Source organism: Maritalea mobilis, from assembly GCF_004363175.1.
GTDB classification, from domain to species: Bacteria; Pseudomonadota; Alphaproteobacteria; order Rhizobiales; family Devosiaceae; genus Maritalea; species Maritalea mobilis.
The window spans coordinates 338,553-453,052 of record NZ_SNYR01000002.1 but is presented as its reverse complement, the minus strand read 5'-3'; the positions used below and the strand labels follow the sequence as shown (position 1 = coordinate 453,052).

The window sequence follows — 114,500 nt, the reverse complement described above, 5'->3', positions numbered from 1 at the left end:
GACAAAACCAACGAAAAGGCGGACTGGTATGTGTGGGCAGATGCGAAGCCAGATGGCTCGCCGCCCAACAATTGGCTGTCTATCTTCGGCGGTTCCGCCTGGACTTGGGACCCGCGTCGCTGCCAATATTATTTGCATAATTTCTTGGCATCACAACCAGATTTGAACTTCCACAATCCAGATGTGCGCAAGGCGCTGCTGAGCGAAGTACGCTTTTGGCTGGATCGCGGCGTAGATGGCTTCCGCTTGGATACGGTCAATTTCTACGTGCATGACAAATCATTGCGCGACAATCCGGCTTTGCCGAAAGACCAAATTAACGCAACCATTGCGCCCGCGGTTAATCCCTACAATTGGCAGAACCACCAGTTCGACAAAAGCCAGCCTGAAAATGTAAACTTTTTGATCGATCTGCGCGCGGTGCTGGATGAATATGATCACATCACCACAGTCGGCGAGATCGGCGATGCACAACGTCAATTGGAGCTGATGGCGGAATATACTTCTGGCGGCAATAAGCTGCATATGGCCTATACGTTCGACTTTTTGGGTGGTGAGTTTAAAGCACCTTATTTTGCAGCGCGGATCAAAGAGCTGGAAGATATTGTAACCGATGGCTGGCCATGCTGGGCTTTTTCAAACCACGATGTAGTGCGCCATGTGTCGCGCTGGGCTGAAAAAGGCCGCAACGCGCAAACATTGGCGCAACTAAGCGCTACGCTGCTGCTGTCATTGCGCGGATCTGTTTGCGTTTATCAGGGTGAAGAATTGGCCCTGCCAGAAGCAGACATCGCCTTTGAAGATTTGGTCGACCCTTATGGCATTGAATTTTGGCCAAACTTTAAGGGCCGCGATGGCTGTCGCACACCGATGGTGTGGCAAAAAGATGGGCCGAATGCCGGCTTTAGCGTTGCCAATAAAACTTGGCTGCCCGTGCCTCGTGCGCACGCGGAGTTGGCCGTTGATCAGCAAGATGATGGCGGCACGCTTCAGCATTATCGAGACTTTTTGCGCTTCCGCCAGCAACATAGTGCATTGAAAACTGGCGCGATTGAACATTTGGAAGCGAGTGAGCAAGTGCTCTATTTCGAACGTTCCGACGAAAATGAGCGCCTGATTTGTGTGTTCAACATGTCAGATGCGCCAGCAGAGTTTGCGGTCGACATGAGCAAGGTGCAAGATAGTGATTGGCCACATACCGCCGAGCGCACCGAAACCGGACTGAAATTGCCGCCGCTTGGCGCCTATATTGGAGTTAAAGGTTAAACCTTTGGGAGGAGGGGACCATGGCTGATATTACCATTTCGGATTTGAATAAATCCTATGGGCCAGTTCATGTTTTAAAAGATATCAATCTCGACATCAAAACCGGTGAGTTCATCGTGTTTGTTGGGCCGTCTGGCTGTGGCAAATCCACATTGTTGCGCACCATTTCCGGCCTAGAAACCATCAGCACCGGCGAGCTGAAAATTGATGGCCGTGTGGTCAATGATGTTGCGCCCTCCAAGCGGGGCATCGCCATGGTGTTCCAATCCTATGCGCTTTATCCGCATATGAATGTGTTCAACAACATGGCCTATTCACTGAAGCTTTTGAAACTGCCAAAGGCGGAAATCAAAGAGAAGGTGGAATCAGCAGCGGCTAAACTGCAACTCACCGAATATCTTGATCGCCTGCCCAAGCAACTTTCAGGCGGTCAACGCCAGCGCGTGGCCATTGGCCGTGCCATTGTGCGTGATCCGAAGGTGTTTCTGTTTGATGAGCCATTGTCCAACCTTGATGCGGCCTTGCGGGTGCAGATGCGCATGGAAATTGCCGGGCTGAAAAACAGCCTACCCAACACCACCATGATCTATGTGACTCACGACCAAGTGGAAGCCATGACCATGGCGGATCGGATTGTGGTGCTGAAAGATGGTGTGGTGCAACAAGTGGGCACGCCAATGGAGCTTTATGAAAAGCCCAATAGCCTATTCGTGGCCGGGTTTATCGGCTCGCCGAAAATGAACTTCATTAAAGGCGACCAGGCCAAGCCATTTAACGCCCATACGGTTGGCGTGCGTGCCGAACATTTGGATATTGTTGCCGCTAACGGCGATTTCAGCGGCACCGTGATGCACACAGAAGTGCTTGGCGCAGACACTTATATCTACATCAATATCGGTGAAGAAGAACCACTTGTGGTGCGCCGCGATGGCAACGCACCACTTGGTTTTGGCGAAACAGTTCACATCAAAACCCGGCCTGATTATGTTCATCGCTTTGATGAAAAAGGCCAACCGATTTACTGATCCTCCCCGCTCGCCTTGTGAGCGAACTTTGAGCCCGGCTTAGCCGGGTTCTTTTTATTTGAGGTTGCCGGGCAGGGATAAATCACCAGAAGCAACGTCAAAAACATCTGTCACGCACAAGAGCGGCGCATGAATGTTAGCGTTGACTTTCAGGGCGGCTGTCACCCCGTCATAATTGACGCCACTTAAATCAACCTCTTGATCAAAGGGCACGGTTACGCGAACTTCTGTTGCCTCAAATTGTGGGCTATAGCCTGGGCTGTCGATAAAGATCGGCAATCCGGGCCAAGTTTTAGGCAGTTTGGGTGACGTGCCCTCTGGAATGTCACGCACAGCCAACGCGCCTTCGCCACAGCTCGGCGTAGGGGTGAGCACCACCCAATGGGAGTGCCACAGATCACCGTCATTATCTAATTTGCCATCATTATTTTCATCGTAAAGCGGCGTGTCATCAAAATCGGGATGTACCGTTGCGGCCAACGCCAAGATGCCCGTTTCGCCTTCAAAACCAACCGCCGAAGGATCAAGTGAGGTGGGCCACACATAGGCATAAACACCTGCGCCACCCAACTCACCTGTTGCCTCGGGACTTTCTTTGCCCGCATTACCTACAGTGCTGAGGTGAAAGGTTACCACTTGCCTATTGCGATGGGCATGCGCGGCCAAAAGGTCAAAACTTGCGTTGATCTGTGCATTTTGTGGCGAGGTCACCGCGTCTTGCATATCTTTCGCATGGTTCCCGTCTGCCAAGGCAGCACCTGCAAGGCTGGTTAAAAGGACAGTTCCTAGAATGATGTTTTTCATTTTCGCTTCTCCTGTTGTGGAGAGGCTCTTTTAATAGCGAGTCGAAACTATTGCAATAGTAATTTTGACTCGCTATTAATTGCCTATGAGCGAATCTGAACAAAAATCGATTTTGGAAATGTTGGAACGCATTGGGCGGCTTACGCAGGCTGAACAATGGACCAATGATTTGAACCCCACCCAGCTGGCGGCGCTAAAATATTTGGCGCGGGCCAATCGTTTTTCGCGCGCGCCTTCGCATGTTGCCGACTATCTTGGCACCACGCGGGGCACCGTGTCGCAAACGCTAAAGGCATTGGTGCGCAAAGGCTTGATCAAGGAAGTACGGTCTGACGCAGATCGGCGATCCATCCGCTATGATTTATGTGCGGGGCATGATCAAGCGCTGGATGTGGAAACCTCGATTGCCAAAGCAGTGGCCCAAATGGGTGCCGAGGAACTGCGTCCCCTTTCTGAAGGATTGCGCAACCTACTCACCACAACATTGGAAATGCGGGGAAACCGCACATTTGGCATGTGCAATAGCTGTAAACATCATCATAAACAGGCAGATGGCAAAGCCTATTGTGCTTTGCTGAAAGTGGATTTGGAACCGCACCAAACAACCCAAATTTGCCATGAACATAGCCGCGCCGCGTAAGGATTTCTAAATGCAACTCACGTCAAAAATCTCCGGTCTCTTCGTGGGCAAACCTCAACAAAGATGGGAAGGCAAGCCGCCCAGCGCCATCAGCAAAAAGCAGGTGGACGCGCCGTTAGAGCTTACGAAAACAGGGTTCACAACTGATGAGCAGGCGGACAAGAAAGTGCATGGCGGGCCCGAAAAAGCGGTGCACCATTATCCGGCTGAACATTATGAGTTTTAGCGCGCGCAAGGTTTTGAAACGCCTTTTGATTTCACGCCCGGCGCATTTGGTGAGAACATCTCAACCTCTGGCTTAAACGAAGAACTTGTATGCATTGGCGATATTTTCCAATTGGGCACCGCACGTGTGCAGATCAACCAAGGTCGGCAGCCCTGCTGGAAATTGAATATGCATACGGACTTCAAAATGATGGCGCTGGAATTGCAAAAATCGGGCCGAACAGGCTGGTATTATCGCGTGCTCACACCCGGCACTGTGGCCATGGGCGATGAGTTGCGCTTGGTTGAGCGTTTGCATGAAGATTGGCCGTTGGCCAAAGTGATTGCCGCGCGGTTTGACAAAAATCTATCTGCGGAAACAGCCGCCCAACTCGCCGCGATTGAAGCAATGGCCGAAGGCTGGCGCAAATATTTTGCTAAAAAAGCAGGTGGCAATTTTGTTGAGGATCAAACTTCCCGCCTTGTTGGACCGACGGGTGACGCAGATCGGAAAACCGAGCCTGCATAGCCGGAAAAATCATCGCTGATTGTCGTGTAGCTGTCATCTGTTCATGCAAGCCTTAGCTGGTGTCAGCATAAGGAGGCACACATGACTGTTACGATCTATCACAATCCCAATTGTGGCACCTCACGCAATGTGCTGGAAATGATCCGCCGCTCGGGTGAAGAACCAACCATTATCCATTATCTGGAAACCCCGCCCACCCGGGAAGAGCTGGAAATGTTGTTGGTGCAGATGAAAATCTCAGCTCGGGAATTGCTGCGCCAAAAGGGCACGCCATTTGACGAGTTGGGCCTTGCCGATCAAACATTGACCGAAGATCAATTGATCGATGCGATGATGATGCATCCGATTTTGATCAATCGACCCATCGTGGTGACAGATAAGGGCGCTGCCTTATGTCGCCCGTCCGAAGTGGTGTTGACCTTGCTGAACACGCCATTGGCAGGCGCGTTCACCAAAGAAGATGGGCAAGTGGTGCGGGCGGGATAAAACGCCGCTCTAAACCATCAAATTATAATGGCCGAGGGCGGGGCCAACCTCGTCCTCTTCATAGCCGAAGTGCGACAGCAGCAGTTTTTCCAGCTTTTCATGTGCCTCAACGGTGCGTTCAAACTGTTCATCGCTCGGATCATCAATCAGCTTTGCGGCCTCATCCGACAATTGCACCAGCAGCGCATGAACTACTTCATGCTCCTCACGCAACCGCTTCACCACCTTATCAAGCGCCGCCATGCGTCCCTCTAATGCAGGGAACATATGCATATCTTCGATCTGGTGATGGCCATTGACCATCTGGCAGTGTTGGCCGCACAAATTGCCGAAAATCTGATAATTTTGGAAAATCGGATTATCTTTAATCTGCGCATGAAATTCAGAGGCACTGGTGTCGCCCGTGCGCACGCCCTCAAGCAGAGTGCGCATCATGCGCATATTGCGGCGATGATGCTCATGAATGGCGCGCAGATGCCGCATAGGCTGCTTTTCATGCTCAGAAAGCGGGCCAAAATCAGGCGCCTTGGGGCGGGTCGAATCGTCGGGAATGATAATTTCTTTGTCCATGGGCGCGTTATACCAAACTGAAAAGACAAAAAGAGACCGAACTTTGCGGCAAACTGTTCCAGTTATTTGAACAATGTTCGCTAACTGGCTTGATTGATCAGTTGCGCATAGATTTCCGGATCTGTTGCGCCTTCCGTGCCGATCAGCATCACACGGGAAGTTTGAGACAAGTCCAAGGCATCTCGCAGGTTCTGATCTTGCGCACATGCCAGCAGGGCGGCAATGCCAGCCACAGCAGATTCGCCGGCGGTGATGGCTTTGTCGCCAAACGGACTTTGCGCCAGCAATTGCATGGCCGGGGCCACAAGCGGATCAGCCATGGTGATGAAATCCGCCACGCAATGTTGCAAAATTGGCCAGGCAAGTTCAGATACTTCCCCACAAGAAAGACCCGCCATCAGCGTTTCATGTTCGACACTCACCGTGCGCGGCCGCCCGGCTTTGGCGCTTTCGTACAAGCAGGGGGCAAAGGCAGGCTCCACCACAATAAAGCGCGGTGCGTTTGCGCCATATTCAGCGACATATCGCGCGATCACTGCCGCCGCCAAACCACCAACGCCGCCTTGCAGAAAAATGTGCGTTGGGGGAAGGGGGCTCTGGTCAATGGCCTCATGCGCCATAACGCTATAGCCATCCATCACCAATTTGGGCATTTCCTGATAGCCCGGCCATGATGTGTCTGACACAACATGCCAGCCATTGGCAGTAGCATCTTCGGCGCAGGCCCGCACACTGTCGTCATAATTCCCATCAATGCGTACCACGCGGGCGCCCAGCGCCTTTAACGCCGCTTCGCGGCCCTTGCTGACTTCTTTGTGGATATAGATCACCGCCTGCGCACCCACATTCTTTGCGCCCCACGCAACGGATCGTCCATGATTGCCATCGGTGGCACTGGCGACAGTGATTTGGTTGCTGCCCAGCTTCTCCACCAAACGCGACACAGCATACGCGCCGCCCAGCGCTTTAAAGCTGCCCAATCCAAAGCGGGTACCTTCATCCTTATAGAGAATGTGCTCAACACCAATCGCGCTCGCCAGCCCAGCCAGTTCAACCAGTGGCGTTGGCGCATAGTTTGGCCAAGCTTTGATGGTTTCATAGGCCTTGGCAAAGCCTTCCTGATCAAACACCGCATTGCAGTGACGTTGGAAGTGCGCAGGGGAGGCAACCAACCTATTGGCATGGTGCGATAAATGATCGGCGGAGAATTTGGAAAGTGAAGACATAGGGAGCCTGAAAAATAGAAGGTAGGAACTTAAGACTATCCCAGCGAATATTTTAGGCAAGCCCTAGATGGTGAGCCGCGCATCGAGCAGCTTTTTCGTGATCTCCGCTTGTGGATGATCAAACACGTCCTCGACCTTGCCATGCTCAACGATTTTGCCGTGATCCATCACCATCACTCGATCCGTGACCGCACGGACCACGTCCAAATCGTGGCTGATGAACAAATAGGCCATGCCAAACTTTTCCTGTAGATCATGCAGCAGGGCCAACACGTCCCCCCGGATGGATACATCAAGGGCAGAAACAGGTTCGTCCAAAATCAACAATTTCGGCTTCAGCACTATGGCGCGTGCGATGGCTAACCGCTGGCGCTGACCGCCGGAAAAAGCGTGCGGATAGCGATTCAACATGTCGATGGACAAGCCAACGCGTTGAACAGCCTCATGCACGCGCTTTTGCTTTTGGGCAGTCGTCAGCTCCGGCATTAAATGCAACGGCTCCAGTAAAGCATCCTGCATCCGCATGCGCGGGTCAAAGCTGCTAAACGGGTCTTGAAACACCATGGATATTTCGCGCCGGGCTGCCATTGGAATGGGGCCTACGCCGTGACCAAAGCGGTGCCCGTCAAACTGGACGCTGCCGCCTTGCGCCGAGTCTAGCCCAGCCACCATGCGCGACAGCGAAGTTTTGCCACAACCGGACGGCCCCACCAGCCCCAACGTTTCGCCGCTATGCAGCGCGAAACTGACCTGATCGACTGCCGTCGTGATATCGGGGGATTGCCAGAAATAGCGCTTTTGCCTGAACTGCCGGGTCAGCCCGTCAATCTCAAGCAACGGCTCGCGCTGCGCCGGGCGGCTGAATTCAGGCCGCTTTGTTGGCTTTGCCGCAGCCACAAGACGCTGCGTGTAAGGCTGTTGCGGATTTTTCAAAATGGTTTGGCTGTCGCCATGCTCCACCAATTTGCCTTTTTCCAGCACATAGATTTGATCGCACAGCGCGGCCACGGCGCCGAGATCGTGGCTGATAAACAACAGGCCCATCTGCCGGGCGCTGGCAATCCGCTTGATCAGATCGATCACCCCGCGCTGGGTGATCATGTCTAAGGCTGAGGTTGGCTCGTCAGCGATCAATAGCTCTGGTTCGCCTGCAAGCGCCATTGCCAGCCCGACCCGTTGGCGTTGACCGCCAGAAAGTTCATGCGGATAGCGCCGATGCATGTCCGCGCGCAAATCCACTTCTTCTAGTAATTGACCAATATGGGCTTTGGTGTTGAGATCGGGGCGATGCAGCGCCAGCACTTCGCCGATCTGATCGCCAATGCGCATCAGCGGGTTCAGCGCGGTCATGGGTTCTTGAAACACCATGCCGATCTGTGCCCCGCGATAGGGGAAAGGCAAATCCTCGCCCAACTGCGTTGCATCAATTTTAACATGCTGGCCAAAATTCAAATGGATCACGCCCGAGGCTTCTGCGCTCTCGGGCAGCAAGTTCATCAGGCTGAGGGCAGTCAGGCTTTTGCCTGAACCGCTTTCCCCCACAAGCCCGACACGCGCTCCGGCCTCAATCCGCAGATTGATGTTGGACAATACCTGCCGATCGCCAAAACGAATGGAGAGGTTTTCAAGACTAGCCAGCGACATTGATGCCTCCGGCTTTGCTCAATTTCGGGTCCATCTGATCGCGCAAGCCATCGCCCATCAGATTGAGCGCCATCACAAAGATGATAATGGTGAGACCCGGCCACACCGCTTGCATGGGGTAGGCCAAAAAGAAGCTTTGCGCCTCTTTCAGCATCAAGCCAAGGCTGGTTTCTGGCGGTTGGGTGCCTAGGCCGATGTAAGAAAGTCCGGCTTCAGCCAGAATGCCCAAAGACAATTGGATGGTGGCCTGCACGATCAACAGGCTCAGAATGTTGGGCAACACATGCCGTACAGAAATCTGCCACACTTTCAGCCCGGACAAACGCGCTGCGTCCACATAATCCAGCGTCCAAATGGACAAAGCGCCACCGCGCGCCACCCTAGCAAACACAGGGATATTGAAAATGCCAATGGCGATCATGGCATTGATGGCGCTGGGGCCAAAAAGCGTGGTGATGATGATGGCGGTGATAATGGCGGGGAAAGCGAACACGAAATCGTTGAACCGCAGGATCAATCGCTCCAACCATCCACCATGGCCAGCAGCCAACAGGCCGAGCGGCACGCCAACCACCATGCCTATGCCTACCGCTAAAACTGCCACCCGCAAACTGGTCAGCGCCCCCGCCATTAACATGGAAAAAATGTCCCGCCCGAAAAAGTCGGTGCCTAAGAAATGTTCAAGGGAAGGCGAACCAAAACGTGCGGCGATGTTGACGCCATCGGTGGGGTGCGGTGTCCACACCAGCGACAGGAGGGCCAGCACGATCAGAACCGCGCTTAGCACAAAGCCGATGGCAAAGCTGGGGTGTCGGAAATTGCTGGCAAATTGTTTAAACATGCGCATCAGTTGCCCGCCCGCTTTTTCAAGCGCGGGTCCACCAGCGCATAGAGCAAATCCACCAGAAACATGATGATGACAACCAAGCCCACCAGCACCAGCAAGGCACTGCGCACCACAAACAGATCGCGGGCGGAAATGGCGGTGAAAATCAACCGGCCAAGACCGGGCAGGTAAAACACATTTTCCACAATGATGGTGCCAGCAATCAGAAAGGCGAATTGCAGGCCCATAATGGTCATCACCGGCAAGAGGGCATTGCGCACCCCATGTCGCCACAGGGCCTGATTTTTGCTCAAACCCTTGGCGCGGGCAGTACGGATAAAATCCTGCCGCGCCACATCCACCAGCGAAGTGCGCATCACCCGCGCCAAAATCGCCGCTTGTGGCAAGGCGAGGGCAATGGTGGGCAGGATCAAGGCACGGAAGGCGGCGGCCGGGTTTTCAGCCCAAGGCACAAATCCGCCGGGCGGTAGCCATTTGAGCGTGACCGCAAACACAACCACCAACAGCATGGCAAACCAGAAGTTGGGGATGGCGATGCCAATCTGCGCCAAACCCATCAGGCCCGCATCTCCAATTTTGCCCTGATTCTGCGCGGCTAAAATGCCCAGCGGCAGGCCAATCAGTGTGGACAGTACGAGCGCCCCAAAGGCCAGCGGCAGGCTAAGCTGCATACGCTCCAGAATCAGTTCGGCGATGGGCGCGCGTTGGCTGGCGCTCATCCCTAAATCGCCGGTGAATAGCCCCATCAGCCATTGGCCGAAGCGCACAAATGCAGGCTGGTCCAGCCCCAATTGTTGGCGCAGGGCATTCAACGCTTCGTCAGACGCATTGATGCCCAGCATGAACCGCGCCGGATCACCGGGCAGCACATCCAGCAGAAAAAAAATGAGCGCCGCAGCGACCAGCAAGGTCAGTGCGACACCCAATAATCTTTGTATCAAATAGCCAACCATGGGCGTATCGGGCTGATTTTGCCCGGCTTTGTCAAGCGCAACTTATCCGGTGGGGATCAGTTGGCCCATTTCACTTGGGTCAGATCATTGCCTTCAACTGGTGAGTTTGGCCACATGCCAGAAAGGCGGGTATCCCAAACGCCAGTTTTGGCGAGCTGGAACAAATAGCCATTCACTGCATCGTCAGCCAAAATCGTCTCTGCTGCCGCCGCGAGGGCTTTGCGATCATCCTCATCATTGGTGATGTTGAGTTTTTCGATCAGGGCTTGGAACACCACATTGTCATATTGGAAATAATAGTCAGGATTGGCGTAAATCCCGATATCAAAAGGCTCCACATGGCTGACAATGGTCAGGTCATAATCTTTCTTGGTGAACACATCTTCCAGCCACTGTGCCCATTCCACATTGACCAATTCCAGCTCAATGCCGATTTCACGCAACTGTGCTGCCAAAATCTGGCCGCCGCGACGCGCATAAGTTGGCGGTGGCAATTTCAAGGTGGCCTTAAAGCCACTCTCATAACCCGCGGCCGCCAGCAACTCTTTTGCTTTCGCCACATCATGCGGATAAGTGTTGAGCAAATCCACATAATAAGGATGGTGTGGTGCGAAATGGGTGCCGATTGGCGTGCCATAACCAAACATCGCGCCATCGATAATCGCTTGACGATCAATCACATGGGCAATGGCCTGACGCACGCGCAAATCGTTGAACGGTTCGGCCTTGTTGTTGGTGGCCAAGATGGTCTCACCTTCAGTGGAGCCAACCACCACATTAAAGCGCGGGTCAGCTTCAAATATTTCTAATGTTTCTGGCGCCGGGAAGTTGGCAAAGCCATCAAGTTCGCCTGCGAGCATGGCATTCTGTGCCGCGTTCGGGTCTGAAATGAAGGTAAAGATGGCGCGGTCTAAATAGACATCATCGCCCACATAATCCGGGTTCTTTTCCAAGATCACTTTTGAACCTTGCTGCCAGTCCACAAATTTGAACGGCCCGGTGCCAACAGGATTAGTTTGGTTGGTCTCAGCGCTTTCCGGCGCAACAATCACCGCATCGCCGCGACCAAGATTGAACAGAAAATCACCTTGGGGATTTGCGATTTCGATGGCGATCTTGTTGGTGGCCAACACTTCAACATTGGTAATCGGCGCAAAGATGCCTTTTTGCGCGTTCACGCTGTCCTCAGCGCGGGCGCGATCTAGGCTGAACTTCACATCTTCCGCATCAAAGCTGGTGCCATCATGGAAGGTCACGCCTTCTTTCAGGGTAAACTCGTAGCGCGTGCCATCGTCTGAAATGCTCCAGTCGGTCGCCAAAGAGGGCAACACGGCACCATTCTGGTCAATGCGGGTGAGGCCTTCAAACAAATTGGCATAGACCACTTCGTCAATCGCCGCAGCAGCACCCGCTGTCGGATCAAGGTGAGGTGGCTCAAGCACCATGCCAAGGCGAAGTTCATCAGCTAATGCAGTTGAAGAAAACAAGGTTGCGGCCATCAAGCCCGCAAGGTGAAGCGCAGAATTTTTCACGGATATTCGCTCCCAATGATTTTTTTCTCTTTTATAGGAGAACAAGGCGCAATGAAAAGGGAGCAAAAGAAGAATTATTTGACCGTTCGGTGAATTGATGAACGGTGATCAGCTATGATTGCCTTGCAGCCGACCGCCCAAAATCGCCGGAACAAGGGCGATTGCAACGATCAATAGCGCGGGCACAGCCGCCGCTTCAAAGTTCTCAAGGCTGGCCTCGGCATAAACGAAAGTTGATAGGGTTTCCAAGCCAATCGGGCGCAGCAACAAGGTGGCAGGCAGCTCTTTGATACATTCCACGAACACCAAAGTCATCGCCGCCACAAGCGCTGGACGCAAGGTCGGTAAGTCAATTTCAATCAATGTGCGCCACTTGCTCGCGCCTAAAATATGGCTGGCATCAAGCAGGTTGAGGCCCCGCTTTTTCATGGCGGCTTCGATATTGTTGTGGCTAACGGTCAAAAACCGCACCGTATAAGCATAAAGAATGGCGATAGGCGACCCCGAAAGGATGAGGCCAACGGTTACGCCCCAAATAGCGCGCGTGCCATCATTGATCAAACCATCCATAAAGCCCAACGGCACCAAAATACCGATGGCCAAAATGGTGCCCGGCACCGCATAGCCGAAAGTGGCGAGGAATGACCAACCGCCGCGGCCATCGCGATTGATCATTTTGCGGGCCGTGAAATAGCCGATGGACACGCACAACAATGCGCCGCCAGCGGCCAACATGATGGTGTTGATAAAGGCAGGCCAAATGGCAGGACGCAGCGCGCCGCGCATCACGCGATTGATGGAGGTGGACAGCAGTTCCAATACCGGAACGCCAAACCCAAGAAACACAATGCCCGCGCAAAAAGCAGTAACCAGCAGGCCGACTGGCAAGCTGAGCTTGATAAGTGAGGGTGGCACACGAGAATCGCGCCGGGTCAGATAATCACGGCGACGGCGGGCATATTGCTCGAGCCAGATTAGAGTGCCGATCAATAAAATGGCGGTCAGCGCCAATTGTGCCGCACCGGGCAGATTGGAACGGTTTAACCAAGTTGTGTACACAATCTTTGTGATGGAATTGACGCCGAAAAACTCGACCGCGCCCACATCGTTCAACACTTCCATAAGCGCCAAGGTGACACCGACAATCAGGGCTGGGCGGGAGAGTGGCAAAATGATCGAAAAAAAAGTCCGCCACGCATTGGCGCCAAGCGCCCGACTGGCGGCTACCAACGCGCCAGACTGCATCAAGAAGAAGGCGCGACAGCTCAAATAGACGTATGGATAGAGCACAAGGCTCATCACAATCGCAGCGCCTTCGAGCGAGCGAATGTCTGGGAACCAATATTCACGGATCGTTTTGGCCCCGGTGGCCGCGCGGATCGCCGTTTGAATGGGACCAGTGAATTCCATAACTTCCACCCATGCATAGGCAGAAATATAGGTGGGAACGGCCAAGGGCAGAATGAAAGCCCATTGGAAAAATTTGCGTCCGGGAAACTCAAAGGACGAAACCAACCATGCACTCAAAAGCCCAACGATGGCGGTGAACACGCCAACAAAAAGCAGCAAAAGGCCCGTTTCGGTGAGCGCAACAGGCAACATGCGCGAGAAAAGGCCGCCTTCTAAACTGAAGCGACCAAGAGCCAGAAAGGCGAGGGCAAGCACAGGCAGCGCCATCAAAAAGATGATCACCAACTGAACGAAAGAAAGGCGCGAAAACGCGCCTTTCAATAAACTCGAACTTTGGTTGTCGATACCTTTAATAGGTCAACCCCATTAGTTTTGCGGACCTTCGTCAAATTTGACTTCGTCCACCAATTTGCTTGCTTCATCGCGTTTATCCGCAATTTCAGCCAGTTGCAAGGAATCCGCTTTCAGTTCGCCCCAGCTTTGCACCAGATCAGAAGCTTCAACACCTGGCATAATTGGGAATTCGAAGTTTGTTTCAGCATAGATAGCCTGCGCTTCGTCTGAAAGCAAAAATTCGATGAACTGTTTCGCCGCTTCTTCATGCGGCGCGTTTTTGGCCAACACAACACCTGAAACATTCACGTGGGTTTTGCTCTGCTCCGCATCTGGGTACACCAAACGCACAGAAGCTGCCCATTCTTTTTGCTCAGGCTCTGCGTCGTTGGTCAGCATTTTGCCCATATAATAGGTGTTGCCGATCGCCAGATCACACTCGCCTGAATAAATGGCTTGCACTTGCGCGCGGTCATTACCTGTTGGCTTGCGGGCAAGATTGTCGCGCACGCCTTCGAGCCATTCTTTGGTGGCTTCTTCGCCATTATTGGCGATTTGGCTGGCCACAAGACCGATGGAGTAAGAATGTTGGCCAGAGCGTGTGCAGATACGGCCTGCCCATTCTTCTTTGGTCAAATCAGCGTAAGATAGGTTTTCCGCATCCACGCGGTCTTTAGACACATAAAACACGCGTGCCCGTGCAGTAAGCGCAACCCATGCGCCATCTGGATCTACAAAGTTTGCAGGCACATCAGCAGTGATGTCTTCAGAGATAGGTTGCCAAATGCCAGCTTTTTTAGCGGCGTCCAAACGGCCAATATCAACCGTCATAACCACGTCAGCTGGTGAGTTTTCACCCTCAGATGCCACGCGATCCACAACGCCATCTTTCACAAACAACACGTTGGTTTTGATGCCGGTCTTTTCTTCAAAAGCAGCGGTGAGAGGCGCCAACAATTCTGGCTGCCGCAAGCTATAGATGTTGATCTCATCGGCGCTCACATTAGTGGCGCTGAAAGCTGTGGCGCCAAGAGTGGCGAGAAGAAGTGCTTTTTTCATTTTATAATTCGCTCCTGTTTTCCCGGGGTTAAGGCCCGTCGGTTGCGTCGGTTTTGCGCAAAGTTTGCTGAAGAGTCAATCAAGACATAGGGCGAGAAAATGCCGAAAAATGGGCGTTTTTTACAACCATTCTAAACTGGAGCGAAAACCTCCATATTTTCTGGTTTTCCCAGATCAAGGCCCCCGCATGCGGGTGTGGCGGTTTGTCGCATCAGCTATTGACGTTTTGCACCCGATGGCCCGGAATACGCAGCGCCATCATCATGCCATTTTCACCCAATGGGTCGAAAGACAGGCCAAAAGAGTTGGCCCGCGCCAAAGACCGCGTGAGCGACAGACCAACTGCAGAACTGGCGGTTGTGCCCGTTTCTTTGCCATCCTCAGTCACCTGATGGAAAACGGCAAACTTCTCACCGCGGTCAATTTGGTTGCTTCCATTGTCCCGCACATGCACAGACACATCGCCATTATCTTCGCGAATGGCGCTGATGATCACATTGCTTCCCGGTGGGCTTAGCGTTACAGCACTCGCCAGCAAATTCATAATGGTTTGGCTCAGCAGCTTTGCATCTGCATCCACCAAATATTGCGCATCTGGAATCGCACTGCGCACAAACACTTGTTGGGCATTGGCTTGGGTGCGGATTTTGCCGATACATTGCGTGAGCAAATCACCCAAATCGACCTGCGCATTTTCCAATTCATAGGAGCCATCGCGATAGCGGCTCAAATCGTCCAGCTCGTGTACCACACGTTCCAAACGTTTTGCGGCCAGCTGAATATCTTTGACATATTCGCGATAACGATCATTCCCAATCGGGCCATAGGCTTCGTCATGCATCAGGCTGTTAAAGCCTGAAATGGTGGCCAATGGTCGCCGAATTTCGCGGCTGATCAGCGGCAGCAATTCAGCTTCAGTACCAAGATCATCCGGCACATCGCTATTTTGCTCAGATTGTGGCTCTTCTTTTTCACGCACCAACCCAATCAATTGGAAATTGTCGCCATTTTCCATGGGGTGGCGCAAAAACTGGATGGCGCAATGCGCGGCACCGGCAAACAGAAACACTTCTGATTCCTGCTTGGTGCCAGCCAACAAGCCGAAATAATTCGAACGGCTGTCCGCGTCGATATATTCCATCAAGGTACGATCAAGCATCATTTCGCGGTGTGGCCCGATCAGCGCTTCGGCTGTTTCGGAAACCTCGTTCACATGGCCGCGATTATCAAGCACCACCAAGCCAAGTTGCTGCGCTTCAGCAATACGCTTCAACAATTCAACATCAAGTTGGGTCTGTTCTTCCGAAGCGGCAAAAACTGACAACTCATCATCACCATGCTCAAACGCATCGGCAGTGGCGGGCAGCGCGATTGGCTCTTTGCGATCATCTTCGCGAGCGGTCAACATATAGGCAGATTTGCCTTGCCATGTGGTGGTTTGCAACCGCGCCACAACAGGTACATCCGTGCCATCTTTACGTAAAAGCTTGGTCACCGGGCCAACACTGGAATCACCGTCATCAGCGCGCGGGAAAATTTGGTCAAACCCGGCCTGGCGCAATTCGGTGCTGGTCTTATATCCTGCAAGCTCGGCCATCGCGCGGTTGGCGAATAGCAATTCCTGATCGCGGAACAGTAGAATGCCCAAGGGCAGGCGGTTCAGCACTAGGGTTTCATCGCTCAAGGCAACCAGCGCACCGGACACGGTTGGTCCTTCTGGCGTGTCCTTCACCTCATCAGGTGAGGGGGCTTTGGGCTTAACCGGACGCCACTTTTGCGGATTCGCAGGTGCGTCCATGGCATTTTCAGGAATGCCATTTGCCGTCAATTGTGCGGCAGCTTCGCGCTCGCTAGCAGGCGGATCATTTGGTTCGGTTGGCGCAGGCGTTTCTTCAACCTTGGTCTCGGTCGCAGTCTCCGCTTCGTCCGATCCAACGCGCTCCCGCAACACACGCGACAATTCTTCAAAATTATAGCGAGCACTGCGATCTGATTCCAACTTATCCGTTCGCGGCTGTTCAGAAACAGATTCAGGTTCCGGCGTTGGTGCAGCAACACTGGCAACACTGGAACTCGTTTCTTCAGTCTCGGCGCTGGTGCGCTTTGCCTTGGCGCGGATAGTCCACAATTGTGGTGCTTCCGCTTCGCTCTCTACATCCGCTGCTGCAACATGTTCATCATGGTCGTCCAGCTCATCGGCGAGTGCCTCTGCAAGTTCGTCGGCTTCAATAGCTTCTAACCGATCTGACGAGTCGATCAAGCCACGATCTGCCTGATAGAGATGATCGATCAGTTCCGTCAAATCATGCGGCAAATCATCGTCATCTTGAGACGGCTCTTCTGTCTCGGAAGATGCATCGTCTTCGGCGGTTGAGTGGTCTTCAACCTGATCCGATGCATCTGTTGTTTGCGCATCATTGTCCAAGCGGTCCAGCAAGCCATCTTCTGGCTCGGCATTAAAGGGCTCAATATCCTCTTCAGCCTCGGGCAGTGCGTCCGCGCCCATTTCTGCGAGATCGTGCAAGGTGCCCGGCTCGAAAACCAACATCTTTGCGCGGCTAGAAATATCAAATTGTGCCGTTGCACCCTGTTCCAAAAGATCAAGCGCGATTGCAGCAAGCTCAGGCTGTGGCGCACCTTCAGGTGCCACGCTGGTGCCTGCAACCACTTCGTGATTGTCGTCCACCACCACAAAGTCTAGCTCTGGCGAAAACATCTGAGCGCTTGCCGCCAGATCATATGCGTCGCCGCTAAACAATTGCGGATCAATCGTGTCGGATGAGATAACTAGCAAGCCAGTCAGCTCGTCATTGATCAATGGAATGCAGCTACATGTGGTGGAAACGGGCTTCTTGCCAATTTGAAACCGCATCCGCGATAGGCTGGCGCGGCCATGTGCACCCAAACGGATCAGGCGATTGATCTGCCCACGCAATGGCACAGGGTCCGGCAAAAGCTTCACGCGTTTCTTTTTCGCCTTGGTGCGGAAAAGCCGGGCAGCCAAATTGCGCCACAATAGGCGCGAGCCATCTTCATCCCAAAACCAAACAGGTCTAGGATCAAGCGTGTAGCTCAGCACTCTTTTGCCAATTTCGCTATGTACCCAATGTGAACGCATATACTTTCAGAACCTTGCCAAAGCTTTTCACAAGCTTGGGGATAAAAATTTACGTTTTCTTAATATATTCAATAGGCCGAGCCGTCTAGCATTTGCCCAGCAGGCAAGGAAAAAGACCATTTTCATGGTTAAGATGGAAAACTGAAATTTTTTTTGAAAGAGCGGCTTTTGCCCTCTTGCCAATTCAAAAGTTCGGCCCTATGTTCGCGCGCACAAATGATGTGCCGCCTTAGCTCAGTTGGTTAGAGCGCTAGATTGTGGATCTAGAGGTCCCCCGTTCGATCCGGGGAGGCGGTACCACCTTCCCCAAATCACCATAGTACTTCCTATTTCGATAGGCGCAGATCGCTCAGCTGATCAGCAATTGCCTTGAACACATCTTCCAAATCGCTGGAACTTGCCGGAAAGTAGACTTTGCCGATGTCTGTGGCACAACTGGTCAACATGGCGGCGTTTGCACTGCCAGCAGTCACACTCAAGCCAATCGTATAAACCTCAATGCCCTCCGCCTTGGCGTTTGTGCACACTTGCAGTGTGCGGCGGTTCATTTCAGTTGAAAGTTCAGCGCTGGTTGAGCTGAGATTGCCAAGGCGTTGGTTATAGTGGAACCCATACATGGAGTAATAATAGGTGTTGTTGAAACTATCGCCAGCTGGATAGGCAGTGTTTTCACCATCGGTCATGATGATCATCACCTTGCTGGCACCCTTGTCATAACCAACACCCTGAGAGAACGGTTCTTGCGGCGACAGAACGCGCAAGCCCCACATCGCACCCATATGAATATTAGTGCCACCCAACGCTTCCATGGCGTTAATCTTGGTCTTAATTGAGTTCATATCATTGGTGAGGGGGGCAATTGGGTCGACCGTGCAACTGCCATTTGGTGAATCATAACCCACCTGCGCCGGGCTTCTACCCACATATTTGCAAACGCGTTCCTGACGCTCGCGCAAGCCGAGCACACGACAAGTTCTAGTTGTTACGGTGCCATAGTACCAATCCCAGCTACTTGATGACGAAGTGATTGTGCGCCCGGAACAACTACAGGTATTGGTAGGGTTGGAAGGAAATCCCCAGTCAGGGTTATAGGTTGAACTGCTGCCTGCATAAGTGTAGCGCCCACTCCATGTTCTTTCCGTGCAAGACCCAGTCGACGTCGTTGTGGAACAAGCAGCATTCGTATCCGGCAGATAATTTCTCTGATAGCCCGTGCCATCTGGCGTGTCCGGCTGGAACAAAGGCACGATGAATGTGTCACCATCAGCGGAAGTCGGTTCTTTATCGTAAACGTCTAAACGTTCCGCAAACGGCAGCGATGTGTCGTGAGGACGTGCCTCAACACAACCCGCCCATGACACATTGTTCATGGAATCATAGACATCAAACCGAGACAGCCGGCCGGAAGCGCTGGTGATATCGTGGGTGTTTGTTGAATTGTCGTCATCATCAAAATTGTCCCAACTGATCGATGAGCGGCCATATTGATCCAACCAAGTCGCATTGCGGTTAGCGGGATCAACATTGATCATATCGGTGAACGGCACGAGGCCAAAAAACACTTTGTCGGGGAAAGCCTTATATTCAGAGATAATATCAACCGCCAAAGCGGCAGCGCTACGCAGCGCGCCGATCCGGCCATAATCACCCATGGACCCAGAATTATCGAGCACCATGGCGATTTCCAAGCGGTTCCGGGCGCGCGTTGCTTCTGATTCAATCAGTGCTTCTAACTTGTCGATGCTGACGAACTTCACAAAGAAAGTGGGCAGGCTAATCTTTGCCTTAAGGTTCAAGCTGCCGGCATCTTTATCGATCACCGGGTCCAACATCGTCACCGTTACGGTTGCATTGCCGATGCCTTCGATAAGCAGCTTTTCAGCTGTCTCTTTTATCTGGGCTTTCGTCTGCGTGTGAATTTTCGGTTGCAGCGCCAAAACCGCCGCATCCATGGAAATTTGAGCGCTAGCCCGACTTTGTTGGATCGCCACAAAGTCAATTGCAGAACCGCCCATGGCAATCAATATAATCGCCATAACCCCGAAAATGACAGCAAAAGCGCCGGATTCATCACGATGAAACCGCTTTAGAAGCTTAGCAAATAATAACATGTGGCCCACAAGTCATCAGAATAAAAGATAAGCAAGTGTGGGCCATAAAAGTAAACTAAATCACAATAACTTTCGCACCAATTGAGGCGCGCTGATAAAGATCGATAATATCGTCATTGGTTAGTCGGATACAGCCAGACGATACTTTGCGGCCAATGGACCATGGTTGCGTTGTGCCGTGCAGGCGATAAAGCGTGTTGCCAATGTAAAGCGCACGAGCCCCGAGCGGATTATTAATGCCGCCTGGCATAAAGGCGGGCAATTCCGGCTGGCGCTTGCGCATTTCCGCTGGCGGTGTCCAGCTTGGCCATTCCTTTTTCGCGGTGATCCGGTGGGTGCCATTCCACTCAAAACCATCACGCGCTACGCCAATACCATAGCGCATGGCACGCCCTTTACCCAAAATCAGATAGAGGTAGCGGGCCGTGGTGTCGACAATAATGGTGCCTTTGGCTTCACCCGAATTATAGGCCACAACTTGCCGCAAATATTGTGGGTGTTGGCCATATTTATTCTGAACTTGAAGCCCATTGCGCGGCGTGCCTGTTGTCACGGTCATGCCAGAAGGCGGCGCAACATAAATTGTTTGGCCAAAACTATCTTTTGATTTCACCAAACCATTATTGCCTGCAATGGCGGATTGCCCCACGCCCAGCGCGAATAAACTCGCCATGGCCGTTGCCACAATTGCTTGCTTAAATTTTGAAATACGCATGACCTATCACCTCGCCACACCAAAAGTGGGTTCAATATAATTTGAACAAAATGATAGGGGATCAGGCCAAATAAAGCGTGAAGTGAAATGGTAAGCAGGGCCTGAAGAAACAGGGTTTATAGGCCCTAAATTCAGATGGTTAACAGGTTTTTACAAGAAGGCCGTATCGGCATCATCTGCATCATCAAGCATTTGGCCATCCAACGCGTCTTCCTCCTGAACCTTGTTCAGCAAGCCGGACATGGATTGATGATTTTGCCGACCATGTTGCAAAACGTCGCTTATGGCTTTGTGCATGGCAGCAGCCTTAATTGGCTTGGCCACAACTTGGTCCGCACCAAGGCTTAGTGCTCGCTCGACATTTTCACGGTTTGTGTAAGCTGACATAACGATCACAGGCGTTTTGTGCGCCGGGCCAAACCGACGATCACGCACCACGCTAAGCAGACCTGCGCCCGAAATTTCGGGCATATACCAATCCACAATCAGCGCATCATAATCGCCTGAATGTAACCGCAACAATGCCTCAGCACCGCTATCAGCTTCATCGATATTGTGGAAACCGATCTGCTTTAGATTGGCAATGGCAAGGCTGCGTGCATACTGATTGTCATCTACAATCAGCAGACTCAGATCGTGCAAAGCTATGTTTGATCGTTCTGACAATTTGCTTAACCTGTCAGCTAATAAACCTAGAGTCGAAATTAATTCGTGGGAATGTAATTAAATTTCGTCAGAAAGCAACTCTAATTATGGATTCCCTAAATGTGCCCCAGCGCTGCTTCTGGTGTGGCGAGGATGAACAATATACCCGCTATCATGATGAAGAGTGGGGCTATCCCGTTGAAGATGATCGTCGATTGTTCGAAAAAGTGTGCCTAGAAGGCTTTCAATCTGGGCTGTCATGGCTGACCATTTTGCGCAAACGCGAAAATTTTCGCGCGGCCTTTGATCAGTTCGATTTCGAAAAAGTGGCCCGATATGATGAGCGCGATGTGGATCGGCTATTGGCAGATAAAGGCATCGTGCGCCACAAGGGCAAAATTGCTGCGACCATCAATAATGCCCAGCGCGCCATTGAGCTGCGCGATGAATTCGGAACGCTAGCAGCTTATTTTTGGCAGTTTGAACCCAAGCCAAGCGAGCGATCCGAGGTGAAAGATGAGGCGACCTTGCGCAAAATGGCGCAAACAGAAGCCTCGCAAAAACTGGCGAAGGACATGAAAAAGCACGGTTGGAAATTCTTTGGGCCAACAACGGCTTACGCCTTTATGCAGGCCATGGGGTTGGTCAATGACCACACAGATGATTGCTTCGCCCACCAAAAGGCGGAAGAGGCGCGCAAAAACTTCTCGCCACCACAGCCAAAATAGGCCCAATTTTTAGGCCTTTGACTTGTGCGATAGGGCATGATCGTTTAACTAGCGACGCGCATGGTGTTTTTTCCCGCCATGCGCATCAATCGAAACTGAAAAACTAGGTATGATCATGGCTAAAAAAGCAAAGCGTTTAACGCCCATTTTGCCGCGCGGATTTGTAGACCGCGACCCCGATGAAATCATCGCGGTGGATGCCATGATCCATCGGATCAAAGCTGTTTATGAACGCTATGGCTTTGATCCACTTGAAACGCCAATGTTTGAATATACCGAAAGCTTGGGCAAATTCTTGCCAGATACAGACCGGCCAAATGCGGGCGTATTCTCCTTGCAAGATGATGACGAGCAATGGATGAGCCTGCGCTATGATTTGACAGCGCCGCTGGCGCGTTACTTCGCGCAGAACTTCGAAACACTGCCAAAGCCTTTCCGTTCCTATCGCCAAGGCTATGTGTTCCGCAACGAAAAGCCCGGACCGGGCCGCTTCCGTCAATTTATGCAATTCGATGCCGATAGCGTGGGTGCGCCAGATGCCGCAGCTGATGCGGAAATGTGCATGATGATGGCGGATGTGATGGACGAGCTGGGCCTCACTGGCAAGTTCGTTGTGCGCGTGAATAACCGCAAAGTATTGGACGGTGTGTTGGCCGCTGCTGGGTTGGCCGATGATCCAGAAACATCGCTGATCGTTTTGCGGGCCATTGATAAAATGGACCGCTTAGGCGTTGATGGTGTGAAATTACTGTTGGGCGAAGGCCGTGAAGATGAAAGCGGTGACTTCACCAAAGGCGCTGGCCTGATTGGCGACCAGATCGACCGCATTCTCGCCTATGTAACGGCAGATGCCGATAGCGAAACATTGTTCGACGTTTTGGCCGAGCAAGTGGGCGAAAATGAGCAGGGCCAGCAAGGCGTGGCCGAGCTCAAGGAAATGCAAGCCCTCTTCGATGCGGCAGGCTATAGCCGCGACAAGGTGAAGATTGACCCATCTGTTGTGCGCGGCCTTGAATATTACACTGGGCCAGTATTTGAAGCTGAATTGACCTTCCCAGTGACCAACGAGAAGGGCCAAACAGTTATCTTTGGTTCTGTCGGTGGCGGTGGCCGTTATGATGGCTTGGTAAGTCGTTTCCGTGCTGAAGCAGTTCCAGCAACCGGCATTTCAATTGGCGTGAGCCGTTTGGCGAATGCGCTGCAATTGGTCGGCGAATTGGGCGATAAGGAACGCTTTGGTCCGGTGGTCGTCATGATCATGGATAAAGACGAAATCGCGAACTACCAGAAAATGGTTGCCGAGCTTCGGGCCGCTGGCGTGCGGGCAGAGCTTTATCTCGGTCAGTCCAAAAATATGGGCAAGCAGATGAAATATGCTGACCGCCGCAATGCACCAGCTGTGGTGATTGAAGGCTCGGAAGAGCGGGCGGCTGGCGAAGTGCAGGTGAAAGATTTGGTGGCAGGCAAGATCGCTTCTAAAGACATCACCGACAATGCCGAATGGCGCGCCGCGCGCCCAGCGCAAGTGAGCGTGAAGCGTGACCAGTTGGTTGAACACATCAAATCGCTTGTCGCCCAAAACGAAACATCGGACGCTGCGAGCTAAGATGGCTTTCTCCGCAACAGAATTGCAGCAAAAGCGCGACGCGCTGGAAGCCAATATCCGGCAGCGGGCTGAACTGACCGCGCCAGACATTTTGCAAAAGTCGGATTTGTTTTTTGATCTGGCAGGTGAAGATATTGGTCGGCGCTTGTTGTTGACCACGGGCGCCGATGGCACCAATTATTGCCTGCGGCCAGATTTTACCTTGCCGATTGCAGCCGCTTACATCGAAAAGCATCCAGACTTCGAACCAAAATCCTTTGGTTATCTGGGGCCAGTTTTTCGCCAGCGCGAAAATGGCCCGGCTGAGTTTGATCAAGCCGGGTTGGAATTTTTGGCTGCAGATGATGGCGATCAAGCATTTGAAGAATGTTTGGCATTTGCCATCGAAACCGCCGCCCTTTATGGCGAAGAAAAGCCGCGCCTGCATTTAGGGGCAGTTGATCTGTTTGAAGCATTGCTGGATCAAATAGAATTGCCAGATGTGTGGCGTCCGCGCGTGCGCGACCGTTTCGGCCATGATGCCGCGATGGGGCGGTTGCTAGACCGCTTGTTTGCGCCAGAAGATCAGCATGATCAGCCAGAGCTGCCGAAAGATATCGATGCCGCCAAAGCCAAAATCCTCGAAATGATGGATGAGGCGGGCTTGTCGCAATATACCGGACGTACCGCCGAGGAAATCGCTGAGCGCTATTTGGAAAAGCGGCAATTGGCAGAAGCGCCAGTGCCCGCAACCACAGTGCGCACCTTGCGGGAGTTCCTGTCGATCACTGGCCGGGCGCATGAGCAAGTGTTCCACATCACGGCCTTAGCGCAAAAGGTCGGCATCAATCTTGATCAGCAACTGGAGCGCTTGAGCGCACGGCTGACCAAGCTCAAAGCAGATGCACCCCACATTGAAGTTGAGTTCGACGCGGGTTTCTCACCGCGCCTCGATTACTACACTGGACATGTGTTTGAACTTACGTCAAATCTCACAGGCGACGTGTTGGCGTCTGGCGGGCAATATGACCGCCTGTTGCAGCGTTTGGGCGCGCAAAAGCCTGTAACCGCGATTGGCTGTGCCGTTTGGGTAGATCGGTTGGAGCAGGGAGGCGCACGATGAGTTCTATTCTTTTGGCCATTCCGTCTAAAGGGCGGTTGGAAGAAGCCACCCGCGAAGTTTTTGCTGAATTGGGTATGCCCATTGAGCGCCCCGGCGGCGCGCGCTCCTATCTTGGCGAAATGGCGTCCATGCCTGATGTGACAGTTCGTTTCCTCTCTGCCAGCGAAATTGCCCGCGAACTCATTGCTGGCAATATTGATGTGGGCGTGACAGGCGAAGACCTTGTGCACGAAGCGGCAGAACGCGGCATTGAGCAAGTTGAATTGGCAAAGCCACTAGGCTTTGGCGGCGCAGATGTTGTTGTCGGCTTGCCAGAGAGCTGGGTTGATGTGACTGCCATGCGGGATTTGGCGGATGTGGCATCAGATTATCGTCACCGTCATGGCCAATGGCTGCGCGTGGCGACGAAATATATCAATTTGACCCGCAAACATTTCGCGCTGCATGGCATCGCCGAATATCGCATTGTGCAATCCATGGGCGCGACCGAAGCGGCGCCAGCTTCTGGGGCTGCGGAACTGATTGTAGACATCACATCCTCGGGCTCAACGCTGAAAGCCAATCAGCTTAAAGTGCCTAAAGATGGTGTGATCTTGAAATCCGAAGCTAATTTGGTGGTGGCCCGCAATGCACAATGGGACGCCGATAAACTTAGCCTGTTGCGAGACTTTTTGGACAAAATGGAAAAGGGCCTCGGTGAAACAATCACCGAAGCCCTCTAAAATCGCGTAATCGCAAGATTATGTGATTAGTCTTTGTCGATGGCAAATGCGCCTGGGCCATGCAACCAGATGTACAAATAACCGCCAGCCATGGCCAGGTTCTTCATGAAGCTGGTCATTTGCATTTGATCTGCTGGTTGGAAGTGCGCCATAAAGCCGCTTGCCACGCAAAATAGTGCAAGCAAAAGCGCTGCGATGCGGGCTTTAAAACCAACCAAAACAGCCAAGCCAGCAATAAGCTCAAAAAGGCCAACTAAATATACGCTGACACCTGGCATTGGAATGCCCAATGCCTCGAAATAGCCAGCTGTTGCAGCCGCCGCAGTCAGTTTTGAAAAACCTGCCATGATGAAAATCACTGACATCAAAATGCGCGCCACAAGTGGCGTTGCCTTATTTACCCCGTCCATAATACTCTCCGTGTTTGACGTGACGAACAAATTAATGAGTCATAAAAATTATACAATATAACAAAAATTGGACAATTCGTTCGAATAATAAAAACAATGCCTCCCTGTGTAATTTATCTAGCCCCTGCGTGCACTCGGCGGCATAATGCGCGCATCTTTTCGAGTCGGGACCTCCCATGGAATTTGAATTAACGTTGTTGGTGATGATGGCCATCGTGGCCTTCGCTGCCGGATTTATGGATGCCATCGCAGGCGGCGGGGGCTTGTTGAGCTTGCCTGCTTTGTTGTTTGCGGGCCTGCCGCCCGTGGCAGCATTGGCCACCAACAAAATGCAATCCGTGGTGGGCGCACTGGTGGCAGCCACCACCTATGCGCGCAAAGGTTATGTAGACTTCCGCCAGTTGGGCTTGGCTATCGTGACCACCTTTATCGGGTCTGTCATTGGCGCTTTTTCCGCAACTCAGTTGAACACCGACATTCTTTTGTTGCTGGTGCCAATCTTGTTGATTGGCGTCGCGGCTTATTTCTTATTTTCACCGCGCCTTTCTGATGAGGCACGCGCAGATCGGCTGAATTTTGCACTGTTTGGGCCATTGATGGGCTTCACCATCGGATTTTACGATGGCATTTTTGGCCCCGGCACTGGCTCATTCTTTACGGCAGGCTTTGTGACCTTGTTCGGTTTTGGGCTTACCCGTGCTGTCGGTTCCACCAAAGTGCTCAACGCCACATCGAATGCTGCTGCGTTGATCTTCTTTATCTATGCAGGTGAAGTGGTGTGGGCCGTGGGCGGTGCCATGATCATCGGGCAAATTGGCGGTGGCTATCTCGGTGCCATTACAGGCATGCGGTTTGGCGCACGCTTGATCAAGCCAATGATTGTGGTGATCTCGACCGCCATGGCGGTCCGCCTGCTTTGGCCGCAAATCATTGAAATGTTTGCAACTTAATTCACATGTAACTTTCGCTTAATTCAGCGTTAATTAACATGGTTCATATTGCGTTAAGAGGGGGGCCGATCTGATCGGCCATTTTTTGATGTCAATATGGGGGGAGAACCTGTGTCTCAAGATCAAGATCAGGTTTCGATTGAAGAGCGTCGTCAGATGATGGAGCTGGACGCTGACGCTGCGCAACGCGTGGCAAATGCCAAAGACCACATTCTTTCACATCTGCCAGACGCGCTTGATCGCTTTTACGGCAAAGTGGCGAAGTCACCAGCACTGAAATCATTTTTCGACAGCGAGCAGATGCAGCAAAGTGCGCGGGCGCGACAAGTGTCTCATTGGGAGCGGATAGCTGACGGCGCTTGGGATGAGGACTTTTTGCGCGCTGGCCGTCAGGTCGGGCATGTACACGCCAAAATCGGCCTGGAGCTGAAACATTATGTTTCTGGCTACTCTTTGGTGGCCGAAGATTTGATCAAAGGCGTTATGCTGGACATGCTGGCCGAAGATAAAACCCGCAAAGGGCCGTTTGGCCTTGGCGGAAAATCGACAGGCAAACAGGCTGAAATCGTAGCGCAAACCGTTGCGGACATGATGAAAGTCTTGATGCTCGATATGGAGTTGGCCATCAGCTCTTATGTGCATCAAACCCGTCAAGAAACCGAAATGGTCAACGCTGAAATGCAGCATGTGCTGTCCGCTGCGGTGAATGGCGATTTTGACCTGCGCGTTGAAGTTGAAGTGCAAGATCAAAATCTAAATGCGCTCATCCAAAGCACCAATCAGTTGATGACGGAACTGGGCGATCGCCTAGAAGAAGCCGATGACGCTTTGTTCTCAATGGCGAATGCAGATCTAACCCACCGGGTTGAGGGGCAACGCTCAGGCGCATTCGCACGGTTGCAAAATAATATAAATGGCGTCGCCGATCAGCTTTCGGATTTGGTCGGCAAAATTCAAGGCACCTCACGCGCGTTGAAAAGTGCCACTGGAGAAATTCTCTCCGGCGCTAATGATTTGGCCGACCGCAGCAACCGGCAGGCTGCTGCCATTCAGCAAACCACGGCGACAGTGAAAAACATGTCCCAAGCCGTGGCCGAAAATACAAAACAATCGCGTGAAGCAATGCAGCAGGCTGATGATGTGCGCCGCACCGCAGAAGAAGGCGGCGAGGTTATGAGCAGCGCCAGCCAAGCGATGGAGCGGATCACTGACTCGTCCAATAAGATTTCCAATATTATCGGATTGATCGACGATATTGCTTTCCAAACCAATTTGCTGGCCCTTAACGCTTCTGTTGAGGCAGCGCGAGCAGGCGAGGCAGGCAAAGGCTTTGCCGTTGTGGCGGTGGAAGTTCGCCGCTTGGCCCAAAGCGCGGCAGAAGCGTCAAACGAAGTGAAGGCGCTTATTGAGAAATCGGCCCATGAAGTGACCGATGGCACAAAGCTGGTGCATCAAGCTGCCGAGAGCTTGACCGCAATGTTGGAAGCAGCACGTAAGAATAATGAGCTGATGGCTTCTGTGGCGCAAAAGAGCCAGGAGCAATCTACCTCAATTGACGAGATTTCATCAGCCATTTCCCAAATCGATGAAATGACCCAGCATAATTCATCGCTGGTGGAACAAACCAACGCTGCCATCGAGCAAACAGAAGCACGCTCTTCTGAATTGGATAAGATGGTGGATGTGTTCAAATTGACCACAGGTCATGAACATATGATGTCTAGAGCAAGCTAATCGAAAACATTATTATACAAAAAAAAGGGGCGATCCGAAGATCGCCCCTAATGCTTTATAGCGTTGGGCAGCTGGCTTAGAAGCCCATGCCGCCCATACCGCCCATGCCACCCATATCAGGTGCAGGCGCAGCGCCTTTTTCCTGTGGGATTTCAGCAACCATAGCTTCTGTTGTTACCAACAAGCCAGCAACTGAAGCGGCGTCTTGCAACGCTGTGCGCACAACTTTAACTGGGTCAACAATACCCATTTTGATCATGTCGCCATATTCGCCAGTCTGAGCGTTGTACCCAAAGGTTGCGCTAGACTCTTCCAAGATTTTGCCAACAACAACTGAACCTTCGCCACCAGCGTTTTCAACGATCTGACGGATAGGTGCTTGAAGGGCACGCTGAACAATTTTGATGCCAGCTTCTTGGTCAGCATTTTCGCCTTTTGCTTCGATAGAAGCAGATGCGCGAAGCAATGCAACGCCACCACCAGCAACAATGCCTTCTTCAACCGCAGCGCGTGTTGCGTTCAACGCATCATCAACGCGGTCTTTACGCTCTTTAACTTCAACTTCTGTTGCGCCGCCAACTTTGATAACAGCAACACCGCCAGCAAGTTTCGCCAAGCGCTCTTGCAATTTCTCACGGTCATAATCAGAAGAAGTCTCTTCGATTTGAGCTTTGATTTGGCCAACACGAGCTTCGATGTCTTCGTTTGAACCAGCGCCATCAACGATTGTTGTGTTTTCTTTGGTGATGTCGACTTTCTTAGCAGTGCCGAGCATGTCCAAAGTTACGCTTTCCAACTTGATGCCAAGATCTTCAGAGATCACTTGACCACCAGTCAACACAGCGATGTCTTCCAACATGGCTTTACGACGATCGCCGAAACCAGGTGCTTTAACAGCAGCAACTTTCAAGCCGCCGCGCAAACGGTTTACAACCAAAGTTGCCAACGCTTCGCCTTCAACATCTTCAGCGATGATGAGCAATGGACGTGAAGATTGTACAACAGCTTCCAAGATTGGGAGCATGGCTTGTAGGTTTGACAATTTTTTGTCGAACAACAAGATGTATGGATCTTCAAGTTCTGCAACCATTTTCTCTGTGTTGGTGCAGAAGTAAGGAGAAAGGTAACCGCGGTCAAACTGCATGCCTTCAACAACATCCAGTTCAGTTTCCAAAGACTTAGCTTCTTCAACTGTGATCACGCCTTCATTGCCAACGCGCTGCATAGCTTCAGCAATATCTTCACCGATTTGCTTTTCGCCGTTTGCAGAAATTGTACCAACCTGTGCAACTTCGTCAGAAGTTGAGATTTTCTTGGCGCTTTTCGCCAATTTCTCAACAACTTCAGCTACTGCCAAGTCGATGCCGCGCTTCAAATCCATTGGGTTCAAGCCAGCAGCAACAACTTTTGCGCCTTCGTTTACGATTGCTTGAGCCAAAACAGTTGAAGTGGTTGTGCCGTCACCAGCGATATCGTTGGTTTTAGAGGCAACAGTGCGCACCATTTGGGCGCCCATATTTTCGAACTTGTCTTCAAGATCGATTTCTTTCGCAACAGTCACACCATCTTTGGTGATGCGTGGCGCGCCGAAAGACTTGTCGATCACAACGTTGCGGCCTTTAGGGCCAAGTGTCACTTTAACAGCATTCGCGAGAATGTTGACGCCTTTAAGCATCTTGTCGCGCGCTTCAGTGGAGAATTTTACTTCCTTAGCAGACATTATGTTTGCTCCTTAGAAACTTATTTAGGGGGAACGTTAAAAGGCTGAATTAGCCTTCGATAACGCCCATGATGTCGCTTTCTTTCATGATCAACAGGTCTTCGCCATCGATCTTGACTTCAGTGCCTGACCATTTGCCAAACAAAACGCGGTCGTTGGCTTTCACATCAGGTGTGATGTGCTTGCCATCTTCGTCGCGCGCGCCAGGGCCAACAGAAACAACAACGCCCTCAGAAGGCTTTTCTTTCGCAGTATCAGGGATAATGATGCCGCCTGAAGTTTTCTCTTCAGAGTCGACACGACGAACGACAACGCGGTCGTGAAGTGGACGGAAGCTCATGTTCGCTCCTTCAATTTCCAAATGAATTGACATTAATTTCGCTGCTATTAGCACTCTCGATATGTGAGTGCTAACAAGCATCGCACAGGAAATAATGGTCGGGGCAGTGAGAGTCAAGAACTGGCCGATGAAGTTTTTTTAAAAAATCACCAAAATGGATGAAGTCCGCCATTTTTGCGGCCACGCCCCACCAACATTCAGTGCGGGGAAAGGATTGCCTTTAACGGCAACTAGGGTTAAGCCTTCGCCGAGTTTTTTTCAGGGTAGTTGGGAACATATGTCAGAGCAAGGCCAAACTTTGACCGCAAGCGAAAGCTGGCGCGCGCCGCATTTGTCAATTGTCGTGCCGACATTTAATGAACGGGGCAATATTGAACTGTTGGTGGAAAAGCTGGAAGCGGTTTTCCCCCAATTGCCTTTCGAAGTGATTTTTGTGGATGACAATAGCCCAGACGGCACGGCAGAGCTGGCCAAGGAAATTGGCCAAACAAAGCCCTGGGTCAAATGCATTAAGCGGATTGGCCGTCGTGGCTTATCATCTGCCTGTGTTGAGGGTATCTCCTCCAGCAATGCGCCCTATGTTGCGGTGATGGATGCAGACCATCAGCATGATGAAACGGTGCTACCGCAAATGCTGGAGATGGTTGAAAAAGAAAAAGACCTGGTGCTTGCATCGCGCTTTCTTGATGGCCGCACCGCAGAAGAGGGCTTGTCGAAGTTCCGTGAGTTTGGCTCCAACGTCGCCAACGCCATCGCTAATTTGGTGACAGGCGTGAAAATCACCGATCCCATGACCGGGTTTTTCATGCTCAAGCGAGAAAAGTTCGAAAAGATTGCGCCAAATCTGTCGAGCGAAGGTTTCAAAATCCTGCTCGATATTATCGCCACCGCCCGCAATATGGGATCGCCGCTGAATATTGGTGAGGTTGGGTTCACCTTCCGCGCGCGGCACGATGGTGAAAGCAAAATGAGTCCGCTGATTGCGGTGCAGTTTTTTGGCCTCGCTCTATCAAAAATGACAGGCGGGTTTTTGCCATCCTCTTTTTTCCTGTTCGCAGCAGTCGGCGCGACAGGTGTGGTGGTGCATTTGCTTGCGCTCACGCTGGCAAGCGGCGTGTTTGGCTTTAACTTTACCAATGCACAATTGTTCGCGACCATTGTGGCGATGACATCGAACTTCCACCTCAACAATATGTTCACCTATGCAGATCGGCAACTGCGTGGCTCGAAATACTGGACGGGCTTATTGAGCTTTTATGCCGTATGCGCGGTGCCGGCGATTGCTAATGTGTCGGTCGCAGCCTTTATCTTCGAGCAAAATTCGCTCTTCTATTTCGCGGCCATTGCAGGCATCGTCATCAGCATCGTATTTAACTATGCAGCAACGCGCATATTTACATGGCGGGCATAAATGAAATTGGGGCAGCGCAGCAGTGCTAATTTGATGGCTTGGCCCGGCCAAGAGGGCGCAAAATACGCCAAGCTTGTGCTTTGGCTGATTGCGCTCACCACCATCTGGCGCATTTGGGCCGCGGCCATGGTGGGGTTTGGCATCGGCGAAGCCTATTATTTGGCATCAGCCCGCAGCCTGCATTTATCTTATTTCGACCAGCCGCCCCTTTTTCTTTGGATATTGTGGGGCATAAACGCCATCACTCCCGGCGAAGCGCCTGTTTTGCTGCGCTTGCCATTTATCCTAATGTTCAGCTTAAGCACATGGGTGATTTTCCAAATCGGCGCGCGGGTGCAAAGCGCGCGTGCCGGATGGCTTGCTGCACTCCTGTTCAATATTTCGCTGCTGTTCCAAGTGTCGATCGGCGGCTGGGCGCAGCCCGAAGCGCCGCTGATGCTGTTCTGGTTGCTTACAGTTTGGTTTTTGTTGGACTTATTTGGTGAAGAGCCAAATGCGCCTTTGGTCAGCTGGGGATTGGTTGGCCTCATGTTGGGCCTGACCTTTTTGTCGAAATACCACGCAGTTTTTCTGCTCTATGGGGCCGGGCTTTACGCTCTGATCGTGCCGAGCGCCCGCAAATGGATTGTGCACCCCGGGCCATATATCGCCATCGCAATTGCCGCGCTTATTGCCTCGCCAGTATTGATATGGAATTGGCAGAACGATTTCATCTCCTTCAATTTTCAAGGCGGCCGTGCATTTGGCGATGAGATTTCGCTGGTGCGCCTGGTGCGCATGATTGTTGGGCAGCTGATTTACATTACGCCTTGGATCGCGCTTCCTGCGCTGACGGCAGCCATCATCGCGGTGATTAAGGGGCCCGGTTCATTCTGGCCAAGCTCCAAAGGGCGCGGCGTTGCTTTTTTCTTTGTGATGCTTGCCCACGGCCCCATCATCTTGTTCACCGCAGTTGCGGCATGGTCAGAAACTCAGTTCCATTTCCACTGGCAGGCGCCGGGCTATATGATGCTGTTCTTATTGCTGGCCATGTGGATGGATGCAAGTTGGGCGCGGTTTAAAACGGCGCTGACGGTCTTTTTGGTGGCCGCAACAATTGTAAACTTCGCCGCCATGTCCATTTTGGTCACCCACACGGCCAATGGTTGGTTGCGTCAAATTGTTCCCGGCTTCGAAGAAGGAATAGACCCCACACGCGATGCCTTGCCATGGACAGCGTTGGGCGAATTTTTGCGCGACGAAGATGCATTGAAAGAAGGCAAGTTCATAGCGGGCGTGCATTGGACCGAATGTGGCCATGTTGATAATGCAGCGGCGGGGCAGGTGCCATTTTTGTGCATCTCTTCCGACCCGCGCAACATCGCCTTCAATGTCGACCCAACCACGCTTCAAGATCAAACGGGCTATATCGCAACTTCTGTCTGGCCTGATGAAGCGATCATGGGTCGGTTCACGCCGTTCTTTGAAAATTTCGAGCAAGTCGGCGAAGTTGAAATTCAACGGGCAGGCCGCACTGAATTGGCGCCAGTGCGCATCTATCGCGGAGAAAAGCTGATTATTGATCGCGAGTTTGGGCCGAGCACAACAGGCAAGTTTCAGGTGCCATTGCTGCCGCTTACCCGCATTTCGCGCATTATGGGGCAGGTTGACGAGCTTGCCGCGCCGCTGGAAGTGGATGCATATGTAAATGGTGAGCGCATTGGCGCAGCCAACATTGTGGATGGTGCCTTTGATATGACCACCGGCATGGTGGCAACTTTGCCTCTGCGCACAGTTACGCTTGAGCTGAAATCGCCAGATGGAAAACCATTATTCGCGAAGTCAGTGAAGGTTTACCTAGGCTACCATCAATAGAGCCAATTAAGTGCTTTGGTGTCGCCACACCATTTCCACATCAATCTCGCCGCGCTCATAAACAGTGAAGCCGTTCCGGGCGTAGAATCGCTCTGCATCGCTATTGCTCAGTGCGGTGAGGATGATGTCTTGTTGCAAATCCGTTGCGCGGGCCTTCAATTCATTGAGAATATCACAACCTATCCCCTGACCTTGATAATCAGGCCGCAGATAGAGGTGCGCCAAATAAAGGTCATTTTCACGCGGGATCAGTGCAAAACACCCAACTAAAAGCTCTTGATCAAACAATAGGATTGTGTGTTCGGGCGAGAATTCGTAGATAAAACGTTGGCGAGCACGGGTGGGGTTGAAACGTCCAGCTTTTTCCAAGCTGGGGCGCATTGCGACCAAGCGCAATTCGATCAACGCTTCAAGATCAGCAAGCTCTGCTGATCGCCGAACAAACGGAATAGACATTTAGAACCTTAAGCGGCGCTTTCCGCTTCCATCTTCTCCCAAGACATTTTCTTGCGATAGATGGTGGAAGGGCTGATTTCCAGTGCAGCAGCAGCTTGGGAAATATTGCCATCAAACAAGGCAAGCGCTTCTTCAATAATGCGTTGCTCTTGCTTCCAAAGGGGTTCCAACACAGCCAATTGTGCCCGTGCATGACGGTTGGCAATCGGCGCAGCGCGCGGTGCTTCTCTTTGCGCTTGCTGTGCATTGCTCTCTACATCGGCAAGACGCACCATGCGGGCGGTGACCAACTGCTCATCATGCATCACGACAATGCGGCGCACCAGATTTTGGATCTGGCGCACATTGCCCGGCCACTCACGTGCCATAAACTGCTCAGCGGTTTCACGATCAAAGCCGATAAATTCCTTGCCTTCTTCTTCTGAGTAGCGGGCGAGGAATGTTTCTGCAATCGGCATAATATCCGCTGGACGCTGGCGCAAAGGCGGTAAATGAATGGGCAACACATGCAACCGATAGAACAAATCTTCCCGGAAACGCTTTTCCGTAATCATTTGCATCGGGTTGCGGTTGGTGGCGCAAATAATACGCACATCAACCTTGCGGGGCATGGCTTCGCCCACCCGGTTGATTGTGCCTGTTTGCAAAAAGCGGAGCAACTTGGCTTGAAGGCTTAGATCAAGTTCGCCGATCTCATCCAAGAACAAGGTGCCGTTCTGCGCCAATTCAACTGCGCCGTCGCGATCTTGCATCGCGCCAGTAAACGCCCCTTTGGCCACACCAAACAATTCAGTTTCCATCAAATCGCGCGGAATGGCCCCGCAATTAATGGCCACAAAACGTCCTTCGGCCCGGTTTGAGCGGGCATGAAGCGCTTCGGCGCAAACCTCTTTGCCTGTGCCGCTCTCACCAGTGATGAACACTGGCGCGTTTGATGGTGCAATCCGGCCGATTTGCTCGTAAATCACCCGCATTTGCGGTGAGGCGCCAACAAATCCTTCAAAGTCCAAACGGTCGCCTTCTTCAATCGGCGGCGAGAACTGATATTTCTTGCCATGTCGTGCAGAAAGCTCTTCCAACCGATCAAACAGGATTTTGGCGGTAACTGGTTTGGCAAAATAATCATGTGCCCCAGCGCGCATTGCCGCCACAGCCATGGTCACCGAACCACCTTCAGAAAGGGCGATAATCAACGCGCCTTGGGAGTAATGTGCAATTTTGGAAAGGGCAATTTCGGCATCGGGTTCAATATCTTCCAAACTGCCGAGATCTGCGAAGATAATATCGTAATCGTGAGATTTGAGTGCGCTCAACCCCTGTTTGCCGCCGGTGACATGGGTGCAAGTGAGTTGCATCCCATTTCCTTTATTGTCCAAAAACTCTTGGCAATCATTCAGGATGAAATTGCCATGGTCGACAATCAATAGACGCGGTGGCCGTGACGAGCCGCATGAACTTGGCATTCTGCCGTTACTCCCGATTCTGGGTCTTATGTCGCATTCTTGCTCCCCCCATTTTTCATAATTAGGGTAAACAAAGTGTTTGCATTTGATGCAAAATTGTAAAAATAGCGAAAAACATGAACTTAGCGATTGCTTTGACGGGCAAAAAAGCGATGCTATGTTGATGGCAGGGGAATCTAGATTGAAGGGCCTTTAGTGTAACGTGCGCGCACTCATTTCTTTTTTCATCCTTGTTGCGTGTTTGAGCGTGGGCATTACCGCCTATTTCGGTCTGGGCGTTAACTTAATGGATGCTATTTTGGTCACAGGTCTATTTGCCTTGACCTGTTTTGTGATCATCGAAGCGATGTTTCGCCGCCGCACAGAAAAATATCTGGCCCAACGTGTTTCTGAAATCGCCCAGCAATTGGGTGTGGTTGCCCGCACCAATGAGATCATGTCCGATCAGGTCAATTATCTGTCCAACATCAATGTCAACAATCGGTTGGAAGATGTAGAGGCAGATATTTCTGTTTTGGGGACCGTGATCCGCGAATTGGCTGAGGCGGTTGCCGAGGTGGAAGAAGCCCAAGCCACACAGGCCATGGCACCGCCACCACCACCAGCGCCCGCGCCGCAAAGTGCGCCAAACGTATCCTCCATCAACACGCAGAAACGGCACGCGGAAAATGTTGATGAAGAAGAGGTCGATGTGCCGATTTCCATTTTGCAGGATGCCTTGGCTGAAGGCCGTGTGCGCCAATATCTGCAACCCATCGTCACCCTGCCGCACCGCCGGACATTGGGATATGATCTGGTGCCAAAAGTTTCACAGCCTGGCAGCAAGCTTTTGAGCGCCCACGAGTTTTTGCCAAATTCTGATCGTACCGGCACGATTTCCGAATTGGAGCAGATGCTGGTGCGCCAAGCTGCCAACATCATCCATCGCTCCAATATTGCGGGCGAGCCGACCTCTTTGTTCGTGCCGATCTCATATAGCCTGCTTAATGATGTGGATGCGTGCGAGCGTTTGGTGGATTTGGTGCGGTCTAACCGTGCGGTCACCGCCAGCCTGTTCCTCACCATGGAAGAAGAGAAATATTCCCGGCTGAGCGACAATCAGCGGGCCGCATTGTCCATGTTTGTTAAAATCGGCGTGGGCATCTGCTTGGATAAAGTGCGCAGCCTGCGCCTGAATTTTCAGGACCTTTATGCCCGCGGCATAAAATATGTGAAAGCGGATACACAGCGCTTTATCGAAGATCCGCAATCCTATTCTGATTTACACAATGCCGATGTGGCCGATTTCGTAAAGCGATATGATGTTGGCTTGATCATGGATAATGTGGTGCAAGAAGAGCAGATTTTGATGCTGCTGGATGACAAAATCCCGTTTGCGCAAGGCGAACATATCGCACCACCTTCGCCTGTTCGCCCAGATTTGCTGGGTGAACAACAAAAAGTTCAATCAACTGCCTATTAAGCGGTTCGCTTTCGGCAGATTTCAAATTTAGAGCAACGTTCCATGTCTCTTGAAAAGCTGGGCCTTTCTGGCCTGATCGACCAATATGATGCCTTGTTTTGTGATGTGTGGGGCGTGCTCCACAATGGCCGTGTTGGCCACCAAACGGCCATCGACGCGCTGCGCGAAGCCAAAAATATGGGCAAAGCTGTGGTGCTGGTCACCAATGCGCCACGCCCTTCCGGTGAAATTGCCAGTGAAATCGCCCATCTTGGCGTAACCACTGATGTTTATGATGCAATTGTCACCTCCGGCGACGCCACACGCGATCTAATCCGCCCCTATGAAGGGCAAACGCTTTATCGTTTGGGGCCAGATAGCGATGGTGCGCTGTTCGATGGTATTGATGTGCATTTTGGTCCGTTGGAAGAGGCCAAGGCAATCATGTGCACTGATTTGGAATATGGCCGTACGCCTGAAGATTATGCCGATGAAGTACATGATTGGAAGGCACGCGGGCTGCCCTTTATCTGCGCCAACCCCGACAAGGTTGTGGAAGTGGGCGATGAGATCATTTATTGCGGCGGTGCCTTGGCCGATGTGTATGAACAGGCGGGCGGCGAAGTGCGCTTGGCCGGCAAGCCCTTTACGCCAATTTACCAGCGCGCAGCGCGCCTAGCGTCTGAAAAGCTTGGTGCAGAACCTGCACCTGGCCGCACCTTGGCAATTGGCGATAGCGTACGCACCGATGCCACAGGGGCAGCACAAATGGGCTATGATTTCCTGTTTATCTCTGGCTCCATTCACGCCCATGAATTGGGCGATTTTGAAAACCCTGATCCTGAAATGATCACCAAACTGGTTGGCCAAAGCAATGCAAACACGGTGGGGTTTGCCCCGCGTCTTTATTGGTGAGTTGACGCAGGGCAGGGGGGAAGTGTGAGTTCTTAAAACATCGCATCAATGTCAGATTGGGAAACCCCTTCGCCCTCATGGGCAGGGCCACTGACCAGCTTTTCGCGATTGCGTTTTTCCCGCTCACTCATTTCGCCAGTGCTGACGGGCGCGATATTATTGTTCTCAATCATGCGGCACAGTACTTCAATCCGTTGCTCAATCACTTCCATCGTATGGATGATCTTGGTCACGCGCTGACCGGTAAGGTCTTGAAAGCTGCAGGCTTCAAAAATAGCCATCATATGCTGCTCAACTTCCGCCGCATATTTTTCCGGGTCGGACTTATCAGCGGCCAGCACCTGCTCAGCCACATTCATAATCGTATCGGTCGCCACTTCCGTAGCTTTAACAATCGCGCCAAGCTCGCGCCCCATTTCTGGGATGCGTTTGGCGAAAATATCGTTGGCATCAACGCGAGAAAGCTCGCTCCGTAGACCTTCAATCGCGCCCAAAATCTCCCTGAGTTCTTGGTGCATTGAACGGTCTAAACTGCGCACCAAGGGCTTAAGTGCCGCGGTGACTTTTTCTGCCAATGCAATCACATCTTTCAACGGAATGCGTTCATCATTTCGCTCTGCCAGATCGGTCAAATCCAATTCCGGTTTTTGCTGTTCTGCCGCCTGTATCATGGGCCTATCCCGCCATCTGCTTTTCAAAAACCGCTTGCATCTTGGCGAAAAGCACCTCGGTGGTGAACGGTTTGATGATGTAATTATTCACGCCTGCACGTTTAGCAGCGATCACATTTTCAGTGGCAGATTCTGCCGTAATCATGATGAAGGGCACATGGGCATTTGTTGCGTCCGCCCGCACATGGCGCAGCAATTCATAGCCAGTCATCGGCTCCATGTTCCAATCTGATATGATCAGATCATATTTAGCCCGTGCGGTGAGTTGTGCCGCTTCGTGCCCATCGCGGGCCTCATCAACATTCTCAAACCCCAATTGCTTTAATAGATTTCGCAAAATGCGCAGCATCGTGGTGTAATCATCCACAATCAGAATGCGCATGGACCGATCCAAAGCCATTCTCTTACCCCTAGAAATCATAAAATATTTCGCTATGGTACGGCCCGTCCTTGAAAGTGCGGTAAATCCTCAACTTGGGGAAACCCCTTATCCATATGCGACGAAATATAAAAAGGGTTTGCTTGCAAATTGCCGCCAAAAGGGGCAGTTTGCGCCAATTCAAATTTGCCATCGATTCAGCAAATAGGGCTTCACATTATGGCGTTTACCATTGTCGAAAATTTGGGCCAGCTGCCGCAGCATTTGCGCGGGGGCGTGGTCGCCATTGGCAATTTTGACGGCTGCCATCGCGGACATCAATCCATTTTTGAGCGCGCAAAGCAAATGGCCGCGGCCAATAACGTGCCCGCCTTGGTGTTGACATTCGAACCGCACCCTCGCGATGTATTCGCGCCAGAACCCTTTATGTTTCGTCTAACAGAGCGCAACCAAAAAGCGCGTTTGGTGGAAGCGATGGGCTTTGATGGCATTGTGATCATGCCATTCACCAAAGATTTTTCACAAAAATCGGCGCCCGAATTTATCGAGAATTACATAGTTGATCAGCTCGGCGCGTCCATCGTGACTGTTGGTGCTGACTTCCATTTCGGTAAAAACCGAGCGGGCACTCCGCAATATCTGGTCGAGGCGGGCCCGAAATATGGGTTTGACGTGGTGATCAACCATATGTTGGACGAAGGCGACGCGCCTGTGTCGTCCACCCGTGTGCGCGAAGCCTTGCGCGAGGGCGAGGTGCGTTTCGCCAACCAGTTGCTCGGCTATCATGCCTTCATCGCTGGCGAAGTGAGCCATGGTGATAAGCGTGGGCGCGAACTGGGCTACCCCACAGCCAATTTGCATTTGTCGCCCCATGAAGGGCTTAAGCATGGCGTTTATGTGGTGCGCGCACGCGTGAAAGGCAAAACCTATCATGGCGTTGCAAACTTTGGCCGTCGTCCCATGTTCGACAATGGAATGACCTTGTTTGAAACGCACATTTTCGATTTCGCCCAAGAAGTCTATGGCGAATATATGGAAGTGGCGCTTTGCGAATATTTGCGGGGCGAAGAGAACTTCAATTCCCTTGATGAATTGATTGCCGCTATGGACAAAGACAGCGAAAAGGCCAAGGCAATCTTGGCTGATGAAAAAGCAATGTCGGAAATCGACGTCAAACTGGGCTTTTTCGATCAGTAATCAACCCCAAGTTTTTCGGGCAAAAGATTGACTTTGCGCCCTGTTCTGGCCTAAAGCGTTCTGATTAGCAATAAATCGGTGACCAACTCGTGACCTTCTTTGATCACATGGCAATTGAACGATTATCTATCGCTCCTGCGAGCGCCAAAAGTGCTGCGCAGTTCATTCCGATTATTCGAATTATTAGCCGGCCTTCGTAATCTGCGCGAAGTGCGCGAACGAAGTGTCGGGTAAAAACATCGAGTTCTAGCCGCGGCCAATGCGCCTGACGGCTTTTCCCAAATACAAATTGAATGAATGTTAGCACTATGAGCGACAACCAAACCGATAAAAAAGACTATTCGGCAACATTGAACTTGCCTGAAACCGAATTCCCCATGCGGGCAGGCCTGCCCAAGCGCGAGCCAGGCTGGCTAAAGCGCTGGGAAGATATGAACATCTACCAGCAATTGCGCGATGCCTCTAAGGATAAAGAAAAATTCATCCTGCATGATGGCCCGCCATATGCGAACGGCAACATCCATATCGGCCACTCCTTGAACAAGGTGCTGAAAGATATGGTGGTGCGCTCGCACCAGATGCAGGGCTATAACGCCGCCTATATCCCGGGGTGGGATTGCCACGGGTTGCCCATCGAATGGAAAATCGAAGAGCAATATCGCGCCAAAGGCAAAAATAAGGACGAAGTGCCAATCAACGAATTCCGTAAGGAATGTCGCGAATTTGCCGCCCATTGGCTGGACGTGCAGCGCGAAGAATTTAAGCGCTTGGGCGTAAATGGCGATTGGGACAATCCTTATATCACCATGTCTTTCGATGCAGAGGCACAGATCGCGCGCGAACTGATGAAGTTTGCCACATCTGGCCAGCTTTATCGTGGCTCAAAGCCTGTGATGTGGTCCGTGGTGGAACGCACCGCCTTGGCCGAAGCCGAAATCGAATATCATGAATATGAGAGCGATGCGATCTGGGTGAAGTTCCCCATTTCAGCCGCTGGCGGCACAGGCGACCAAGCCGATTTGGTTGAGAAATTGATGGATGCGAAAGTGGTGATCTGGACCACAACGCCTTGGACCATCCCCGCCAACCGCGCCGTATCTTATTCGTCAGATATCTCTTACGGCCTTTATCAAGTTACAGAAGCGCCGGATGAGAACTGGGTCGAAAAGGGTGAATTGCTGGTTTTGGCCGACAATTTGGCTGCCGATGTGTTCGGCAAAGCCCGTGTGGACGTTTTTGAGCGTATTGGCGACGTGCCAGCTGATGTGCTGGGCACCATCGAATGCGAACATCCATTGAACGGCCATGCAGATGGTTACGACTATACCGTGCCACTGCTCAATGGTGATCACGTGACAGATGATGCAGGTACAGGTTTTGTACACACTGCACCGGGCCACGGCGCAGATGACTTTGAAATCTGGATGGAAAATGCCCGTGAGCTTGAAGCACGTGGCATCGATCCAACCATTCCATTCTGCGTAGATGCGGGCGGCTATTACACCAAAGACGCACCCGGCTTTGACGGTGCACGCATCATCGATGACAAAGGCAAAAAGGGCGACGCCAACAATAAGGTGATCGCTGAATTGGCAGCGCGTGGTGCGATGGCAGCACGGGGTCGATTGAAGCACCAATATCCGCATTCTTGGCGGTCGAAAAAGCCAATCATCTATCGCAACACACCACAATGGTTTGTGTATATGGATCGCGATATTGACGGGCAGGGCGACACTTTGCGCACCCGAGCGATGGATGCGATTGAAGCCACAAACTTTGTGCCACAAACCGGCAAACGCCGCCTAAGTTCAATGGTCGAAGGCCGCCCAGACTGGGTGTTGTCTCGCCAGCGCACATGGGGCGTGCCGATCTGCGTGTTCGTCAATGAAAATGGCGACGTTCTGAAGGATGACGAAGTGAATACCCGCATTGCCGACGCGTTTGAAGCGGAAGGTGCGGATGCATGGTTTGCTGAAGGCGCAAAAGAGCGGTTCCTGACCGACAAATATAATGCTGCCGAATGGGAGCAAGTGACTGACATTTTGGATGTGTGGTTTGACTCTGGTTCAACCCACTCATTCGTGTTGGAAAAGCGCGACCATCACCAATCACCTGCTGATGTTTATCTTGAAGGCTCAGACCAACACCGCGGTTGGTTCCAATCTTCATTGTTGGAAAGCTGCGGCACCCGTGGTCGTGCGCCTTATAAAAACGTGGTGACCCACGGCTTCACCATGGCTGAAGATGGGCGCAAAATGTCGAAATCAATCGGCAACACCATCGCGCCGCAAGACATCATCAAGCAATATGGTGCTGACATATTACGCTTGTGGGTGGCCTCTGTTGACTATTCAGAAGATCACCGGATCGGCGACACCATCATCAAAACCACCGTGGATGCGTATCGCAAAATGCGCAACACGCTGCGGTTCCTTTTGGGCAATTTGGCCCATTACGATCCAGCAGAAGAAGTGGCATTTGAAGATATGCCAGAGCTTGAGCAATATATGTTGCACCGCTTGGCCAAGCTGGATGAAGAAGTGCGGACCTATTACAAGACCTTTGATTTTAAACGGGTGTTCTCAACACTGTTTAATTTCATGACGGTTGATCTGTCTGCCTTCTATTTCGATATCCGCAAGGATGCGCTTTATTGCGACCCGAAATCCAGCGTGAAGCGCAAAGCGGCTTTGACCGTGTTGAACAAGTTGTTTGAGTGCCTCACTGCATGGTTGGCGCCCATCATGGTGTTCACCATGGAAGAAGTGTGGTTGGAGCGGTTCCCTGAGGCGGATAGCTCTGTGCACAAGCGCGAGTTTCCTGCTGTGCCTGCAAACTGGCGCAATGACCAACTGGCCGAGAAATGGGTGAAAATCCGCAAGGTTCGCCGTGTGGTAACGGGTGCGCTTGAGATCGAGCGCCGCGAAAAACGCATCGGCTCGTCGCTCGAATCTGCACCAAAGGTCTATGTGTCAGACGCTGATCTATATGTGGCCTTGCACGGGCAAGACATGGCTGAGATTTCCATCACCAGCCAAGCTGAAGTGCTGCAAAATGAAGGCCCTGGCGAAGCGTTCCGGTTGGACGATGTGCCTGGCGTTTCCGTGGTGCCAGCCATGGCCGAAGGCAAAAAGTGCGAACGATCTTGGAAGGTCTTGCCAGAAGTTGGCGAAGATAAAGACTATCCGGATGTCACCTTGCGCGATGCGCAGGCGCTGCGCGAATTGGCGCAAGCATAAGGACTGAACAATGAAGGCGAATATTGCCCACAAAAGCCTATTTGCCTTCATTCTGGCCCTGTTGATTGATCAGGGCCACAAGCTTTATATGCTCAATATTTTGGGGTGGACTGGTGGCGAAATCATCAATGTCACTCCATTTTTTGATTATGTTTTGGCCTGGAACACCGGCATTTCATATGGCTGGTTGGGCAATTCCTCACCCTATGTGCTGATCGGCATCATGGCCGTTGCTATGCTCGGGCTTGCCGTGTGGTGGTTCACCGCCCAAAGCAATCTCACCCGCTGGGGCGTTGCCACAGTGCTGGGCGGCGCATTGGGCAATTTGATCGACCGCATTGCTTATGGTGCTGTGGCCGATTTCTTCTCATTTCATGCCTATGGCTATTATTGGTATATTTTTAATCTGGCAGATGTAGCAATTGCTCTTGGCCTTATTATGTTGTTATGGGATATAGTGTTAAGGCCCCAAGGGGATAGTTCCTCAAAATAGCCTTTTTTGAGACCTATGGCCTTTTGGCAATGTATTTTGGAGTGGCATGCATGTTCTTAGCGAACCGGAAATCAAATCTAATGGCCAAATGGGCTGGGTTGAGCGCGCTGATGGGCGCATCACTTTTCGGCCTTTCTGCATGCACTACTGTTGAAGGCACCAACGCGTTTAAGGATGGCAACACATTCGAACAAGAAGTGATGTCGGAAACTTTGCGCGGCTTGGGCATTTTGGAGCGCGAAGAAAAGGAAGATATTTCTGCCCCCCGCGCCCCGTTGGTTTTGCCTAAGGACACGAAGTTCCTGCCGATCCCAACCAAAACAGCTGCTGCTGCTTTGCCTGAAGATTCTGATGAAGTGCGGTTGGATGAAACCCAACTCACCGAAAATGAAATCCGCTTGATCCGTGGCGCACGCGTTGTGGATCTCAGCGATGCGCAGGGCCGTGCCTTCACGCCGAAAGAGGCGCAAGAAGTTGCCCGCCGCTTCCGCGAACAGCGTTTGATCTATCAACAAGCGCTAAAAAGTGGCGACAAACGCCCACTTTACCTGCCACCTGAGAAATATTTCACCAAGGTGGGTGGTCAAGATTTGATCTGTTTGGCAGAAAATGGTGATTTGGTGCCACTAGATAGCCCACTTTGCCCGCCAGAGATCAGAGAAGCGTTGCAAGGTTCCTAACAAACAGGTAAACCCTCCGAAACTCTTTCAATTGCTTCGGAGCCAACCAAATGGCCAAAAAAGACGCTGGCAGCACAAATGACCGCCAGAACGGTGATCGTATTGCCAAAGTGATTGCGCGTGCGGGCCTTTGCTCGCGCCGCACGGCTGAAACTTGGATTACCGAAGGCCGCGTGTCGGTTAATGGCAAAGTCATTGATAGCCCGGCCGTCAATATCTCAGAAAAAGACCGTGTGCGGGTTGATGGCCAACCTTTGGGTGAGCGTGAAGCAACACGCGTTTGGCTGTACCACAAGCCTGCTGGCTTGGTGGTTTCTGAAAGTGACCCTGAAGGTCGCCCAACTGTATTTTCAGCCTTTGAAGAAGCTGGCTTGCCCCGCGTGCTGACAGTTGGTCGGTTGGACATCAATACAGAAGGCCTTCTGCTGCTCACCAATGAAGGTGGGTTGAAACGCGCGCTTGAGCTGCCGTCCACAGGTTGGGCACGGCGCTATCGCGTGCGCGCCTATGGCCGTATCACCCAGGAAAAGCTGGATGAACTTAAGGATGGTATCACCATCGACAAAGTGCATTATGGCCCGATTGAAGCCAAGCTGGAGCGCCAGCAAGGCAGCAATGTGTGGCTGATTGTATCCCTGCGCGAAGGCAAAAACCGCGAAGTTAAAAATGTGCTCTCCGCTTTTGGTTTGGACGTGAATCGCCTGATCCGCTTGAGCTACGGCCCGTTTCAACTGAACGAAATGAAGCCGGGTGAAATTCAGGCAGTGAAAACCCGCGTGTTGAAGGACCAGTTGGGCCAAAAGCTTGCCGAGGCCGCAGGCGTGGATTTTGACGGACCGATTGTGCCTGTTGTGCCGAAAGCGGAAAAGAAAAAGGCCGAAGAAAAGCCTGCTCAATTTGGTCGTGCGCGTGGCCGCACTGGCGAACCCCGCAAGCCAAAAGACGATAAGCGCGCGCCGCGTCGTCGGTTCGATGAGCAGGAAGAAACGCCAAAACGTCGCGTGTTTTTTGATGATGGCAATATTGGCGAACACGTGCCTGCTGCCCGCAAAAAAGATCAGGATGAGGACGGCCCACGCGGCAAAAAGCGCTTTGGCGACAAAGGGCGTAAATTTGATCGCGATGATCGTGGCTCGAAACGCGAGTTCAACAAAGATCGCCGCGACGACAGAGATGGTGATAAAAAGCCGTTTGAAAAACGTGATCGTAAAGAGGGCGGACGTCCCTTCGGCGAGAAAAAGTTTGGCGATAAGAAACCTTATGGCGATAAGCCACGGGGCGAGCGTGGTGGCGACCGCAAACAATTTGGCGATAAACCACGCGGTGAACGTGGTGGAGATCGCAAATCGTTTGGTGATAAGCCACGCGGCGGTGCTGGTCGTCGTGATGACCGCCGCCCGGATGATCGGCGTGGCGCCTTTACGGATCGCAATAAAGAAAGACCAGACCGTGGCGAGCGCAATGATCGCGGAGATCGTAAACCATTTGGCGACAAGCCGCGTGGCAAGCCCGCTGGTGGTCGCGGCAAACCTCGTGATGATCGTGGGGGACAAGGCTTTTCAGATGCTGGGCGCCATAAAGGCCGTCCCGCTGGCGAACAGCGCGGTCCACGTGGTCGCGGCGGCAAACCAAGTGGGGGCAGGCCTGCTGGCGGTCGGCCATCAGGCGGCAAACCTTTTGGTGGCAAGCTGGGCGGACGTCCGCCGCGCAAATCATAAGGCGGACTGAGTTTTATGCGCATCGTTGCTGGTAAGTTTAAATCCAAAACCATTGCGGCACCGCAATCTAACGACATTCGCCCCACCTCTGATCGGGTGCGCGAGAGCCTGTTCAATATCTTGGCCAATTATTTTGGCCCGGTGATGAGCGAATGTCGGGTCTTGGACTTATTTGCCGGCACTGGCGCGTTGGGCCTTGAGGCCCTGTCACGCGGCGCTGAACACGCCACTTTCGTGGATACCGGCGTCGAAGCGCGGGCCTTGCTGCGCGAAAATATCCAGAATTTTGGCGTGGCAGGCCAATCCCGCATGCTCCGCCGTGATGCAACAGATCTAGGCCAAATCCAACGCATTCTGCCGTGCAATTTGGTTTTTCTGGACCCGCCCTATGCCAAGGGCCTAGGCGACAAAGCCCTAGAAATCGCCCACAAAGGTGGCTGGATCGCCCCCGAAGCGATTATCGTTTGGGAAGAGCAAAAAGGTGTCGAAATCACTGCGCCCGAAGGATTCGAACTGCTCGACGAGCGCACTTATGGCGATACGACCATTCACCTGTTCAAAGCACCGGCTGCATAAGCGCCTAACGTCCACCAACGGCAACTGATCGCACCACCCCAAACCACGCTCTCCCACGTCATTGCAAGACTTGATCTTGCAATCCATTTGAGGACAACGGTGCAGCACCTAATTGTTGGGTGCATAAAGCGAAATTCAAAACGTCCCTGCATCCAAGCCAACGTGAAATGGACCCCAAGATCAAGTCTTGGGGTGACGGTGGGTGGGTGCCGATGCGCGCGGGGAACAATGGCGCGTGGCACCAATTGGCTATTGCGGCTTGCGGCGGCGAAAAAATCCTACCGCCGTCCAAACAATCGCTCAATATCCGCTTTCTTCAGCTCAACATAAGTCGGGCGGCCATGGATGCACTGGCCGGAATGGGGCGTGGCTTCCATGTCGCGCAGCAGCATGTTCATTTCTTCGGCCCGCAAGCGACGACCGGAGCGCACTGAGCCATGGCAGGCCATCCTCGCCGCCACTTCTTCCAACCGCTCACGGACAATGGAGATATTGTCCCATTCGGCCAATTGATCAGCCACATCATTGATCAGCTTTTCCACATTCGGATGCTTCAAAATCGCTGGCGTTTCGTGCACTGCGATGGCGCGCGGACCAAAACGTTCCACGCCCAGCCCAACCTGCGCCAATTCTTCTTGCGCTTCTTCCAGCCGGTCACAATCTTCTTCCGGCAACTCCACCACCACGGGAATCAATTGCCGTTGCGCGGGCACGGGGCCATCACTTAATTCTTTCTTGAACCGCTCATAAACCAGCCGCTCATGCGCCGCATGTTGATCCACCACGATCAAACTGTCTGGCCCTTGCGCCACAATATAGTTTTCAAACAATTGGGCGCGCGCAGAGCCGAGCGGAAAATCGTCATCTTCTGGCGGAATCTCTTCGCTCGTTTCCATGCGGGCGCTCGGTTGATGCAACTCCTGCATGCGCGGTGCGCCATAGCTCGGCGGTGGGGGCGGCGGAGGTGTCATTCCTGCCTGACCCCATTGCGGCTGCTGGGGCATGGCAAAGCCGTCGCCCGTCGCGTTCGGCGCCACATGCGATGGTTGAGCCGTGTCAGTTGGTTGCGGGGCAGGGGCGCCGCCCGGTTGAAACGCATTCAGCGTTGCATCTGACACCGTTTTCGAGGCACGGAACCCTGCCGCATCAAGCGCATTCATGACACCACGGATTACTGCCGCCCGCACTAAGCCTGAATCGCGAAACCGCACCTCCGCTTTGGCCGGATGCACATTCACGTCCAAATCTTGGCTGGGCATATCAACAAACAGCGCCGCTACTGGAAAACGATCCCGGTGCAAAAAGTCGGCATAAGCGCCGCGCAGAGCGCCCAGCAAAACCTTGTCGCGCACGGGGCGGCCATTCACAAAGTAGAATTGCGACAGCGAATTGGCTTTGGTGTAAGTGGGCAGCGCTGCCATGCCGCGCACCCGAACCGGGCCGCGCTGATAATCAATCGGCACCGCATTTTGCGCGAAATCCAAGCCTAAAATCTGGCCCAAGCGGTTCTTGTCACCCTGAAAATCATCTTCGAGATCAGAAACGGGTTGGGCAGGCCAGTTCAGCGTTTGCCGATCAGAGCCAGACAGAATGAAATGCACATGCGGTTTGGACATGGCCAACCGCTTCATCACATCGGTGATCGCATTGCTTTCCGCTCGGTCAGACTTCAAAAATTTCAACCGTGCCGGCACATTTTTAAACAGCTCGCGCACTTCAATCACCGTGCCATGGGGCATCGGGTTGGGCGAGATCACCGCATCGCCATCGACAAAGCGCAATTGCAAGCCCAGCTCCTCGTCGCGCGGGCGCGTGGCGATGCGTAGATCGGCCACTGCGCTGATTGAGGCGAGGGCTTCGCCGCGAAAACCAAGGGTGGAGATATGATCAAGATCATCTTCGGGCAGTTTGGAGGTGGCGTGGCGTTCCACACTCAGGCGCAAATCGTCTTCGCCCATGCCAAAGCCATCATCTTCAATGCGGATCAAAGATTTGCCGCCCGCCGCCGTGGTGATGGCAATGCGGGTGGCACCCGCATCCAGCGAGTTTTCCACCAGCTCTTTCACAATGCTGGCCGGGCGCTCAATCACCTCGCCAGCTGCGATTTTGTTCACCAGATCGTTGGGCAGTTGCCGAATGCGCATGGCTGATTCTCCTATCCGCCAAGCATAAGGCCAACTGATATGCTTTGCATCCTTTGCCAACCTATGGCAGGTAACATTTCAACAAGTAGGATGATGATGACCAACCCAACCAAGCCCACACCCATGCAACAGGCCTTAGAACTCGCGCGGCAAGCCGCCGCCGCAGGCGAAGTGCCCGTGGGAGCGGTTATTGTGAAAAATGGCGAAATCATCGCCACGGCGCAAAATGAAATGAAACGCATGGGCGACCCAACCGCTCACGCCGAAATGCAGGCCATGCGCAAGGCATTGGAGAAGCTTGGAACGGGTCGCCTTGATGGCTGTGATCTCTATGTGACGCTGGAGCCGTGCACCATGTGCGCGGGGGCCATAGCGCACGCCAAATTGCAACGGGTTTATTATGGCGCAGAAGATGTGAAGGGCGGGGCCGTGGATAATGGCGTGCGGTTTTTCAACTCGCCCACCTGCCACCATCATCCCGAAGTGATTTCAGGCATTGGTGAGGCAGAAGCAGCCGAACTGCTTATCCAATTTTTTGCTGACCGGCGATCATAAGGTCAATGCGATTGGCCAAATCGCGTTTGAATTTGTCTTTAACCGAGTCGCCAGCCGCCAAAATGTCTCGCACCCGCCAAAATTCATAAGCACCAAAATGCCCAACAGGCGGCCGCACATAAATATCCGGCGGATAGGCGGAAATGGCATAGGCGCTCAGTGCATGCATCATGATTTGCGCCGCACCCAAGCCCACATCAATGGCTGAAGGCGTCGCCGATTCATTCACTGGAATGGGATCACCATTCACATCAACGCCGATCAAAATATCCATGCCGTGGGCGGCGTGATCTAATGGCAAAGGGTTCACCACACCACCATCCACCAATGTTTGCCCATTGTGGCAAACGGGTTTGAACAGGCTGGGAATGGCAATTGAACCGGCAATGGCTGGGGCAATCAAGCCTTGGTGAAACACCACTTGGTGCCAGCTGCGATAATCCGTGGCCACCACGCGCAGGGGGATTTTAAGGTCTTCAAAATGCCGTGGCATGGTTTCTGGCGCGAAAGAGCTGAGCACTTTCGCTGCATCAAATTGCATGGAAATGCCATCTTGAAACATGGCTTTGATGCCCGTCACCTGCGTGCGCCACAGGCGTGAACTTAAGGCCCGCATGGAGCCTAAAACATCAATGGCGTAAGATCGGATTTCCTTGCCGCTCATGCCAGCGGCCCAGCCAGCGCCGATAAATGAGCCGATCGACGTGCCTGCGATCAGGCTGGGTTTCAGGCCCAACTCATCCATCGCTTCTATCAATGCAATATGCGACAGACCCCGTGCGGCACCGCCGCCAAGCGCAACGCCAATTTTGGGACCTGTGATTGTCATTTCTGCACCCGATGCTAGAAGATTAACGCCTACCTTAAATGAAATTGTTTAAACTTTTATATCTTCAAGGTCGCATCACTATTTTGTGCGGTCTAAGGCGCGCCAGGCAATGTCGTTGCGGTAAAAGCCATTGTCCCACTCAATCTTAGAGATGGCAGCATAGGCTTTATCACGTGCCGTTTGTGCGTCATCGGCAACTGCAGTTACATTCAACACCCGGCCACCTGTGGCCACCAACTGGCCATCTTTAAGGCCAGTGCCCGCGTGAAACACTTTTGCGCCATCGGCTTCCGCTGCTTCAAGGCCAGCAATTGGCGTGCCTTTTTCATAATCGCCGGGATAGCCCTTGGATGCCATCACCACGGTGAGGGCGGTGCCATCATGCCATTCAGGCGCATGCTGATCCAAGGTGCCATCGATGGAACCTTCGATCAGGTCTAACACGTCAGATTTTAGACGCATCATCAGCACCTGACATTCAGGGTCACCAAAGCGCACATTGTATTCAATCAGCTTTGGCCCATCCTTAGTGATCATCAAGCCGGCATAAAGAACACCTTTAAACGGCGTTCCTCGTGCGGCCATGCCTTTGATCGACGGTGCGATGATCTCGCTGTTCGCGCGTTCAATCAGCTCGTCTGTCATCACCGGAGCAGGGGAATAAGCGCCCATGCCGCCTGTGTTCGGTCCCTTGTCGCCATCATAAGCGCGCTTGTGGTCTTGAGCAGAAGCGAGCAATTGGAAATTCACGCCATCGCTGATGGCAAACAGGCTTGCTTCTTCGCCCATCATACATTCTTCAATCACAACTGAAGCACCAGCCGCGCCAAACGCACCATCAAAAATGGCGTAAAGTGCGTCTTCCGCTTCTTTCAGGCTTTGTGCAACAATCACGCCTTTACCTGCAGCCAGGCCATCAGCTTTCACCACGATGGGTGCGCCTTCGGCCCGCACATAGTCAATGGCCGGGTCCAACTCGTCGAAACGTGCATATTTGGCGGTCGGCACATTCATTTCGTCGCACAATTGCTTGGTGAAGTGCTTTGAGCCTTCCAGCTGAGCTGCGGCCTTTGAAGGGCCAAAAACCTTGATGCCTTTGGCTTGCAGATCATCCGCAATGCCTGCCACCAATGGCGCTTCTGGGCCAACCACCACAAGGTCGATTGAATGGTCGGCACAGAAATCGGCGACTGCATTGTGATTGCTCACATCAAGCGACACCAATTGGCCATGATCAGCCATGCCGGGATTACCGGGCGCGATATAAAGTTTGTCCAACCGCGCAGAGCGAGAAATTGCCCAAGCCAGCGCATGTTCGCGCCCCCCAGAACCCAATAGCAAAATATTCATGTTTTCGATCCGAAATTATCGCTGCAACCTGTTGAAGGTTCCCATATCATGTTGATTTGAAAAGGTCACCCTTGACGTTTCAACTATGAACAGGCACCACTAATTTCATGAGTGATCAAACCACAACATCGGGTTCCAACGCCCACGAATTCACAGTCTCAGAAATCTCTCAATCGGTAAAACGCACCATTGAGGATCAATTTGGCCATGTGCGGATTCGCGGGGAGATAACGGGATATCGTGGCCCGCATTCATCCGGCCATGCCTATTTTGCTTTAAAAGATGAAAAAGCCCGAATTGAGGCGGTTATCTGGCGTGGCGTGTTCTCAAAGCTGCGGTTTAAGCCAGAAGAGGGCATGGAAGTCATTGCCTCGGGCAAATTGACCACCTATCCCGGCTCGTCCAAATATCAATTGGTCATCGAAAATCTGGAACCGGCAGGCGCAGGCGCGTTGATGGCGCTGTTGGAACAGCGACGCAAACAACTAGCTGCTGAAGGCCTGTTTGACGCAGCGCGCAAACAAGAGCTGCCATATCTGCCGCAAACAATTGGGGTGATCACATCGCCAACTGGTGCTGTTATCCGCGATATTTTGCATCGCTTGGACGATCGGTTTCCAACTCACGTGATCGTATGGCCGGTGCGTGTGCAGGGCGAAACCTGCGGACCAGAAGTAGCAAATGCCATCAATGGCTTTAACGCACTGCCCGAATATGGCCCAATCAAACGACCAGATTTGTTGATCGTCGCCCGCGGTGGGGGCTCCATCGAAGATTTGTGGGGCTTCAACGAAGAAGAAGTGGTGCGCGCCGCCGCTGCGTCACACATCCCACTCATCTCGGCAGTGGGCCACGAAACAGATGTGACTTTGATCGACTATGCTGCAGACAAGCGGGCACCCACCCCAACCGGGGCAGCGGAAATGGCAGTGCCGGTTAAAGCAGAACTGGTCAATTATGTTTTGGATCAAGGCACGCGCCTCCGGTCAGCTCAGGCAAGAAATATATCGACTGCAAAAGATCGGTTGCGTGCCGTTTCAGCGGCTTTGCCAAAAGCGCAAGATTTGACCAGCGTACCGCGCCAACGTTTTGATATGGCCACCATACGACTTGGCAACGCGCTTAACCAGTTTGTGGACCGCAAACGTGCGGGCTTCTCGCAGATCAGTGCGCGTTTGTCCCCCCATGGTCTGCGCCAGAAACAGCAAAATTTCGCCACCCAAATCACTAGCCTCTCTGCTCGTTTGCGTCCTGCGGCGCTGGCCACTTTTGAGCGCAAACAAACCAAGGTGGAAAATTTGGGCAAGTTGCTGGACAGTTTGAGCCACAAAAAAGCGCTAGAACGTGGCTTTGCACTGATCACCGATGCAGATGGAAATCTGGTAAGGTCAGCCCAATCACCTCAAAAAGGCGATGGGCTGAATGTGCAATTCGCTGATGGCGATTTGGGCGTTATCGTTGCTGATGCACCGCCTGCAAAATCTAAACCAGAACCTAAACCAAAAGCCAAAACAGAAGAAAAAGATCAAAAACAGCAAAGTCTTTTTTGATTTTTTGCCCATTGGCGCCTAAATAGACATCGAAAGAGGTTTGACGATGAATATTTTTGAAAATGGTTTTGGCCAAAGCGAAGCCAAATTGCGCTATTTGGATGCTGATTTTGCGGTGATTAAGCCAGGTACATTTGTGCGCTGCGCGGTCACGGGCAAACAGATCCCGCTTGATGAATTGGCTTATTGGAGCGTTGATCGGCAGGAACCTTATGCGGATGCTCACGCGTCGCTTGAGGCGCTGAAAAACAGCAAAAAGTAACGCCTTATGCGCGTTTTGATCATCACCAATGGCATGGGCGAAGATGCCATGGGTGCCGCCTTGGCCAAGGCACTTGCCCCACATTGTGAAATGGAAGCCTTGCCCACAGTGGGCGAGGGGCTGGCCTATAACGGAATTTGCCCCTTAGTGGGCCCGCGCGGCCATTTGGCCAGCGAAGGCCACCGCAAACAAGGCTCGCTGCTCAAAGATTTTCAGCATGGCTTAGCACTGACGGCCATGAAACATGTCCGCTATATGCGGCAGCAGAAGGGGCGTTGGGACAAGATCATCGTGCTTGGCGATATGATCGGGTTAGCCCTATGCAAAGCAGGCGGCCATTCCGTTGACCTTTATCTTGATTGTTACAAATCCGGCTTTGCCTCAACCTATTCCGCCGTTGAAAAACGCCTAATCAAATCCACCGCAGCGAAAACCTTGTGCCGTGACGATATTCTCGCAGGCCAATTGCGCGCCTTTGGCCTTGATGCTGGTTTTGTGGGCAATATCATGATGGACACCGTGCCTGAACTGTCCATGGACATCGCGCCACTTATTGGCGACAGAACCGCAGTGACCTTACTACCGGGCAGTCGTAATGCTGCCAAGGGGCTCTTCGATCTGGAAATTAGAGCATTGGGTCGTTTGACCGGGAAATATCCGCTCAGCGCTTTGATACCCGTTGCGCCCACAGCAGATGCTGAAAGCTTGATCAGAGCGGTGGGGCTGAAGCAGGTCGACAAAGAACCAGATATTGATGGGCCTGAATATCTGGCCAAGGCCGAGATGGTGGATAAAACCCCAGTCTATTTTTTTGATAGAGGCATTGGCACTCTTGCTAGATATTCTCGCTTTGTGGCGGGGCAAGCTGGAACGGCGGGTTTTCAAAGTGCAGGTTTGGGCGTTCCGGTCATTGCGCTGGTGCCGCCCGACGCGCGCCCCTCACGGGTTGCCCGAAACGAGCGCTTGATGGGCGATAGCCGCATCACCACTTCGCTGGATGTGAATGAGCTGACTGCTGCAATGGGCTTGCTACTCGCAGACGAAGCCGACGCGAAACGGCGTGGGCGTGTGGGCAAAGAACGCATTGGCCCGGCTGGCGCATTGGATTACGCAGTGCGGCTTATCCTTGCTGATTAAGCGCTTAATCTAAAGATTAGTCCGGTTGAAATGCAGAGCGGTCTGGCCGTGGCGATAACTCTTTGCCATCTGCCAAAAGAAAAGCGCGCTCCAGCACATTATCCAACCGTTTCGCAAGCTCTTCAGAATAGGGCGTCAAATCTTTGGCCGCGCGCGGTACATAAAGTGGTTCGTCCACCACCGCTGAAATGCGGGAGAATGGATGGTTGATCTGCATCTTATCCCACACTTTGTCCAGCACTGTGCGACGAGAGCTAGATACAGCATAAGGAATGATTGGACGGCCAGTGAACCGCGCCAACAGCGCAACACCGTCAGAAACATGGCGACCTTCAATCGGGGGGATATCGGCAGTGATCCCAATGGATTGGCCATCCTTCATCGCCCGCATCATTTCGCGCATGGCGGCCATGCCACCTGTGCCTTCATCCTGTTTCGGGCTGGCGCCTGATCCGTCGATATTAGAACAACCAAAGCTTTTCGCTGCAGCGGCAACCAACTGGCCGTCCGGATGGCGCGAAGTGAGAATGGTCAATTGGCTCGCCACGGGCACCAGTTTCATGCCCAACATGCCTTGTCCGTGCCAACATACATAGATGGCCGGCATCAAGTCGGCGCATTTCTGCTCCGCATTTGGCGGATCATACACAAACTTAGATGTGGCAGAAGTCAGCCGCAAATAGCCGCCCAGAATGTGCCAGCCAATAAAATGGCGAGCTTTGGTGCTGTTCAGCCCACGCCCGCCATCATTTTGTGTGCTTAGATCACTCACAAATAAGCCTTAGGCTTCTTCAGGATCAAGCAAGCGGTGCAAATGCACAATGAAATAACGCATATGCGCATTATCAACGGTCATTTGTGCTTTTTGCTTCCAAACCGCATAGGCAGCTTGATAGTTGGGGTAAACACCCACAATATCAACTTCATCCAGATTGCGGAAAGTTACCTTTTCCAAATCTTCCAATTCGCCGCCAAACACCAAGTGCAGCAATTGTTTTTCTTCGCTCATTTAAACCCCACCATTTAAGTGTCTTATTCTATGCCGGGCAGCCATATACTTTGCGCAGCACATCGTGGACATCGTCTTTTAGCGTCAGGTCAGACATTGCCGCAAGAGCGCCATGACGAATTTCTTGCTTATTAAAGCGTGGCACACCTAAACACACATCTTCTAAGAAGTGGTTGCACTCCGCAAGTATAAGCGCTGGTGCTGCAATATCCCAATCTTGCGCCCCGCGCCGTGCCACAGCAATGTCCAGCACCCCGGTTGAAACCTGCACCAAGCGATAAGCCAAAGAGGGGATGGCCGGGCCGCGCACATAATCAATGCCGCGTTCTTCCAACTCACGATGCACAGCGCCAGGCGCTGGAATAATCGGGCCCGCGCCCAACCGATGCCGACGCTCCAGCTTTGTTTTGTTCAACATTGCCCCTTGGCCGCGCACCGCTTCATAAAGCTCATCGCGTATAGGCGCATATATAACAGAGGCAATAGGCTCGCCATTTTGCACAATCGCAATGCAAATGGTCCAGCTGTCTTCACCACGAATAAAGCCGCGTGTGCCATCGATGGGGTCCACCACAAAAACACGCTCGCGCTTTAAGCGAATAGGGTCGTCAGCGGTTTCTTCGCTCAACCAGCCATAGTCGGGCCTAGCACCGGTCAGCATATCTTTTAAGAATTTGTCGACAGCAAAATCGGCCTCGGTGACGGGGGAAGCGTTATCTTTTGTCCACGTTTTTACATCTTGGCGAAAATATCCGGTGGCAATTATGCCTGCCCCCACCACGGCATTTCGGATCAATTCCAGATCTTCCATCAATTCTGCAATATCTGGTTGTGCCATCAAAGGCTCCCGAAACCCCAATAAATCTAAGCTCTTTCGTGCTTAGTCGAGCCGCAACCGAAAGGCAAGAACCCGCTTGGGTTAATCGCCGGTTACCCACGGTCATAACCTGCTAACCCTTTTGATAACAAGAAAAACTTAACCCAGTTTTTTAAAGGGATGCCAAAACTTGCCTGCTAATTTGGCCTCATAAGAAGAGCGGCAAAAATTAAAAAACAGCTCTCAAGTTAACAGGAAGGCACGAGATTAAAATGGTGCAAGGCAAAACAGTTTCAGGATCTGATTTGATCTTGTTTGGCAAAAACGGGGTAAATTGGCCTCCATTGTCCCCTGCGAATGACAATGGCAGCCAGCGCAATGAGGTGCAAACCGTCACTGTGCGCAAAATGCTTTCTAAAAGCGGTGTCCCGATTAAAATCAAAGTACCAGTTAAAGAATATTACGGAGTGGCCGTGGCCACGCGTATTTCAGAAGAGGGCCTGCTCTCCAGCTCGATCGAATTGATCCATGCGGATGAAGACCTCAACTATCGCGTGTTTGAAGAAGAGGGCAACCACACCGTGGTGGCTGAATGGCAAAATTGGGGTAAGCAATTGGGCTTGCCACTATTTATCCGTTCAGGCAATGGCGGCTTGGTGCCATACTCACAGCATGTGGGCGGCGTTATGGTTGGTCAGGAAACCAACCGGCGCAAACTCGGCCCAGATGCAAACCGTCGGCCACGTTTTTTAAACCGTCGCAAGCTTGGTCTGGTTTCTGGCTAAATAGCGTACTCGATGTAGAGCGCTAAAGCGAAGCTTAGGCCAACCCAATAATTAGATTGAAACCGGATCAGGCAATTAGGTGTCTGGTCCGGTTTTAACGTGAGGATTTGCCAAGCCAAAATGGCAGGGGCACCCCACATGACCCAATAATAAACAGGGCCAGCGCCCGCGCCATCTGCGGCCAAAAACCACAAAATCGCGGCACCCAAATAAAACAATCCACAAATCTGCTGCGCATAATCGCCGAACAAACGGGCGGTCGATTTCACGCCAATCAACGCATCATCTTCGCGGTCCTGCAGCGCATAAATGGTGTCATATGCGATGGTCCACAAAATAGCGCCAGCATAAAGATAATAGGCTGGATAATGCAGTTCCCCGAACATGGCTGCCCAGCCCATAAGCGCCCCCCAATTGAAGGCAAGGCCCAAAAAGAGCTGCGGCCAATATGTAATCCGCTTCATAAAGGGATAAATGATCACGAGGCCGATGGACGATAAGCCCAAAATTTTGGTGAAATCGTTGAACTGCCACAACACAGCAAGGCCAACCAAGCATTGCGCTGCCAAAAAGATAAAGGCTTGCGGTACACTGATGCGCCCAGATGGAATGGGCCGCAAGCGTGTGCGCTCCACCTTGCCATCAATATTACGATCCACAATATCATTCAGCGTGCAGCCCGCGCCGCGCATGGCCACTGCGCCAACAAAAAACAGAAACAGATAATAGAAGTTGAACCCGGCCGCAGGGCGGGCCACCGCGGCAAGCGCTAGAGAGATGGCGCAGGGCCAAAACAAAAGCCAATAACCGATAGGGCGGTCCCACCGCGCCATTTTTGCATAAGGGTGGATGGCCTTGGGAGCATAGCGGTCAACCCAGTTGGTTTTGCTGGCATCGGCAATAATTTCAGAATTGGGTTTGTCTTGCATCGCTCACCACTTCCACCTATTCAATTGGAGAGAACGCTATAATTTAAGCACGGAATGTCAACCTAATGCCGCGCAAACACAAAACTTTACCCCGTCTATTTGTTGAACTGCCGCTTGCCGTGGGGGCAGAGCTGCAATTGGAAAAAGCCCAGTCTAATTATCTGGTGAATGTGTTGCGCCTGGGGGAAGGCGGCGAGGTGATTCTGTTCAATGGAACTGATGGTGCGTTTCGCGCAGTGCTGGCCAATGGATCGAAAAAAGCAGCACGCTTGACCATTGAAGAGCAAACCAGCGCGCAAACGGCACCCAGCAAAATCGACTATATTTTTGCCCCTATCAAAACCGCGCGGCTGGACTATATGGTGCAAAAGGCCACGGAAATGGGCGTAAACGCCCTTCGCCCCATGCAAACTCAACACACGCAAATGTCGCGCATCAATTATGATCGCATGCGGGCCAATGCTGTTGAAGCGGCGGAGCAGTGTGAAATCTTAAATGTGCCGCAGGTGCATGAAGCAACCACACTGGAAAAACTGATCGCCAATTGGGCTGAAACAGACCCGAACCGTATCTTGGTGTTTGCGGATGAGGAAACCAAAGTCAGCGACGCGGCTGTGGCGCTGAAGCCTTATGACAATCAGCAAGTTGCCGTGCTGATTGGCCCGGAGGGTGGCTTTTCAGAAGCGGAACGCCAATTGTTGCGGGCGCAAAGTTTTTGTGTTCCCATCAGTTTGGGCCCGCGCATTTTGCGGGCCGACACGGCGGCAATTGTGGCATTAACACTCGTGCAATCAAATATCGGTGATTTACGATAAAAGGATTGCATCCTATTTTTTCCGCGTTATTGTCGCCAGCAAAGATCGCGCTGAAATAGCGTGACACAACACATGACGACCGGACGCACCTTTATGGCCAATGCAGTTGAAAACTCCCCCCTCATCGAGTCTAAAGCAGACCTAATCTACGCACTCGAAAAAGGCTGCAAGCCGAAAGAAGATTGGCGCATTGGCACCGAGCACGAAAAATTTGTGTTCTGCAAAACCACGCATCAGCCGGTGCCTTATGAGGGTAAAAATGGCATTGGTGCGATTCTTCAAGAAATTCAAAAACGCACCAATTGGACCCCGCTTCTGGATAAGGGCGCGCTGATTGGCCTGAAAGATGAAAGCACTGGCGCTTCTGTTTCGCTGGAGCCGGGTGGCCAGCTTGAATTGTCTGGTGCGCCGCTGGAACGCTTGCATGATACATGCGCAGAAACAGGCAATCATTTGCGTTTGCTGCGCGACATCACCAACAAGCTGAATATTGAGTTTTTGGGCGTTGGTGTAGCGCCAGAATGGTCGTTGAGCGAGATGCCAATGATGCCGAAATCGCGTTATGGCATCATGAAACCTTATATGGAAAAGGTTGGAACGCTGGGCACATCAATGATGTTCCGCTCATGTACAGTGCAGGTTAATCTCGACTTCTCCTCAGAGCAGGATATGGTCAATAAGCTCCGCGCCAGCGTGGCCTTGCAACCGATTGCCACCGCCTTGTTCGCAAACTCACCTTTCATTGATGGCAAGCCGTCTGGCTATTTGTCTTACCGTGCTCACATTTGGCAAAATACTGACAATGCCCGCACAGGCATGCTCGATTTCGCGTTTGAAGATGGCATGAGCTTTGAGCGCTATGTGGATTATGCCCTTGATGTGCCGATGTATTTCGTGATGCGCAATGGCGAATTCGTCAATTGCGCTGGCGAGAGCTTCCGCGCATTCCTCAAAGGCGAATTGCCACAATTGCCGGGCGAAAAGCCAACCATCGCCGATTGGGAAGACCATCTTTCCACCTTGTTCCCAGAAGTTCGCCTGAAATCTTTCTTGGAAATGCGCGGCGCTGATGCGGGGCCTTGGGACAATATTTGTGCATTGCCCGCTCTTTGGGTTGGCTTGCTTTATGATCAGGCAGCGCTGGATGGTGCTTTGGACCTAACCAAAGACTGGACCGCTGAGCAACGCAATCAATTGCGGGCGGATGCGGGCAAATATGCCCTCGATGCTGAGATCAATGGCCGGAAAGTGTTGGACGTGGCGAAAGATGTGTATCAGTTGGCAAAAGCTGGCCTGAAAGCACGCGGCCAAACAAATTTTGAAGGCTTTGATGAATCTGTGTTCTTGAACCTGATCAAAACCACCATAGAAACCGAAAAGACCCCCGCCCAACATATGCTCGACGCCTATCATGGCCCATGGGGTGAGGACATCACAAAGATCTATACGGAACGCTTGTTCTAAGCTTTAGCCGGACAGTTTCTCCACCAGAACATCGAAAACCCGCCGCACCCGTCGGTTGGTTTTCAGTTCGCGGTGCGCAACCAACCAAAGCGAGAAATTAAGCGCGGGAAAATCGGGCAAAACCCGTCTAACACCCGGCTCATGGTCTCCAACGCTGGTGTCCATCACGCTGATGCCCACGCCGTGTTTCACAAGGTTCCACATCACCACATAGCTGTCGACTTGCAGTGGAAAATTGGCATCCGTCAGCTTCATGCCATGGGCGTTCAACCCATGCATCACCATATTCTCAGGGTCGAGACTGATAAACTCTGCCCGGTTTATGTCATCAAGTGTCAGCGGCGGGTCAAATCGATCGAGATAAGCCTCGCTGGCATAAATTTGCGCCTGCACGTTGGTCAGCTTACGAGCATATAAGTCCGGCTCGGTCGGGCGGAAGAACCGCAAAGCAATATCTGCCTCGCGCCGATGTAGGTCGCTTACATGGTTCGATACCACAACTTCTATTTCCAATTTGGGCTCAGCAAGGCGCAATTCGGCAATGATTGGGGGCAGCTGCGTTGCGGCAAACATCTCGGCCGCCGCAATCGAAACACGTCCTTCAATAGCGCTGGATTGTCCATGCGCCGCCAGCGAAAACGCGCCAGCTGCATCGCCCATTTGTCTTGCATAGCGCAGCAGCTCTACACCGCTTGGGGTTAGAACAATCCCGCGTCCATCGCGTTCAAACAGAGTGACATTTAAATCGTGTTCAAGCGCCTCAATCTGTCGCCCCAGCGTCGGCTGAGCAATGTTGAGCGCACGTGCAGCTGCGGAAAAAGACCCTTCCTCCGCTGCCACCAGAAATGAGCGAACCTTGCTCCAGTCAAAATTGATGTTTTTCCAACTCATGCAAATATGCATAGCAGATGTAGAGAATTGGTCAATTTATTATAGGTGCTGCCGGGTATATGACCATGCAAACATTATAAGGAATGAATGCGTGACCCAAGCTTTATATCAAAACAAAAACATCGCTCGGCTTTATGGCCTGTTCTTCATCGCGACCTTCCTCGCCTATGGCTTCGGCTATGGCATTCTGGACGGCTTGTTGCACGGAGATGCTGGCAACGTACAATTTGTGAAGCCTGATTTGACCTTCATCTTGTGTGTCATCGCTATGGTGATTGTCCATTCACTGCTGAATTTCGGCCTTTTGACCATCATGTTCCGGGTTATTGAACCGTTTTCGCCACTTTTGTCTTTGGGCTTTTTGGGGCTCGGCATTATGTCCACGGTGGCGCTGCTGGTTGGGGGAATTGCGCTGATGCTTATGGGATCAGCAACGCTTGAAACGCCTGCGATTGCGCAGATGCTATACGATGCGAATTTTTATCTTTATCAGACGGGGATGACCCTTTGGGGCGTAGGTGGTTTATTGTTGTGCGCCGTTTTGTGGCGCACCATGTTGGTGCCGCGCATATTCGCCATCTGGGGTATGCTCGGCTATTCCATCTTTATCGTCGGCACGCTGTCAGAGTTTTTCCAAAGTGGGTTGGGCGTGATGTTGTCGTTACCGGGTGGCTTCTTTGAAATCGGCCTCAGCATTTGGTTGATCGCCAAGGGCTTCAACCAAAATCCAAATGCACCAATTGGTCATCAAGCCGCTTCTTCCATGGCCTGATCCAGCTCAGACTTAATATGTGCCACCAAAGCACTGTATATGCCGCCATATGCATTGGCCGCGCGGCGGATCGCAATTTCTGCCGGGCGGAGAGGGGGCAGCCCATCTTCCTGCCCAAGCTTGCGCATACCGGGCAAAATTGAGCTTTCTGCCAACACGCCAACCGCCAATCCAGCCATCACCGCACTGGTGATGGCTGTGGCGTTTGAAGAGGTATAGGCCACACGGTAATTGATGCCAGATTCCCGCAACGCAGTTTCTGCATTGGTGCGCCAACAACATTGTTTGTTGCCACAGGCGATGGGCAGTGGGTCTTGCTTATGGGCGTCAGAATTGGGCCTGATCACCCAAGATAGAGGTTCAGTGCGCACCAATTCGCCCGTTTCATGATTGGTGCCTTGGGTGAACACGATCAAATCAAAATCGCCCTGTTGCATGCCGCGGATCAAATCTTCCGACGAGTTACATTTCACATCCACCAAAATTTTCGGATGGGTCTGTTGAAATGAACTGAGCAAAATTGGCAGCACTTTCACCGCATAATCGTCAGGTATGCCAATGCGAATGGTGCCAGACAAAACATCTGAGGAGAACAAATCCTCAATCTCGGCATTGATTTCCAACATACGGCGCGCATGGTGATAAAGCGCGTCACCCGCACGGGTGAGCGAAATGGCACGCCCATCGCGCACCAACAGGCTTTCGCCCAAACGTTCTTCCAGCCGTTTGATCTGCATGGACACGGCAGATTGGGTTTTATAGACGCGACGCGCAGCTTCGGTGAAGCTGCCGCAATCGGCAATAACGGCAAAGGTGCGCAACTGATCAAGATCGAGTGGATTGGCCATAGGTATCATCACGAAAATTGATTTAACTGATGAAATCTATTTGTTAGACGAATGATCAAAATGTCAATAGCGTGCAAGAACCAAACTGGTCCAACCTGTATGGTTGGCCGTGTTTGCCCTAGACTAACCCCGAATACTTTGCCGAGCGCCCAAAAGGCGTCTCGGCACTTTTTTAAGAAGCTGGGGCTTCAGCTGTTTCTGTAGTATCTGCGGCGCTCTCTTGATTTGGGGTGAGCTTCTGGATCAACCAAAACGCGCCAACAACAGGCAGAATGCCGAAGATAACAGCGCCGATAGATGCACCCCAAATAATGCCCGGCAAGCCGCCCCACAGCGCACCAAAATAGATAAAGGGGATTACGCCCAATGTTTGGCGTGCCCAGTTCGCAAGGGTGGCCAGCAGGGGATATCCCAAATTGTTGTACGCAGCGTTCGACACGAACAACATGCCGTTGAACAGAAACGAGCCTGCAAGCACATTACAGAACAAACGGATGACCAGAGCCATATTGCCATCCGCCTGATAGATCGCGATGATTTGCTCTTGCGCAATAAATAACAGGCCCCATGCAATTAAGATGTAAACCCAGTTAAAAATAAGCCCATCTATCAGTGCCTGGCGGACGCGATCCATCTGCATTGCACCATAATTTTGCCCAATGATCGGCCCAACGGCGCCAGAGAGGGCAAATACTACGCCAAACGCGAGCGGAATCAGTCGGTCTACAACAGATTGTCCAGCCACGGCAGCATCGCCATATTCGGCAACGGCGCGGGCAATAAGAAATGCACCAACAGGTGCCGCAAGATTAGTCACCACAGTGGGCGCCGCAATCTTCAATATATCGATCAGATCTTTGAAATAGCGGCGGAACTCTGGAACCGTAATCGCCTTATGAATGCCGATCACATAATAAAGCCCCAGCACCGCAAAGGACACGCGCACAATCGCCGACACAACAGCCGCGCCGATCACTTCCCATCCAAATACGAAGATGAAGAGGGGATCGAGCAGTGCAGTCATAATCCCGCCAATCAGCGTGATATACATTGACCGCTTTGCATCACCATGCGCCCGCAAAATCCCCATGGTGACAATGCCGATGGCGAAAAACGGAGTGGATGGCAAAACGATATAAAGATAAATCCGCGCATATTCGAGCGCTTGGCCCGTTGCGCCCAGCATTGCCATCAACCAGTCGGTCAGCAAAAAGCCCGCACCAGCCAAGACGATGCCAAAAATGACAACACTGATGATGGACGAGCCCGCGTAGGATTTCGCTGCTTCGTCCTTCCCGGCGCCCACGGCGCGGGCGACCATTGCCGAAGTGCCGATCATAAACCCAACAGACATGCCAATAATAAAGGCCAGCACATAAGCCGCGCGGCCCACAGCTGCGGTTTGGCTCGGGTCACCCAATTGGCTGATGTAAAAGAGCGTGATGGCATCCACGAAAAAGATCGACATCAACCCGATGGCCGAAGTCGTCGTCATGATAATGACGTGGCGCATGGTTGAGCCGGTGAGGAAAACAGCACTCTTATTGCTGCTGCTGGATGCATTGCTCATGGGGATCACTCTTCGTTATGCTTGGCACAGCGGCGCCAAAATAAGACGTCGCATAACTACCCGCAATCCAAGTGAAGGTTCAAGGCAATTCTTGTCGCATGTAGATGAAGTGCCCAGCAGATTGGGCAATTTCATTATGGCAGGGCGTTGTATCCGTCACTAAATCCATTCATGGATACAGGAATGCCAATGCCTTCTTCCGGGGTTTTAAACACCACAAAAAGCGCAGTTTCTGCCGCAGAAAGCTCGCTGATCAAATCTGGGGTCAACACAACTTCCGCCATGCAACCGTTCGGCAGGCAGCGGATAAAGGGCGCGCGGCCTTTATCATTGCCATCAAGCACCAAGCCAAGCTGGTTTGGCAGCAACACGCCAAGCGGGGCCAAAATCCGCAACAATTGAGTTTGTTTGTCTGCGGTTTTCAACACAATTACGCTCAGCGCAACGCCAGGCTGGTCTTCCGCAGTCACATTCTGGATCAAGGCACATTGCTCAAATGTTGCACCCGGAGGGGTATCGCAGGTCATTTGCCAATCGCCATAATCGCCTTTCACCACGCCTTGCGCTTGCGCATTAGAAAAAAGCAGTCCTGCAAACAGCACACCCATAAACAGCTTAATCAAACGCATGATGAGACGATTCCTTTACCCTTCAACTGTGTTGAATTTGCTTGCTTTCAGCGCATCAGTCAATTCAACCCGTCCTGATTGCGCGGCTTATTCACATGCGAGAATTACGGCGCAACAATGTCGTTACAATCAATTTCGGTGGAAATTTAAATGAAAAGTGCAAAATTTTGCGCAAAAAAGCTCATTGCAGCTATATGCCGCACTGAATAATGCCTGTTTGGAATTGCTTTGCGCTTTCTGATATGGTTTTAGTCTGTTTGAGATTCTGCGCTTTTACGACCAAACGCGAATTGACAAGCATATTTGCTTGCTCTTATGCGTTACCGTCGAAAAAGGGCCTAAACATGTCGCAAAGGGAGACTGGCGTGAGCAAACTTCTTGCACGTCTGGCTAAAATTACATCTGCAATCACACTCGGGCTATTGCCCACCGCCGCATGGGCGCAAAACGGGCAGCCAGAGCCCGGCGCAATCGGTTTGCAAGAATCTGTAACACCAATTATGGACTCAACGATTGCCTTTCATAATGGTTTGTTGATGTGGATCATCACTCTTATAACCATTTTTGTAACGGCGTTATTGATCTGGGTCATTATTCGTTACAATAAACGCGCAAATCCAAACCCATCTAAATTCACCCACAACACACTGATTGAAATTGTGTGGACTGTGGTGCCAATCATCATCTTGATCGTGATCGCCGTGCCTTCATTTGGCGTGTTGTCAGATCAAATGACCGTGCCAGATGGCGAACGGAAATATTTGGGATCAAACATTTTCTCACGCGATAGCGGTGAAGTGGTGCCTGCACCAGAACTCACAGTGCGCGTAACCGGCTATCAGTGGTACTGGGGTTTTGAATATCCAGACCTTGAAGGCGCATCTTTCGATTCGATCATGCTCAGCAAAGAAGAAATCGCTGAAAGCAAGCCTGGCCAGCCATACTTGCTCGCGGTTGATAATGAGCTTGTTGTGCCAGTGGACACCACTGTTCGCGTTGAAGTGACAGCGGCTGACGTGATCCACGCATTCGCAGTGCCTGCATTCGGCGTGAAAACTGACGCGGTGCCAGAGCGGTTGAACGAAACATGGTTCCATGTGCGTAAAGAAGGCCTTTACTACGGTCAGTGTTCAGAGCTGTGCGGTAAAGACCACGCCTTTATGCCGATTGCTGTACGCGTTGTCTCGAAAGAGGAATTCGCGGCATGGGCCGAAATTATGAAAGCCGAAGACGATGTCGCGGCTGCTAATGTGACTTTGGCGAGCCTTAACTAAGGCCCGCCGCTAATTTTGCCGCCCAAGTTGGGTCTCAAGGGGGATCTTAGGGCGTTAAGGAAAGAGGCAAGGAAAGCAAATGGCGAACGCAACTGCTGCCCAAAATTCACATGATGCGCATGACCACCCAACGGGCTGGAAGCGTTATGTATATTCAACCAACCATAAGGACATCGGTACGATGTACCTGATCTTTGCGATTGTCGCAGGGATCATCGGTGGCGCATTGTCTGGCTTTATGCGCTGGGAATTGGCTGAGCCGGGTATTCAAATTTTCCCAGGTTTGGCGTCTATTGTTTATGGTGCTGAGTGGCAAAGCGCAGCAGCGCTTGACGCTGGTAAGCACATGTACAACGTGTTCACCACTGCCCACGGGTTGATCATGGTGTTCTTTGTGGTGATGCCAGCCCTTATCGGTGGCTACTCAAACTGGTTCGTGCCATTGATGATTGGTGCACCAGATATGGCGTTCCCACGGATGAACAACATCTCATTCTGGTTGTTGCCACCAGCATTTATCTTGTTGCTGATGTCAATGTTCTTTGAGGGCCCTCCAGGTGGCATGGGTACAGGTGGCGGTTGGACCGTTTACCCACCATTGTCAACTTCTGGTCAGCCTGGCCCTGCGATGGACTTCGCCATTCTGTCGCTGCACGTTGCTGGTGTGTCATCTATCTTGGGTGCCATCAACTTTATCACAACAATCTTCAACATGCGCGCACCGGGCATGACATTGCATAAAATGCCATTGTTCCCATGGGCGATTTTGGTCACAGCGTTCTTGCTGTTGTTGTCATTGCCTGTTTTGGCTGGCGCGATCACCATGTTGTTGACTGACCGTAACTTCGGCACAACCTTCTTTAATCCTGCAGGCGGTGGCGATCCGATCTTGTTCCAGCACTTGTTCTGGTTCTTCGGTCACCCTGAAGTGTATATTATGATTTTGCCTGGTTTCGGCATCATCTCACACATCGTGTCTACCTTCTCTCGCAAGCCAATCTTTGGTTACTTGGCGATGGTTTATGCGATGGTGGCGATTGGTTTCGTGGGCTTCATCGTGTGGGCACACCACATGTACACCACAGGCATTTCGCTTGATACACAGCGCTACTTCGTATTCGCCACAATGGTGATTGCGGTGCCAACAGGCGTGAAGATCTTCTCTTGGATTGCCACAATGTGGGGCGGCTCAATTGAATTCCGCACACCAATGTTGTGGGCGATTGGCTTCATCTTCTTGTTCACCGTTGGTGGTGTAACAGGTGTTGTATTGGCCAACGCGGGTGCTGACCGTTCATTGCACGATACATACTATGTGGTTGCACACTTCCACTACGTACTGTCACTTGGTGCCGTGTTCGCAATCTTTGCGGCTTGGTACTACTGGTACCCAAAAATGTTCGGCTATATGTACAATGAAACATTGGGCAAGCTGCACTTCTGGGTAATGTTCATCGGTGTGAACTTGATCTTCTTCCCGCAGCACTTCCTCGGCTTGAACGGTATGCCACGTCGTTACATCGATTATCCTGATGCCTTTGCATTGTGGAACATGGTGTCATCAGTTGGCTATTTGATCATGGCCCTTGGCTTGCTGTTCTTCTTTGCCTCAATCATCGAATCTGTGATGAAAAAGCGCAAAGCTGGCGACAATCCATGGGGCGAGGGCGCCACTACACTTGAGTGGACATTGCCTTCACCACCACCATTCCACCAGTTCGAAACTTTGCCAAAAGTAAAGTAATCGGTCTGTAGGTAAGGAAAAGAGACAATGGCCTATATCGGCGATCAAAGTGAAAACACCAGCTGGGGCGGCGCGGAAGTCGAAGACTATTTCGCGCTCCTGAAGCCGCGTGTCATGTCACTTGTGATTTTCACGGCCATTGTCGGCTTGATGATCGCGCCAGGTTCTTTGCATCCGCTTCTCGCAGTCACAGCAATTTTGTGCATTGCAATTGGGGCGGGCGCATCTGGCGCGCTCAACATGTGGTACGATGCGGATATTGACGCGGTGATGAGCCGCACAATCAATCGTCCCATCCCCGCAGGACGGGTCACCAAATCTGAAGCTTTGGGCTTCGGCTTGGTGTTGTCCTTCTTCTCGGTGGCCATTTTGGGCTTGGTAACCAACTGGGTTGCCGCAGGTCTTTTGGCTTTCACCATCTTCTTCTATGCGGTGATTTACACCATGTGGCTGAAACGCTGGACACCGCAAAACATCGTGATCGGTGGTGCGGCAGGTGCGTTCCCACCAATGATCGGCTGGGCCGCAGTCACCGGCACCATCACCATTGAAAGCACCGTATTGTTTTTGATCACCTTCTTGTGGACACCGCCCCACTTCTGGGCATTGGCGCTGTATAAAAAAGGCGACTATGCAGAAGCAGGCATCCCAATGCTGCCCAACGTGGCCGGGGAGCGGGCGACCCAACATCAGATTTTGATCTACACATTCATTTTGGCAGCGATTTCTGTTGCGCCAACCTTGCTCGGTTTCGCAAGCCTTGCTTACGGCATTGTGGCCGGTGGTTTGGGCCTAGCGTTTATTTATTACGCCGTGCGCCTTTGGCTGCAAAAGGACTCTGTTGCGTTGAAAAAGGCTGCGCGCCAACTCTTCGGATTTTCGCTGATCTATTTGTTCGTGGTTTATCTCGTACTGCTCGCTGACGTAAGCGTGGCCAACTTTTTGGGCGGAGCAAACGCATGAGTGAAGAGGTGAAAATGACTAACGATCAAAAACTGGCACAACGTCGCCGCAAGCGTTCCATCGCTTTGGCCGTTATTCTTGGTGTGCTGGCCATTCTGTTCTATGCCATCACAATTGTGAAAATTGGCCCGGCCATTTTCCAGCGTCCATTGTAAGGGTGAATGGCTATGGCACATATTGACACCCAAGATAACGCAAGCCGCAACAACAAACGGATCGCCATTTGGCTGGTTCTGATTGTCGCGCTTATGGTGGGCATGGCCTACGCCGCTGTGCCGATCTATCAAATCTTTTGTCAGGTTACTGGCTATGGCGGCACCACTCAGCGTGCTGAAGACAATGCGATCGCGGTGATCGACCGTGAAATGACAGTTCGATTCGCGGCACAGGTGGCCAGCGATTTGCCTGTGCGCATTGTGCCTGCTGCCACTCAGGTCGATAAAGTCGGTAAAAAGGTCACCGTGACCTATGAGGCCACAAACCTCACTGACCAACCTGTCAAAACTGTTGCAAGCTTCAATGTGACGCCAGCGTCCATGGGGGCTTACTTCAACAAAATTGAGTGTTTTTGTTTCACCGAGCAAACTCTTGCGCCGAATGAAACAGTTCAAATGCCGGTTCTTTACTATTTGGATCCGGAGCTGGATTTAAACGATGAGCTTGACACAATTCGGGAAGTCACGCTCTTTTACGCATTCCATGCTTCATAAGATTGGGAGAAGCTAAATATGGCCGCACACGCCAAAAATCATGATTATCACTTGGTTGATCCAAGCCCATGGCCGTTTATTGCCTCTGTTTCAACACTCGTGTTGGCGATTGGTGGTATTGCTTGGATGCAAGACTGGACGCCATACATCTTCTTTATCGGTTTGGCCGGCGTGCTTTACACCATGTTTGGTTGGTGGCGCGATGTGATCAAGGAAAGCCATGCGGGTGACCACACCCCAGTTGTGCAGTTGCACCACCGCTATGGCATGATCTTGTTCATCGTTTCAGAAATCATGTTCTTCGTGGCATGGTTCTGGGCCTATTTCGATATGTTCTTCTATGTTGATGAAGCACAGCAAATTGGCCGCGTTGCTGCCACTGGTGGCCATTGGCCTCCAACCGGTGTTGAATTGTTCGACCCATGGCACTTGCCAATCTTCAACACATTGTTGTTGCTGACATCTGGCATGACCGTCACTTGGGCACACCACTCATTGTTGGCTGATGATCGCAATGGCTTGAAGTGGGGCTTGGTGCTCACCGTGATTTTGGGCGCAGTCTTTACCTTTGTTCAGGGCGTTGAATATGCCTCTGCTGGCTTCAGCTTCTCTGGCAACATTTATGGCGCGACCTTCTTCATGGCGACAGGTTTCCACGGCTTCCACGTATTTGTGGGCACAATCTTCTTGATCGTTTGCTTGTTCCGCGCCTTGGCTGGCCACTTCACTCCCAAGCAGCACCTCGGCTTCGAATTCGCCGCTTGGTATTGGCACTTTGTGGACGTTGTATGGTTGTTCCTGTTCGCGTCTATCTATGTGTGGGGCGCTTGGGGCGTTGCCATTTCCCACTAAGGGAAGGGCACAAGAAATTGCAAAGGGCGCGCCATTGGTCGCGCCCTTTCTCGTTTGATGCACAAAAGGTCAAATTCCATGACAGACTATTCAGACATTTCTCCATTCTCCGCTGGCCTGCGTTGCCGCTGCCCCCGCTGCGGCGAGGGGGACTTGCTGCGCGGCTTTTTGCAGGTGGAAGATCATTGCGAGAGCTGCGGCCTGTCATTCAGCTTTGCGGATAGTGGTGACGGTCCTGCCGTGTTCATCACCATGATCGTCGGCTTTGTAATTGTGGGCGCAGCCTTGGCAGTTGAGGTGGCATTTTCACCGCCCGTTGCTGTGCATCTGCTCCTATGGATACCCGTCACCATCATTCTTAGCTTCGCATTGTTGCGGCCGCTCAAAGGCCTGATGATTGCCCTGCAATATAAAAATGATGCGCAAGAGGCGAAATGGGCTGACGATGATGAAGAGGACAAGCCAAATGAGTGAAGCCAAAAAAGATATTCGGCAATCCGGATTGGGCAAAGCTTTCTTTGTCGGCTTCCTGTTGCTCTCAATGGTGCTGTTTTTGGCGCTCGGCTTTTGGCAGCTTGATCGGTTGAATTGGAAAGAGCAGCTGATCGCATCTGCCAATGACCGCTTGGCTGCGGATCGCATTGAAGTGCCTGCCGCAAGCACTTGGGCAAATTTGAACGCCGATGAGTTCGATTTCCAAAAAGTGCAACTCACGGGCCAATTCCTTGAGTGCTGTGAAGCCCGCGTCTTTATCTCGCTTCCAAAAAAGCGCGACCGTTATTCCGGCCCGGGCTATTGGATCGTCACGCCATTCCAATTGGCAGACGGTGGCACTGTTTACGTCAATCGTGGTTTCGCACCGCAAGAGCTGACATTGCCAAAAGCGCAATATGCGCCAGCGCCTGAAGGTCAATTGATGCTGGAGGGCTATATGCGGCGGCCAGAGCGGGTGGGTAGCGCGACTTTGGAGCCGGACTTGGCCAAGCAAGTGGATTGGGTGATCAATCCGCCACGCTTAACCGAAATCATGTTCCCAGAGCTGGACAATGTTGCGCCATTTTATGTGAACCTCTCCAGTCCAGTGGCCGCTGATCTGCCGCAAGCGCCGGACGAAGCAGCGCTGAATTTCACCAATCGGCACCTTGAATATGCCTATACATGGTTTGGCCTAGCCGCATTGATGCCAATTTTAGCAATTTTTTGGCTTATTCGGACCCGCCGCACCCGGCAAGAACTTGCGAAATCGGAATCAGAAGATTAGGGTGCCCCCTCAAAACCACCTTCGGACGACCTTATGCAATATGTAAGTACGCGCGGTGATGCACCGCGATTGGGTTTTTGTGACGCTGTCCTCGCCGGACTTGCCCGTGATGGCGGCCTATATCTGCCAGAGAGCTGGCCGCAATTTTCAAGCGAACAAATCGCCGCCATGGCCAATCGGCCCTTCGCAGATATCGCCTTCGAAGTGATCTCCCCTTTTGTGGATGGTGAGATTGCGGACGACACTTTGCGCGAAATGGTGAATGCCGCTTATGGCACCTTCCGCCATGAGGCGGTGGCCCCATTGGTGCAGATCGCGCCGGGCCATTTTGTGCTTGAGCTATTCCATGGCCCAACCCTGGCGTTTAAAGATGTGGCGATGCAGTTCCTTGCGCGGGTGATGGATCACATTTTGGGCGAGCGCAATCAGCGCGCAACGATCGTTGGCGCCACTTCTGGCGACACTGGTTCCGCCGCCATTGAAGCATTCCGCGGTCGCGACAATACTGATATTTTCATCCTGCACCCCAAAGGGATGGTGTCGCCAGTTCAACAACGGCAAATGACCACGGTGCTGGATGCGAATGTGTTCAACATTGCGTTGGAAGGCAATTTTGACGATTGCCAAACCATCGTCAAAGACATGTTCAACAACCATCATTTCCGCGATTCAGTGCTGCTGTCTGGCGTAAACTCGATCAACTGGGGCCGCATTGTTGCGCAGGTCGTGTATTACTTCACTGCCGCCGCCGCATTGGGTGCGCCGCATCGTCAAATCAGCTTCACGGTGCCTACCGGCAATTTCGGTGACATTTTTGCGGGCTATGTGGCCAAGCGCATGGGGCTGCCGATCAAAAATCTGATCATTGCCACCAATGAAAATGACATTTTGCGCCGCACCATTGATGAAGGGCGTTATGAAATGGATGGCGTTGCCGCCACCACCAGCCCGTCAATGGACATTCAAATCTCTTCTAACTTTGAACGCCTATTGTTTGAGGCGGCAGGCCGCGATGCTGAACTGATTAAGCGCCAAATGGCACAGCTTAAACAGTCTGGCGGCTTTGAGCTGACCGCAACAGAAATCAACGCTATCCGCGCTGAATTTTCTGCAGGCACTGCCGATCAAAATCAAACATCGCAAGTGCAAGCGGACACGTTGGCCAATTGCGGTTATCTGTTGGACCCGCACACCGCAGTTGCGGTGGCCGTCGCCAATTCAAAATTAGAACAATCCACGCCGATGGTGTCGCTTTCAACCGCCCATCCGGCCAAATTCCCCGCTGCTGTGAAAGCAGCCACCCAAATCGACCCGGCGCTGCCCGAGTGGTTGAGCGACCTTTATGAGCGTGAGGAACGCTTCGAGGTGATCGCCAACTCTCAGATTGAAGTTGAAAACTTCATCAAATCCCATTGCCGCGCCAATAAGGAGGCCTAATGCCATTACGTTCTACCACCCTTGATAATGGGATGACTGTGATCACCCATTCCATGCCGTCTCTTGAAAGCGCTTCTGTCGGCGTTTGGGTGAAATCAGGTTCCCGGTGTGAAACTGAACAAGAACATGGCCTGTCGCACCTTCTGGAACATATGGCCTTTAAAGGCACCACTTCGCGTACAGCCCGGCAAATTGCTGAAGAAATTGAAAATGTGGGTGGCGATGTCAACGCCGCGACCAGCATTGAAAACACGGGTTACTTTTCCCGTATTTTGAAAGAAGATGTAGGCCTTGCTGCCGATATCCTTTCAGATATCTTGCAAAATTCGCGCTTTGCTGAAGATGAGCTGACCCGCGAAAAACATGTGATCCTGCAAGAAATCGGCGCCAGCCATGACGCGCCAGACGATTATGTGTTTGATCTGTTCCAAGAAGCGGCTTTCGATAATCAGGCCATCGGTCGCTCCATTTTGGGCACCACCGATTCTGTCGAAAGCTTCACGCCAGATGCAATCCGCGCCTATATGGACCGCATGTATGTGGGCGACCGCATGGTGATGAGCGCTGCGGGCAATGTGGACCATGATCAATTGGTCGACATCGCGGCGAATAAATTTAAAGACCTCAAGGTCAGCGGCGCGCCTGATCCCGTTGAAGCCAAATTCACAGGCGGCGAGCGTCGCCTGAATCGTGATCACGAGCAGGCACATATTCTGATTGGTGTGGAAGGTCGCCCTTACCACCATGACGGCTTCTATGCTTCGCAAATCCTGTCTTCAATTCTAGGTGGCGGCATGAGCTCGCGCCTGTTCCAAGAAGTGCGGGAAAAACGCGGCCTTTGCTATTCAATCTTTGCCTTCCACTGGGCGTTTGCTGACACGGGCACCTTTGGCGTGTCTATGGCGACAGGCGAGCAAGATGTGAAAGAATTGATGCCGGTGGTTCTGGACCAATTGCATCAAGCCACGCAAAACATCACAGAAGAAGAAGTGTTGCGCGTGCGCAATCAAATCCGGGCTGGTTTGTTGATGTCGCTTGAGCGTCCTTCATCTCGCGCTGGCCAATTGGCACGCCAACAGCTTTTGTGGGGCCGCCCCATTTCTCTGGAAGAAACTGTGGAGCGCATCAACCGCATTGACGCAAACCGCGTGATGGAAGTGGCGGCGCAATTGTTCCAAAATGCAAAACCTGTTGTTTCTGCCATCGGTCCGCTAGATCATTTCCCTGACTATGATCGCATTCAAGACGGGCTAAAAGCTTAGGGGAAGCGTGGTGATCGGGCGCTTCTTTTCAACGCAAAATTTTGCGCCGCTGGAATCAAAGCGGCTGATTCTGCGTTTGCCCGAAATGGAAGATTATCCGCAATGGGCGGAGCTGCGCGCGAAAAGCCAGACTTTCCTGAGACCATTTGAGCCGAGATGGGGCGAAACCGAGCTTGCGCGTTTTTCCTTTCGGCACCGCGTCAAAAAAGCGCGGGCGGATGCTGCGGCTGATAAAGCCTATGCCTTTTTGTTGTTTGAAAAAGGCCCAAACCCCAAGCTGGTTGGGGGCTTGAACCTTTCTAACCTGCGGCGGCGCGTGGCACAAACCGTCACCCTTGGTTATTGGGTAGGTGTGGATCAAATCAATAAAGGCATTATGAGTGAGGCTGTTGCCAGAGTTTTGCCATTTATTTTTGATGAATTGGATCTCCACCGCGCCGAAGCAGCATGTCTTGTTGATAATCAGCGCTCTATGAGAGTGCTGGAGAAGAACGGGTTCATGCGCGAAGGACAGGCAGAAGGCTATTTAAAGATTGATGGGAAATGGCAGGACCACGTGCTATTCGGGCTCACCAAAGAACGTTACATAGATCACGTTCAACCTAGATCCTAAGCCCTTGAGATCTGAAGATAACCACCACAATAAAGTTGATGTAACGGCTTTTTCGGGCTACGAAAAACCGTTGGGGGTAAATATGGGAATGTACCGCGCGCTGCGTACCACTTTTTTTGTTTTGGCGCACCTATGCCTATTTTTATGGGTTGGGGCGGCCTCTGCATTGGAAGTGGTTACGATTCCAGAAAAAGTGGGCGCGGTTGATCTCACCGAAGCGGTGGAGCTTCGCGAGGGCCAAGAGGGCCGTGTGCAGCTGTCCACAGCGCCAGATGTAAATGGCATCATTCGCCGCATCGAAGTGCAGGCCACCGACACAAGCACCAACCCCAATTGGGCGCTGATCGCCATCCACAACCCGCTGGACGTGCAGGTTGAACGCCTGTTGGTGGCGCCATTCTTTCAAATGCCCGGTTCCGGTGTGTTCCGCACAGATTTGGGCGGCAAGCGCATCAATGTGATCACTGCCAGTCAGGGCTTCCGCCCAACCCGCGTTGCTGATCAGGAAGCGGACGTATTTTCCATCACAGTCGACCCCGGCGCAACGGTGACCTATGTGGTTGAGCTGGAAGGCGAAAATCTACCAGAATTAGTATTGTGGGAGCCTTCTTCCTACCGCGATTATATCAACGCCTTTACGCTGTTCCGCGGCACCGTGCTGGGTGTTTCCGGTCTATTGGCCGTGTTCTTGTCCATTATGTTTGTGGTGAAGGGGCGGGGCGTGTTTCCAGCCGCCGCTGCGCTGGCCTGGGCCGTGATGTTCTATTTGCTGGTGGATTTTGGCATTCTCGCCAAGCTGATCAATATTCAGCCAACCCAATTGCAAACCTATCGCGCCGCCGCCGAAGCAGCGCTGGCCACTACCTTATTTGGCTTCCTGTTCATCTATCTCAATCTGCACCGATGGCACATCCGCTTCATCCATTTGGCACTCGCGCTAATGCTGGTGATGTTGGCCTTGATCATTCTGGCCTTTTTCCAGCCAGTGCTGGCCGTGGGCACAGCGCGGGCAGTTCTGGCGCTGTTGGGCATCTTTGGTATTGTCGTTGTCGGCTTTCTTGCCGTGCGCAGCTATGACCGTGCGGTTCTGATTGTCCCCACCTGGATCATCTTTGTGGCTTGGCTGGTCTTTGCCTATATGGTCGTTTCCGGCGACATCACCAACGATATTGCCCAATCTGCCGTCGCGGGTGGTCTTGTTTTGATCGTGATGTTGTTGGGCTTCACCGCCATCCAACATGCCTTTACCGAGGGGCAGGTCTCTATCGGTGCTTTGTCTGAAGTGGAGCGCCGTGCGCTTGCCCTCACAGGCAGTGGCGACTTTGTGTTTGATTGGAACATTGAACGCGACCGTGTGGTGGTGTCCGATGGCTTGGCCGCTCGTTTGGGAGAAGATATTTCCGCATTGCGTGGGGACATTAAATTATGGCTTGAGCGCTTGCACCCAGAAGATCGCGATCGGTTCCGCACCGCGCTTGATACGCTGGTTGAGCTGCGCCGCGGCAAAGTCTCTGCTGATTTCCGCATCATCAGCCATGATGGCAGCTACCGTAATTTCCGGTTGCGCGTAAAGCCTGTGCTGGGCGGTGGCGATGAAGTGTCGCGCTGCGTGGGCACATTACAAGATGTGACAGACGAGCGCGTTGCACGTGATCGTTTGCTGCACGATGCGGTGCATGACAGCCTGACAGGCCTGCCAAATATTGAACTATATCTCGACCGGTTGGAGCGGGCGCTCACCCGTTCCCGCGAGAAACGCGCCACCAAGCCAGCAGTCTTTTTGATCGATTTGGACGGCTTCATGAATTTGGACGAGCGGATCGGCCATGTTGCAGCGGATTCTGTGCTGCTCGCCATCTCTCGTCGTTTGTCCCGCTTGATGCGCCCATTGGATACATTGGCCCGCATCAATGGCGACCAGTTCGCCGTTATCCTTGTGTCAGAGGAGAGTGCTGCCAGCATTGCAGGTTTTGCTGAGCAATTGCGCAAAGCGATCAAAGAGCCGATCAAGTTCGGCGACAATGAATTGTCGATCTCCGCATCGATGGGCATCACCATTTACGACAACAAGCCGACCACGCCGCAGCAGGTGCTGCGCAATGCCGAATTGGCCATGCTGCACGCCAAGCGCGATGGTGGCGACCGGATCGAAGCCTATCGCACCACCACAACTGACGCTGGCGTGTTACGCAATCCGCTTGATGTGGATCTGAAATCGGCCATTGATAATCGCGAATTGCAGATTTTGTTCCAGCCGATCTTCGACCTCACAAATGGGCGTTTGGCGGGGGCGGAAGCGTTGATGCGGTGGCATCATCCGCAACGCGGTGCCATCAGCCCATCCGAATTTATCCCATTGGCAGAGCGCACAGGGCTAATTGAAAAGCTTGGGCGTGTGGTGATCGAGCAAACATCGGCACAGTTGAAAAACTGGTTGTCGAGCGGCGAAATGGCACGGGATTTCTTCCTGTCCATCAATATGTCAGCTCAGCAGCTTTCGTCAGATACGATGCTCAACGACATGCGGGCATTGGTGTCCACCAATCCCGAAATCGCAAAGCGGTTCTTGCTTGAAGTCACCGAAAGCCAAGTGATGACGAGCCCCGAGCAATCGGCCTTTATTCTGGACTCGTTGAAGAGCCTTGGTTTCCGGTTGGCATTGGACGATTTTGGCGTTGGCCATTCATCCCTTTCTTATCTGCATCGGTTCCCGTTTGATTTTATCAAAATTCCTTCAACCTTCGTACAGTTGGGTGAACGTCACGGCATCGCCCAAACCCAAATGCCAATCATGAAGGCCGTCATGTCTTTGGCACATGATTTGGATTTGCAGGTGATCGCCGAAGGTGCAGAAAGCGATGATGAAGTTGCGCGCATCCAAAGCCTTGGCTGTCGTTATGCGCAGGGCTTTGCCTTCTCAAAAGCAGTGTCTGGTGCAGAATTTATTCAATTGCTGACCAAAGACGCCAAGAACCGTAAGCAAGCTGCACGCGATGCGGAAATGCAGGCGCGCAAGCTTGAAAAAGAACAGCAGGCCAAAAAAATGGCAGAGCTGCGCGCGCAGGAAGCAGAGAAGCGTGCGGCGGAAAAACGTGCGAACGCTGAAAAAGCTGCACAGGAAGCTAAAGCAGCGCAAGCCAAGCAGGCCGCTAGCGCCAAAAGCGATGCGAAAAAGCCTGCAAAACCAGAATCAAAGAATTAGAGATTAAGCGTTGCCGGATGTTGGCGATAGGAACGCCAATTCAATCCCGGCATCATGCAGCGCTTTGCGATAGCGCTGCTCCATAGGCGTGGTGAAAATCAATTCGTCGCTCGCCGGGGCAACCATCCAGCCATCGCGTCCCAATTCGCTTTCCAACTGGCCGGGTTCCCAGCCGCAATAGCCCAGCGCCAAAAGCGCCTTTTCCGGGCCGTCGCCTTCAGCAATTGAGCGCAAAATATCCAAGGTGGTGGAAAGGCACATATTGTCAGCCACATTCATGGAGCTATCAACGGTTTGATAGTCAGGTGTGTGCAGCACAAAGCCGCGTCCAGTTTCAACAGGGCCACCCACCACAATTGGCTGTTGGTATGGGTCGGCATGGCCTTCCTCAACCTTGTCAGCCACTTTGATGTCGAACTGGGCCATCAAGTCAGCAAACTGCAAGTCGGGCATGCGCTTATTGACCACAAGCCCCATCGCGCCTTCTTCCTCGCTATGGGCGCACATATAGATCACGGTGTCCTTAAACCGTTCGTCTTCCATATCTGGCATGGCCACCAAGAGTTGGCCTTTAAGCGAAAAAGTCACTTGCTACACCTTTTGTTGGTTACTCGATTCTCGCTCCATCCATATGAATAAAAGCTTAACGGGTAAATGCGGTAAATCAAATATCGTTCACAAAGCTCTGATCAAGAGTGTCTTTCCCGCGCCACAAATCTGAGCTATTGAGCAGTTTATGAACTCAAAAACACCGATCATTCTTGCCCTTATTGCCGCCACAGCCGCACCCGCCAGCGCCGCCACTGGCCCATGGATTGATGTGGCACCCAGCGCCAAAATCCGTGTGCTCACTGCCGATGCTGTTGAGAACGGTAAAATGATGGCCGCGCTTGAGTTTCAATTGCGCGACGGCATGAAAACCTATTGGCGCGTGCCGGGCGAAAGTGGCATTCCGCTGACCGCCGATTGGGGCAAAAGCGAGAATGTTGAAACGGTCGAGTTTTTGTGGCCCATGCCCAAGCGGGCAATCACCAATGGCTATTTCGACTATGTGTATGACCACGACTTTGTTTTGCCATTTGAAATTCACCTTCCAGAACAAGCTGATGGTGAACTGCCCCATTTGGTCGGCAATCTGCTCATGGGTATTTGCGGCGAAATCTGCGTGCCTGTCACATTTCAAGTGGACCAATATTTGGATGTGGCCAAAAAGGACATCGCAGTGAGCTTCAAAATCGAAGCTGCGAAGGCCGATGTCCCAATTGTTGATGATCGCGAAAATGCTCCATTCCCAGCGGTTTATCTCGACAAAGCGCAAAATCAATTTGTTGTTCAACCGTCAGCCGACGGTCGAGAAAACCATTCATTAATCCTTGATTTACCACAGCAAAATCTTCTGTTTGATGTGCCTCAAAATGGCCCCGGTTCTCCCTTAATCACCATCAAAGCGCTAAAGGATGTGCCTTTAGATGCATTTGTGGGTTCAACCGCTCGGTTGACCTATTCCGGGGAACAGGGTGCCTTTGAACAATTGGTGCCCATTTTATCGATTGAAGCATTGGCTCAGTAGGGTAAAAGGCCTTATCTGAACATGTGAAAAATTGAGGGGACTTTATGGCTTTGGATATTGGTAGCAAAGCGCCATCGCAACAGGTGAAATTGGTCAATGCAGAGGGCGTGAAGGATGTTGACTTCGCCGATCTGGTGGCCGAAGGCACAACCGTTATTTTCGCGGTTCCAGGCGCATTCACCGCCACATGCCACCTCAATCATATGCCTGGCTATATTGGTTTGGCTGATCAATTTAAAGAAGCCGGTGTAGACCGTATTCTTTGCTTGTCCGTGAATGATCACTTCGTGATGCAGCACTGGGGCGAGCAAACAGGTGCCTTTGGATTTGTCGATTTGATTTCCGATGGCAACGCAGATTTGGCAAAAGCGCTAAAATTGGATAAAGATTTCTCTGCAGCAGGATTTGGCACGCGATATGTTCGCGCTAGCCTTTTGGTCAAAGATGGCGTAATTTCCCATGTGGAGATTGAAGCGCCGGGCGGCGAAGTTGTCGTTACAGGCGCACCACATATGTTGGATGTGGTTAAAAACAGCCAATAAAACGGTTGTACGGGGTTATTCGGGGGGCCTTCGGGTCGAAAAGTGAGAAGCATGTCAGTACGCGTATTTTCTGAGAAATTTCTAAAACCATCGCGCGTGGCTGGTGCCGCCATTTTGGCAGCGCTTGCCTTGTCAGGTTGCATGGGGTCATTCGCCGGTGGTGGATCATCTGATAGCAAATATATCAACCGCTCCGCGAGCGAGACAGAAATTGCAAGTTCTGCGCCGACAGCCTTGCCCATCATCGCCAGCGAATGCCCTGAAATTAAAATCCGTCCGGGTGGTGAAAGCTTTGCGCTCTATGCCAATGGCCGCAGTGGCGATCCAAAGGGTCTGCGCTATCAGGCGGTGATTGATAAGCAATCACGTAACTGCATTGTATCAAATGGCTTGATCACCGTGAAAATGGGTGTTGTTGGCCGCTTGTTGGCTGGTCCACAGGCAGGCTCAGGCGCAGTTAATGTGCCATTGCGCTTCGCTGTTGAGCGCGATGAAATGGCTGTATTCTCTCAAAAATACGATATCCCCATCACAATTACACCGCCAAACCAAGGCGAAGAGTTCGTGAAAGTCGTTGAAAACGTCGCGATTCCGTATGTTGGTGGCGAGCAGATCACCATTTGGGTTGGTTTTGATCCAAAAGGATAAGTGAATATTTGTTGACCTAGCAGAAATTGCTGCTAGGTTGACCACTGCAATGCGGGAGAGATTGGGCCTTTGAGCTCAACGCCGAAGGAGCAACCGCCCCGGAAACTCTCAGGCAACAGGGACCGCATGCACAACATAACTCTGGAAAGCGAGTTGGCTTAGAGTACTAAGTTAATTCCACCGAAGGGGGTAGCCGGAACGTCAGTTCCGGGAAATCTCTCAGGTTTACCCGACAGGGGGGGCGCCAGGCGACATAATTTGTCGCGATGCTGGCACTCGTCGGTTAAACAGTTGAGGGAATTATGGCAGGGGCGGAAACTTCCAATCTTTTGCAAACGCCATTGAACGACACCCATATCGCATGGGGTGGTCGCATGGTTGGTTTTGCGGGCTATGCAATGCCGGTTCAATATAAAGGCATTGTGGACGAACATAATCACACAAGAAATGAAGCATCGCTTTTTGATGTGTCGCACATGGGCCAAGTTGCCGTTAAAGGCGCTGACCATGAAACAGCGGCGCGCGCACTTGAAAGCTTGATGCCGGGTGATCTGGTTGGGCTGAAACCAGGTGAAATGCGCTACACGCTTTTGCTGAACGACAATGGCGGCATTGAGGATGATCTGATCGTCACACGGCCAGCCGAAGCGGGCACAGATGGCACATTGCTCATCGTGTTCAACGCTGGTCGTAAAGATCATGACGTGGCCATTTTGAAAGCCGCTCTGGGCGACAAACTGGACATCGACACATTCTTTGACAGCAAAGCCCTTCTGGCGCTGCAAGGCCCAAAGGCGGCTGACGTGCTGTCGCGCTATTGCGATTTGCCACAAAAACTAAGCTTCATGAACGCCGCTGCCGCCACCATTGAGGGCATTGATGTTTATGTGTCTCGCGCGGGTTACACTGGCGAAGATGGCTTTGAGCTTTCTGTTGCCAATGAAGACGCCGTGAAACTGGCTGAATTGCTGGTGAGCAATGACGAAGTTGAGCCTGCTGGCCTTGGCGCCCGCGATAGCTTGCGCCTTGAAGCAGGGCTTTGCCTCTATGGCCACGATATGGATGACCAGCGCGATCCAATCAGCGCAGGCCTTATCTTTGCCATTGGCAAAGGTCGCCGCGTTGAAGGCGGTTTCCCCGGCGCATCTAAAGTTCAAAAACTGATTGCTGATGGCGTGGCTGAAAAGCGCGTTGGCATTTTGTTTGAAGGCCGCATGCCCGTCCGTGAAGGCGCAGACATTGTTGACGAAAGCGGCAATCCAATTGGTAAAGTAACGTCAGGTACATTCGGCCCAACCATCGGTTCGCCGGTGGCCTTTGCCTATGTGCAGGCTGAAAAAGCGAAGATTGGCACGGAATTGACCGCCATTGTGCGCGGCAAGCCAGCCAAAGGCACCGTGACCAAGCTTCCATTCACACCAGCAAATTATGTGCGTCTCTAGTTCTTTAAGGGGGAAATGATGAGCGATACTAAATATACCGAAGATCACGAATATATCCGCGTTGAGGGCAACCAAGGCACCGTGGGCATCACCGATTATGCGCAAGGTCAGTTGGGCGATGTGGTGTTTGTGGACGTGCCAGAAGTTGGCGCCAAATTCTCAAAAGGTGACGAAGTTGCCGTTGTTGAATCAGTGAAAGCGGCGTCTGAAATCTACGCGCCAGTTTCCGGCACCATCGTGGCTGTGAACGAAACGTTGGCAGATGAGCCAGGCTTGGTGAACTCTGACCCAGTTGTAAATGGCTGGTTCTTCAAAATCGAAATTGATGACGCTGGCGAGCTTGAAGGCTTGCTCGACGAAAACGCCTATAAGGCGCACATCGACTAAACGAGGACAAATATGCGCTATCTTCCAAATAGTGATCAAGACAGACAGGTCATGCGCGATGCCATTGGCATCAAAAGCGATGACGAGCTGTTTGTACGCGTACCGAAAAAGGTTTTTGACACAGCCAAGCCTGACTTGCCTGATCATCAGCCAGAATTTGCCGTAGAGGCGCATATTCGCCAGCTTGCGGGCAAAAACCGCGCCGGTGGAGATGGTCCATTCTTCGTTGGGGCAGGGGCGTATCGCCACCATGTGCCCGCCAGCGTGGACCATTTGATCCAGCGGTCAGAGTTTTTGACCGCCTACACCCCATACCAGCCTGAAATTTCTCAGGGCACGCTGCAAATGCTGTTTGAATTTCAAACACAAGTGGCCAATTTGACAGGTATGGAAGTGGCCAACGCCTCGCTTTATGATGGCTCAACAGCCGCCATGGAAGCCGTGTTGATGGCCCGCCGTTTGAAAAAACGTGATGGTGTTGTTGTGTCAGGTGGTCTGCACCCGCAATATCGCGACACCATCGCCACTTATTTGGGCAAAGACCCTGCATTCAAATGCATGCAGGCTGACCCAACAGCGCAAGAAGACATTATTGCGCAGATTGACGACAGCACCGCATGCGTTGTGGTTCAGTCGCCAGACTTTTATGGCAATTTGCGCGATTTGCGCCCGATTGCCGAAGCTGCCCATGAAAAAGGCGCACTTTTGATCGCCGTGTTCACCGAAGTGGTGTCTCTCGGCGCAATCGAATCTCCCGGCGCACAAGGGGCGGACATTGTGGTTGGCGAAGGCCAATCCATCGGCAACCCACTCACTTTCGGTGGGCCTTATGTCGGTTTGATGGCCACTCGTCCAAACCTTGTGCGGCAAATGCCTGGCCGTGTGTGCGGTGAAACCGTAGACGCTGAAGGCAATCGTGGCTTTGTGCTCACGCTCTCCACCCGTGAGCAGCATATCCGCCGCGATAAAGCCACATCAAACATCTGCACCAACTCTGGCCTCTGCGCTTTGGCGTTCTCGATCCACATGTCTTTGCTGGGTCAAAAAGGTATTGAGCATTTGGCATTGTTGAACCACCAACAAGCGGTGAAAACGGCTGATGCTTTGAGCAAAATCGATGGCGTTGAAGTGCTGAACAGTCACTTCTTCAACGAGTTCACCGTGAAGCTGCCAAAAGCCGCTGCTCCTGTGGTTGAAGCATTGGCCGAGAAGAACATTCTCGCAGGTGTGCCTGTGTCACGCTTGGAGCCTGGCAAGAAAGATCTGGAAAATCTGTTGGTCATCGCGGCCACTGAATTGACCAGCGATGCAGATATTGACGCATTGACCAACGCTTTGAAGGAGGTCATCTGATGTTGAACAATCAAGGCCGTCCAACCGGCGTAGAAAATGTCGCTTCATCAAGCGCTGTAAATGGCGCAGCTTTGCTGCCATCTGAGCCATTGATCTTTGAAATCGGCACCAAAGAAAAATCTGGCGTGGATTTACCTGCGCTTGATCAAAAAGTTGGGTCAAAATTGGGTAGCTTTGCTCGCAAGTCAGACATTGATTTGCCAGCCCTGACCGAGCCGCAAGCCTTGCGCCACTATGTGCGTATTTCTCGTTTGAACTATTCAATCGATGCAGGCTTCTATCCGCTTGGCTCATGCACCATGAAGCACAACCCGCGCCTCAATGAAAAAATGGCACGCTTGCCAGGCATCGCGGATATTCACCCGCTGCAACCACAATCAACCGTGCAAGGCGCGATTGAATTGATGGAAGAGCTGGCCAATTGGTTGATGGAATTGACCGGCACCAAAGCCGTGTCCATGACGCCAAAAGCCGGTGCCCACGGTGAAATGTGCGGCATGATGGCCATCAAGGCAGCCCACGAAGCCAATGGCCAAGGCCACCGGAATATCGTGCTGGTGCCTGAAAGCGCCCACGGCACAAACCCGGCCACTGCGGCATTTTTGGGCTACAAAGTGAAGCCCATCAAAGCGCGTGAAGATGGCACGGTGGATGTGCAGGCCGTTAAAGACGCGTTGGATGAAACCGTTGCAGGCATCATGCTCACCAACCCAAACACATGTGGTTTGTTTGAGCCTGACGTGATCGAAATTGCCGATGCGGTGCACGAAGCCGGCGCCTATTTCTACTGCGATGGCGCCAACTTTAACGCCATTATGGGCGTTGTGCGTCCGGGCGATTTGGGCATCGACGCGATGCACATCAACTTGCACAAAACCTTCTCCACCCCACACGGTGGCGGTGGCCCAGGTGCTGGTCCTGTTGTGTTGTCTGACGCGTTGGCCCCTTATGCGCCTTTGCCTTATGCAAAGCGCGATGGTGACAAGCTCACCTTGGTGGAAAACAAAGGCGAAGGCAGTGATCATCTTGGTCGCTTGTCAGCATTCCATGGTCAAATGGGCATGTATGTCCGTGCGTTGACCTATATGCTGTCTCACGGTGTTGATGGTTTGGGTCGTGCAGCGCGTGATGCGGTGCTTAATGCCAACTACATCAAAGCCAAATTGTCAGACCTTTATCATGCGCCATATGGCGGCCAGCCTTGCATGCACGAAGTGTTGTTTGATGACAGCACCTTGAAAGGCACAGGCGTTTCAACGCTTGATTTGGCTAAGGCCATGATCGACGAGGGCTATCACCCCATGACCATGTATTTCCCATTGGTGGTACATGGCGCCATGTTGATCGAGCCGACAGAAAGCGAAAGCCTTCATACGCTTGATCAGTTTATCGGCACCATGCGCGAGCTGATGGAAGATGCAAAGGCAGGCAATGTGGAGCGTTTCACCAACGCCCCAATGAAAGCCCCAATGCGTCGCTTGGATGAAACCCGCGCGGCACGTGCGCCAATCCTCAAGTGGGAAGCGCCAGCGCAGCAAGAAGCGGCTGAATAATTTGAACCGCCCCACGGCATAGTCGTGGGGCGGTTTTTTCATCTCATTGGTGAGGTGGAAACACAGACAAAAGCGGTAAAACAATAACAAATAAATACCGCTTCATTAGGCGGTGGGTACTGCAGAACCCGCCGCCTTTTTATTGCTCCAATTGCCTTTCATCTTTCCCCCATGAACATCCGACCCGCCCGCCGCGAAGAACTTGAAGAGCTAAGCGCCCTGTGCCTCCGCGCCAAGGCCTATTGGCCATATGATGCTGCATTTATTGAAGCGTGTCGGGAAGAACTGACCATTACACAGGAACATCTCAGCCAACACACAATCATGGTCGGCGAGCAGAATGAGCGGGCGGCAGGTGTCCTTCGCTTAGATCGTCTAGGAGACGGGTTTGAGCTAGAGCTGTTATTCGTGGAGCCAGAGTTCATTGGCAAAGGCATCGGCCGCCTGTTGCTTGAATGGGGAACCGAATTTGCGCGCCAGCACAGCGCCAAATTCATCACAACCGTTGCAGATCCCCATGCAGAAGCGTTTTACGCTCATATGGGCTTTAAAACGACCGGAGAAGTCGCATCACAATCAATCCCCGGTCGCAAATTACCGCAAATGGAACTGACGCTCTAATGTTGCGTCGGCAAACAGAGTTGCCAAGACACGCCAAACTTGTCGCCGACCCATCCATAGCGTTTGGCAAAATCATATTCGCCCAAATTCATCATCACTTGCCCTTCTTTTGACAGTCGCTCATAGGCCAGATCAAGGCTCACCGGATCGTCAAAAAACACAAACAGAGAAAAGGAGGGGGTGAAGTCAAACGGTTGATCGATGGGACTATCGATCATCAACAGCTGATTATTGCCAAAAACCAAGTTGGCCGACTCGATGGTGCCGTCGTCGCGCGTGCGTTTATCGGTCACCGCCGCGGCGGGGATTGCACTGGTGTAATGGGCCAACGCGTCGCTTGCATTGCCTTTGAACATCAACATGGGATGCAACTTCATAAAAAACCTCTTCAATCAATATAGTTGCATTTTGCATGAATTTACCGTTGGCTTCAATAAGTGGTTGTGCGCTTTGTTGTTTCCAGCGAAATGCGGTGATACAGCTAAAAGAAAAAGAGGTTCACGTGCGCAAGATTTCAATTTTTCTCAGAGGCTTAAAAGCTGCCTTTGGTGATGAAACGGTCAAAACCATTCTTTCGATGACCATCGCCATAATCGTGCTTGCCGCACTCGTCTATATGTGGATCGAAGGCTGGGGTTTTATTGATGCGCTCTATTTCACAGTGATGACCATTTCAACCGTGGGCTATGGCGACATCACGCCAGAAACCCAGCTGGGTAAGCTCTTCACCATCGTCTATGTGATTTGCGGCATGGGCATCTTTGTTGCGTTGGTCACACGCATTGCCAACACGGTGCTGCGCCAATCTGTTGAAGAGTTTGAAGAGCTTGAGGAAAAGAAAGCCGAACGCCGTCAGCAAAAACATCTTCACTAGGGAAGGGAGCGTTTAAACGCTCCAATAAAAAACGGGCCCCAAAGGGCCCGCTTAATTTAAACCGTTAAGCTGATCTACGAACTTAGTTCAAGTTTGCAGAAACATCTTTGATTGCGGCGTCGATCAATGCGTCGCCTTTTTCAGCCATTTTTTCGGCCAAAACAATCTTTGCGGCTTCAACTGCGATATCCGCTGAACGGGCGCGCACATCAGCCAAAGCTTGTGCTTCAGCTTGGGCAATTTTCTCTTCAACCGCTTTTGTGCGGCGATTGATCAAATCGTCCAAAGATTTTTGCGCCTCATCCGTCATCCGATCCGCTTCAGCTTTAGCAGCTTCAACAATTTCGGCGGCTTCATCTTCAGCGGCTTTACGTTTGCGCTCATATTCAGCCAAAAGCGCCTGCGCTTCTTCGCGCAAACGTTTCGCTTCTTCCAACTCATCCGCGATTTGCTTGGATTTGTTATCAAGCGCCTCTGTCATCTTTTTGGGCACGCCCAAATAGGTGATCAGAGCCAAAAAGATCACAAGACCGATAAACGCCCAAAAGGTTGCATCTAATTCCATCTTGTTATCCTTTCACCACTTTGGCCACCGCGTCTTTCGCAGCTTTTTGTGCTGTGCGGCCAACAATGTTGGTCACAATAGCCAAAGCTGTTTCTGATGCGATTTCGTCAACATGGTCCATAGCGGCCTGTTTGGTTTCGCGGATATTGTTTTCGGCAACTGCCATTTTCTTTGCCAAATCGGCTTCCACTTTAGCGCGCTTCTCGTCGAGATCCGCACGGATTTGATCCCGTGTTTCCTCGGCAATATTGTGCGCTTTCTGTTTCGCGTCGGCCAATTCTGCTTCATATGATCTGATGGCTTGGTCGGTCTTTTGCTTCAACCGTTCTGCTTCGGCCAAATCCCCTTCAATGCGATCACGACGCACTTCAAGAATTTCACCAATGCGCGGCAAAGCCACCTTGCTCATCAAGATATAAAGCGCAGCAAATGTCAGTGCCAACCACAAGATTTGAGAGCCGAAGGTGCTGGAATCAAATGGTGGGAAAACACCAGATCCGCCATGATCTCCGCCATACGCCTCTGTGGTCGCATGGGTGCCATCACTTGTATTTGTACTGCTTGCCATGTGAATACCTGGTTTTTTTAAGTTGCCCCGAAAGGCAACAAACAGTGCATTAATGTGCCGAAAATTGGCAAAAATGCAATGAAAGGCAGCCCATATAGATCATCAGATCAGGGCTGCCTTAAACCTAAATTGAACGTTGATTAAACAACGAACAAAAGCAAAAGGGCAACGAGGAATGAGAAAATGCCCAAAGCTTCGGTCACAGCAAAGCCGAATACCAAGTTACCGAACTGGCTTTGAGCTGCTGATGGGTTGCGCAAAGCGCCTGACAAGAAGTTACCGAAGATGTTTGCCACACCCATAGCTGCACCCGCCATACCAAAGCATGCGATGCCGGCACCGATATATTTAGCTGCTTCTGCTTCCATTTTTAACTCCTATTGAAAAGCTGAATCAATTTTGTTTCTTGCCGACCTGACATTATGCCAGGCCAGTATTCTTTAAACTCGTTCGCCTTAGTGGCTCGGATGGATCGCGTCGTTGAGATACATCGAAGTCAAAAGGGCAAATACATATGCTTGCAGCGCTGCTACAAGAAACTCCAATGCGGTCAAGCCAACAGTCATAAACATTGGCAAGATCGCGCCGAATGCACCAACGGCACCCGCTGAACCCATGGTCACGATAAAGCCCGCAAACACTTTCAAAGTGATGTGGCCCGCCAACATGTTCGCAAACAAACGAACTGAAAGGCTGATCGGACGTGAAAGGAATGAGATCACTTCAATCGGAATAACGATTGGCAACAAATAGCCAGGCACACCCGCTGGGGCGAACAGCTTGAAAAAGCCCAAACCGTTTTTCCAAAAGCCGTAAACAAGCACAACAGAGATCACCAACAGCGCCAAAGCGAATGTCACGATGATGTGGCTAGTTACGGTGAAGAAATAAGGCACCATGCCCAACATGTTGGCGATCAAAACAAACATGAAAAGCGAAAATACGAATGGGAAGAACTTCATCCCTTCAGTGCCGGCGCTAGATCGCACCATATTGGCCACAAACTCATACATCATCTCAGAGAGAAGTTGCAGACGACCTGGCACCAAGCCACGGCCACGTGTGGTCAAAATCAAGAATGCAGAAATCAGAACTACGGTTGCAACCATGAACAAAGCAGAGTTGGTGAACGCGATTTCAAAACCGCCTGTTTCGCCTTCGCCTGCACCACCAATGGTGAAAATGTCCGTGATCTTAAACTGTTTAATTGGATCGTTTGCCACGCTCCAGCCCCTTGTCGCTATTTACCGTCCTCGTCCTCATCGTCCGATTCTGGGCCCATATCCATATCAGGTGTAATCACCGCGTCAGCATTCCATTGCGCGGTGACACGCACCACATTCAAAACACCGGCGGCAAACCCCACCAATACCATTACCAACAAGAGCCATGGCGTTGTGCCCAGCGCCTCATCGGCAAAATATCCAATTGCACTCCCCACAATGATCGCCGCAAAAAATTCGGTGCCCAATCGCGCCGCTTTTGCGTGTGTGGTCATGTGCTCACTGGTCTGAGAACCTTTTTGGTCAAATCCGCCCTTTTTACGTGCCGCCGAAATGCGGGCGCCAAGGTCAGATGTTGGCTGTTGGTTTTCCAAACCAGTCGAGTGCGACTTTTCAGTGCCATTTTTATCAGAATTGGGCATTCCACCAACCCGCCAAAACTGGCTCTTTTTGCGAAAAATTCGCACCCTACAAATTCGGGCGCACCATAGGGCTTTGCCTTTTTTGTGTCAAGATTTGGGCGTGTTAGTTAAGGTGTTGAAAATTATATGTAATTCGAAGTGTTGGAATCTTTTTGAAACGTCAAATTCCTCTCAAATTTAACTTTGGCCAACAATTCTCCTTAATTCAAAAACTGACGCGTTCAAGGATTCGAGAAAATCTTGCTTTTTGTACATATGTGTATAAAAAGAGCTTGAACTGAATTTGAGCTGAAAATGGCCCGTACTAAATCCTTTGACCTCATTGATGCTTATGATGTGCTGCTGGATATGTTTTGGCGAGAGGGTATTGCTGCCATGAGTGTGAAGCGTATGGCAGATCATCTCGGCCTAACCCGATCTAGCTTTTATAACGCGTTTGGCACACGCGACGCGCTGCTTAAAAATCTTGTTCTTTATTATGAAATGCAGTCGCCGCAAATTGCATTGGTTTTGGCAACCCGTCCCATTGATGTGCGCTTTCTGTTGAATGAACTTTTTCGCGAATTATGCGCTCAGCATGTAAGTAGTGAACGAAAAGGATGCTTGCTGACAAATTTGTCGGTGGAGTTGCGGGACGATGAACCCGATCTGCGCGACCTTGTTCAGCAAGTCAATCAAGACCGAATTGCGCGCTTGATAGAGATTTGTCGGTGGGCAGTTGAGGGGAAAGAATTACCCCGCGGCACCAATTGCGAAAAATTAGGTCATCAACTCTTTGCGCTTATTGAACAGATAAATTTGCTAGCGCGCAGTTTGCCGGATTTAGAGATGCTGGAAGAGCTTGCCTTATCGCAGTTGCGCCAATTGGGACTAGGGCCAAAAATTTAGCCCACATCTTCCAAGAAGCTCTCTGCAGTGGTCAAATCCACAGAGACCAAATTGGAAATGCCTTTTTCGGCCATCGTCACACCAAACAAGCGGTCCATCCGTGCCATGGTGATCGGGTTGTGGGTGATGGTCACGAACCGGGTGTCCGTTTTGTGCCGCATTGAATCCAGCAAATTGCAGAAGCGCTCCACATTGGCATCGTCCAATGGCGCGTCCACTTCGTCCAACACGCAAATAGGGGCAGGGTTGGTGAGGAACACCGCAAAGATCAGCGACATGGCCGTCAGTGCCTGCTCGCCACCAGAAAGCAATGTCATGGTTTGTGGCTTTTTGCCCGGTGGCCGCGCGATAATCTCTAGCCCTGCTTCTAGGGGATCATCACTTTCCACAAAGGTGAGTTCCGCCGTGCCGCCGCCAAACAATTGAGTGAACAAATCTTTGAAGTGATTATTCACTTTATCAAACGCTTCCGTTAGCCGTTGTCGGCCTTCGCGGTTTAGGTTCGAAATGCCCGTGCGCAGTTTGGCAATTGCCGCGATCAAATCTTCACGGTCCGTCACCATAATATCAAGCTGCTCTTCGGTCTCGGTTGCTTCTTGCTCTGCCCGCAGGTTCACGCCGCCCAACCGTTCACGCTCGCGCTTTAACCGTTCCAGCTTCGCATCAACCTTATCAAGTTCGGGCAGGGCATCTTCCGGCTTTAGTCCGGCAACCTCGGCAGTGCGGCTGGCTGGAATGTCCAGCGTTTCAGAAACCATTTGCTCAATTTGCATCCGCTGGCTGGCCAAAGACTTGAGGCGCTCTTCAATACGGGCAATTTCTTCACGCACTTTAGAAAGGGCGGAAAGGGCATCGCGCGCATCTTTATCTTCATTGCGCTGGCGCTCCATGGCCACGGCCACTTTGTCTGCCGCACGTCTTTGAGCGTGGGCAGCATCTTCAATCTGGTCTTCCAGCTTCGCGCGTTTTTCGCTGAACTGGTCGGGCGCACTCGCCAATTGTGCCAGTTGCTCGTCAATATCCGCCTTGCGCTTGGCCAACACGTCCAAGTGTGCCTGCGTGTCGTTCAAGCGGTTCTGCCACTTTTGCGTTTCGGCACCAATGCGCTCTAGCCGCTGTTTGCGCATCCGTGCTGCATTTTCAAATCCGGCCAACCGCATCCGCGCATCATTGGCCACGCGGCGTAGCTCAGCCAATTTCTGGTTTGCGGCCTCAATCTTTTGCGCCAAAGCGCTTTCATCTTCAATTTGTGCCAAGGCCGCTTCCGCATCGGCAACAGCAGCTTGCGCTTCATCATGGCTCGATTTGAGCCGAATTTCAGCTTCTTCCAGCGCGGACCGACGAGAAGTGAGGTCCACCAATCCCTTTTGCGCTGCATCCAGCGCGCCTTGAGCCACGTTGATCTGCCGTTGGGCGTCACGATAGGCTTGCCGCTTGGCTTGCTCGTCCTGCCGAGCTGCATTCAACTTGGTCGTCGCGTCCTGATGTTGCACGTCTAACTCTGCGGCGGCAGTCTTAGCTTTGGCCAAATCCGCCTCAATCTCCTGCAGCCTATTGCGCTGCGCTAGCCGTTGAGCCGCTGCGCTTGGCGCATCTGCCCGTGCCACAAATCCGTCCCAACGCCACAAATCGCCTTCCAGCGTCACAAGGGCTTGGCCCACTTGCAATTCATTATGCAGCGCCTTGCCTTGGGCAATGTCCACCAATCCAATTTGTTTGAGCCGCCGCGACACCAAAGTGCTGCCGGTCACAAATTGACTGAGCGGGGTCACGCCATCGGGCAAACTCGGGTCAGTCGTGCCCACTTCGGCACCTGCCCAATAGAGAGGGGCACCTGCATCCGAAGAAGCATCCAAATCATCGCCCAACGCCGCACCCAATGCAGTTTCATAACCGGGCGCCACTTGCAGGGCATCCACCACGGCGGGCCATAGCGATTTGTCATGCACATTGAGCATGTTGTGGATCGCGCGGGCTTCTGCTTCCAGCCGCGTCACTTCGCTTTTTGCGCCGTTGCGCGGCTCGGTCAGCGCATCCAAAGCCTGGCGGGATTGCTCAACCAGTGCCTCAGCTTGGTCAGCCGCTTGCTCACTGGCCGCCAGTTTTGTCCGGGCCTCATCCAGCTCGCGCTCGCGCAACTGAATGGTTTTATCTTCTTGCAATTTGGCGATAAGTTGCTGCGCTTCCTCGCGCACATCAGCCAATTGCTGCACCAGCTTTTGCGCCCGAACACGGGCATCATTTAAGCTGCGCTCGGTTTGGGCCTTGTGGGCGCGCAAATTGCTCAGCTTGTCGCGCTCGGCGCTCAAGCCTTTTTCAAACTCTTCGGTTTCAACGCTGGTGCGCTCGGCCTCTTGCTGGGCCGTTGCCATATCTTTTGCTTCAGCTTCTTCATCGGCCAGCAAACCCTTTTGCTCGTCGATCAGCCCCAGCAAAAACTCCTTGGCCTCTTTCACCTGCGCGTCATCGCGCTCCACATCGGCATTCACTTGCCGTGCACGGCCTTCCAGCTCAATGCGTCGATTTTTGGCACGGCGTGCGTCAGCCTCTAATTGCTCCAGCGCCATTTTAACCCGCTGCAAAGCTGCCGCTGCCTCGGCCTCAGCCTGCCGCAATGGTGTCAACTCGGCTTCAGATTGTTCCAGCTTCTGCCGTGCACCTAGTTCCACATGGGTCGCATCGGCCAGCAAATTCACCAACCGTTGATGCTCCGCCTGCGCTTCCTTCTCCGCCACCTTTGCGTTCACCCAGCGCAGGTGAAAAAGGGTCGCCTCAGCCTTGCGAATTTCGCCCGAAAGTCCGCGATAGCGCGTGGCTTGCCGCGCTTGTCGCTTTAAGTTCTCAAGCTGAGTGCTCACCTGGCCGATAATATCGTCAACGCGGTCAAGATTGTTTTCCGCCGCCCGCAGCCGCAGCTCTGCCTCATGACGGCGTGAGTGCAGGCCAGAAATGCCAGCCGCTTCTTCCAAGATCGCGCGGCGCTGCACGGGCTTTGCCGCAATCAGCTCGCCAATCTGCCCTTGGCGCACCAGCGCCGGGCTGTGCGCCCCGGTGGAGGCGTCCGCAAACAAAAGCTGCACATCGCGCGCCCGCACCTCGCGGCCATTCACGCGATAGACAGAGCCTTGCTCCCGCTCAATCCGGCGGGTCACTTCTAACTCATCATCTTTATTGAAAATGGCAGGGGCCGTGCGGTCTTTATTGTCCAGCACCAGGCTCACTTCTGCCGAGTTGCGCTGTGGGCGGTTGGATGAGCCGGAAAAAATCACGTCATCCATGCCCGAGGCACGCATATTCTTATAGGAGTTTTCCCCCATCACCCAACGCAAGGCTTCCACAAGGTTAGACTTGCCGCAGCCATTGGGGCCAACAATGCCGGTTAGGCCAGATTTGAGGTGAAGTTCGGTGGGGTCGGTAAAGCTTTTAAAACCGACAAGTTTGAGGCGCGAAAATTTCATCTCGCGCCTCTAATAAAGAAGTGCGAGGGTCTAAAGAAGTGGATCGATTTCTTCAGCCCAATTTTCAAGCGGAACTACCCCTTCAATCAGCTTGCCGTTCACGAAGAACGAAGGTGTCGCGCTCAGGTTAAACTCTTCAATCGCCTGGGTCCGCAACAATTCTAGTTCCTTAAAAAGCGCTTGGTTTGTCAAGCTGGCGTCGAAGGTTTCCTGTGTAAATCCGTTATTTAATGCAATTTCAGCAATTGCATCACGCGGCGTTTCGGAGGTTGCCCAGGTGCGTTGAGTCGCAAAGAACTTCGCCAGAATGTCGTAATAATCCACATTCACGCCTTCTTCTTCACTTGCAGCGAGCATGTAAACCACTGCATCGAGAATGTTGCGCACGAACGGACGCACCACAAAGCGGATCTTGCCGCTATCGACATATTGCTCTTTAAACTGCGGATAAACTGAGTTGTGGAACGTGCCACAGTGCGAGCAAGTGGGTGATGAATATTCAATCACAGTCACTTTTGCATCATCATTGCCGATCCAACGGTCTTTAAACGCCAATGGCTTCATCAAATCGCCAGTTGGGGCATATTCAGTTGGGGTTTCATTATCGGCTGTGTTCACTTCGCTTTTGTTGCCAGCTTGTGCATTGCCGTTATTGTTGTCGCACCCGGCCAGCAAAAAGGCACCGGCCCCAGCGCCAACCATCAGCATATGTCTGCGAGAAAGTTCCACGTTCCACTCTCCATCAATTGTTTGATGGCAACTTACACATAATAATGATGGCAGCAAGAGGGCAGGGCGCTATTGCCGTCCTGCCCCCACCTCACATTTGAGTGATATGCCGCTTATTTCCGCAGCAAATACACGCCAGCCCAGATAAACCAAACAATAAAGCCAAGCCCAAAGATCGAGCCGCCAATCTCTTCCGCGCCCGGGAGAAGCGTGGAGAGACCCGCGACACCAATCACCATGCCCCAAATATTGAGCGGCTTTTGCAATTGGTTCGACAAAAACGCGCCGAGCGAGATCACCAACACCCAAAAGCCCCCGGCCAATTCATTGCCGCCGCCAATGCCGTTTTCCACATGCGATAGCGCCAGCATCAAGGTCGCTGCGCCTTCGGGATCGTTCCCCGCCATGCTCGTCACCGCTTCCAGCGAGATGTTAGAAACCATGCCCGCGGCCAAAATCAGCCCGGCCCAGATGATGCCATAGGCAGACCCGATAGCCGCCAAAGTCGGCGCGCCGCCTTTCAACTGATCATAAAGCGCCACGGCCAACACCACCATGGCAAAGCTGTTCAAAATCCAAATCACAAAATTCCACACGGCAAGCGTGGTCTTGTTGTCGATCATAAATTGAACCTTGTCGGCCACTTCGCCTTCAAAATATCCGGCGGGGGCCAATACGGCGAGCAACAAGGCAAAGCCAAAAATATATGTGCCGCCAGCCACCAATCCGGCCCAGCCGCCGGCTTTTTGCAAATTCACATTCATCATTTTCATCCTGCAAAATTAACGTGGCTTGCACATAAGGTGCATTGGGCAGGGCGCAAATGACTTGAGAAATCATTTTATTGACCCCACATATCACCCGGCTAATATGTGGGCAAAGTGGGGGCACGGCGATGGAAAAAGGTAGCGTTTCAGCTGGTTATCTAAAATCAATCTTGGATTATGCGGTGGATAAGGGCGCATCCCGTTCCGCGCTATTGGCCGCTGTCGACTTGGATGATGCCATTTTCGCCGATGCGGATAACCGCGTGCCGATGGAAAAATTCCGCCGCATGATGCAGCTGGGCGCAGCGCACACCAACAATCCGGCCTTTTCGTTGGATTATTGTTGGGACATGCCCTTTGTCCGCACCTCCATTGTCGGGTTGATCGCTGAATCCACTGCCAATATGGGCGAAGCACTGGCGCAGCTCAACCGCTATGGTCAGTTGGTGGCCGAGGTGGATATCGGCACCGCAGGCAAACGCTTTGCTCTCGTGCCGGAGGGCAATGAATTGTGGCTGGAAGATACGCGGATTAACCCCAATGAGTTTCCCGAACTCACCGAAAGCACCTTTGGCCGATTCATCTGCGAGTTCCGCCGCCATTTCGGCGACACCCCTTTCGTCAAACGCATCAAGGTCACCCATGAGCGGCCCGCCCATTATAAAGATTATGACCGGGTGCTGCAGGCCCCGGTTGAATTCGCGGCAGACCGCAACGCCATGGAAATTGAAACCTCTTGGCTCACAGTAGAAACTGATTATGCGGACCGCTATGCCTTTGGTATTCTCTCCAAACATGCCGATGCATTGATGAAAGAGCTGGAAAGCAGCAAAACCATAAAGGGCAGGGCCGAAAGCATCATGATCCCCGTGCTACACACGGGCGAGCTGACCATGGATCAGGTGGCCGAAAAAATGGGTCTCTCCCGCCAAAGCCTTTATCGTGGCCTCAAAGCCGAAGGCATCTCCTTCGAACAATTGCGCGACGACCTCCGCCACAAAATGGCCTGCCACTATCTCGCCGAGAAAAAAGTCTCCGCCAACGAAACCGCCTACCTCGTCGGCTTCTCCGACCCCAGCGCCTTCTCCCGCGCCTTCAAACGCTGGACGGGACAGGCCCCGGGCTCGTGGCAGGCGGTGGGGTGAAGTCCACAAGCGACATAAAGATAAAAATCCCTATGTAATCATACCATTAGCCGTATGTATTTGCCCCTGCGTACCGATTAACCGAACGCACCATGCTGCTCAATTAAAGATGGAAGAGCCACCCGATTTGGCAACCGCCAAGCCGGATGAGCTTTTTTAAATTTACTTTATTGAGGTTATTATGACGGTTACAGGTCAAATTGATTTCTTCCCGGTTTCAATCGGGTCTCAGCATTTCAGCAATGTATTTGTGCGGATGGATGGCACAGGCGTTACGGAGCCAACGGGCCCCGGCGGTGGCGTGGTGAATTGCCAATATACCGCTGGCCCATGGGAAACTTTCGCGCTGGAGCGCAATGATGATGGCACATTCTCATTCCGCTCCATGGCGTTTCCAAACGTGTTCTTGCGCATGGATGGCACGGGCGTCGTTTCACCAACAGGGCCGGGCGGCGGCGTTGTGAACTGCCAATATACCGCAGGGCCTTGGGAGAAGTTCAAAATTTCAATTGTTGAATCCAGTGAAGCAAACGGCAACATTGTCACCATTGAATCCAATGCGTTCCCCAACGTGTTTTTGCGCCTCGATGGAACAGGCGTCACCAAACCAACAGGCCCAGGCGGCGGCGTTGTGAATTGCCAATACACGGCAGGCCCATGGGAGAAATTCCACCTCGGCGCACACTTAAATGACGCCATCGATAAGCTGGGTGAACTTTACCCGAGTTACGACAAGAGCCTTGATAAATATAATGAGTTGATCATCAAACACATTATCGAAGGCACAGCGCCGACAGATAGTGAAATTATGGAGCTTGAGGGGATTTTTGATATTGATCTCGCATCAACAAATGACACTCCAAGCTCCTGCCAATCTGCTGCAGCCCATATGATTGTTGATGGATTTGTCACGGCTATTGGTTTGATGGGGCTAAAGATTCCCGGAAAATCAACAATTGCCGAAAAATTGGCGTTGAAAATCGAAGTCGAGGGCATGAACGATTTCCGCGAAACGGTCTATAATTTCCGCAATGCCACAAGCAATTCGCAAAAAGCCTACCAATTCTTCAAAATGCTCAGCGACATCTACAATGGCAATTTCTTCCAGATTTTGTTGTCTTCCGTATCGTCTGCAATCACCAGCACTTGGGACAAAATCAAGTTTGCTGTCACGTTCGTCGCCCAGCTAATTGCATGGTTCGCCACAGAAGGGGTCGCATTTATCGCACAAGTCGTGCTTTTGGCCAGCGACTTGGCCGAACTTTATGAAGATGCGGGAAATGTCAAAACCTGCTGTTATGCCAAAAGCTAAGCTCTAGACCTTTTATCTCTCTCCCCTTGCCGGGGAGGGAGGTTTGGTAAGGTGCTAGAACTTGGCGCATCTCAAACCAAGTTTCCGCGCGTTATTGCAAGAGGAACTTCCGCAGCGTGAACATGAATCTGCCCCGCAATCCATCAAACCTGCCGCCCCTTAGAATGGCAAGCTTTGCACACCACAATCAACCATGCCCCACCACCGTCACCCTCGGGCTTGACCCGAGGGGCCATGAAGCACAAGCGAAACGGCACAAAGCCAATTCACCCACAAATCTGATCAAACAAATCATCCCAGAACGGATTAAGTTTCTGGATCAACTCAACCTTCCAAGCCCGCGACCAACGCTTCAAACCCTTCTCCCGTTGAATAGCCGCGCCAATCTCATCATGCGCCTCAAAATAAACCAATCGCTTCAACTCATTTGCCTTGGTAAAGCCGTCAACAAGACCTTCGCGATGTTCATAAACCCGCCGCACCAAGTCACTCGTCACGCCAACATAAAGCGTGCCGTTCATCTTGTTGCTCATGATGTAAACCCATCCACCCATGGCTAAACTCTGCCGCTACATGGATTACCGGGTCAAGCCCGGTAATGACGGGAGAATGTTTGGCAGAAATTTCTCAACCGCATTTGGATTTGGCACCACGCCAACCACGCCCCCTCACGCCGTCCCGGACTTGATCCGGGGCCAAGCAGCGCCAGCGCAACTCGAACTGCGCAAAACACCTCCCGCGTCATTGCAACACTTGATCTTGCAATCCAATTCACGTGTCGACAGTCTGAAGCGATATATTAGGGCGCTGCCATCCCACTACCCACCACCGTCACCCTCGGGCCTGACCCGAGGGTCCATGCAGCGCAAACCAAGACGCACTCCATTTTTGAATTACCTCGAAGATAGTCCAACTTGGATTCCCACCTACGCTAGAATGACTTTGTGTTTGTACGAAGCACCAACCAAACCTCCCACGTCACCCCGGACTCGATCCGGGGTCCAAGCAGCGCCAGAGCAATTCGCACTGATCAAAACATCCCCCGCGTTATTGCAAGACCAGCCTCGCGGCGTGAGCGTGAATCTGTCTTGCAAGCCATTTCACCTGTCGACAGTAAGAAACGGTACATGAGGGCACGGCATTCCATCCCACCACCGTCACCCTCGGGCCTGACCCGAGGGTCCATGCAGCGCAAACCAAGACGCACTCCATTATTGAATTACCGCGAAGATGGTTCAATCTGAATTGCCGCCTACGCGGAAATAACTTTGTGTTTGTACGAAGCACCAACCCAACCTCCCACGTCACCCCGGACTCGATCCGGGGGCGAAGCAGCGCTTGAGCAACTCATATTGCGCAAAACACCTCCAGTGTCATTGCAAGACTTGATCTTGCAATCCAAGTCACCTGTCGACAGTCAGAAGTGGTGCATTAGGGCGTTGGGGTTCTGCTGATTGAATTCCGAAACATGCTGAGTTGTCTCTACGAGCGCGTTGGTCATTTGGTCGATCAAAATTCGATAGAAAATTGACCAGCAAAGCCACTACAAGTCATTGTAATAACTGTTGGAAACTATAGATCTTTCTTGCCTGGGAGGGTATTGGTGCTATCATATAGTTATGAAGTTAATGAAATTTGCCATTCAAAATTATCGTTGTATTGATCGCTTCGAATTCAGAATTGACGCATTGGGCGACAAATCTGCCACCTTTGGGTTAGTTGGAGTAAATGAGGCGGGTAAGACAAGCATTCTAAAAGCTCTCGCCTTGAAAGATGGCTTGAGCGATCAATCGGGCCAGAAGCTGCCGTTGCAAAAAGACTTTGCAGATAGATTGAGAACTATAAGAGTTGAATATTTTTACGATATCAGTTCGGCGGAAATCGACGAGCTAATAGATACCTGCGGCCTTGAAGATTCTGGTAAAAGGTTTGATAAACGGCACCTTTCACAAGCAAAAATTACCGCATTTTTTGAATATAGCAATCCAGCGTCTCCAAAGTTTAAACTCGAATTTCCCAAATATCCCAAAAGCGATTTGAAAATGCATCTCGAAGAGGTGTTACTTGAAAAAATTATTGTGCGGATGCATTCGTCGGTATTTTGGACAGCGGAGCCACGTTTTCTTATTTCTAATGCAATTAATCTTTCAGAGTTCGCGGATAATCCAGAAGGTATTTCTATACCACTTAAGAATTCTTTTTTGTTAGCTGATATTGCGTCGGATGACTTCAAGAGAGAAATTGCTGCTGCTGCATCAGATTCGACTGAACTTGAGCACCTAGAAGAAAGGCTCTCTGAAGCGGTAACAAAACATATTAACACACGTTGGCCCGACCACCCAATTAGGATCACTTTCAAGATTAACGATGGAATGATTAATTTTCATGTCCGCGACACGAAGGTTGGCGGAAAGCCTAAAACAGCAGATCAACGAAGTGATGGTTTTAAGCAGTTCATTTCCTTTTTACTGACGATATCAGCTCAGCACACTAATGAAGAACTTACAGAAACAATTTTACTATTAGATGAACCTGAGACACACCTTCATCCGAAAGCCCAAGAGGATTTGCTTAGGGAGCTTATAAAAATCTCTTCAGGAGAGAGAAATAATATAGCGCTTTTTGCAACTCATTCGATTTTTATGATCGATCGACATGATTTAAGCCGAAATTTTAAGATCGCTAAAAGTAAAGAGCATACTGAGATAGGCAGATTCGATCCTATTTCATCTACTTTTGCAAGCGTTATTTATGATGTTTTTGATATCCCAAGCGAAGGTTATCATAGTCAGCTTTATTCACGTTTGCATGCTATGTATCAAGAAGAGGATGAAAGTGATGCTGCGAGAACCGGCATTTTAAATTTTGATGAGAATTATCTCGTTTCCGAGAAAAAGCTTAAGAAAGACAAGCCTTGGAAAGGTAAAAAAAATAGCTGTTCTTTGCCGACCTATATTCGGAATTGTGTAAATCATCCAGACAATGGAAATCAATACACTGAGAAAGAATTGATTGCGTCAATCCAGCAATTGAAATCATTTATAACCTAACCCCGCCCCTTCAGCCCCCGCCCAAGCTTCATCAGTGCCTCGCGCAGTTCCGCATCCTCAATCCCATCCAGCTCCGCATTCAGCTCTGCCTCAACCTTTGGCGTCAGCGGCCGTAACTGCGGCCTTGTATCCTCTTGCTGCTGCGGCAAAAAGGGGCGGCGGGAGGGTTTGATTTTATCCACAAGATAAAAGCCGAAATAGCGGTTGATCGCGCCTTTGATCATGTCGGTTTCGTGGGTGAAGGCGAGGGCGTAGATGGGGTCGACGCTCACGGTGAGCACAGCGCCTGCCGCGCCTTCCATTTGCCCGGAATGGGGCCATTTGAGCTGGTCGGGGATCACGGATTGATCAAACGGTTCGGGCACAATATGTGCCCAACGGGTCAGCAATTCGGCATTGGCAAAGCCGCGCTTTTGTGCCAGCGGTTCAATTGCGCGTTCGGCCAATTCAGAAATCGACATGGCGCGGTTGAAATGCTTATAGGCTCTGGTCTTTTTCTTCTCTGCCATCGGGTGCCCGTTCAAATATGTTGCGCACAAATGATGCTTTTGGCTTGAGCCAGCGGCGCAACGCAGTAGAGTGCCCATCATGCATGAAAAAATCTCAAAAACTAGGGGGAAAAACGCCCCCACTTTAGACGCGGAAGCGATGCTCAGCTGGTATGACCGCTCGGCCCGCACCCTGCCATGGCGCGTGGGGCCACAGGCGCGGGCAGAAGGGGTGTTGCCGAACCCTTATTTCGTCTGGCTGTCTGAGATTATGCTGCAGCAAACCACCGTGCCCACGGTGGGGAAATATTTCGCGGCGTTCACCAGCACGTGGCCCACCATCTTTGATCTGGCCGCCGCCCCGCGCGACGATGTGCTCAAAGCCTGGGCGGGCCTTGGCTATTATGCCCGCGCCCGCAATCTGCACGCCTGTGCCCAGGTGTTGGTAGACGAACATAACGGCATCTTCCCCGCCAGCGCCGAAGAATTGCAAAAACTGCCCGGCATCGGGCCCTACACTAGCGCCGCCATAGCCGCGATCTGCTTTGATGAGCAGGTGGCCGTGGTGGATGGCAATGTGGACCGGGTGGTGGCGCGCTATACCGCGCTGGACAAGCCGGTGCGCGACGAAAAGCCCTTTGTGCGCGAAGTGGTGGCGCGGTCGGTGCCCAAGCGGGCCGGGGACTTTGCCCAAAGCCTGATGGATTTGGGCGCCACCATCTGCGCCCCAAAACGCGCCAACTGCCTGATTTGCCCCATCGCTGAAAACTGCGCGGGCCGCCAGTCCGGCGCGCCGGAAAACTATCCAGTGGCCGCGCCGAAAAAGCCAAAGCCCCAGCGCTTTGGTCATGCCTTCGTGGTGCAAAACCAGCAGGGCGAAATCTTCCTGCGCCAGCGCCCGGAAAAAGGCCTGCTCGCCGCCATGACCGAAGTGCCCGGCAGCGAGTGGATTGGTGAGCGTACCGAACCCGAATTTCCATTCGTGGGCGATTGGCACAAGCGCGGCACCATCGACCATGTGTTCACCCATTTTGCCTTGGAGGTGACCGTCTGGTTCATCCAAAGCGACACGCCGCCAGCGGCAGAAGGGTGGTGGCAACCGGGTGAAACCGTCGCGGGCGAAGCCTTGCCCACCGCTTTCAAAAAAGTGCTGCAAAAGGCATTGAAATAGCCCTTAGCGTAAAATCTTTGCGGCGATGGGCGGGGCCAGCAGGTTTAAAAACCGCAGCAATTTGGCTTTGCCCACCCAGATTTCATCTTGCCCTTTGGCAAGACCATTCACCACCTCGAGCGCCGCTTGTTGCGGCGTAATCTTGCTCGCGCCGCGTCCCTTGGTCATGTCCGTATCTACCAGTGCCATCACCGTTTCGCTGATCTGAACCTGCGGCGCTGCATCCTCACATTGATAGCGGATGGCGCGGCTGAAATTGCGCACGCCCGCCTTGGTGGCGCAATAAACGGGGGAGGCCGCTTTCGGCGCAATCGCCAGCCCGGTGCTGATGTTGCAGATCAATGCCCGCTCTTGCCGTGCCAACTGCGGCAGCAGCCCAAGGCTCAAAGAGATAAGCGCCTCCAGATTGAGCGCGATTTCATTGCGCCCATCCACGATGTTCTGTGCCGCATTGCCTGCAAGCACATCCATCTCAACCTGTCGCGCTGCGTTGTTGATCAACACATTCAGGTCCGGATGGTTGGTCAGCAGATGCTCAAGCAGCTGGTCGACGGCTTCATTCTGCGCAAGGTCACACACATAGGGCGTCACAGCATCGGGGAACTGCCCTTGCAAGCGTCGCAAATCATCTTCATTGCGGCCCAGCACAATAAGCTGAGCGCCCCGCGCGATCAGCAGCTTTGAAATCTCCAACCCAATGCCCCGCGCACCGCCGGTCACCAGCGCCTTGCTGCCCGAAAAGTCAAATCCCATCGCCACACCTCATTTACAATCAAATCGTTCAGTGTGATAATTGAGTAATTACTCAGTTTTGGAAACTCGCATTTGACCTCGCCCGTTGCACAACCCGCCAGTCCCCGCAAACAGCCGCGCCAAGCCCGCGCTCGCGCCACTGTCGATGCAATTTTGCAGGCCAGCACTCGCATTTTACAAAAGCACGGGCTGGAGAAATTCAACACCAACCACATCGCCGAAGTGGCCGGGGTTAGCGTCGGCACGCTTTACCAATATTTCCCAAGCAAGGACGCGATCCTGATCGAACTGATCCGGCAAAAGCGCAGCCAATTGCGCGATGCATTGGCAGAAGCGGCAGCGCAATCTGTAGAACTGACGCTGGAACAGGCATTAGATAATTTGTTGCGCGTGACCATCGCCCACCAATTGCGCTGGCCGATGGTGGGGCGCACGCTCGACTATGCCGAAAGCTTCCTGCCTCTCGCAGATGAAAGCCTCGCTTTTAAGCGCGACCTCGCCGATATCATTTCGACATTGCTCGCCAAATTCGCAGTGCCAGATGCCGAGATGGTGGCGCGTGATTTGATCTTCGCCTTAAATGGATTGATCGAAGGGATTTTGGCCACCCAAACTGCAGATGCTGACCAAATTTTCGCCCGCGCCCAAATTTTGGCACACGGCTATATAAGAGCAGCCAGAGAAAACTGAAATTTGCTGAAATTATCTAAAACTTTTTGGAGTTTTAGCGGGCAAGAAAAAGCCGCTGATCCAACTTAGATCAGCGGCGTCAGGTTGCCTGTATGCAGTACTGGAGGTCAGGCTGATAATTTCTCCATGCGCGAGCGAATGTCCGCGCGTAATTCGTCAATCAAAACAAGGTCTTTGCCCTGTTGGATGTGCCAATAGGTCCAGCCATTGCAGGCCGTTTGCCCTTGCACAGCGGCGCCCACTTTGTGGATCGAACCTTCATGCCCTTCGCAGGCAAGAGAGCCATCAGCGCGCACAACCGCTTTGAATTTCCGTTTTGAATCCAACAAGATAGCGCCCGGTTCCACCATGCCTTGCTCGATCAAAGAGCCAAACGGAATCCGCTTTTCGGCGCGCTTGCCCTTCACTGTTTCCAGCACCACCTTGTCCAGAGGCTTGATGGTCGCAATGCGCTTCAGTGCCGCATTGATATAGTCGCTCTCACGCTCAATGCCGATAAAGTGGCGGCCCAGTTTCTTGGCCACAGCACCCGTTGTGCCGGTGCCGAAAAACGGATCAAGGATCACATCGCCCGGCTTAGTGGTTGCCATAAGCACCCGATATAAAAGCGATTCTGGCTTTTGGGTTGGGTGCACCTTGTCGTCATTCTCATCCTTTAACCGCTCTTGCCCCGTGCAGATCGGGAACAGCCAATCAGACCGCATTTGCGTATCATCATTGGCCTGCTTCAGCGCGTCATAGTTAAAGACAGGCTTTGACTCTTGACTTTTACTGGCCCAGATAAGTGTCTCATGTGCATTGGTAAATCGCGTGCCGCGGAAGTTTGGCATCGGGTTGGATTTGCGCCAAATAATGTCGTTTAGCATCCAATAGCCAAGGTCTTGCAAGGTCGCGCCAACGCGGAAAATATTGTGGTAAGACCCAATCACCCAAATCGCGCCATTCGGTTTGAGAATGCGCTTTGCAGCGGCCAGCCAGTCGCGGGTGAACTTGTCGTAATGGGCGAAATCATTGAACTTGTCCCAATCATTGTGAACACCATCCACATGTGACTGGTCTGGGCGTGTAAGCCCCTTATCCAATTGCAGGAAATAGGGAGGATCGGCAAACACCAGATCAACTGACCCGGCGGGCAGGGCGTTCATCCGTTCGATGCAATCGCCGACCAAAATGGTGTCGATTGGCAAAACTTCTTTCGCTTCCTCAGAAGCTGGCGCCATATCCCGCGCCTCGGAACCCAACTCACGCAACATTTACTTAACCCTAACGCAATACTACCTCGCCAGTTGTAATTTGTTAGGGTTAAGCGAGCTTTAAATCTTATGGTAAACCAAAAGTAAATATTGAGCTCTCGGGCCTAAAGTGCTGTTTTGAATCACTTTTCTTTCGCGACTATTTCTGCGATTGGTTTGAAATCTTTGCGGTGGTGATCGCAAGCACCATGGTCGAGCAAGGCAGTCAAATGCTGCTTGGTGCCATATCCTTTATGCTTCAAAAAACCGAAATGGGGTGCGTCCCGCTCCATGATCTCGCAAGCACGATCCCGCGTAACCTTAGCGATGATGGAGGCCGCAGCGATGGATAAGGACCGACTATCCCCCTTGATCAAGGAGTGACCAGCGCAGGGCAGGTTAGGCGGCACATCGCGGCCATCAATCAGCGCGACATCGGGTGACTGCGCCAGAGCCTCCACCGCGCGCCGCATGGCTAACAAAGTCGCGCCACGAATATTGTGCGCCGCGATCATTTCCGGCGGTGCACTTGCGATGCCCACAAAGGCACCGCTTTGGAATATCTCATCATAAAGTCGGTCGCGGGCCTTCTCGGTCAGCTTTTTACTGTCGTTCAGGCCAATGGGTACATTTGCTGAATTGAGGATAACCGCCGCAGTGACAACGGGCCCAGCTAATGGGCCACGCCCGGCCTCATCCACGCCACAGACAATTTTACCCTGCGCGTGAAATGACTCTTCAAGCGACATATTGGGGCCACCAAAAAGGTCTGACTGTGTGCTGGCGTGTGAATCGCGTTTACCCATACTGATTTGTGCCACAGAGCCACACGGCAGGAAAGGCGAAACAAATCGCCACGGGTTTCAATGTGGCCACTCGGTTGATAACCTATTGAAACAAATCACCACTACGACTGATGCCAGCCAATAATGAAGGAGAAAACTTATGGATCAGATGTCTGAAATGGCAATGGGCTACGCGCCGATTGTGTTCAATGCGATCAAAGCGCTGATCATTCTAATTGTGGGCTGGATTGCCGCGGGTGCCATTTCTGGAATGGTGCGCAGGAAGGTTGCTGACAATGACCGGATCGATAACACCATCGGCAATTTCGCTGCGGCAATTGTAAAATGGGTCATTCTGCTGATGGTCGGCATTGCGGTTTTGGGCCTGTTTGGCATCGAAGCCACGTCCCTTGTTGCTGTGATGGGCGCAGCCACATTGGCCATTGGCTTGGCGCTGCAAGGCACATTGTCTGACCTGGCCGCGGGCTTCATGCTGATCATTTTCCGGCCTTACAAAAACGGACAATTTGTCGATATTGGCGGCACGTCTGGCACCGTGGTGGACATCAATCTGTTTGTGACCGAGTTGGTGACCCCAGATAATGTGCAAATCATTATCCCCAATGGCCAAGCATGGGGTGCAATCATCACCAATTATTCGCACCACACCACCCGGCGTTGCGATTTGACCTTTGGCATTGATTATGGCGACGACGCTGACGTGGCCATGAAAATTATTGAAGACATTGCCAAGGCAGATGACCGGGTGATGGACACGCCAGAACCGTGGCTGCGTGTGACCAATTTGGGTGACAGCAGCGTGGATATTTCTGTGCGCCTATGGTGCAATGCGGCTGACTATTGGAACCTGAAATTCGCCATGACGAAAGCAGTGAAAGAGGCCTTTGATAAAGGCGGGATCTCTATTCCTTATCCACATTCTGTGGAGATCCAAAAGGAAGGCTAATCTGCAGCCGTTACAAGGTAAAATGATTGCCCGCCGGAACACCGGCGGGCTTTTTGATTTCATGGAGCGCTCAACGCGATCTATTTTTCAAGCCAATTTAGGATTGCTTGAGTGGTCTCCTCAGGCTTTTCCTGTTGAATCCAATGGCCGCAATCAAGGCTGATTACATCCACATTCGGCACAAAATCAGCGAGATTTTCTGATTTTGGGATCATGTCGCGCTCACCGTAAATCATCAAGGTTGGCTGCTTTATGATCGGATCGACGTCGGCCAATAGATGCCAGTTGCGATCCATATTGCGATACCAATTGATACTGCTGGTAAAACCGTTTTTCTTAAACGCAGAAACCAAAACCGCTAGCTCATCTTCGGTTAAAATTGGATCGCCAAAGGCGAGCTCAGCCTTGGCGAGATTGATCATCATCATGCCCGGCTCTGGTGGGGCGAGGGGCACATTTTTGCGGTACAGATTGTTGAGAAAGCGTTTGGTGTTTTGATCCAACACCGCATCGGCAACGCCCGGTTGGCGGTTGAAATGCACGAAGTAATGATCGCCGCCAAAAATCTCTTCCAAAAATTCAATCCATGGCTTTTCCGTACGTGGCTGATAGGGCAGGGCCAAATTGATGATTTTGCGCACGCGCTGCGAATGCAGTTGCGCCAAGCTCCAAACCACATTGGCCCCCCAATCATGGCCAACAAAAATCGCATCATCATAGCCAAAATGATCAAGCAGGGCGGCGAGGTCGCCCGTAAGGTGCGCAATGTCATAGGCAGTCACATCCTCTGGACAGGACGAATGGCCATAACCCCGCTGGTTGGGCACGATGACATGATAGCCCGCGGCGGCAAGCGCCGGAATTTGGTGCCGCCAGGCAAATGCATGTTCTGGCCAACCATGGCAAAGCACAATTGGGTTGCCGCGATGTTCTTGGCCAGCTTCAAAAACCTCCAGCTCAACACCATTAACGGCGATCATGGTGGGCTGAGGGAATTCAGTTGAATTGATCATTGTGTCCATTTGTTTCTACCTACTCACTTTTCGAGATATTTCGCAAAACGGACACTATGGATAAATATGCCATTATCTGGCATATTAAATATATGGGCGAACATCATTTTGAAAAACGAGCGGAACGACGCAATCGGCTTTTAGGGCTTTTGCGATCTGAAGATCATTGGACAACCGCTGATTTGCGCACGCAATTGGGCGTGAGCCAACGCACCTTGATGCGCGAGTTGGCGGCGTTGAAAGAGGCGGGTTATCCGATTGACTCTGACCGGGGACGTGGCGGTGGCATTCGGCTGGATGGGCGCTGGGGCATCGAACGGCTGAACCTAAGCCATTATGAAGTGATCGAGCTGATCCTTTCGCTCGCCATTGTCGAAAGCCTACAATCACCGCTGCTTACCGGCAATCTGAAAGCCATCAAACAAAAGCTGTTTCAAGCCTTTCCGCAAAAACAACGCAGTGCTGTCAGCAATATCCGCAAGCGGGTTATGATTGGCGACAACGCCAACAAATTTTTGCTCTCCGCATATTCGCCCCCGCCACAAGAAATCTCCGAACGCATCGTCGAAGCCTTTTTGCAGCAAGGGCTGCTGGAAATTGATTATCAAAACGAAGCCATGGAGCGCCGCACGCGGGTGATCGAAGCGCAATTTATCCTGCTCAACTGGCCGATCTGGTACATCATCGCTTGGGACCACCTGCGCGATTCCTCTCGCGTGTTCCGCATTGACCGGATCAAACAGGCGAAGCTGGTGGAGGGCAGTTTCACTCTGCGCCCGAAAGAGGATTTTACCGGCATTTATCGGCCGTTTTATCAGACGATTTAAGCTTGAATCTCCATCGCAACCAGCGCCTTGGCGGCGCGGCCTGCTTCCTCTGCATAGGCCGGGTCGCGGTGCAGCAACATTGTTGAAAAAGCGCCATCCATCAACAATACGATCTGGCGTGCAAGTGCATCTGGCCGGGAGTATTTGGCTTCGTCGAACTTTTCAGAAAGCCAAAGCTCGAACTGCTTTTTATGACTTGCGCCAATCTTTATTGCTGGATGCCCCGGCATGTTGGCAAGTTCAGCAGTGGTGCGCAAAAAGCCGCACCCCTTCCATTTTGGGTGCTTTGCTGACATAGCGAGTTGGCGAAAGATCGCCTCCGTTTTGTCTGCCAAGCTTCCTTCACATTCCTCAAACCATTTTGCAAAGAGTTTGAGGTTGGGTTGGTCCCTAGACGACAAATATGCGGCAACAAGCTCGTCTTTGCTGGTGAAGTGATAATAAAGCGTTTTTTTGGTGATGCCTGCTTTTTCTGCAATGGCATCAACGCTAACCGCGCGAATGCCTTCGCCATAAAATAGCGCATTGGCGGCATCTATGATCTTCTCTCGTGCGGGTTTGATTTTTGCAGGCAATCAAAATCTCTTGTTTGTATACTAACCAGTGAGTGTGCATAAATTTTGAAGTGCGTTAGCCTTCCTGTCAAGTTGATAGGAGCAAATGCATGACACAAAACATACTCTGTGAACAAATGGGTCGTGTCGCGATCCTTACGCTTAATCACCCTGAAAAGCTAAACGCCCTTAACTATGCAACGATTGATCGGCTGCTTGAGTTGCTCAATATGTTTGAGTGCGATGAAAGGGTCAGGGCGATCATTTTGACGGGCGGGGGTGAGCGTGCCTTTTCTGCCGGGGGTGATATCCATGAGTTCACCGAAACAATAAAGAACAATATTGATGAGGCCGTGTATGAATTTTGCCGCAGGGGGCAGCGGCTGACCGCACGAATAGAAGCCTATGAAAAACCGATTATCGTCGCCGTAAATGGCATTGCGTTTGGTGGGGGCTGTGAGATCACAGAAGCCGCGCACTTGGCCATTGCTTCCGAGAAGGCGCTATTTGCCAAACCTGAAATTAATATCGGCATACCGCCCACATTTGGCGGCACACAAAGGCTGCCAAGGCTGGCAGGTAGAAAGCGGGCATTAGAATTGTTGCTAACGGGCGAAAGTTTCGGGCCCGAAAAAGCGCTCCAACTTGGGCTTGTGAACCGAATTGTTTCGCATGACCAACTTTTGCCTGCGGCTTTCAAGTTGGCCGAACAAATCATGCAACATTCACCCCTCGCCACGGCACGGATCATCACAGCGGTAACACGCGGCATCGATGCCACCATAGTTGAGGGGTTGCAAATTGAGCGAGAGCAATTTGCCCGCATGTGCGCCACGCAGGATGTGCGCGAAGGACTGGACGCATGGATTGCCCGACGACAGCCCAATTATAAAGGTGTTTAAGCTCGTCGTTGACTATACCGACATATGTCGGTATAACTGTGGCTATGCGGAAACGATTAGCTAAAACAGACAGACGTACAGAGATTTTAAATGAAGCGCGTATGCTTATTGCTACCCGCGGTTACGCTGCCACCGAAATGGAAGACATCAGGCTGGCGTGTCAGCTCTCGCGTGGCGGGCTGTATCATCATTTCGGAAGCAAACGAGCAGTTCTGGATGCGCTGGTTGAAGAAGAAGTCATGGGATTAGCAAAAGTGCTGAAAGAAGCAGTGGTTTGGCCGATTGCTGTACTTTTAGATTTTGGGGCCAGTCATCTAGGAAATGATCCCGGAATTGTGGCTGACCTCTCTTCTGATGAAGAACGTTTAGAGTACCTTTCAAGTCTCGAAGTGGCTTTTGATAGGTATTTGAGCGGTTTGCTGAGCGAAAAAATGCAAGCGCATATTCTGCCGAGTTTTGATGCGGCGCATGTGGCTGAGCTATTTCTGACTGTTAATATGCACATTAACCGTCGCCAAATAATGGGCGATTGGAATGAGGGGCAAGCTGCGGGCTTCGCAGCCACGTCTCTTCAAGCATTGGAACCTTTCTTAAAAGACCCGACGCAGCTCCACGCCATTGTCATTGAGCTACAAAAAGTGAGTGTGTCATGATGCTATTCTTTTTTCTTGGACTTGCATTTGCCATTTCGCTTGTCGGCTTTGCCTGTGTTTGGGCAATCCCAGCAGCCAAATCGCCTGAAACAGCAATTGGGTTGCCGTTTTGGTTGCTTATGGTTTGGGGGCCATCGCTAGCTGCGCTAATTGTGAGCTCAAGCAATGGAAGTTTAGCCGATTTGCTGACGCGGGCTGTTAGACTGTCAACGGTACCGCCTGAAGTGTGGTTACTTGTCATTGCTCCGATCCTGATGCTTATTCTCATGCGCCCATTTGCACCAGAGGCGGCTACGCCGCTGAATGTCGGCCTACTTTTTGCGATGATTGGGTTTAACTTGGTTCTAGGCCCGTTGGGCGAGGAGTTGGGCTGGCGTGGCATTTTGCAGGATCGCCTCAGTCAACAAATTGGTTGGCTCGAGGCGGCGGTGATTGTTGGCGTTATTTGGTTGGTCTGGCACTTGCCTCTGTGGTTCATTGACTCTCCGCATGCACAAATCGCGCTGCCCCTGTTTGCAGTACATGTCATGCTCTACTCAATCATTATTGGCGCGGCCTATACCATTTCTGGTGGCTCCATTTTACCGGCAATATTGTTACATCTCACCTTCAATGTGGCTTCTAATATGGCGGTCTTTGCTGGATTTAAAGATCCAAACGCCTGGTTTTCCTCGAGTATCGGGCCATACATATTTTTGGCACTTGCAGCTTGCGTGATGGTTTTCCTGAGAACAGGGCAAACTGGTCTGCGTTGGCTATCCTTTTGAAAGGCTATGCAAACAGCTTTATCTGTAACAATACAAAAATATCCAGAGCGCCGCCCCAAAATGTTGGAGTACCGTGCGGGGGCACGACAATTGGGGCGGGCGCTCTGGTAGGGTAGCTAAGTCTGTTGGCTAGCGGGCCAGAGGATAGGGGAATCCTAAAACAGACTTAGCTGCGGGTCTTCCACTTTTGGAGGTGTAAACAGATCCGTGCGCAGGTGCGGTATCCGCTTTTTCATGCCATAGCGCTCCACCGCCAGATCGAAGCGGCGTTGCAGTGAAAAGGCATAGGGGCCTTGCCCGGCCATGCGTGAATGAAAGCGCGGATCGTTCTCGCGGCCTTGGCGCACATCGCGCACCAGATTGAGCACATGGCGCAACCGGTCTGGATAATGCCGCAGCAGCCATTCGCGGAACAATTGCCGCACTTCGCCGGGCAGGCGCAGCATGATTATGGCAGCGCCACTTGCCCCATTGGCGGAGGCGGCGGCCAAAATCTTTTCAATCTCCGCATCGTTGATCGCCGGAATGATGGGGGCAACCGCCACAGAAACGGGAATGCCCGCAGCTGATAACAATTCCACCGCTTCCAGCCGCCGTGCGGGTGAGGACGCACGGGGCTCTAACTTCCGGGACAAAAGATGGTCGAGCGAGGTGATGGAAATGGTGACATGCACCAGATTTTGCTTGGCCAACTCGGTCAATAAATCCAAATCCCGCACAATCAGGCTGGATTTGGTGGTGATGGTGATCGGGTGCTTATGAGCCACAAACATCTCGAGTAAAGAACGCATGATCTTCTTGTCGCGCTCAATGGGCTGATAGGGGTCCGTGTTGGTGCCAATAGCAATTGGCTTCACACTATATTTCTTATTCAGCCAAGTTTCATAAAGCCGATCCGCTGCGTTGGTCTTGGCGTAAAGTTCACGCTCAAAATCCAGCCCTGCCGAATGGCCCAGATAAGTGTGTGTCGGGCGTGCAAAGCAGTAAACGCAGCCATGCTCGCACCCGCGATAGGGGTTGATGGAGCGATCAAAATGAATGTCCGGCGAGTCATTTTTGGTGATGATGCTTTTGGACTTTTCGTCCCGCACTGTGGTTTTAACTGTCTCCAACGCATCAAGATTGCCCCAACCATCATCCATGGTCTCGCGGCTATAGGGTTCAAACTTTGAGGTTTGGTTGGATTGCGCGCCGCGGCCGCGATTAAGATGTGGCGCAATAATCGTGCGCGACAACACATCCGCATCGCCGCTTTTTGCGATACGCGCCAGGCTTTCCGGTGAGGGCGGAAATACTGCGTTCATTCCCATTTTAGTCTCCGTGCCTTTGGCGCAAATAAGCGCGCTCAGTTCAAATCAGTTCAGAACCGATTCTTAGCACAGAAATGAGAACAAAAAAAGAACATTTAACGCGATTTTAAGAAATTCAACCGCGTTGAAAATGGAGCTAAGCCCCGTCAGTCATGGTCTGGCGCCACATTTAGGCGGGGAATATTATCAATGAAATTGCACGGCTTGTGGCGGCTGTCCAATTGATAATTGATCACGCCCTGCCAGCCATCGCGGCAGGCGCCTTTGGAGCCGGGTAGACAGAAAACCAGTGTGTCCCGCGTCAAACCTGCCGTGGCGCGGCTTTGCAAGGTGGAGGTACCAATCTGCGCAGCTGAATATTGGTGGAACAGCACGGAAAACCCATCAATACGCTTATCGAACAATGGCTCAAGCGCTTCCGGCGTAACGTCGCGCTTGGCAAAGCCTGTGCCGCCCGTGGTGATCACCACATCAATATTTTCATCAGCGAGCCAAGGCTCAACCACGCCCCGAATGGCCTGCACATCATCTTTAACGATCTGTCGATCCAAAACCTTGTGGCCACTCTCCTCAATCATGGATTTGAGCAGTGCGCCACTATCATCATTTTCAAGCGTGCGTGTGTCGGACACGGCCAAAATGGTAATATGCAGCGGGATCAGGGTTTTGGATTCA

The 114,500-nt window shown here is 52.1% G+C and carries 111 protein-coding genes, 1 tRNA gene, 2 pseudogenes and 1 riboswitch (2 of these 115 cut by a window edge); of the genes and pseudogenes, 64 read left to right on the top strand and 50 right to left on the bottom strand.

Going from position 1 to position 114,500, the window contains the following annotated elements; genetic code table 11:
• Both bglA and ATL17_RS10010 read left to right on the top strand, forming a co-directional pair.
• Positions 1–1,266, top strand: partial view of a beta-galactosidase BglA gene (bglA, locus tag ATL17_RS10015; protein ID WP_133572661.1) — the 3' portion only. 396 nt of this gene lie to the left of the window's left edge; 1,266 of the gene's 1,662 nt are visible here — the last part of the coding sequence; the start codon falls outside the window, past its left edge; the stop codon is at positions 1,264–1,266.
• 20 nt (positions 1,267–1,286) lie between these two features.
• Entirely contained in the window at positions 1,287–2,291 is a 1,005-nt protein-coding gene (locus ATL17_RS10010; RefSeq protein WP_133572660.1) for an ABC transporter ATP-binding protein, read from the top strand.
• A gap of 54 nt (positions 2,292–2,345) precedes the next feature.
• Here the strand turns inward: ATL17_RS10010 and ATL17_RS10005 are convergent, their stop codons facing one another.
• Positions 2,346–3,095 (bottom strand): hypothetical protein, encoded by a 750-nt coding sequence (locus tag ATL17_RS10005; RefSeq protein WP_133572659.1) that lies wholly within the window; start codon positions 3,093–3,095, stop codon positions 2,346–2,348.
• 85 nt (positions 3,096–3,180) lie between these two features.
• Here ATL17_RS10005 and ATL17_RS10000 point away from each other — a divergent pair, with 85 nt between their 5' ends.
• From ATL17_RS10000 to arsC, 5 genes and pseudogenes are all read left to right on the top strand, one after another.
• Entirely contained in the window at positions 3,181–3,735 is a 555-nt protein-coding gene (locus ATL17_RS10000; protein WP_133572658.1) for a MarR family winged helix-turn-helix transcriptional regulator, read from the top strand.
• A gap of 10 nt (positions 3,736–3,745) precedes the next feature.
• Positions 3,746–3,961, top strand: a complete 216-nt coding sequence (locus ATL17_RS17075) for an MOSC domain-containing protein (RefSeq protein WP_208111182.1) — start codon at positions 3,746–3,748, stop codon at positions 3,959–3,961.
• Between the two features lie 39 nt (positions 3,962–4,000).
• A pseudogene (locus ATL17_RS17170) lies at positions 4,001–4,225 on the top strand (MOSC domain-containing protein); the annotation flags it as partial.
• The gene (locus ATL17_RS17165) at positions 4,223–4,468 is read left to right on the top strand and encodes a 3-alpha domain-containing protein (protein WP_281275889.1); all 246 of its coding nucleotides are present in this window, start codon (positions 4,223–4,225) and stop codon (positions 4,466–4,468) included. The pseudogene ATL17_RS17170 and the gene ATL17_RS17165, both read left to right, overlap by 3 nt.
• An 81-nt stretch (positions 4,469–4,549) precedes the next feature.
• The gene (gene arsC, locus ATL17_RS09990) at positions 4,550–4,954 is read left to right on the top strand and encodes an arsenate reductase (glutaredoxin) (RefSeq protein ID WP_133572657.1); all 405 of its coding nucleotides are present in this window, start codon (positions 4,550–4,552) and stop codon (positions 4,952–4,954) included.
• Between the two features lie 9 nt (positions 4,955–4,963).
• On the opposite strand, the gene ATL17_RS09985 is transcribed toward arsC, so the two are convergent.
• From ATL17_RS09985 to ATL17_RS09945, 9 genes are all read right to left on the bottom strand, one after another.
• Entirely contained in the window at positions 4,964–5,524 is a 561-nt protein-coding gene (locus ATL17_RS09985) for a hemerythrin domain-containing protein (protein WP_166638992.1), read from the bottom strand.
• A gap of 80 nt (positions 5,525–5,604) precedes the next feature.
• On the bottom strand, positions 5,605–6,750 hold the full coding sequence (locus ATL17_RS09980) for a diaminopropionate ammonia-lyase (RefSeq protein WP_133572655.1): 1,146 nt from the start codon (positions 6,748–6,750) through the stop codon (positions 5,605–5,607).
• Positions 6,751–6,813: 63 nt separating this feature from the next.
• Positions 6,814–8,394, bottom strand: coding sequence for a dipeptide ABC transporter ATP-binding protein (locus ATL17_RS09975; RefSeq protein ID WP_133572654.1), 1,581 nt, complete (start codon positions 8,392–8,394; stop codon positions 6,814–6,816).
• Positions 8,381–9,241 (bottom strand): ABC transporter permease, encoded by an 861-nt coding sequence (locus ATL17_RS09970; RefSeq protein WP_208111180.1) that lies wholly within the window; start codon positions 9,239–9,241, stop codon positions 8,381–8,383. The genes ATL17_RS09975 and ATL17_RS09970 overlap by 14 nt, the downstream gene beginning before the upstream one ends.
• Positions 9,241–10,194 carry an ABC transporter permease gene (locus tag ATL17_RS09965; protein WP_133572653.1) on the bottom strand — a complete coding sequence of 318 codons (954 nt, stop codon included), beginning with the start codon at positions 10,192–10,194 and terminating at the stop codon, positions 9,241–9,243. The genes ATL17_RS09970 and ATL17_RS09965 overlap by 1 nt, the downstream gene beginning before the upstream one ends.
• Before the next feature lie 56 nt (positions 10,195–10,250).
• Positions 10,251–11,732, bottom strand: a complete 1,482-nt coding sequence (locus ATL17_RS09960) for an ABC transporter substrate-binding protein (protein ID WP_425462428.1) — start codon at positions 11,730–11,732, stop codon at positions 10,251–10,253.
• A 102-nt stretch (positions 11,733–11,834) separates the two neighbouring features.
• Positions 11,835–13,457: an ABC transporter permease gene (locus ATL17_RS09955; RefSeq protein ID WP_133572652.1), complete on the bottom strand. Its 1,623-nt coding sequence runs from the start codon at positions 13,455–13,457 to the stop codon at positions 11,835–11,837.
• Positions 13,458–13,502: 45 nt separating this feature from the next.
• Positions 13,503–14,528, bottom strand: a complete 1,026-nt coding sequence (locus tag ATL17_RS09950; protein ID WP_133572651.1) for an extracellular solute-binding protein — start codon at positions 14,526–14,528, stop codon at positions 13,503–13,505.
• Between the two features lie 211 nt (positions 14,529–14,739).
• Positions 14,740–17,646: a histidine kinase dimerization/phospho-acceptor domain-containing protein gene (locus ATL17_RS09945; protein WP_133572650.1), complete on the bottom strand. Its 2,907-nt coding sequence runs from the start codon at positions 17,644–17,646 to the stop codon at positions 14,740–14,742.
• A gap of 223 nt (positions 17,647–17,869) precedes the next feature.
• Here ATL17_RS09945 and ATL17_RS09940 point away from each other — a divergent pair.
• Positions 17,870–17,946 (top strand) — tRNA-His (locus ATL17_RS09940).
• Between the two features lie 26 nt (positions 17,947–17,972).
• Here the strand turns inward: ATL17_RS09940 and ATL17_RS09935 are convergent.
• The 3 genes from ATL17_RS09935 to ATL17_RS09925 form a co-directional block, all read right to left on the bottom strand.
• The gene (locus ATL17_RS09935; protein WP_133572649.1) at positions 17,973–19,757 is read right to left on the bottom strand and encodes a vWA domain-containing protein; all 1,785 of its coding nucleotides are present in this window, start codon (positions 19,755–19,757) and stop codon (positions 17,973–17,975) included.
• Between the two features lie 55 nt (positions 19,758–19,812).
• Positions 19,813–20,472, bottom strand: a complete 660-nt coding sequence (locus ATL17_RS09930; RefSeq protein WP_208111179.1) for a L,D-transpeptidase — start codon at positions 20,470–20,472, stop codon at positions 19,813–19,815.
• A gap of 150 nt (positions 20,473–20,622) precedes the next feature.
• A complete protein-coding gene (locus ATL17_RS09925; RefSeq protein WP_166638991.1) occupies positions 20,623–21,138 on the bottom strand; it encodes a response regulator in 516 nt (171 codons plus the stop codon).
• An 86-nt stretch (positions 21,139–21,224) separates the two neighbouring features.
• Between ATL17_RS09925 and ATL17_RS09920 the strand changes: the two genes are divergently transcribed.
• From ATL17_RS09920 to hisG, 4 genes are all read left to right on the top strand, one after another.
• Entirely contained in the window at positions 21,225–21,845 is a 621-nt protein-coding gene (locus tag ATL17_RS09920; protein WP_133572647.1) for a DNA-3-methyladenine glycosylase I, read from the top strand.
• Between the two features lie 115 nt (positions 21,846–21,960).
• The gene (gene hisS / locus ATL17_RS09915) at positions 21,961–23,451 is read left to right on the top strand and encodes a histidine--tRNA ligase (protein WP_133572646.1); all 1,491 of its coding nucleotides are present in this window, start codon (positions 21,961–21,963) and stop codon (positions 23,449–23,451) included.
• A 1-nt stretch (position 23,452) separates the two neighbouring features.
• The gene (locus tag ATL17_RS09910; RefSeq protein WP_133572645.1) at positions 23,453–24,553 is read left to right on the top strand and encodes an ATP phosphoribosyltransferase regulatory subunit; all 1,101 of its coding nucleotides are present in this window, start codon (positions 23,453–23,455) and stop codon (positions 24,551–24,553) included.
• The gene (gene hisG, locus ATL17_RS09905; protein WP_133572644.1) at positions 24,550–25,275 is read left to right on the top strand and encodes an ATP phosphoribosyltransferase; all 726 of its coding nucleotides are present in this window, start codon (positions 24,550–24,552) and stop codon (positions 25,273–25,275) included. The genes ATL17_RS09910 and hisG overlap by 4 nt, the downstream gene beginning before the upstream one ends.
• Positions 25,276–25,301: 26 nt before the next feature.
• On the opposite strand, the gene ATL17_RS09900 is transcribed toward hisG, so the two are convergent.
• Positions 25,302–25,685: a DoxX family protein gene (locus ATL17_RS09900; protein ID WP_133572643.1), complete on the bottom strand. Its 384-nt coding sequence runs from the start codon at positions 25,683–25,685 to the stop codon at positions 25,302–25,304.
• Between the two features lie 176 nt (positions 25,686–25,861).
• Between ATL17_RS09900 and ATL17_RS09895 the strand changes: the two genes are divergently transcribed.
• Both ATL17_RS09895 and ATL17_RS09890 read left to right on the top strand, forming a co-directional pair.
• Positions 25,862–26,635 (top strand): TSUP family transporter, encoded by a 774-nt coding sequence (locus ATL17_RS09895; RefSeq protein WP_133572642.1) that lies wholly within the window; start codon positions 25,862–25,864, stop codon positions 26,633–26,635.
• 111 nt (positions 26,636–26,746) lie between these two features.
• A complete protein-coding gene (locus ATL17_RS09890) occupies positions 26,747–28,369 on the top strand; it encodes a globin-coupled sensor protein (protein ID WP_166638990.1) in 1,623 nt (540 codons plus the stop codon).
• A gap of 76 nt (positions 28,370–28,445) precedes the next feature.
• Here the strand turns inward: ATL17_RS09890 and groL are convergent, their stop codons facing one another.
• Both groL and ATL17_RS09880 read right to left on the bottom strand, forming a co-directional pair.
• Entirely contained in the window at positions 28,446–30,089 is a 1,644-nt protein-coding gene (groL, locus tag ATL17_RS09885; protein ID WP_133572640.1) for a chaperonin GroEL, read from the bottom strand.
• A gap of 49 nt (positions 30,090–30,138) precedes the next feature.
• A complete protein-coding gene (locus ATL17_RS09880) occupies positions 30,139–30,429 on the bottom strand; it encodes a co-chaperone GroES (RefSeq protein WP_133572639.1) in 291 nt (96 codons plus the stop codon).
• Between the two features lie 277 nt (positions 30,430–30,706).
• Here ATL17_RS09880 and ATL17_RS09875 point away from each other — a divergent pair, with 277 nt between their 5' ends.
• Positions 30,707–31,840, top strand: a complete 1,134-nt coding sequence (locus ATL17_RS09875) for a glycosyltransferase (RefSeq protein ID WP_133572638.1) — start codon at positions 30,707–30,709, stop codon at positions 31,838–31,840.
• A pseudogene (locus tag ATL17_RS17225) lies at positions 31,841–32,521 on the top strand (glycosyltransferase family 39 protein); the annotation flags it as partial. It lies immediately after the preceding gene.
• Positions 32,522–33,700: 1,179 nt separating this feature from the next.
• On the opposite strand, the gene ATL17_RS09865 reads toward ATL17_RS17225, so the two are convergent.
• Both ATL17_RS09865 and ATL17_RS09860 read right to left on the bottom strand, forming a co-directional pair.
• Positions 33,701–34,150, bottom strand: a complete 450-nt coding sequence (locus tag ATL17_RS09865) for a GNAT family N-acetyltransferase (protein WP_133572636.1) — start codon at positions 34,148–34,150, stop codon at positions 33,701–33,703.
• 8 nt (positions 34,151–34,158) lie between these two features.
• Positions 34,159–35,613: a sigma-54-dependent transcriptional regulator gene (locus tag ATL17_RS09860; RefSeq protein ID WP_133572635.1), complete on the bottom strand. Its 1,455-nt coding sequence runs from the start codon at positions 35,611–35,613 to the stop codon at positions 34,159–34,161.
• 286 nt (positions 35,614–35,899) lie between these two features.
• Here ATL17_RS09860 and ATL17_RS09855 point away from each other — a divergent pair, with 286 nt between their 5' ends.
• Positions 35,900–37,075, top strand: a complete 1,176-nt coding sequence (locus ATL17_RS09855; protein WP_133572634.1) for an EAL domain-containing protein — start codon at positions 35,900–35,902, stop codon at positions 37,073–37,075.
• 42 nt (positions 37,076–37,117) lie between these two features.
• A complete protein-coding gene (locus ATL17_RS09850) occupies positions 37,118–37,969 on the top strand; it encodes a TIGR01459 family HAD-type hydrolase (protein WP_133572633.1) in 852 nt (283 codons plus the stop codon).
• A gap of 32 nt (positions 37,970–38,001) precedes the next feature.
• On the opposite strand, the gene ATL17_RS09845 is transcribed toward ATL17_RS09850, so the two are convergent.
• Positions 38,002–38,640 (bottom strand): protein phosphatase CheZ, encoded by a 639-nt coding sequence (locus ATL17_RS09845; RefSeq protein WP_133572632.1) that lies wholly within the window; start codon positions 38,638–38,640, stop codon positions 38,002–38,004.
• 4 nt (positions 38,641–38,644) lie between these two features.
• A complete protein-coding gene (locus ATL17_RS09840; RefSeq protein ID WP_133572631.1) occupies positions 38,645–39,040 on the bottom strand; it encodes a response regulator in 396 nt (131 codons plus the stop codon).
• Positions 39,041–39,238: 198 nt separating this feature from the next.
• On the opposite strand from ATL17_RS09840, the gene ATL17_RS09835 reads away from it, so the two are divergent.
• From ATL17_RS09835 to rsmD, 6 genes are all read left to right on the top strand, one after another.
• The gene (locus ATL17_RS09835) at positions 39,239–40,216 is read left to right on the top strand and encodes a bifunctional riboflavin kinase/FAD synthetase (RefSeq protein ID WP_133572630.1); all 978 of its coding nucleotides are present in this window, start codon (positions 39,239–39,241) and stop codon (positions 40,214–40,216) included.
• A 308-nt stretch (positions 40,217–40,524) separates the two neighbouring features.
• On the top strand, positions 40,525–43,455 hold the full coding sequence (gene ileS, locus ATL17_RS09830) for an isoleucine--tRNA ligase (RefSeq protein WP_133572629.1): 2,931 nt from the start codon (positions 40,525–40,527) through the stop codon (positions 43,453–43,455).
• Between the two features lie 10 nt (positions 43,456–43,465).
• Positions 43,466–43,948: a signal peptidase II gene (gene lspA, locus ATL17_RS09825; RefSeq protein WP_133572628.1), complete on the top strand. Its 483-nt coding sequence runs from the start codon at positions 43,466–43,468 to the stop codon at positions 43,946–43,948.
• 50 nt (positions 43,949–43,998) lie between these two features.
• Complete coding sequence (locus ATL17_RS09820; RefSeq protein WP_133572627.1) at positions 43,999–44,628, top strand: hypothetical protein; 630 nt, start codon at positions 43,999–44,001, stop codon at positions 44,626–44,628.
• 50 nt (positions 44,629–44,678) lie between these two features.
• The gene (locus ATL17_RS09815) at positions 44,679–46,346 is read left to right on the top strand and encodes a pseudouridine synthase (RefSeq protein ID WP_133572626.1); all 1,668 of its coding nucleotides are present in this window, start codon (positions 44,679–44,681) and stop codon (positions 46,344–46,346) included.
• 15 nt (positions 46,347–46,361) lie between these two features.
• Complete coding sequence (gene rsmD, locus ATL17_RS09810) at positions 46,362–46,922, top strand: 16S rRNA (guanine(966)-N(2))-methyltransferase RsmD (protein ID WP_133572625.1); 561 nt, start codon at positions 46,362–46,364, stop codon at positions 46,920–46,922.
• A gap of 278 nt (positions 46,923–47,200) precedes the next feature.
• Here rsmD and mutL read toward each other — a convergent pair whose 3' ends face one another.
• Positions 47,201–49,066 (bottom strand): DNA mismatch repair endonuclease MutL, encoded by a 1,866-nt coding sequence (gene mutL, locus ATL17_RS09805; protein WP_133572624.1) that lies wholly within the window; start codon positions 49,064–49,066, stop codon positions 47,201–47,203.
• Between the two features lie 123 nt (positions 49,067–49,189).
• Here mutL and ATL17_RS09800 point away from each other — a divergent pair, with 123 nt between their 5' ends.
• On the top strand, positions 49,190–49,621 hold the full coding sequence (locus ATL17_RS09800; RefSeq protein WP_208111200.1) for a nucleoside deaminase: 432 nt from the start codon (positions 49,190–49,192) through the stop codon (positions 49,619–49,621).
• Here the strand turns inward: ATL17_RS09800 and ATL17_RS09795 are convergent.
• Together ATL17_RS09795 and purD are read right to left on the bottom strand one after the other, a co-directional pair.
• Positions 49,590–50,450 (bottom strand): patatin-like phospholipase family protein, encoded by an 861-nt coding sequence (locus ATL17_RS09795; protein ID WP_133572623.1) that lies wholly within the window; start codon positions 50,448–50,450, stop codon positions 49,590–49,592. The genes ATL17_RS09800 and ATL17_RS09795 overlap by 32 nt on opposite strands.
• Before the next feature lie 78 nt (positions 50,451–50,528).
• Complete coding sequence (gene purD, locus ATL17_RS09790) at positions 50,529–51,800, bottom strand: phosphoribosylamine--glycine ligase (protein WP_133572622.1); 1,272 nt, start codon at positions 51,798–51,800, stop codon at positions 50,529–50,531.
• Positions 51,801–51,907: 107 nt separating this feature from the next.
• Between purD and xseA the strand changes: the two genes are divergently transcribed.
• The 3 genes from xseA to ATL17_RS09775 are packed head-to-tail and all read left to right on the top strand — an operon-like array spanning position 51,908 to position 54,749.
• A complete protein-coding gene (gene xseA, locus ATL17_RS09785) occupies positions 51,908–53,350 on the top strand; it encodes an exodeoxyribonuclease VII large subunit (protein WP_133572621.1) in 1,443 nt (480 codons plus the stop codon).
• A gap of 46 nt (positions 53,351–53,396) precedes the next feature.
• The gene (locus ATL17_RS09780; RefSeq protein ID WP_133572620.1) at positions 53,397–53,612 is read left to right on the top strand and encodes a DUF2093 domain-containing protein; all 216 of its coding nucleotides are present in this window, start codon (positions 53,397–53,399) and stop codon (positions 53,610–53,612) included.
• 6 nt (positions 53,613–53,618) lie between these two features.
• Positions 53,619–54,749 (top strand): hypothetical protein, encoded by a 1,131-nt coding sequence (locus tag ATL17_RS09775; RefSeq protein ID WP_133572619.1) that lies wholly within the window; start codon positions 53,619–53,621, stop codon positions 54,747–54,749.
• 16 nt (positions 54,750–54,765) lie between these two features.
• Here the strand turns inward: ATL17_RS09775 and ATL17_RS09770 are convergent, their stop codons facing one another.
• Genes ATL17_RS09770 through ATL17_RS09760 form a run of 3 tightly spaced genes read right to left on the bottom strand, consistent with a single transcriptional unit; the run spans position 54,766 to position 56,596 of the window.
• Positions 54,766–55,521 carry a lysophospholipid acyltransferase family protein gene (locus tag ATL17_RS09770; RefSeq protein WP_133572618.1) on the bottom strand — a complete coding sequence of 252 codons (756 nt, stop codon included), beginning with the start codon at positions 55,519–55,521 and terminating at the stop codon, positions 54,766–54,768.
• A gap of 9 nt (positions 55,522–55,530) precedes the next feature.
• Complete coding sequence (locus ATL17_RS09765) at positions 55,531–55,758, bottom strand: DUF4170 domain-containing protein (RefSeq protein ID WP_133572617.1); 228 nt, start codon at positions 55,756–55,758, stop codon at positions 55,531–55,533.
• A 28-nt stretch (positions 55,759–55,786) separates the two neighbouring features.
• A complete protein-coding gene (locus tag ATL17_RS09760) occupies positions 55,787–56,596 on the bottom strand; it encodes a 3'(2'),5'-bisphosphate nucleotidase CysQ (protein WP_133572616.1) in 810 nt (269 codons plus the stop codon).
• 251 nt (positions 56,597–56,847) lie between these two features.
• On the opposite strand from ATL17_RS09760, the gene ATL17_RS09755 reads away from it, so the two are divergent.
• A complete protein-coding gene (locus ATL17_RS09755) occupies positions 56,848–57,360 on the top strand; it encodes a DUF6101 family protein (protein ID WP_133572615.1) in 513 nt (170 codons plus the stop codon).
• On the opposite strand, the gene ubiA is transcribed toward ATL17_RS09755, so the two are convergent.
• Positions 57,357–58,289 (bottom strand): 4-hydroxybenzoate octaprenyltransferase, encoded by a 933-nt coding sequence (ubiA, locus tag ATL17_RS09750; RefSeq protein ID WP_133572614.1) that lies wholly within the window; start codon positions 58,287–58,289, stop codon positions 57,357–57,359. The genes ATL17_RS09755 and ubiA overlap by 4 nt on opposite strands.
• A 65-nt stretch (positions 58,290–58,354) precedes the next feature.
• Between ubiA and ATL17_RS09745 the strand changes: the two genes are divergently transcribed.
• On the top strand, positions 58,355–59,104 hold the full coding sequence (locus tag ATL17_RS09745) for a 16S rRNA (uracil(1498)-N(3))-methyltransferase (protein ID WP_133572613.1): 750 nt from the start codon (positions 58,355–58,357) through the stop codon (positions 59,102–59,104).
• 72 nt (positions 59,105–59,176) lie between these two features.
• On the top strand, positions 59,177–60,568 hold the full coding sequence (locus tag ATL17_RS09740) for a glutamate--cysteine ligase (RefSeq protein WP_246028681.1): 1,392 nt from the start codon (positions 59,177–59,179) through the stop codon (positions 60,566–60,568).
• A gap of 3 nt (positions 60,569–60,571) precedes the next feature.
• Here ATL17_RS09740 and ATL17_RS09735 read toward each other — a convergent pair whose 3' ends face one another.
• Positions 60,572–61,459, bottom strand: a complete 888-nt coding sequence (locus ATL17_RS09735; protein ID WP_208111178.1) for a LysR family transcriptional regulator — start codon at positions 61,457–61,459, stop codon at positions 60,572–60,574.
• Positions 61,460–61,550: 91 nt separating this feature from the next.
• Here ATL17_RS09735 and ATL17_RS09730 point away from each other — a divergent pair, with 91 nt between their 5' ends.
• Positions 61,551–62,231: a DUF4386 domain-containing protein gene (locus tag ATL17_RS09730; RefSeq protein WP_166638989.1), complete on the top strand. Its 681-nt coding sequence runs from the start codon at positions 61,551–61,553 to the stop codon at positions 62,229–62,231.
• On the opposite strand, the gene ATL17_RS09725 is transcribed toward ATL17_RS09730, so the two are convergent.
• The 3 genes from ATL17_RS09725 to ATL17_RS09715 all read right to left on the bottom strand — a co-directional run bounded on the left by ATL17_RS09725 (position 62,207) and on the right by ATL17_RS09715 (position 65,278).
• On the bottom strand, positions 62,207–63,079 hold the full coding sequence (locus ATL17_RS09725; RefSeq protein WP_166638988.1) for a LysR family transcriptional regulator: 873 nt from the start codon (positions 63,077–63,079) through the stop codon (positions 62,207–62,209). The genes ATL17_RS09730 and ATL17_RS09725 overlap by 25 nt on opposite strands.
• A gap of 172 nt (positions 63,080–63,251) precedes the next feature.
• On the bottom strand, positions 63,252–64,649 hold the full coding sequence (locus ATL17_RS09720) for an MATE family efflux transporter (protein ID WP_133572609.1): 1,398 nt from the start codon (positions 64,647–64,649) through the stop codon (positions 63,252–63,254).
• Between the two features lie 134 nt (positions 64,650–64,783).
• Entirely contained in the window at positions 64,784–65,278 is a 495-nt protein-coding gene (locus ATL17_RS09715) for an invasion associated locus B family protein (RefSeq protein WP_133572608.1), read from the bottom strand.
• Between the two features lie 365 nt (positions 65,279–65,643).
• On the opposite strand from ATL17_RS09715, the gene coxB reads away from it, so the two are divergent.
• From coxB to ATL17_RS09660, 12 genes are all read left to right on the top strand, one after another.
• Positions 65,644–66,552, top strand: coding sequence for a cytochrome c oxidase subunit II (gene coxB / locus ATL17_RS09710; protein WP_425462424.1), 909 nt, complete (start codon positions 65,644–65,646; stop codon positions 66,550–66,552).
• A gap of 79 nt (positions 66,553–66,631) precedes the next feature.
• Positions 66,632–68,296, top strand: a complete 1,665-nt coding sequence (ctaD, locus tag ATL17_RS09705) for a cytochrome c oxidase subunit I (RefSeq protein ID WP_133572606.1) — start codon at positions 66,632–66,634, stop codon at positions 68,294–68,296.
• Between the two features lie 27 nt (positions 68,297–68,323).
• Positions 68,324–69,259 (top strand): heme o synthase, encoded by a 936-nt coding sequence (locus ATL17_RS09700; RefSeq protein WP_133572605.1) that lies wholly within the window; start codon positions 68,324–68,326, stop codon positions 69,257–69,259.
• A 14-nt stretch (positions 69,260–69,273) separates the two neighbouring features.
• A complete protein-coding gene (locus ATL17_RS16925) occupies positions 69,274–69,414 on the top strand; it encodes a hypothetical protein (RefSeq protein WP_166638941.1) in 141 nt (46 codons plus the stop codon).
• Positions 69,415–69,426: 12 nt separating this feature from the next.
• Positions 69,427–69,969: a cytochrome c oxidase assembly protein gene (locus tag ATL17_RS09695; protein WP_133572604.1), complete on the top strand. Its 543-nt coding sequence runs from the start codon at positions 69,427–69,429 to the stop codon at positions 69,967–69,969.
• An 18-nt stretch (positions 69,970–69,987) separates the two neighbouring features.
• Positions 69,988–70,821 carry a cytochrome c oxidase subunit 3 gene (locus tag ATL17_RS09690; RefSeq protein ID WP_133572603.1) on the top strand — a complete coding sequence of 278 codons (834 nt, stop codon included), beginning with the start codon at positions 69,988–69,990 and terminating at the stop codon, positions 70,819–70,821.
• Positions 70,822–70,899: 78 nt separating this feature from the next.
• Positions 70,900–71,295: a DUF983 domain-containing protein gene (locus ATL17_RS09685; RefSeq protein WP_133572602.1), complete on the top strand. Its 396-nt coding sequence runs from the start codon at positions 70,900–70,902 to the stop codon at positions 71,293–71,295.
• Positions 71,288–72,082: an SURF1 family protein gene (locus ATL17_RS09680; RefSeq protein ID WP_166638987.1), complete on the top strand. Its 795-nt coding sequence runs from the start codon at positions 71,288–71,290 to the stop codon at positions 72,080–72,082. The genes ATL17_RS09685 and ATL17_RS09680 overlap by 8 nt, the downstream gene beginning before the upstream one ends.
• A gap of 33 nt (positions 72,083–72,115) precedes the next feature.
• Positions 72,116–73,519: a threonine synthase gene (gene thrC, locus ATL17_RS09675; RefSeq protein WP_133572600.1), complete on the top strand. Its 1,404-nt coding sequence runs from the start codon at positions 72,116–72,118 to the stop codon at positions 73,517–73,519.
• Positions 73,519–74,781, top strand: a complete 1,263-nt coding sequence (locus ATL17_RS09670) for a M16 family metallopeptidase (RefSeq protein ID WP_133572599.1) — start codon at positions 73,519–73,521, stop codon at positions 74,779–74,781. The genes thrC and ATL17_RS09670 overlap by 1 nt, the downstream gene beginning before the upstream one ends.
• A 10-nt stretch (positions 74,782–74,791) precedes the next feature.
• Positions 74,792–75,394, top strand: coding sequence for a GNAT family N-acetyltransferase (locus ATL17_RS09665; RefSeq protein WP_246028680.1), 603 nt, complete (start codon positions 74,792–74,794; stop codon positions 75,392–75,394).
• An 82-nt stretch (positions 75,395–75,476) separates the two neighbouring features.
• Complete coding sequence (locus ATL17_RS09660) at positions 75,477–78,596, top strand: EAL domain-containing protein (protein ID WP_246028679.1); 3,120 nt, start codon at positions 75,477–75,479, stop codon at positions 78,594–78,596.
• 3 nt (positions 78,597–78,599) lie between these two features.
• Here ATL17_RS09660 and ATL17_RS09655 read toward each other — a convergent pair whose 3' ends face one another.
• Entirely contained in the window at positions 78,600–79,184 is a 585-nt protein-coding gene (locus tag ATL17_RS09655; protein ID WP_246028678.1) for a YqgE/AlgH family protein, read from the bottom strand.
• A 148-nt stretch (positions 79,185–79,332) separates the two neighbouring features.
• On the opposite strand from ATL17_RS09655, the gene ATL17_RS09650 reads away from it, so the two are divergent.
• From ATL17_RS09650 to ATL17_RS09615, 8 genes are all read left to right on the top strand, one after another.
• Positions 79,333–80,166: a protein-disulfide reductase DsbD domain-containing protein gene (locus tag ATL17_RS09650; protein ID WP_133572598.1), complete on the top strand. Its 834-nt coding sequence runs from the start codon at positions 79,333–79,335 to the stop codon at positions 80,164–80,166.
• Positions 80,167–80,210: 44 nt separating this feature from the next.
• On the top strand, positions 80,211–80,708 hold the full coding sequence (locus ATL17_RS09645) for a peroxiredoxin (RefSeq protein WP_133572597.1): 498 nt from the start codon (positions 80,211–80,213) through the stop codon (positions 80,706–80,708).
• Between the two features lie 51 nt (positions 80,709–80,759).
• On the top strand, positions 80,760–81,356 hold the full coding sequence (locus ATL17_RS09640; protein ID WP_133572596.1) for a hypothetical protein: 597 nt from the start codon (positions 80,760–80,762) through the stop codon (positions 81,354–81,356).
• Between the two features lie 42 nt (positions 81,357–81,398).
• A riboswitch (glycine riboswitch) is annotated at positions 81,399–81,491 on the top strand.
• A 167-nt stretch (positions 81,492–81,658) separates the two neighbouring features.
• Positions 81,659–82,798 (top strand): glycine cleavage system aminomethyltransferase GcvT, encoded by a 1,140-nt coding sequence (gcvT, locus tag ATL17_RS09635; RefSeq protein WP_133572595.1) that lies wholly within the window; start codon positions 81,659–81,661, stop codon positions 82,796–82,798.
• A gap of 18 nt (positions 82,799–82,816) precedes the next feature.
• On the top strand, positions 82,817–83,185 hold the full coding sequence (gene gcvH / locus ATL17_RS09630) for a glycine cleavage system protein GcvH (RefSeq protein WP_133573151.1): 369 nt from the start codon (positions 82,817–82,819) through the stop codon (positions 83,183–83,185).
• A 12-nt stretch (positions 83,186–83,197) separates the two neighbouring features.
• Positions 83,198–84,538: an aminomethyl-transferring glycine dehydrogenase subunit GcvPA gene (gcvPA, locus tag ATL17_RS09625; RefSeq protein ID WP_133572594.1), complete on the top strand. Its 1,341-nt coding sequence runs from the start codon at positions 83,198–83,200 to the stop codon at positions 84,536–84,538.
• Positions 84,538–86,091 (top strand): aminomethyl-transferring glycine dehydrogenase subunit GcvPB, encoded by a 1,554-nt coding sequence (gene gcvPB, locus ATL17_RS09620; RefSeq protein ID WP_133572593.1) that lies wholly within the window; start codon positions 84,538–84,540, stop codon positions 86,089–86,091. Before gcvPA ends, gcvPB begins: the two co-directional genes overlap by 1 nt.
• A 171-nt stretch (positions 86,092–86,262) precedes the next feature.
• Entirely contained in the window at positions 86,263–86,712 is a 450-nt protein-coding gene (locus ATL17_RS09615) for a GNAT family N-acetyltransferase (protein WP_133572592.1), read from the top strand.
• On the opposite strand, the gene ATL17_RS09610 is transcribed toward ATL17_RS09615, so the two are convergent.
• Positions 86,709–87,089 carry a VOC family protein gene (locus tag ATL17_RS09610; protein ID WP_133572591.1) on the bottom strand — a complete coding sequence of 127 codons (381 nt, stop codon included), beginning with the start codon at positions 87,087–87,089 and terminating at the stop codon, positions 86,709–86,711. The genes ATL17_RS09615 and ATL17_RS09610 overlap by 4 nt on opposite strands.
• Before the next feature lie 125 nt (positions 87,090–87,214).
• On the opposite strand from ATL17_RS09610, the gene ATL17_RS09605 reads away from it, so the two are divergent.
• On the top strand, positions 87,215–87,586 hold the full coding sequence (locus ATL17_RS09605) for a potassium channel family protein (protein WP_208111177.1): 372 nt from the start codon (positions 87,215–87,217) through the stop codon (positions 87,584–87,586).
• Positions 87,587–87,668: 82 nt separating this feature from the next.
• On the opposite strand, the gene ATL17_RS09600 is transcribed toward ATL17_RS09605, so the two are convergent.
• From ATL17_RS09600 to ATL17_RS09580, 5 genes are all read right to left on the bottom strand, one after another.
• On the bottom strand, positions 87,669–88,151 hold the full coding sequence (locus ATL17_RS09600) for a F0F1 ATP synthase subunit B family protein (RefSeq protein WP_133572589.1): 483 nt from the start codon (positions 88,149–88,151) through the stop codon (positions 87,669–87,671).
• A gap of 4 nt (positions 88,152–88,155) precedes the next feature.
• Positions 88,156–88,719: a F0F1 ATP synthase subunit B gene (locus ATL17_RS09595; protein ID WP_133572588.1), complete on the bottom strand. Its 564-nt coding sequence runs from the start codon at positions 88,717–88,719 to the stop codon at positions 88,156–88,158.
• Positions 88,720–88,859: 140 nt separating this feature from the next.
• Positions 88,860–89,087, bottom strand: a complete 228-nt coding sequence (locus ATL17_RS09590) for a F0F1 ATP synthase subunit C (protein ID WP_133572587.1) — start codon at positions 89,085–89,087, stop codon at positions 88,860–88,862.
• An 87-nt stretch (positions 89,088–89,174) separates the two neighbouring features.
• The gene (locus ATL17_RS09585; protein ID WP_133572586.1) at positions 89,175–89,942 is read right to left on the bottom strand and encodes a F0F1 ATP synthase subunit A; all 768 of its coding nucleotides are present in this window, start codon (positions 89,940–89,942) and stop codon (positions 89,175–89,177) included.
• Between the two features lie 17 nt (positions 89,943–89,959).
• Positions 89,960–90,364, bottom strand: coding sequence for an AtpZ/AtpI family protein (locus tag ATL17_RS09580; RefSeq protein ID WP_133572585.1), 405 nt, complete (start codon positions 90,362–90,364; stop codon positions 89,960–89,962).
• A 294-nt stretch (positions 90,365–90,658) separates the two neighbouring features.
• Between ATL17_RS09580 and ATL17_RS09575 the strand changes: the two genes are divergently transcribed.
• Positions 90,659–91,252: a TetR/AcrR family transcriptional regulator gene (locus tag ATL17_RS09575; RefSeq protein WP_133572584.1), complete on the top strand. Its 594-nt coding sequence runs from the start codon at positions 90,659–90,661 to the stop codon at positions 91,250–91,252.
• Here the strand turns inward: ATL17_RS09575 and smc are convergent.
• From smc to ATL17_RS09560, 3 genes are all read right to left on the bottom strand, one after another.
• Positions 91,249–94,710, bottom strand: coding sequence for a chromosome segregation protein SMC (smc, locus tag ATL17_RS09570; RefSeq protein ID WP_133572583.1), 3,462 nt, complete (start codon positions 94,708–94,710; stop codon positions 91,249–91,251). The genes ATL17_RS09575 and smc overlap by 4 nt on opposite strands.
• Before the next feature lie 30 nt (positions 94,711–94,740).
• Complete coding sequence (locus tag ATL17_RS09565) at positions 94,741–95,439, bottom strand: thioredoxin domain-containing protein (RefSeq protein ID WP_133572582.1); 699 nt, start codon at positions 95,437–95,439, stop codon at positions 94,741–94,743.
• Positions 95,440–95,552: 113 nt separating this feature from the next.
• Complete coding sequence (locus ATL17_RS09560) at positions 95,553–96,206, bottom strand: DUF4386 family protein (RefSeq protein WP_166638986.1); 654 nt, start codon at positions 96,204–96,206, stop codon at positions 95,553–95,555.
• Positions 96,207–96,334: 128 nt separating this feature from the next.
• Here ATL17_RS09560 and ATL17_RS09555 point away from each other — a divergent pair, with 128 nt between their 5' ends.
• Both ATL17_RS09555 and ATL17_RS16995 read left to right on the top strand, forming a co-directional pair.
• Entirely contained in the window at positions 96,335–97,351 is a 1,017-nt protein-coding gene (locus ATL17_RS09555; protein ID WP_133572580.1) for an AraC family transcriptional regulator, read from the top strand.
• A gap of 181 nt (positions 97,352–97,532) precedes the next feature.
• Positions 97,533–98,663 carry a fascin domain-containing protein gene (locus ATL17_RS16995; RefSeq protein ID WP_208111176.1) on the top strand — a complete coding sequence of 377 codons (1,131 nt, stop codon included), beginning with the start codon at positions 97,533–97,535 and terminating at the stop codon, positions 98,661–98,663.
• Positions 98,664–98,929: 266 nt separating this feature from the next.
• Here ATL17_RS16995 and ATL17_RS09545 read toward each other — a convergent pair whose 3' ends face one another.
• Complete coding sequence (locus ATL17_RS09545; RefSeq protein ID WP_133572579.1) at positions 98,930–99,217, bottom strand: GIY-YIG nuclease family protein; 288 nt, start codon at positions 99,215–99,217, stop codon at positions 98,930–98,932.
• A 1,074-nt stretch (positions 99,218–100,291) separates the two neighbouring features.
• On the opposite strand from ATL17_RS09545, the gene ATL17_RS09540 reads away from it, so the two are divergent.
• Positions 100,292–101,713 carry an ATP-dependent nuclease gene (locus tag ATL17_RS09540; RefSeq protein ID WP_166638985.1) on the top strand — a complete coding sequence of 474 codons (1,422 nt, stop codon included), beginning with the start codon at positions 100,292–100,294 and terminating at the stop codon, positions 101,711–101,713.
• Here the strand turns inward: ATL17_RS09540 and ATL17_RS09535 are convergent.
• Positions 101,710–102,303: a DUF721 domain-containing protein gene (locus ATL17_RS09535; RefSeq protein ID WP_133572577.1), complete on the bottom strand. Its 594-nt coding sequence runs from the start codon at positions 102,301–102,303 to the stop codon at positions 101,710–101,712. The two genes, ATL17_RS09540 and ATL17_RS09535, sit on opposite strands and share 4 nt — an antisense overlap.
• Between ATL17_RS09535 and mutY the strand changes: the two genes are divergently transcribed.
• Positions 102,302–103,372: an A/G-specific adenine glycosylase gene (mutY, locus tag ATL17_RS09530; protein ID WP_133572576.1), complete on the top strand. Its 1,071-nt coding sequence runs from the start codon at positions 102,302–102,304 to the stop codon at positions 103,370–103,372. The genes ATL17_RS09535 and mutY overlap by 2 nt on opposite strands.
• A 3-nt stretch (positions 103,373–103,375) precedes the next feature.
• On the opposite strand, the gene ATL17_RS09525 is transcribed toward mutY, so the two are convergent.
• Complete coding sequence (locus tag ATL17_RS09525; RefSeq protein WP_133572575.1) at positions 103,376–104,125, bottom strand: SDR family oxidoreductase; 750 nt, start codon at positions 104,123–104,125, stop codon at positions 103,376–103,378.
• A gap of 72 nt (positions 104,126–104,197) precedes the next feature.
• On the opposite strand from ATL17_RS09525, the gene ATL17_RS09520 reads away from it, so the two are divergent.
• A complete protein-coding gene (locus ATL17_RS09520) occupies positions 104,198–104,815 on the top strand; it encodes a TetR/AcrR family transcriptional regulator (protein WP_133572574.1) in 618 nt (205 codons plus the stop codon).
• A gap of 107 nt (positions 104,816–104,922) precedes the next feature.
• Here the strand turns inward: ATL17_RS09520 and ATL17_RS09515 are convergent, their stop codons facing one another.
• Both ATL17_RS09515 and ATL17_RS09510 read right to left on the bottom strand, forming a co-directional pair.
• The gene (locus ATL17_RS09515) at positions 104,923–106,035 is read right to left on the bottom strand and encodes a site-specific DNA-methyltransferase (protein WP_246028704.1); all 1,113 of its coding nucleotides are present in this window, start codon (positions 106,033–106,035) and stop codon (positions 104,923–104,925) included.
• A gap of 155 nt (positions 106,036–106,190) precedes the next feature.
• On the bottom strand, positions 106,191–106,853 hold the full coding sequence (locus tag ATL17_RS09510; protein ID WP_133572572.1) for a ribonuclease HII: 663 nt from the start codon (positions 106,851–106,853) through the stop codon (positions 106,191–106,193).
• 139 nt (positions 106,854–106,992) lie between these two features.
• Here ATL17_RS09510 and ATL17_RS09505 point away from each other — a divergent pair, with 139 nt between their 5' ends.
• The gene (locus ATL17_RS09505; RefSeq protein ID WP_133572571.1) at positions 106,993–107,799 is read left to right on the top strand and encodes a mechanosensitive ion channel family protein; all 807 of its coding nucleotides are present in this window, start codon (positions 106,993–106,995) and stop codon (positions 107,797–107,799) included.
• 80 nt (positions 107,800–107,879) lie between these two features.
• Here the strand turns inward: ATL17_RS09505 and ATL17_RS09500 are convergent, their stop codons facing one another.
• On the bottom strand, positions 107,880–108,821 hold the full coding sequence (locus ATL17_RS09500) for an alpha/beta fold hydrolase (protein ID WP_246028677.1): 942 nt from the start codon (positions 108,819–108,821) through the stop codon (positions 107,880–107,882).
• 47 nt (positions 108,822–108,868) lie between these two features.
• Between ATL17_RS09500 and ATL17_RS09495 the strand changes: the two genes are divergently transcribed.
• Entirely contained in the window at positions 108,869–109,639 is a 771-nt protein-coding gene (locus ATL17_RS09495; RefSeq protein WP_208111175.1) for a helix-turn-helix transcriptional regulator, read from the top strand.
• Here ATL17_RS09495 and ATL17_RS09490 read toward each other — a convergent pair.
• A complete protein-coding gene (locus tag ATL17_RS09490) occupies positions 109,636–110,214 on the bottom strand; it encodes a TetR/AcrR family transcriptional regulator (protein WP_133572570.1) in 579 nt (192 codons plus the stop codon). The two genes, ATL17_RS09495 and ATL17_RS09490, sit on opposite strands and share 4 nt — an antisense overlap.
• A gap of 89 nt (positions 110,215–110,303) precedes the next feature.
• On the opposite strand from ATL17_RS09490, the gene ATL17_RS09485 reads away from it, so the two are divergent.
• Genes ATL17_RS09485 through ATL17_RS09475 form a run of 3 tightly spaced genes read left to right on the top strand, consistent with a single transcriptional unit; the run spans position 110,304 to position 112,515 of the window.
• The gene (locus tag ATL17_RS09485; RefSeq protein WP_133572569.1) at positions 110,304–111,095 is read left to right on the top strand and encodes a crotonase/enoyl-CoA hydratase family protein; all 792 of its coding nucleotides are present in this window, start codon (positions 110,304–110,306) and stop codon (positions 111,093–111,095) included.
• A 44-nt stretch (positions 111,096–111,139) separates the two neighbouring features.
• Positions 111,140–111,748, top strand: a complete 609-nt coding sequence (locus tag ATL17_RS09480; RefSeq protein ID WP_133572568.1) for a TetR/AcrR family transcriptional regulator — start codon at positions 111,140–111,142, stop codon at positions 111,746–111,748.
• Positions 111,745–112,515: a CPBP family intramembrane glutamic endopeptidase gene (locus tag ATL17_RS09475; protein WP_133572567.1), complete on the top strand. Its 771-nt coding sequence runs from the start codon at positions 111,745–111,747 to the stop codon at positions 112,513–112,515. The genes ATL17_RS09480 and ATL17_RS09475 overlap by 4 nt, the downstream gene beginning before the upstream one ends.
• A 155-nt stretch (positions 112,516–112,670) precedes the next feature.
• Here the strand turns inward: ATL17_RS09475 and ATL17_RS09470 are convergent, their stop codons facing one another.
• Positions 112,671–113,825 (bottom strand): PA0069 family radical SAM protein, encoded by a 1,155-nt coding sequence (locus ATL17_RS09470; RefSeq protein WP_133572566.1) that lies wholly within the window; start codon positions 113,823–113,825, stop codon positions 112,671–112,673.
• Positions 113,826–113,971: 146 nt separating this feature from the next.
• Positions 113,972–114,500, bottom strand: the 3' portion of a protein-coding gene (gene moaB / locus ATL17_RS09465; protein ID WP_133572565.1) for a molybdenum cofactor biosynthesis protein B. The gene runs 20 nt beyond the window's last position; 529 of the gene's 549 nt are visible here — the last part of the coding sequence; its start codon lies off the right edge, out of view; the stop codon is at positions 113,972–113,974.

Excerpts from the sequence above, each read along its gene's own strand:
- ATL17_RS10010 (WP_133572660.1), top strand. The coding sequence starts at position 1,287 with ATGGCTGATATTACCATTTCGGATTTGAATAAATCCTATGGGCCAGTT.
- ATL17_RS10005 (WP_133572659.1), bottom strand. The coding sequence starts at position 3,095 with ATGAAAAACATCATTCTAGGAACTGTCCTTTTAACCAGCCTTGCAGGT.
- ATL17_RS10000 (WP_133572658.1), top strand. The coding sequence starts at position 3,181 with ATGAGCGAATCTGAACAAAAATCGATTTTGGAAATGTTGGAACGCATT.
- ATL17_RS17075 (WP_208111182.1), top strand. The coding sequence starts at position 3,746 with ATGCAACTCACGTCAAAAATCTCCGGTCTCTTCGTGGGCAAACCTCAA.
- ATL17_RS17165 (WP_281275889.1), top strand. The coding sequence starts at position 4,223 with ATGGGCGATGAGTTGCGCTTGGTTGAGCGTTTGCATGAAGATTGGCCG.
- arsC (WP_133572657.1), top strand. The coding sequence starts at position 4,550 with ATGACTGTTACGATCTATCACAATCCCAATTGTGGCACCTCACGCAAT.
- ATL17_RS09985 (WP_166638992.1), bottom strand. The coding sequence starts at position 5,524 with ATGGACAAAGAAATTATCATTCCCGACGATTCGACCCGCCCCAAGGCG.
- ATL17_RS09980 (WP_133572655.1), bottom strand. The coding sequence starts at position 6,750 with ATGTCTTCACTTTCCAAATTCTCCGCCGATCATTTATCGCACCATGCC.
- ATL17_RS09975 (WP_133572654.1), bottom strand. The coding sequence starts at position 8,394 with ATGTCGCTGGCTAGTCTTGAAAACCTCTCCATTCGTTTTGGCGATCGG.
- ATL17_RS09970 (WP_208111180.1), bottom strand. The coding sequence starts at position 9,241 with ATGCGCATGTTTAAACAATTTGCCAGCAATTTCCGACACCCCAGCTTT.
- ATL17_RS09965 (WP_133572653.1), bottom strand. The coding sequence starts at position 10,194 with ATGGTTGGCTATTTGATACAAAGATTATTGGGTGTCGCACTGACCTTG.
- ATL17_RS09950 (WP_133572651.1), bottom strand. The coding sequence starts at position 14,528 with ATGAAAAAAGCACTTCTTCTCGCCACTCTTGGCGCCACAGCTTTCAGC.
- ATL17_RS09945 (WP_133572650.1), bottom strand. The coding sequence starts at position 17,646 with ATGCGTTCACATTGGGTACATAGCGAAATTGGCAAAAGAGTGCTGAGC.
- ATL17_RS09935 (WP_133572649.1), bottom strand. The coding sequence starts at position 19,757 with ATGTTATTATTTGCTAAGCTTCTAAAGCGGTTTCATCGTGATGAATCC.
- ATL17_RS09930 (WP_208111179.1), bottom strand. The coding sequence starts at position 20,472 with ATGCGTATTTCAAAATTTAAGCAAGCAATTGTGGCAACGGCCATGGCG.
- ATL17_RS09920 (WP_133572647.1), top strand. The coding sequence starts at position 21,225 with ATGGATTCCCTAAATGTGCCCCAGCGCTGCTTCTGGTGTGGCGAGGAT.
- hisS (WP_133572646.1), top strand. The coding sequence starts at position 21,961 with ATGGCTAAAAAAGCAAAGCGTTTAACGCCCATTTTGCCGCGCGGATTT.
- ATL17_RS09910 (WP_133572645.1), top strand. The coding sequence starts at position 23,453 with ATGGCTTTCTCCGCAACAGAATTGCAGCAAAAGCGCGACGCGCTGGAA.
- hisG (WP_133572644.1), top strand. The coding sequence starts at position 24,550 with ATGAGTTCTATTCTTTTGGCCATTCCGTCTAAAGGGCGGTTGGAAGAA.
- ATL17_RS09900 (WP_133572643.1), bottom strand. The coding sequence starts at position 25,685 with ATGGACGGGGTAAATAAGGCAACGCCACTTGTGGCGCGCATTTTGATG.
- ATL17_RS09895 (WP_133572642.1), top strand. The coding sequence starts at position 25,862 with ATGGAATTTGAATTAACGTTGTTGGTGATGATGGCCATCGTGGCCTTC.
- groL (WP_133572640.1), bottom strand. The coding sequence starts at position 30,089 with ATGTCTGCTAAGGAAGTAAAATTCTCCACTGAAGCGCGCGACAAGATG.
- ATL17_RS09880 (WP_133572639.1), bottom strand. The coding sequence starts at position 30,429 with ATGAGCTTCCGTCCACTTCACGACCGCGTTGTCGTTCGTCGTGTCGAC.
- ATL17_RS09875 (WP_133572638.1), top strand. The coding sequence starts at position 30,707 with ATGTCAGAGCAAGGCCAAACTTTGACCGCAAGCGAAAGCTGGCGCGCG.
- ATL17_RS09865 (WP_133572636.1), bottom strand. The coding sequence starts at position 34,150 with ATGTCTATTCCGTTTGTTCGGCGATCAGCAGAGCTTGCTGATCTTGAA.
- ATL17_RS09860 (WP_133572635.1), bottom strand. The coding sequence starts at position 35,613 with ATGCCAAGTTCATGCGGCTCGTCACGGCCACCGCGTCTATTGATTGTC.
- ATL17_RS09855 (WP_133572634.1), top strand. The coding sequence starts at position 35,900 with ATGGATGCTATTTTGGTCACAGGTCTATTTGCCTTGACCTGTTTTGTG.
- ATL17_RS09850 (WP_133572633.1), top strand. The coding sequence starts at position 37,118 with ATGTCTCTTGAAAAGCTGGGCCTTTCTGGCCTGATCGACCAATATGAT.
- ATL17_RS09845 (WP_133572632.1), bottom strand. The coding sequence starts at position 38,640 with ATGATACAGGCGGCAGAACAGCAAAAACCGGAATTGGATTTGACCGAT.
- ATL17_RS09840 (WP_133572631.1), bottom strand. The coding sequence starts at position 39,040 with ATGGCTTTGGATCGGTCCATGCGCATTCTGATTGTGGATGATTACACC.
- ATL17_RS09835 (WP_133572630.1), top strand. The coding sequence starts at position 39,239 with ATGGCGTTTACCATTGTCGAAAATTTGGGCCAGCTGCCGCAGCATTTG.
- ileS (WP_133572629.1), top strand. The coding sequence starts at position 40,525 with ATGAGCGACAACCAAACCGATAAAAAAGACTATTCGGCAACATTGAAC.
- lspA (WP_133572628.1), top strand. The coding sequence starts at position 43,466 with ATGAAGGCGAATATTGCCCACAAAAGCCTATTTGCCTTCATTCTGGCC.
- ATL17_RS09820 (WP_133572627.1), top strand. The coding sequence starts at position 43,999 with ATGTTCTTAGCGAACCGGAAATCAAATCTAATGGCCAAATGGGCTGGG.
- ATL17_RS09815 (WP_133572626.1), top strand. The coding sequence starts at position 44,679 with ATGGCCAAAAAAGACGCTGGCAGCACAAATGACCGCCAGAACGGTGAT.
- rsmD (WP_133572625.1), top strand. The coding sequence starts at position 46,362 with ATGCGCATCGTTGCTGGTAAGTTTAAATCCAAAACCATTGCGGCACCG.
- mutL (WP_133572624.1), bottom strand. The coding sequence starts at position 49,066 with ATGCGCATTCGGCAACTGCCCAACGATCTGGTGAACAAAATCGCAGCT.
- ATL17_RS09800 (WP_208111200.1), top strand. The coding sequence starts at position 49,190 with ATGCAACAGGCCTTAGAACTCGCGCGGCAAGCCGCCGCCGCAGGCGAA.
- ATL17_RS09795 (WP_133572623.1), bottom strand. The coding sequence starts at position 50,450 with ATGACAATCACAGGTCCCAAAATTGGCGTTGCGCTTGGCGGCGGTGCC.
- purD (WP_133572622.1), bottom strand. The coding sequence starts at position 51,800 with ATGAATATTTTGCTATTGGGTTCTGGGGGGCGCGAACATGCGCTGGCT.
- xseA (WP_133572621.1), top strand. The coding sequence starts at position 51,908 with ATGAGTGATCAAACCACAACATCGGGTTCCAACGCCCACGAATTCACA.
- ATL17_RS09780 (WP_133572620.1), top strand. The coding sequence starts at position 53,397 with ATGAATATTTTTGAAAATGGTTTTGGCCAAAGCGAAGCCAAATTGCGC.
- ATL17_RS09775 (WP_133572619.1), top strand. The coding sequence starts at position 53,619 with ATGCGCGTTTTGATCATCACCAATGGCATGGGCGAAGATGCCATGGGT.
- ATL17_RS09765 (WP_133572617.1), bottom strand. The coding sequence starts at position 55,758 with ATGAGCGAAGAAAAACAATTGCTGCACTTGGTGTTTGGCGGCGAATTG.
- ATL17_RS09760 (WP_133572616.1), bottom strand. The coding sequence starts at position 56,596 with ATGGCACAACCAGATATTGCAGAATTGATGGAAGATCTGGAATTGATC.
- ATL17_RS09755 (WP_133572615.1), top strand. The coding sequence starts at position 56,848 with ATGGTGCAAGGCAAAACAGTTTCAGGATCTGATTTGATCTTGTTTGGC.
- ubiA (WP_133572614.1), bottom strand. The coding sequence starts at position 58,289 with ATGCAAGACAAACCCAATTCTGAAATTATTGCCGATGCCAGCAAAACC.
- ATL17_RS09745 (WP_133572613.1), top strand. The coding sequence starts at position 58,355 with ATGCCGCGCAAACACAAAACTTTACCCCGTCTATTTGTTGAACTGCCG.
- ATL17_RS09740 (WP_246028681.1), top strand. The coding sequence starts at position 59,177 with ATGACGACCGGACGCACCTTTATGGCCAATGCAGTTGAAAACTCCCCC.
- ATL17_RS09735 (WP_208111178.1), bottom strand. The coding sequence starts at position 61,459 with ATGAGTTGGAAAAACATCAATTTTGACTGGAGCAAGGTTCGCTCATTT.
- ATL17_RS09725 (WP_166638988.1), bottom strand. The coding sequence starts at position 63,079 with ATGGCCAATCCACTCGATCTTGATCAGTTGCGCACCTTTGCCGTTATT.
- ATL17_RS09720 (WP_133572609.1), bottom strand. The coding sequence starts at position 64,649 with ATGAGCAATGCATCCAGCAGCAGCAATAAGAGTGCTGTTTTCCTCACC.
- ATL17_RS09715 (WP_133572608.1), bottom strand. The coding sequence starts at position 65,278 with ATGCGTTTGATTAAGCTGTTTATGGGTGTGCTGTTTGCAGGACTGCTT.
- ctaD (WP_133572606.1), top strand. The coding sequence starts at position 66,632 with ATGGCGAACGCAACTGCTGCCCAAAATTCACATGATGCGCATGACCAC.
- ATL17_RS09700 (WP_133572605.1), top strand. The coding sequence starts at position 68,324 with ATGGCCTATATCGGCGATCAAAGTGAAAACACCAGCTGGGGCGGCGCG.
- ATL17_RS16925 (WP_166638941.1), top strand. The coding sequence starts at position 69,274 with ATGACTAACGATCAAAAACTGGCACAACGTCGCCGCAAGCGTTCCATC.
- ATL17_RS09695 (WP_133572604.1), top strand. The coding sequence starts at position 69,427 with ATGGCACATATTGACACCCAAGATAACGCAAGCCGCAACAACAAACGG.
- ATL17_RS09690 (WP_133572603.1), top strand. The coding sequence starts at position 69,988 with ATGGCCGCACACGCCAAAAATCATGATTATCACTTGGTTGATCCAAGC.
- ATL17_RS09685 (WP_133572602.1), top strand. The coding sequence starts at position 70,900 with ATGACAGACTATTCAGACATTTCTCCATTCTCCGCTGGCCTGCGTTGC.
- ATL17_RS09680 (WP_166638987.1), top strand. The coding sequence starts at position 71,288 with ATGAGTGAAGCCAAAAAAGATATTCGGCAATCCGGATTGGGCAAAGCT.
- thrC (WP_133572600.1), top strand. The coding sequence starts at position 72,116 with ATGCAATATGTAAGTACGCGCGGTGATGCACCGCGATTGGGTTTTTGT.
- ATL17_RS09670 (WP_133572599.1), top strand. The coding sequence starts at position 73,519 with ATGCCATTACGTTCTACCACCCTTGATAATGGGATGACTGTGATCACC.
- ATL17_RS09660 (WP_246028679.1), top strand. The coding sequence starts at position 75,477 with ATGGGAATGTACCGCGCGCTGCGTACCACTTTTTTTGTTTTGGCGCAC.
- ATL17_RS09650 (WP_133572598.1), top strand. The coding sequence starts at position 79,333 with ATGAACTCAAAAACACCGATCATTCTTGCCCTTATTGCCGCCACAGCC.
- ATL17_RS09645 (WP_133572597.1), top strand. The coding sequence starts at position 80,211 with ATGGCTTTGGATATTGGTAGCAAAGCGCCATCGCAACAGGTGAAATTG.
- ATL17_RS09640 (WP_133572596.1), top strand. The coding sequence starts at position 80,760 with ATGTCAGTACGCGTATTTTCTGAGAAATTTCTAAAACCATCGCGCGTG.
- gcvT (WP_133572595.1), top strand. The coding sequence starts at position 81,659 with ATGGCAGGGGCGGAAACTTCCAATCTTTTGCAAACGCCATTGAACGAC.
- gcvH (WP_133573151.1), top strand. The coding sequence starts at position 82,817 with ATGAGCGATACTAAATATACCGAAGATCACGAATATATCCGCGTTGAG.
- gcvPA (WP_133572594.1), top strand. The coding sequence starts at position 83,198 with ATGCGCTATCTTCCAAATAGTGATCAAGACAGACAGGTCATGCGCGAT.
- gcvPB (WP_133572593.1), top strand. The coding sequence starts at position 84,538 with ATGTTGAACAATCAAGGCCGTCCAACCGGCGTAGAAAATGTCGCTTCA.
- ATL17_RS09615 (WP_133572592.1), top strand. The coding sequence starts at position 86,263 with ATGAACATCCGACCCGCCCGCCGCGAAGAACTTGAAGAGCTAAGCGCC.
- ATL17_RS09610 (WP_133572591.1), bottom strand. The coding sequence starts at position 87,089 with ATGAAGTTGCATCCCATGTTGATGTTCAAAGGCAATGCAAGCGACGCG.
- ATL17_RS09600 (WP_133572589.1), bottom strand. The coding sequence starts at position 88,151 with ATGGAATTAGATGCAACCTTTTGGGCGTTTATCGGTCTTGTGATCTTT.
- ATL17_RS09595 (WP_133572588.1), bottom strand. The coding sequence starts at position 88,719 with ATGGCAAGCAGTACAAATACAAGTGATGGCACCCATGCGACCACAGAG.
- ATL17_RS09590 (WP_133572587.1), bottom strand. The coding sequence starts at position 89,087 with ATGGAAGCAGAAGCAGCTAAATATATCGGTGCCGGCATCGCATGCTTT.
- ATL17_RS09580 (WP_133572585.1), bottom strand. The coding sequence starts at position 90,364 with ATGCCCAATTCTGATAAAAATGGCACTGAAAAGTCGCACTCGACTGGT.
- ATL17_RS09575 (WP_133572584.1), top strand. The coding sequence starts at position 90,659 with ATGGCCCGTACTAAATCCTTTGACCTCATTGATGCTTATGATGTGCTG.
- smc (WP_133572583.1), bottom strand. The coding sequence starts at position 94,710 with ATGAAATTTTCGCGCCTCAAACTTGTCGGTTTTAAAAGCTTTACCGAC.
- ATL17_RS09560 (WP_166638986.1), bottom strand. The coding sequence starts at position 96,206 with ATGATGAATGTGAATTTGCAAAAAGCCGGCGGCTGGGCCGGATTGGTG.
- ATL17_RS09555 (WP_133572580.1), top strand. The coding sequence starts at position 96,335 with ATGGAAAAAGGTAGCGTTTCAGCTGGTTATCTAAAATCAATCTTGGAT.
- ATL17_RS16995 (WP_208111176.1), top strand. The coding sequence starts at position 97,533 with ATGACGGTTACAGGTCAAATTGATTTCTTCCCGGTTTCAATCGGGTCT.
- ATL17_RS09545 (WP_133572579.1), bottom strand. The coding sequence starts at position 99,217 with ATGGGTGGATGGGTTTACATCATGAGCAACAAGATGAACGGCACGCTT.
- ATL17_RS09540 (WP_166638985.1), top strand. The coding sequence starts at position 100,292 with ATGAAATTTGCCATTCAAAATTATCGTTGTATTGATCGCTTCGAATTC.
- mutY (WP_133572576.1), top strand. The coding sequence starts at position 102,302 with ATGCATGAAAAAATCTCAAAAACTAGGGGGAAAAACGCCCCCACTTTA.
- ATL17_RS09535 (WP_133572577.1), bottom strand. The coding sequence starts at position 102,303 with ATGATGGGCACTCTACTGCGTTGCGCCGCTGGCTCAAGCCAAAAGCAT.
- ATL17_RS09525 (WP_133572575.1), bottom strand. The coding sequence starts at position 104,125 with ATGGGATTTGACTTTTCGGGCAGCAAGGCGCTGGTGACCGGCGGTGCG.
- ATL17_RS09515 (WP_246028704.1), bottom strand. The coding sequence starts at position 106,035 with ATGGCGCCAGCTTCTGAGGAAGCGAAAGAAGTTTTGCCAATCGACACC.
- ATL17_RS09510 (WP_133572572.1), bottom strand. The coding sequence starts at position 106,853 with ATGGGTAAACGCGATTCACACGCCAGCACACAGTCAGACCTTTTTGGT.
- ATL17_RS09505 (WP_133572571.1), top strand. The coding sequence starts at position 106,993 with ATGGATCAGATGTCTGAAATGGCAATGGGCTACGCGCCGATTGTGTTC.
- ATL17_RS09500 (WP_246028677.1), bottom strand. The coding sequence starts at position 108,821 with ATGGACACAATGATCAATTCAACTGAATTCCCTCAGCCCACCATGATC.
- ATL17_RS09495 (WP_208111175.1), top strand. The coding sequence starts at position 108,869 with ATGGATAAATATGCCATTATCTGGCATATTAAATATATGGGCGAACAT.
- ATL17_RS09485 (WP_133572569.1), top strand. The coding sequence starts at position 110,304 with ATGACACAAAACATACTCTGTGAACAAATGGGTCGTGTCGCGATCCTT.
- ATL17_RS09480 (WP_133572568.1), top strand. The coding sequence starts at position 111,140 with ATGCGGAAACGATTAGCTAAAACAGACAGACGTACAGAGATTTTAAAT.
- ATL17_RS09475 (WP_133572567.1), top strand. The coding sequence starts at position 111,745 with ATGATGCTATTCTTTTTTCTTGGACTTGCATTTGCCATTTCGCTTGTC.
- ATL17_RS09470 (WP_133572566.1), bottom strand. The coding sequence starts at position 113,825 with ATGGGAATGAACGCAGTATTTCCGCCCTCACCGGAAAGCCTGGCGCGT.